103 protein-coding genes (2 of these 103 running past the window's edge) are annotated in these 114271 nt (G+C 60.3%); 40 read left to right on the forward strand and 63 right to left on the reverse strand.

Features of this window, described 5'->3' with window-relative positions:
* Positions 1–140, forward strand: partial view of a DUF4823 domain-containing protein gene (locus tag AC3WJW_RS17940; protein ID WP_493726854.1) — the 3' portion only. 469 nt of this gene lie to the left of the window's left edge; the window shows 140 of its 609 coding nt (coding positions 470–609); its start codon lies beyond the left edge, outside the window; the stop codon is at positions 138–140.
* A 16-nt stretch (positions 141–156) separates the two neighbouring features.
* Entirely contained in the window at positions 157–717 is a 561-nt protein-coding gene (locus tag AC3WJW_RS17945; RefSeq protein ID WP_218482733.1) for a DUF1285 domain-containing protein, read from the forward strand.
* Between the two features lie 70 nt (positions 718–787).
* On the opposite strand, the gene AC3WJW_RS17950 is transcribed toward AC3WJW_RS17945, so the two are convergent.
* Both AC3WJW_RS17950 and AC3WJW_RS17955 read right to left on the reverse strand, forming a co-directional pair.
* Positions 788–1111: a hypothetical protein gene (locus AC3WJW_RS17950; protein WP_493726855.1), complete on the reverse strand. Its 324-nt coding sequence runs from the start codon at positions 1109–1111 to the stop codon at positions 788–790.
* Positions 1112–1192: 81 nt separating this feature from the next.
* Positions 1193–2398, reverse strand: a complete 1206-nt coding sequence (locus AC3WJW_RS17955; protein ID WP_493726856.1) for an MFS transporter — start codon at positions 2396–2398, stop codon at positions 1193–1195.
* Positions 2399–2736: 338 nt separating this feature from the next.
* On the opposite strand from AC3WJW_RS17955, the gene AC3WJW_RS17960 reads away from it, so the two are divergent.
* From AC3WJW_RS17960 to AC3WJW_RS17985, 6 genes are all read left to right on the forward strand, one after another.
* On the forward strand, positions 2737–3219 hold the full coding sequence (locus AC3WJW_RS17960; RefSeq protein WP_085724875.1) for a GNAT family N-acetyltransferase: 483 nt from the start codon (positions 2737–2739) through the stop codon (positions 3217–3219).
* A 195-nt stretch (positions 3220–3414) separates the two neighbouring features.
* A complete protein-coding gene (locus AC3WJW_RS17965) occupies positions 3415–4407 on the forward strand; it encodes a 2-dehydro-3-deoxygalactonokinase (RefSeq protein ID WP_493726857.1) in 993 nt (330 codons plus the stop codon).
* Positions 4408–4426: 19 nt separating this feature from the next.
* The gene (locus AC3WJW_RS17970) at positions 4427–5047 is read left to right on the forward strand and encodes a 2-dehydro-3-deoxy-6-phosphogalactonate aldolase (RefSeq protein ID WP_218479621.1); all 621 of its coding nucleotides are present in this window, start codon (positions 4427–4429) and stop codon (positions 5045–5047) included.
* Positions 5048–5092: 45 nt separating this feature from the next.
* The gene (dgoD, locus tag AC3WJW_RS17975; RefSeq protein ID WP_493726858.1) at positions 5093–6241 is read left to right on the forward strand and encodes a galactonate dehydratase; all 1149 of its coding nucleotides are present in this window, start codon (positions 5093–5095) and stop codon (positions 6239–6241) included.
* 189 nt (positions 6242–6430) lie between these two features.
* Entirely contained in the window at positions 6431–7741 is a 1311-nt protein-coding gene (locus tag AC3WJW_RS17980) for an MFS transporter (protein ID WP_493726859.1), read from the forward strand.
* 60 nt (positions 7742–7801) lie between these two features.
* A complete protein-coding gene (locus AC3WJW_RS17985) occupies positions 7802–8605 on the forward strand; it encodes an IclR family transcriptional regulator (protein ID WP_015093944.1) in 804 nt (267 codons plus the stop codon).
* Positions 8606–8780: 175 nt separating this feature from the next.
* Here the strand turns inward: AC3WJW_RS17985 and AC3WJW_RS17990 are convergent, their stop codons facing one another.
* A complete protein-coding gene (locus AC3WJW_RS17990) occupies positions 8781–10445 on the reverse strand; it encodes an electron transfer flavoprotein-ubiquinone oxidoreductase (RefSeq protein WP_493726860.1) in 1665 nt (554 codons plus the stop codon).
* A 548-nt stretch (positions 10446–10993) separates the two neighbouring features.
* Between AC3WJW_RS17990 and AC3WJW_RS17995 the strand changes: the two genes are divergently transcribed.
* From AC3WJW_RS17995 to AC3WJW_RS18040, 10 genes are all read left to right on the forward strand, one after another.
* On the forward strand, positions 10994–11743 hold the full coding sequence (locus tag AC3WJW_RS17995) for an electron transfer flavoprotein subunit beta/FixA family protein (protein WP_015093946.1): 750 nt from the start codon (positions 10994–10996) through the stop codon (positions 11741–11743).
* Entirely contained in the window at positions 11744–12673 is a 930-nt protein-coding gene (locus AC3WJW_RS18000) for an electron transfer flavoprotein subunit alpha/FixB family protein (RefSeq protein WP_056727194.1), read from the forward strand.
* A 192-nt stretch (positions 12674–12865) separates the two neighbouring features.
* Positions 12866–13702: a substrate-binding periplasmic protein gene (locus AC3WJW_RS18005; protein WP_493726861.1), complete on the forward strand. Its 837-nt coding sequence runs from the start codon at positions 12866–12868 to the stop codon at positions 13700–13702.
* Positions 13703–13711: 9 nt separating this feature from the next.
* Positions 13712–14068 (forward strand): DUF4398 domain-containing protein, encoded by a 357-nt coding sequence (locus AC3WJW_RS18010; protein WP_493726862.1) that lies wholly within the window; start codon positions 13712–13714, stop codon positions 14066–14068.
* A complete protein-coding gene (locus AC3WJW_RS18015; protein ID WP_104448991.1) occupies positions 14065–14871 on the forward strand; it encodes an OmpA family protein in 807 nt (268 codons plus the stop codon). Before AC3WJW_RS18010 ends, AC3WJW_RS18015 begins: the two co-directional genes overlap by 4 nt.
* A 327-nt stretch (positions 14872–15198) precedes the next feature.
* Positions 15199–16638, forward strand: a complete 1440-nt coding sequence (locus AC3WJW_RS18020; RefSeq protein WP_007973699.1) for an aminotransferase-like domain-containing protein — start codon at positions 15199–15201, stop codon at positions 16636–16638.
* Between the two features lie 80 nt (positions 16639–16718).
* Positions 16719–17201, forward strand: coding sequence for a translation initiation factor 2 (locus AC3WJW_RS18025; RefSeq protein ID WP_493726863.1), 483 nt, complete (start codon positions 16719–16721; stop codon positions 17199–17201).
* A 166-nt stretch (positions 17202–17367) separates the two neighbouring features.
* Entirely contained in the window at positions 17368–17622 is a 255-nt protein-coding gene (locus tag AC3WJW_RS18030) for a YkgJ family cysteine cluster protein (RefSeq protein WP_007973695.1), read from the forward strand.
* A 41-nt stretch (positions 17623–17663) separates the two neighbouring features.
* On the forward strand, positions 17664–18269 hold the full coding sequence (locus AC3WJW_RS18035) for an START domain-containing protein (protein WP_493726864.1): 606 nt from the start codon (positions 17664–17666) through the stop codon (positions 18267–18269).
* 337 nt (positions 18270–18606) lie between these two features.
* On the forward strand, positions 18607–20700 hold the full coding sequence (locus tag AC3WJW_RS18040; RefSeq protein WP_493726865.1) for an LTA synthase family protein: 2094 nt from the start codon (positions 18607–18609) through the stop codon (positions 20698–20700).
* An 805-nt stretch (positions 20701–21505) separates the two neighbouring features.
* Here AC3WJW_RS18040 and rpoS read toward each other — a convergent pair.
* The 8 genes from rpoS to AC3WJW_RS18080 all read right to left on the reverse strand — a co-directional run bounded on the left by rpoS (position 21506) and on the right by AC3WJW_RS18080 (position 28723).
* Positions 21506–22513 carry an RNA polymerase sigma factor RpoS gene (rpoS, locus tag AC3WJW_RS18045; RefSeq protein WP_493726866.1) on the reverse strand — a complete coding sequence of 336 codons (1008 nt, stop codon included), beginning with the start codon at positions 22511–22513 and terminating at the stop codon, positions 21506–21508.
* Between the two features lie 105 nt (positions 22514–22618).
* Positions 22619–23476 carry a peptidoglycan DD-metalloendopeptidase family protein gene (locus AC3WJW_RS18050; protein ID WP_218476637.1) on the reverse strand — a complete coding sequence of 286 codons (858 nt, stop codon included), beginning with the start codon at positions 23474–23476 and terminating at the stop codon, positions 22619–22621.
* A gap of 211 nt (positions 23477–23687) precedes the next feature.
* Positions 23688–24323: a protein-L-isoaspartate(D-aspartate) O-methyltransferase gene (locus AC3WJW_RS18055; RefSeq protein ID WP_172435346.1), complete on the reverse strand. Its 636-nt coding sequence runs from the start codon at positions 24321–24323 to the stop codon at positions 23688–23690.
* A 41-nt stretch (positions 24324–24364) separates the two neighbouring features.
* The gene (gene surE / locus AC3WJW_RS18060) at positions 24365–25114 is read right to left on the reverse strand and encodes a 5'/3'-nucleotidase SurE (RefSeq protein ID WP_258684425.1); all 750 of its coding nucleotides are present in this window, start codon (positions 25112–25114) and stop codon (positions 24365–24367) included.
* Positions 25102–26160: a tRNA pseudouridine(13) synthase TruD gene (gene truD, locus AC3WJW_RS18065; protein ID WP_493726867.1), complete on the reverse strand. Its 1059-nt coding sequence runs from the start codon at positions 26158–26160 to the stop codon at positions 25102–25104. Before truD ends, surE begins: the two co-directional genes overlap by 13 nt.
* Entirely contained in the window at positions 26157–26630 is a 474-nt protein-coding gene (gene ispF, locus AC3WJW_RS18070) for a 2-C-methyl-D-erythritol 2,4-cyclodiphosphate synthase (RefSeq protein ID WP_007970721.1), read from the reverse strand. The genes truD and ispF overlap by 4 nt, the downstream gene beginning before the upstream one ends.
* Before the next feature lie 43 nt (positions 26631–26673).
* Complete coding sequence (gene fghA, locus AC3WJW_RS18075) at positions 26674–27525, reverse strand: S-formylglutathione hydrolase (protein WP_493726956.1); 852 nt, start codon at positions 27523–27525, stop codon at positions 26674–26676.
* A gap of 85 nt (positions 27526–27610) precedes the next feature.
* Complete coding sequence (locus AC3WJW_RS18080) at positions 27611–28723, reverse strand: S-(hydroxymethyl)glutathione dehydrogenase/class III alcohol dehydrogenase (RefSeq protein ID WP_007970717.1); 1113 nt, start codon at positions 28721–28723, stop codon at positions 27611–27613.
* A gap of 107 nt (positions 28724–28830) precedes the next feature.
* Here AC3WJW_RS18080 and AC3WJW_RS18085 point away from each other — a divergent pair, with 107 nt between their 5' ends.
* Entirely contained in the window at positions 28831–29727 is an 897-nt protein-coding gene (locus AC3WJW_RS18085; RefSeq protein ID WP_458373321.1) for a LysR family transcriptional regulator, read from the forward strand.
* A gap of 81 nt (positions 29728–29808) precedes the next feature.
* Here the strand turns inward: AC3WJW_RS18085 and ispD are convergent, their stop codons facing one another.
* The 23 genes from ispD to rpsB all read right to left on the reverse strand — a co-directional run bounded on the left by ispD (position 29809) and on the right by rpsB (position 55926).
* Positions 29809–30516, reverse strand: coding sequence for a 2-C-methyl-D-erythritol 4-phosphate cytidylyltransferase (ispD, locus tag AC3WJW_RS18090; RefSeq protein WP_493726868.1), 708 nt, complete (start codon positions 30514–30516; stop codon positions 29809–29811).
* Positions 30513–30791, reverse strand: a complete 279-nt coding sequence (ftsB, locus tag AC3WJW_RS18095; protein ID WP_116582999.1) for a cell division protein FtsB — start codon at positions 30789–30791, stop codon at positions 30513–30515. The genes ispD and ftsB overlap by 4 nt, the downstream gene beginning before the upstream one ends.
* A 169-nt stretch (positions 30792–30960) precedes the next feature.
* Positions 30961–32250, reverse strand: a complete 1290-nt coding sequence (gene eno / locus AC3WJW_RS18100; protein WP_007990244.1) for a phosphopyruvate hydratase — start codon at positions 32248–32250, stop codon at positions 30961–30963.
* Positions 32251–32406: 156 nt separating this feature from the next.
* On the reverse strand, positions 32407–33252 hold the full coding sequence (kdsA, locus tag AC3WJW_RS18105; RefSeq protein ID WP_007970708.1) for a 3-deoxy-8-phosphooctulonate synthase: 846 nt from the start codon (positions 33250–33252) through the stop codon (positions 32407–32409).
* 5 nt (positions 33253–33257) lie between these two features.
* Positions 33258–34889, reverse strand: coding sequence for a CTP synthase (pyrG, locus tag AC3WJW_RS18110; protein WP_007996939.1), 1632 nt, complete (start codon positions 34887–34889; stop codon positions 33258–33260).
* A 274-nt stretch (positions 34890–35163) separates the two neighbouring features.
* Entirely contained in the window at positions 35164–36492 is a 1329-nt protein-coding gene (gene tilS / locus AC3WJW_RS18115) for a tRNA lysidine(34) synthetase TilS (RefSeq protein WP_493726869.1), read from the reverse strand.
* A 133-nt stretch (positions 36493–36625) separates the two neighbouring features.
* Positions 36626–37573, reverse strand: coding sequence for an acetyl-CoA carboxylase carboxyltransferase subunit alpha (locus tag AC3WJW_RS18120; protein WP_493726870.1), 948 nt, complete (start codon positions 37571–37573; stop codon positions 36626–36628).
* A 139-nt stretch (positions 37574–37712) separates the two neighbouring features.
* The gene (gene dnaE / locus AC3WJW_RS18125; RefSeq protein WP_493726871.1) at positions 37713–41234 is read right to left on the reverse strand and encodes a DNA polymerase III subunit alpha; all 3522 of its coding nucleotides are present in this window, start codon (positions 41232–41234) and stop codon (positions 37713–37715) included.
* 77 nt (positions 41235–41311) lie between these two features.
* A complete protein-coding gene (rnhB, locus tag AC3WJW_RS18130; RefSeq protein WP_007978371.1) occupies positions 41312–41938 on the reverse strand; it encodes a ribonuclease HII in 627 nt (208 codons plus the stop codon).
* Between the two features lie 11 nt (positions 41939–41949).
* Entirely contained in the window at positions 41950–43080 is a 1131-nt protein-coding gene (gene lpxB, locus AC3WJW_RS18135) for a lipid-A-disaccharide synthase (protein WP_493726872.1), read from the reverse strand.
* A 2-nt stretch (positions 43081–43082) separates the two neighbouring features.
* Positions 43083–43859, reverse strand: coding sequence for an acyl-ACP--UDP-N-acetylglucosamine O-acyltransferase (gene lpxA, locus AC3WJW_RS18140; RefSeq protein WP_007978373.1), 777 nt, complete (start codon positions 43857–43859; stop codon positions 43083–43085).
* On the reverse strand, positions 43856–44296 hold the full coding sequence (fabZ, locus tag AC3WJW_RS18145; protein ID WP_007978374.1) for a 3-hydroxyacyl-ACP dehydratase FabZ: 441 nt from the start codon (positions 44294–44296) through the stop codon (positions 43856–43858). Before fabZ ends, lpxA begins: the two co-directional genes overlap by 4 nt.
* Before the next feature lie 108 nt (positions 44297–44404).
* On the reverse strand, positions 44405–45460 hold the full coding sequence (gene lpxD / locus AC3WJW_RS18150; RefSeq protein WP_104450675.1) for a UDP-3-O-(3-hydroxymyristoyl)glucosamine N-acyltransferase: 1056 nt from the start codon (positions 45458–45460) through the stop codon (positions 44405–44407).
* A gap of 3 nt (positions 45461–45463) precedes the next feature.
* Positions 45464–45967 (reverse strand): OmpH/Skp family outer membrane protein, encoded by a 504-nt coding sequence (locus tag AC3WJW_RS18155; protein WP_015093768.1) that lies wholly within the window; start codon positions 45965–45967, stop codon positions 45464–45466.
* Between the two features lie 45 nt (positions 45968–46012).
* Positions 46013–48388 (reverse strand): outer membrane protein assembly factor BamA, encoded by a 2376-nt coding sequence (gene bamA, locus AC3WJW_RS18160; protein ID WP_015093767.1) that lies wholly within the window; start codon positions 48386–48388, stop codon positions 46013–46015.
* A 72-nt stretch (positions 48389–48460) separates the two neighbouring features.
* On the reverse strand, positions 48461–49813 hold the full coding sequence (gene rseP, locus AC3WJW_RS18165; protein WP_493726873.1) for a sigma E protease regulator RseP: 1353 nt from the start codon (positions 49811–49813) through the stop codon (positions 48461–48463).
* A gap of 53 nt (positions 49814–49866) precedes the next feature.
* A complete protein-coding gene (gene ispC, locus AC3WJW_RS18170) occupies positions 49867–51057 on the reverse strand; it encodes a 1-deoxy-D-xylulose-5-phosphate reductoisomerase (RefSeq protein WP_493726874.1) in 1191 nt (396 codons plus the stop codon).
* Positions 51054–51860 (reverse strand): phosphatidate cytidylyltransferase, encoded by an 807-nt coding sequence (locus AC3WJW_RS18175; RefSeq protein WP_493726875.1) that lies wholly within the window; start codon positions 51858–51860, stop codon positions 51054–51056. The genes ispC and AC3WJW_RS18175 overlap by 4 nt, the downstream gene beginning before the upstream one ends.
* The gene (gene uppS / locus AC3WJW_RS18180; protein ID WP_102699380.1) at positions 51860–52615 is read right to left on the reverse strand and encodes a polyprenyl diphosphate synthase; all 756 of its coding nucleotides are present in this window, start codon (positions 52613–52615) and stop codon (positions 51860–51862) included. Before uppS ends, AC3WJW_RS18175 begins: the two co-directional genes overlap by 1 nt.
* A gap of 13 nt (positions 52616–52628) precedes the next feature.
* Complete coding sequence (gene frr / locus AC3WJW_RS18185) at positions 52629–53186, reverse strand: ribosome recycling factor (RefSeq protein WP_007978385.1); 558 nt, start codon at positions 53184–53186, stop codon at positions 52629–52631.
* Positions 53183–53926, reverse strand: coding sequence for a UMP kinase (pyrH, locus tag AC3WJW_RS18190; RefSeq protein WP_003222124.1), 744 nt, complete (start codon positions 53924–53926; stop codon positions 53183–53185). Before pyrH ends, frr begins: the two co-directional genes overlap by 4 nt.
* A 209-nt stretch (positions 53927–54135) precedes the next feature.
* Complete coding sequence (gene tsf, locus AC3WJW_RS18195; protein WP_095965037.1) at positions 54136–54999, reverse strand: translation elongation factor Ts; 864 nt, start codon at positions 54997–54999, stop codon at positions 54136–54138.
* A 189-nt stretch (positions 55000–55188) separates the two neighbouring features.
* Positions 55189–55926, reverse strand: coding sequence for a 30S ribosomal protein S2 (gene rpsB / locus AC3WJW_RS18200; RefSeq protein ID WP_007978390.1), 738 nt, complete (start codon positions 55924–55926; stop codon positions 55189–55191).
* 371 nt (positions 55927–56297) lie between these two features.
* On the opposite strand from rpsB, the gene map reads away from it, so the two are divergent.
* The 3 genes from map (at position 56298) to dapC (ending at position 61220) form a co-directional block, all read left to right on the forward strand.
* A complete protein-coding gene (map, locus tag AC3WJW_RS18205; RefSeq protein WP_007978392.1) occupies positions 56298–57080 on the forward strand; it encodes a type I methionyl aminopeptidase in 783 nt (260 codons plus the stop codon).
* A gap of 41 nt (positions 57081–57121) precedes the next feature.
* A complete protein-coding gene (locus tag AC3WJW_RS18210) occupies positions 57122–59824 on the forward strand; it encodes a [protein-PII] uridylyltransferase (RefSeq protein ID WP_493726876.1) in 2703 nt (900 codons plus the stop codon).
* Between the two features lie 196 nt (positions 59825–60020).
* Positions 60021–61220, forward strand: coding sequence for a succinyldiaminopimelate transaminase (dapC, locus tag AC3WJW_RS18215; protein WP_102699383.1), 1200 nt, complete (start codon positions 60021–60023; stop codon positions 61218–61220).
* A 95-nt stretch (positions 61221–61315) separates the two neighbouring features.
* On the opposite strand, the gene AC3WJW_RS18220 is transcribed toward dapC, so the two are convergent.
* Positions 61316–62947, reverse strand: coding sequence for a Na+/H+ antiporter (locus AC3WJW_RS18220; RefSeq protein ID WP_493726877.1), 1632 nt, complete (start codon positions 62945–62947; stop codon positions 61316–61318).
* 317 nt (positions 62948–63264) lie between these two features.
* Here AC3WJW_RS18220 and AC3WJW_RS18225 point away from each other — a divergent pair, with 317 nt between their 5' ends.
* The 4 genes from AC3WJW_RS18225 (at position 63265) to AC3WJW_RS18240 (ending at position 66446) form a co-directional block, all read left to right on the forward strand.
* Complete coding sequence (locus AC3WJW_RS18225; RefSeq protein WP_095965033.1) at positions 63265–63627, forward strand: ArsC family reductase; 363 nt, start codon at positions 63265–63267, stop codon at positions 63625–63627.
* A gap of 32 nt (positions 63628–63659) precedes the next feature.
* Entirely contained in the window at positions 63660–64694 is a 1035-nt protein-coding gene (dapD, locus tag AC3WJW_RS18230) for a 2,3,4,5-tetrahydropyridine-2,6-dicarboxylate N-succinyltransferase (protein ID WP_493726878.1), read from the forward strand.
* Positions 64695–64839: 145 nt separating this feature from the next.
* A complete protein-coding gene (locus AC3WJW_RS18235; protein ID WP_493726879.1) occupies positions 64840–66045 on the forward strand; it encodes an aminotransferase class V-fold PLP-dependent enzyme in 1206 nt (401 codons plus the stop codon).
* Positions 66042–66446 (forward strand): SufE family protein, encoded by a 405-nt coding sequence (locus AC3WJW_RS18240; protein ID WP_493726880.1) that lies wholly within the window; start codon positions 66042–66044, stop codon positions 66444–66446. The genes AC3WJW_RS18235 and AC3WJW_RS18240 overlap by 4 nt, the downstream gene beginning before the upstream one ends.
* 112 nt (positions 66447–66558) lie before the next feature.
* On the opposite strand, the gene tcdA is transcribed toward AC3WJW_RS18240, so the two are convergent.
* A complete protein-coding gene (tcdA, locus tag AC3WJW_RS18245; protein WP_218476567.1) occupies positions 66559–67377 on the reverse strand; it encodes a tRNA cyclic N6-threonylcarbamoyladenosine(37) synthase TcdA in 819 nt (272 codons plus the stop codon).
* Positions 67378–67586: 209 nt separating this feature from the next.
* Between tcdA and AC3WJW_RS18250 the strand changes: the two genes are divergently transcribed.
* The 4 genes from AC3WJW_RS18250 (at position 67587) to AC3WJW_RS18265 (ending at position 72836) form a co-directional block, all read left to right on the forward strand.
* On the forward strand, positions 67587–70178 hold the full coding sequence (locus tag AC3WJW_RS18250; protein WP_493726881.1) for a glycosyltransferase: 2592 nt from the start codon (positions 67587–67589) through the stop codon (positions 70176–70178).
* Between the two features lie 235 nt (positions 70179–70413).
* Complete coding sequence (gene dapE / locus AC3WJW_RS18255) at positions 70414–71565, forward strand: succinyl-diaminopimelate desuccinylase (RefSeq protein ID WP_493726882.1); 1152 nt, start codon at positions 70414–70416, stop codon at positions 71563–71565.
* Positions 71565–72374, forward strand: a complete 810-nt coding sequence (locus AC3WJW_RS18260) for a putative RNA methyltransferase (RefSeq protein WP_493726883.1) — start codon at positions 71565–71567, stop codon at positions 72372–72374. Before dapE ends, AC3WJW_RS18260 begins: the two co-directional genes overlap by 1 nt.
* A gap of 84 nt (positions 72375–72458) precedes the next feature.
* On the forward strand, positions 72459–72836 hold the full coding sequence (locus AC3WJW_RS18265; RefSeq protein WP_007978418.1) for a hypothetical protein: 378 nt from the start codon (positions 72459–72461) through the stop codon (positions 72834–72836).
* Positions 72837–72928: 92 nt separating this feature from the next.
* Here the strand turns inward: AC3WJW_RS18265 and AC3WJW_RS18270 are convergent, their stop codons facing one another.
* Positions 72929–73138: a cold-shock protein gene (locus AC3WJW_RS18270; RefSeq protein ID WP_493726884.1), complete on the reverse strand. Its 210-nt coding sequence runs from the start codon at positions 73136–73138 to the stop codon at positions 72929–72931.
* Between the two features lie 236 nt (positions 73139–73374).
* Between AC3WJW_RS18270 and plsB the strand changes: the two genes are divergently transcribed.
* From plsB to AC3WJW_RS18285, 3 genes are all read left to right on the forward strand, one after another.
* Entirely contained in the window at positions 73375–75876 is a 2502-nt protein-coding gene (gene plsB / locus AC3WJW_RS18275) for a glycerol-3-phosphate 1-O-acyltransferase PlsB (protein WP_493726885.1), read from the forward strand.
* 149 nt (positions 75877–76025) lie between these two features.
* On the forward strand, positions 76026–76424 hold the full coding sequence (locus AC3WJW_RS18280; protein ID WP_007990311.1) for a YbaY family lipoprotein: 399 nt from the start codon (positions 76026–76028) through the stop codon (positions 76422–76424).
* A 24-nt stretch (positions 76425–76448) separates the two neighbouring features.
* Positions 76449–77138, forward strand: a complete 690-nt coding sequence (locus AC3WJW_RS18285) for a DUF4197 domain-containing protein (RefSeq protein ID WP_204930197.1) — start codon at positions 76449–76451, stop codon at positions 77136–77138.
* A 49-nt stretch (positions 77139–77187) separates the two neighbouring features.
* Here the strand turns inward: AC3WJW_RS18285 and AC3WJW_RS18290 are convergent, their stop codons facing one another.
* The 4 genes from AC3WJW_RS18290 to AC3WJW_RS18305 form a co-directional block, all read right to left on the reverse strand.
* Positions 77188–78534, reverse strand: a complete 1347-nt coding sequence (locus tag AC3WJW_RS18290) for a Fic family protein (RefSeq protein WP_493726886.1) — start codon at positions 78532–78534, stop codon at positions 77188–77190.
* A gap of 144 nt (positions 78535–78678) precedes the next feature.
* Positions 78679–78960 (reverse strand): DUF6124 family protein, encoded by a 282-nt coding sequence (locus AC3WJW_RS18295; protein WP_493726887.1) that lies wholly within the window; start codon positions 78958–78960, stop codon positions 78679–78681.
* Between the two features lie 754 nt (positions 78961–79714).
* The gene (locus tag AC3WJW_RS18300) at positions 79715–82780 is read right to left on the reverse strand and encodes an efflux RND transporter permease subunit (RefSeq protein WP_493726888.1); all 3066 of its coding nucleotides are present in this window, start codon (positions 82778–82780) and stop codon (positions 79715–79717) included.
* A 6-nt stretch (positions 82781–82786) separates the two neighbouring features.
* Positions 82787–83887 (reverse strand): efflux RND transporter periplasmic adaptor subunit, encoded by a 1101-nt coding sequence (locus AC3WJW_RS18305; RefSeq protein ID WP_493726889.1) that lies wholly within the window; start codon positions 83885–83887, stop codon positions 82787–82789.
* A 93-nt stretch (positions 83888–83980) separates the two neighbouring features.
* On the opposite strand from AC3WJW_RS18305, the gene AC3WJW_RS18310 reads away from it, so the two are divergent.
* Complete coding sequence (locus tag AC3WJW_RS18310; RefSeq protein WP_493726890.1) at positions 83981–84616, forward strand: TetR/AcrR family transcriptional regulator; 636 nt, start codon at positions 83981–83983, stop codon at positions 84614–84616.
* A gap of 91 nt (positions 84617–84707) precedes the next feature.
* Here the strand turns inward: AC3WJW_RS18310 and AC3WJW_RS18315 are convergent, their stop codons facing one another.
* Positions 84708–85490 (reverse strand): class I SAM-dependent methyltransferase, encoded by a 783-nt coding sequence (locus tag AC3WJW_RS18315; protein ID WP_007995774.1) that lies wholly within the window; start codon positions 85488–85490, stop codon positions 84708–84710.
* Between the two features lie 93 nt (positions 85491–85583).
* On the opposite strand from AC3WJW_RS18315, the gene AC3WJW_RS18320 reads away from it, so the two are divergent.
* Positions 85584–86204 (forward strand): energy transducer TonB, encoded by a 621-nt coding sequence (locus AC3WJW_RS18320; RefSeq protein ID WP_493726891.1) that lies wholly within the window; start codon positions 85584–85586, stop codon positions 86202–86204.
* Positions 86205–86207: 3 nt separating this feature from the next.
* On the opposite strand, the gene AC3WJW_RS18325 is transcribed toward AC3WJW_RS18320, so the two are convergent.
* From AC3WJW_RS18325 to ppc, 6 genes are all read right to left on the reverse strand, one after another.
* Positions 86208–87029, reverse strand: coding sequence for an isocitrate lyase/PEP mutase family protein (locus AC3WJW_RS18325; protein WP_104450699.1), 822 nt, complete (start codon positions 87027–87029; stop codon positions 86208–86210).
* A gap of 35 nt (positions 87030–87064) precedes the next feature.
* Entirely contained in the window at positions 87065–87925 is an 861-nt protein-coding gene (locus AC3WJW_RS18330; RefSeq protein ID WP_493726892.1) for a DUF72 domain-containing protein, read from the reverse strand.
* Positions 87925–88230: a hypothetical protein gene (locus AC3WJW_RS18335; RefSeq protein ID WP_007975011.1), complete on the reverse strand. Its 306-nt coding sequence runs from the start codon at positions 88228–88230 to the stop codon at positions 87925–87927. Before AC3WJW_RS18335 ends, AC3WJW_RS18330 begins: the two co-directional genes overlap by 1 nt.
* 207 nt (positions 88231–88437) lie before the next feature.
* Positions 88438–89112 (reverse strand): tRNA (adenosine(37)-N6)-threonylcarbamoyltransferase complex dimerization subunit type 1 TsaB, encoded by a 675-nt coding sequence (gene tsaB / locus AC3WJW_RS18340; protein ID WP_493726893.1) that lies wholly within the window; start codon positions 89110–89112, stop codon positions 88438–88440.
* A gap of 94 nt (positions 89113–89206) precedes the next feature.
* Positions 89207–89854 carry an adenylate kinase gene (adk, locus tag AC3WJW_RS18345; protein WP_015093734.1) on the reverse strand — a complete coding sequence of 216 codons (648 nt, stop codon included), beginning with the start codon at positions 89852–89854 and terminating at the stop codon, positions 89207–89209.
* Positions 89855–90141: 287 nt separating this feature from the next.
* The gene (ppc, locus tag AC3WJW_RS18350; RefSeq protein WP_493726894.1) at positions 90142–92772 is read right to left on the reverse strand and encodes a phosphoenolpyruvate carboxylase; all 2631 of its coding nucleotides are present in this window, start codon (positions 92770–92772) and stop codon (positions 90142–90144) included.
* 201 nt (positions 92773–92973) lie between these two features.
* On the opposite strand from ppc, the gene AC3WJW_RS18355 reads away from it, so the two are divergent.
* The 3 genes from AC3WJW_RS18355 to lptF all read left to right on the forward strand — a co-directional run bounded on the left by AC3WJW_RS18355 (position 92974) and on the right by lptF (position 94947).
* Positions 92974–93318 (forward strand): hypothetical protein, encoded by a 345-nt coding sequence (locus AC3WJW_RS18355; protein WP_015093732.1) that lies wholly within the window; start codon positions 92974–92976, stop codon positions 93316–93318.
* Between the two features lie 372 nt (positions 93319–93690).
* Positions 93691–94104 (forward strand): DUF4398 domain-containing protein, encoded by a 414-nt coding sequence (locus AC3WJW_RS18360; RefSeq protein ID WP_493726895.1) that lies wholly within the window; start codon positions 93691–93693, stop codon positions 94102–94104.
* Positions 94105–94149: 45 nt separating this feature from the next.
* Positions 94150–94947 (forward strand): lipotoxin F family OmpA-related lipoprotein LptF, encoded by a 798-nt coding sequence (lptF, locus tag AC3WJW_RS18365; protein WP_493726896.1) that lies wholly within the window; start codon positions 94150–94152, stop codon positions 94945–94947.
* Between the two features lie 128 nt (positions 94948–95075).
* On the opposite strand, the gene AC3WJW_RS18370 is transcribed toward lptF, so the two are convergent.
* The 15 genes from AC3WJW_RS18370 to AC3WJW_RS18440 all read right to left on the reverse strand — a co-directional run bounded on the left by AC3WJW_RS18370 (position 95076) and on the right by AC3WJW_RS18440 (position 111657).
* Positions 95076–95405: a PA3694 family proteiin gene (locus tag AC3WJW_RS18370; RefSeq protein ID WP_008051386.1), complete on the reverse strand. Its 330-nt coding sequence runs from the start codon at positions 95403–95405 to the stop codon at positions 95076–95078.
* Complete coding sequence (locus tag AC3WJW_RS18375) at positions 95402–96316, reverse strand: alpha/beta hydrolase (protein ID WP_493726897.1); 915 nt, start codon at positions 96314–96316, stop codon at positions 95402–95404. The genes AC3WJW_RS18370 and AC3WJW_RS18375 overlap by 4 nt, the downstream gene beginning before the upstream one ends.
* A 144-nt stretch (positions 96317–96460) precedes the next feature.
* Complete coding sequence (locus tag AC3WJW_RS18380; protein ID WP_007975033.1) at positions 96461–97738, reverse strand: flavohemoglobin expression-modulating QEGLA motif protein; 1278 nt, start codon at positions 97736–97738, stop codon at positions 96461–96463.
* A gap of 32 nt (positions 97739–97770) precedes the next feature.
* On the reverse strand, positions 97771–98325 hold the full coding sequence (locus AC3WJW_RS18385; protein ID WP_493726898.1) for a hypothetical protein: 555 nt from the start codon (positions 98323–98325) through the stop codon (positions 97771–97773).
* A 158-nt stretch (positions 98326–98483) separates the two neighbouring features.
* The gene (locus tag AC3WJW_RS18390; protein ID WP_081500975.1) at positions 98484–99188 is read right to left on the reverse strand and encodes a TetR/AcrR family transcriptional regulator; all 705 of its coding nucleotides are present in this window, start codon (positions 99186–99188) and stop codon (positions 98484–98486) included.
* A 111-nt stretch (positions 99189–99299) separates the two neighbouring features.
* Positions 99300–100802, reverse strand: coding sequence for a lysine--tRNA ligase (lysS, locus tag AC3WJW_RS18395; protein ID WP_007992008.1), 1503 nt, complete (start codon positions 100800–100802; stop codon positions 99300–99302).
* A gap of 106 nt (positions 100803–100908) precedes the next feature.
* Positions 100909–102004, reverse strand: a protein-coding gene (gene prfB / locus AC3WJW_RS18400; protein WP_095965010.1) for a peptide chain release factor 2 whose coding sequence is annotated in 2 segments (ribosomal slippage) — positions 100909–101931 and positions 101933–102004 — 1095 coding nt in all. Because the reading frame shifts where the segments join, the coding sequence is not laid out codon by codon here.
* A gap of 214 nt (positions 102005–102218) precedes the next feature.
* Positions 102219–103220, reverse strand: a complete 1002-nt coding sequence (locus tag AC3WJW_RS18405) for a diguanylate cyclase domain-containing protein (protein ID WP_493726899.1) — start codon at positions 103218–103220, stop codon at positions 102219–102221.
* Between the two features lie 48 nt (positions 103221–103268).
* The gene (locus AC3WJW_RS18410) at positions 103269–104279 is read right to left on the reverse strand and encodes a chemotaxis response regulator protein-glutamate methylesterase (protein WP_493726900.1); all 1011 of its coding nucleotides are present in this window, start codon (positions 104277–104279) and stop codon (positions 103269–103271) included.
* Complete coding sequence (locus tag AC3WJW_RS18415) at positions 104276–106570, reverse strand: hybrid sensor histidine kinase/response regulator (RefSeq protein ID WP_493726901.1); 2295 nt, start codon at positions 106568–106570, stop codon at positions 104276–104278. The genes AC3WJW_RS18410 and AC3WJW_RS18415 overlap by 4 nt, the downstream gene beginning before the upstream one ends.
* Complete coding sequence (locus AC3WJW_RS18420; protein ID WP_493726902.1) at positions 106567–107247, reverse strand: chemotaxis protein CheW; 681 nt, start codon at positions 107245–107247, stop codon at positions 106567–106569. Before AC3WJW_RS18420 ends, AC3WJW_RS18415 begins: the two co-directional genes overlap by 4 nt.
* Positions 107244–108515 carry a CheR family methyltransferase gene (locus tag AC3WJW_RS18425; RefSeq protein WP_493726903.1) on the reverse strand — a complete coding sequence of 424 codons (1272 nt, stop codon included), beginning with the start codon at positions 108513–108515 and terminating at the stop codon, positions 107244–107246. Before AC3WJW_RS18425 ends, AC3WJW_RS18420 begins: the two co-directional genes overlap by 4 nt.
* Positions 108512–109048 (reverse strand): chemotaxis protein CheW, encoded by a 537-nt coding sequence (locus AC3WJW_RS18430; RefSeq protein WP_493726904.1) that lies wholly within the window; start codon positions 109046–109048, stop codon positions 108512–108514. The genes AC3WJW_RS18425 and AC3WJW_RS18430 overlap by 4 nt, the downstream gene beginning before the upstream one ends.
* On the reverse strand, positions 109048–110670 hold the full coding sequence (locus tag AC3WJW_RS18435) for a methyl-accepting chemotaxis protein (RefSeq protein WP_493726905.1): 1623 nt from the start codon (positions 110668–110670) through the stop codon (positions 109048–109050). The genes AC3WJW_RS18430 and AC3WJW_RS18435 overlap by 1 nt, the downstream gene beginning before the upstream one ends.
* A gap of 294 nt (positions 110671–110964) precedes the next feature.
* On the reverse strand, positions 110965–111657 hold the full coding sequence (locus tag AC3WJW_RS18440) for a tellurite resistance TerB family protein (RefSeq protein WP_493726906.1): 693 nt from the start codon (positions 111655–111657) through the stop codon (positions 110965–110967).
* Positions 111658–111840: 183 nt separating this feature from the next.
* Between AC3WJW_RS18440 and AC3WJW_RS18445 the strand changes: the two genes are divergently transcribed.
* The gene (locus AC3WJW_RS18445; protein WP_007975056.1) at positions 111841–112755 is read left to right on the forward strand and encodes a LysR family transcriptional regulator; all 915 of its coding nucleotides are present in this window, start codon (positions 111841–111843) and stop codon (positions 112753–112755) included.
* Positions 112756–112857: 102 nt separating this feature from the next.
* On the forward strand, positions 112858–114271 hold the 5' portion of the coding sequence (locus AC3WJW_RS18450) for a gamma-aminobutyraldehyde dehydrogenase (protein ID WP_493726907.1). Its footprint extends 74 nt past the window's final position; the window shows 1414 of its 1488 coding nt (coding positions 1–1414); its start codon is at positions 112858–112860; its stop codon lies beyond the right edge, outside the window.

Raw genomic sequence — 114271 nt, forward strand, 5'->3', positions numbered from 1 at the left:
GCACCCAGTATTTGATTGATACTGCGACCATCAAGAGTCGTGGCGGTTTACTGACGTTCCACGATAAAAAACCCGAAGACCTGATGGGCCCGCCGCTGGAGCAATATGCGCGCGGCCTGCTGGGGCTCAGCGACCAGTAACTTCAAGGAGAACGCCATGAGTGGCCCGCAAAAAGCCAACGACTTGCTGGGGCAGATCCCCAAGACCAAAGGCTTGCCGCCGGTGCACCTGTGGAACCCCGATTTCTGCGGCGACATCGACATGCGCATCGCCCGGGACGGCACCTGGTATTACCTGGGCACGCCGATCGGGCGCAAGCCGATGGTCAAACTGTTCTCCACCATCATTCGCCGCGACGGCGATGATTATTTCCTGATTACCCCGGTGGAAAAGGTCGGCATCAAAGTCGACGATGCGCCGTTCGTGGCGATTGCGGTGGACGTGGAGGGCGAGGGTGAGGCGCAGGTGTTGCGCTTTACCACCAACGTCGATGAAACCACCGAGGCCGGTGCGGAGCATCCGCTGCGTGTAGTGATCGATCCCGACACGCAGGAGCCAGCCCCTTACGTCCATGTGCGCAGCAATCTTGAGGCGTTGATTCACCGTAATGTGTTCTACCAATTGGTAGAGCTGGCGGTGAGCCGAGAGATCGACGGCCAGCGCTGGCTCGGTGTCTGGAGTGGCGGCGAGTTCTTCCCCATCGGTCTCGAACCCTGACGCATAACCCTGTGGGAGCGGGCTTGCCCGCGAAGGGGTCACTAGCTTCAGTACATTTCTCCTGGCTTCACTATTGGCTGATATTGCTGTCCTCGTCCTCGGTGGTGCTTGAGCCGAGACCACCGCTGCCGGGCGTTTTTTTGTCCGGCAAGTCCGCCCCGCCCTGACGTCCCATGTCATTGCCCTGGATGCGCGGGTCGGTGCCGGTGGACGGAGGCAGGTTGTGGTCGATGGTGGTGCCGTCGGTGTTCATGCCGGGGGCACTCTGGATGGCCGGCGCCCTGGGCTTTTCCACCGGATTGGTCGGGCCGGTACTCGAGCCGAGGGTCCCGGCGAACGAGGCACAAGACAGCAGGGCGGTGAGGGCGAGGGCGGTCAACCTGGAGAGGATCATGGTGTTGTCTCCAACGGGTAGAGTCCTTACCTGATTAGTCCGCCCCCTATCTGGATGGGTGCATTGTTAGCGACGAACGGCTCAGGCCTGTGCCATTGCCCTGGCCGCTGCAGCCCTTCGCCAGATCAATCGGCCTGCGGTGATCAACCAGTTGAGCGCAGCAACCGCCAGCACGGTGAGCAACAGTGTGGCCATCCCTTGCTCGACGATGATTTTCCCTGCCAGCAAGGGGAAGCCGAACACTCCGATGAAGTACGACAGGCTGAACAGCAGCAAGGATTGCGCAGTGGTGCCGGTCGGTGCTTCATTGGCGGCGAGGCCGTTGATCACCGAGTAGGTCAGGCCGTAACCGATCCCGAGCATCACCGCCGCGAGCACGTAGCTGAAGCTGCTGTCGACGACAAAACCGAACATGACGATCGATGCCAGCATCAGCCCCGAAAGCAGGCACGAGGCACGCAATGGATCGCGCTTGACCACGAACCCGGCAACCAGCATTCGGCCACTGATTGCCGCGCTCATGAAGCCGAGGAAGAACAGCGAGTAGTCGAGCGAGCGCGCTGCGGCATAACTGGTTTGAAAGCTCGACAGCCCGCCGAACACGCAGCCGCCAAGACCGACCATGATGATCGGGAAGACAGCCCTGGACGACAGCACCTGACCCGCGGCACGCCACGAAATCCGCGATACGCTGCCCGATGGCAGGGAGGCCTGATTCAATTTTCGCTGCAGCCGCCAGAACAGCAGCACACCGACCAGGCTGGCCAGCGCCGCCAGGTAAAACGCAGCGGTCACCGGATAACCGAGGGCGCTCGCCGCGCGGCCGAGCAGCGGGCCACTGCCGATCCCGGTCATCATGCTGCCCGACAACAGGGCGAAGTATCTGGCGCGCTGTGCGGGGGTTACCAGGCTTGCCACGATGATCGGCCCGAGGGTGTAGAACACGCCCCAACCCAGGCCCAGCAGCAGGCCGAAAAACAACAGCAGAGGGCCGAAGCCCGGGGTCAGGGCGAAACCCAGGCTGGCCGCTACCAGCAACACACCGAACAGCGCCGCCGACCGGGCAGCACCGAGCAGGTCGGACAGATGGCCGGAAACGATCACCGCTGCAAAGGTGCTGAGCATCGCCGCCGAAATCACACTGCCGGCATCGTGTTCGTTGCCGCCACGCGCGCTGATCAACAGCGACAGCAGGAAGGTCGAGCCGTAGGACAACGACAACAGGTAACTGGCGAGACAAAACAGGCCGAACAACTTGCTTGAGACAGGGGGTGTTGCGGTAGGCATGACGCGGTTCCTTGACCGGATAAGTGAGCAGCGCCGCTATCTAACCACGCAGGGCCCGAATGTCAGGTCCAAGGTTATCGATGCCAGGGTTAGTGGTGACCGGAGTAACGCATCAGCAGTGGTGATTCAGTTTTTGTGGCGAGGGAGCTTGCTCCCGCTGGCCTGCGAAGCAGGCCCTGTCGCGAACTGCTCTGTTTTTCCAGATAGATCGCATTGCCTGCTTTTGGGGTTGCTGCGCAACCCGGCGGGAGCAAGCTCCCTCGCCACAGGCAAGCCCCCTCGCCACAAATATCGTGTCGTCTTAGTATGGCGTTTTCAACTTTAGACAAGGCACGTCCATGACGATCGAAATCCGCCCGGCGACCCCCAGTGATGCACCGCAAATCCTCGCGTTCATCACTGAACTGGCCGACTACGAACGTGCCCGCCATGAAGTCATCGCCAGCGTTGCCGATATCGAGCGCAGCCTGTTCAGCGAAGGCGCCACCGCCCATGGTCTGATCTGCCTGCGCGACGGTGCAGCCATCGGTTTCGCGGTGTTCTTCTTCAGCTATTCCACCTGGCTGGGTAGCAATTGCTTGTACCTCGAAGATCTCTACATCACTCCGGAGCAGCGCGGCGGTGGCGCGGGCAAGACCCTGCTGCGGCATCTGGCGAAAATCGCCTGCGCCAACGACTGCGGTCGTTTCGAGTGGAGCGTGCTGGAGTGGAATACGCCGGCCATCGACTTCTACAAATCCTTGGGCGCGCAGCCGCAGGAGGAGTGGGTTCGGTATCGGATGGACGGGGCCGTTTTGAGGGATTTTGCTGCGGGTAATTGATAGCCCTTAAAAGATCGCAGCCTTCGGCAGCTCCTACACCGGGACGAACGTTCACCTTGTAGGAGCTGCCGAAGGCTGCGATCTTTTTTTGTCTTCGTCTCACAATATGGGATTGATATTTATATATTGAGATTTCCCGGCATCCGGGTTTATAGTCCCGCTCACTCACTGCCAAAAACCAAAACAGGTGAAGCGATGCAGGCGCAATTGATCGCGCTCGACTGGGGGACAACCTCATTACGTGCTTACAAACTGGCTGAAGGCGGGCAGGTGCTCGAACAGCGCTCGCTGGCGTCGGGGATCATGCAGTTGCCCAAGACACCTCGAGTCATTGGCGGCCGGGAATGCACCGACGGTTTTCAACTGGCTTTCGATGAGGCATGCGGTGACTGGCTTGATGCCCAGCCGCAATTGCCGGTGATTGCCTGTGGCATGGTCGGCAGCGCCCAGGGCTGGTGCGAAGCGGCGTATCGCGACACGCCGGCGAACGTCGCCACGCTCGGCACTTCCTTGCAAACCGTGCGCAGCCTGCGTGGCGTCGATGTGCACATCGTGCCCGGCGTCATCGAGCGTTCACGTCTGCCGAACGTGATGCGCGGTGAAGAAACCCAGGTGCTCGGTGTGCTGCAAAACCTGGCGGGCGAGGCGAGCGCGGACCTGCTGATCGGCCTGCCGGGCAGTCATTCGAAATGGGTGGAAGTGGCCGACGGCTGCATCGTGCATTTCGATACCTTCATGACCGGCGAAGTCTTCGCCGTGCTCAGCGAGCACAGCATTCTCGGGCGCACCCAGCAGCGTGGCGGGTCTTTCGACGGTGATGCGTTTGATCGTGGCGTGCAGGTCGCGTTGTCGGCGGACGGTGAAACCGGTCCGCTGTCCACCCTGTTCAGTGCCCGTAGCCTGGGCCTCACGGGTGAATTGAGCGCCACTGCTCAGGCCGATTATCTGTCCGGCCTGCTGATCGGCCACGAGTTATCGGCCCTGGCCGTTGTCCAGCGGCGTCGGCGCAACAGCGTCCACCTGCCGTCGATCATCCTTATCGGCAATACCCAACTCTGTGCCCGCTACCGCCGTGCGCTCGACGCCTGCGGTTTTGCCCGGGTGACCCTGGCCGAACAGGCCACCGAACGCGGCTTGTGGCAACTGGCGCTCGCCGCCGGTCTGGTCACGTCGACTGCATCCCGTTAAACCTGCCTGGAGGTCTGACATGCTCAAACAAGCGCTGGCGCAAAACGGCCTGATCGCGATCCTGCGCGGCCTGCGTCCACAGGAAGCTGCCGCTATCGGCGAAGTCCTGTACGCCGCCGGATTTCGCGTCATCGAAGTGCCGCTCAATTCCCCTGAACCGTACGACAGTATCCGCATCCTGCGCAGTACCTTGCCTGCCGATTGCCTGATCGGTGCCGGCACGGTGCTGACGCCGGAACAGGTCGAACGGGTAAAAGCGGCGGGGGGGCAGGTGATCGTCATGCCCCATAGCGATCCGAAGGTCCTGCGTGCGGCGAAAGCGGCGGGGCTGTCTCTGTCGCCCGGTGTCGCCACGCCGACCGAAGCCTTCGCGGCGCTGGCCGAAGGCGCGGACATCCTCAAGCTGTTCCCGGCCGAGCAAATGGGGCCGGCAGTCGTCAAGGCCTGGCTGGCGGTGTTGCCGGCCGGGACGATCCTGGCGCCGGTCGGTGGTATTACCCCGGACAACATGCAGGAGTTTATCGACGCCGGCGTCAAAGGTTTCGGCCTCGGCTCCGGACTGTTCAAGCCGGGCATGACCCCGGAGCAGGTGGCGGCCAATGCCAAGGCCTATGTCGCTGCCTGGAAAGCCCTTCGCTAAGACTTTTTGGCGCTGCGAGCGCTGCATCCAATAAGAGAGCCAAAGATGAAAATCACCAAACTGACCACCTTCATCGTTCCGCCACGCTGGTGCTTCCTCAAGGTCGAAACCGACGAGGGTGTCACCGGTTGGGGCGAGCCCGTGGTGGAAGGCCGCGCCCACACCGTTGCCGCTGCCGTTGAAGAATTGTCCGATTACCTGATCGGCAAGGACCCGCGCAACATCGAAGACATCTGGACCGTGCTCTATCGCGGTGGCTTCTACCGTGGCGGTGCCATTCACATGAGCGCCCTGGCCGGTATCGACCAGGCGTTGTGGGACATCAAGGGCAAGGCGCTGGGGGTGTCGGTCAGCGACCTGCTGGGTGGTCAGGTGCGGGACAAAATTCGTGTGTATTCGTGGATCGGCGGTGACCGCCCGGCGGACACGGCGCGTGCGGCCAAAGAAGCGGTCGAACGCGGTTTCACCGCGGTGAAAATGAACGGCACCGAAGAGCTGCAATTCCTCGACACCTTCGACAAAGTCGACCAGGCCCTGGCCAACGTCGCTGCCGTGCGCGATGCGGTTGGCCCGAACGTCGGCATCGGCGTGGACTTCCATGGCCGGGTGCACAAACCCATGGCCAAGGTGCTGATGAAGGAGCTTGATCCGTACAAGCTGATGTTCATCGAAGAGCCGGTGCTCAGCGAAAACTACGAAGCACTGAAAGAACTGGCACCACTGACCAGCACACCGATTGCCCTCGGTGAGCGCCTGTTCTCGCGCTGGGATTTCAAGCGCGTGCTCAGCGAAGGCTACGTCGACATCATCCAGCCGGATGCGTCCCACGCCGGTGGCATCACCGAAACCCGCAAGATCGCCAACATGGCCGAAGCCTACGACGTGGCGCTGGCGTTGCATTGCCCGTTGGGGCCGATTGCCCTGGCGGCCTGCCTGCAACTGGACGCGGCTTGCTACAACGCATTCATCCAGGAGCAGAGCCTGGGCATCCACTACAACGAGAGCAACGACCTGCTCGACTACGTGAAAGACCCACGGGTGTTCGACTACGACAAAGGCTTCGTGAGGATCCCGAACGGCCCGGGCCTGGGCATCGAGATCAACGAGGAATACGTGATCGAACGCGCCGCCATCGGCCACCGCTGGCGCAACCCGATCTGGCGCCATGCCGATGGCAGTTTTGCCGAGTGGTGAGTGCCTGACACACCACTGAACCCCTGTGGGAGCGAGCCTGCTCGCGAAGATGGTGGTGCATCAACATTGATGTTGCCTGACACACCGCATTCGCGAGCAGGCTCGCTCCCACAGTTTGATCTCCATGCACAGTGAGATCTGCGTTAACCCGGTTTTCGACCTCAATAACCATAAGAAGAGGCACTCCCCATGCAACCGCAAACCCTCACCGGCCAGGCGTCGTTGGTGACGCCCAGCCGCAAGCGTTTTTTCATCATGGTGCTGTTGTTCATCACCGTGGTGATCAACTACCTGGACCGCAGCAACCTGTCGATTGCCGCCCCGGCGTTGACCAGTGACCTGGGCATCGACCCGATTCATGTCGGCCTGATCTTCTCTGCCTTCGGCTGGACCTACGCCGCCATGCAGATCCCCGGTGGCTGGCTGGTAGACCGGGTCCCGCCACGCATCCTTTACACGGCAGCGCTGTTGCTGTGGTCGATTGCCACCGTGATGCTCGGCTTCGCCGGCAGCTTCATCGCGCTGTTCGTGCTGCGCATGGCGGTCGGTGCCCTGGAGGCGCCGGCCTATCCGATCAACAGCCGCGTGGTCACCACCTGGTTCCCCGAGCGCGAGCGTGCCACGGCCATCGGTTTCTACACCTCCGGGCAATTCGTCGGCCTGGCCTTCCTGACGCCGGTGCTGGCCTGGTTGCAGCACGAATTCGGCTGGCACATGGTGTTCGTCAGCACCGGCGCGGTAGGCATTCTGTGGGCAGTGATCTGGTACGCGGTGTATCGCGAGCCGCGGGACTTCAAAGGCGCCAATCAGGCGGAGATCGACTTGATCCGCGAGGGCGGTGGTCTGGTGGATATCCAGGCCGAACAGGCCAGGGTCAAAGCCAAATTCAGCTGGACTGACCTGGGGATTGTCCTGAGCAAACGTAAACTCTGGGGCATCTACCTTGGGCAGTTCTGCCTCAACTCGACCCTGTGGTTTTTCCTGACGTGGTTCCCGACCTACCTGGTGAAATACCGCGGCATGGACTTCATCAAGTCCGGCCTGCTGGCGTCGCTGCCGTTTCTCGCGGCCTTTGTCGGCGTACTGTGTTCCGGTTTCTTCTCGGACTTTTTGATCCGTCGCGGTTACACGGTAGGTTTCGCCCGCAAGTTGCCGATCATCAGCGGCTTGCTGATTTCCACCTCGATCATCGGCGCCAACTTCGTTGAATCGACGCCGCTGGTGATTGCCTTTCTCGCACTGGCATTCTTCGGCAACGGCCTGGCTTCGATCACCTGGTCACTGGTGTCGACGCTCGCCCCGGCGCGCTTGCTCGGGCTGACCGGCGGGGTGTTCAACTTCATCGGCAACCTGTCGGCGATTGCCACGCCGATCGTGATCGGCTTCCTCGCCACGGGTGATTCCTTTGCCCCGGCGATCACCTACATCTCGGTGCTGGCGTTGATCGGTGCACTGTCCTACATCTTGCTGGTGGGCAAGGTCGAGCGTATCAAGTTGTAGTCGTGGCATCCGGGCGACCATAATGCCGCCCGTTCACACGCTCAACGGTAAAGGCTGGATATGCAGGAAGACGCCCCGAAAATCGCCAAGGACGCCGCACCGACCGGCACCCAGACCCTGCTTCGCGGTTTGGGTGTGGTCCATGCCGTGGCCAGCGGCGCCCGCGACCTCAAGGAAATCGCCCGGCTGATTGGCACCACGCGCAGCACCACCCATCGCCTGGCCAGTTGCCTGGTGGACGAGCGTTACCTGCGGGTGGTGCCGCAAGTCGGTTATCTGCTGGGGCCAAAACTGATCGAATTGGGCTTTCAGGCCCGTGAAGAGTTGCCGTTGGTGACCTTGGCCGGGCCGTATCTGGATGAGTTGTCGGCGTTGACAGGCGACACCATTCATCTGGCGATCCGTGAAGGCGACGAAGTGCTGTACCTGCACAAGAACCCGGGACGCAATGGCCCGGAAATGCGCTCGCGGGTCGGCCATCGGATGCCGCTGGCGCGCACCGGGATCGGCAAGGCGCTGATGCTCGATGATTCGCCGCAGGAGTGGCAGCGCCTGTACGAAGTCAGCCTGCCGGTGGGTGGGAAAAATCAATTCTGGCCGCAGCACCCGGAGCAATCCTGGGAGCAATTCGAGCAGCGCATGGTCGAGTACGTGGCCGGTGGCTACGCCTTCGACCTGGAAGATAACGAGCCGTCGATCCGTTGCGTGGCGGCGCCGGTGCGCGATGCCAGCAAGCGCATCGTTGCCGGTATCAGCATTGCGAGCACCGTGCCGTATATGCCGCTGGAGAAAATGGCCGAGCTGATTCCGTTGATCAAGGGTGTTACGGCGCGGCTCTCGGCAGAACTGGGCGCCAAAATCTGACTTCACGCAGCAACCCTTGTGGGAGCGAGCCTGCTCGCGAAAGCAATCTGTTAATGCCAGTGTCGACTGACCGGACGCTTTCGCGAGCAGGCTCGCTCCCACAGGGGGGGTGTTGCATAAATGCCAGGCAACAAAAAGGCCCCCATTTCGGGAGCCTTGATGTTCAGCGGTCGGCTTACATGTTCGGGTAAGTCGGGCCGCCAGCGCCTTCCGGCGTTACCCAGGTGATGTTCTGTGCAGGGTCCTTGATGTCGCAGGTCTTGCAGTGAACGCAGTTCTGGGCGTTGATTTGGAAGCGCTTCTCGCCGTCTTCTTTGGTGATCACTTCATACACGCCGGCCGGGCAGTAACGCTGTGCCGGCTCATCGTAAAGCGGCAGGTTCTTGCTGATCGGGATGCTCGGATCGGCCAGCTTCAGGTGGCACGGCTGCTCTTCTTCGTGGTTGGTACCGGAGATGAACACCGAGCTCAGTTTGTCGAAGCTGATCTTGCCGTCCGGTTTCGGGTAGTCGATCTTCTTGCAGTCGGCCGCCAGTTTCAGGCACGCGTAATCCGGCTTGGTGTCGTGCAGGGTGAACGGCAGTTTGCCGCCGAAGATGTTCTGGTCGAGCCAGTTGAAACCGCCACCGACAATGGCGCCGAACTTGTGGATCGCCGGGCCGAAGTTGCGGCTGGCGAACAGTTCGTCGTAGAGCCAGCTCTTCTTGAACGCGTCGACGTAGGTGGTCAGTTCTTCGCTGCCGTCCTTCTCGGCGAACAGTGCGTCAGCCACCGATTCTGCGGCGAGCATGCCGGACTTCATCGCGGTGTGGCTGCCCTTGATCTTGGCGAAGTTCAGGGTGCCGAGGTCGCAACCGATCAGCGCGCCGCCCTTGAAGACCATCTTCGGCAGCGAGTTCAGGCCGCCTTTGCAGATGGCGCGAGCGCCGTAGCTGATGCGCTTGCCGCCTTCCAGGTACTGAGCAAGCACTGGGTGATGCTTGAGACGCTGGAACTCGTCGAACGGCGACAGGTAGGTGTTGCTGTAGGACAGGTCGACGATCAGGCCGACGACGACCTGGTTGTTTTCCAGGTGATAGAGGAACGAGCCACCGGTGTTCTCGGTGCCCATGATGTCCAGCGGCCAACCGGCGGTGTGCACCACCAGGCCTGGTTGATGCTTGGCCGGGTCGACTTCCCAGATTTCCTTCAGGCCGATGCCGTAGTGCTGGGCATCGGCATCGCTGTCGAGGTTGAAGCGCTTGATCAGTTGCTTGCCGATGTGGCCACGGCAACCTTCGGCGAACAGCGTGTACTTGCCACGCAGTTCCATGCCCGGGGTGTACAGGCCTTCTTTCGGGTTGCCTTCGCGGTCAACGCCCAGGTCGCCGGTGATGATCCCGCGAACTACGCCGTTCTCGTCGATCAGCGCTTCCTGAGCGGCGAAGCCCGGGTAGATTTCCACGCCCAGGTTCTCGGCCTGCTGGGCCAGCCAGCGGCACAGGTTGCCCAGGGAGATGATGTAGTTGCCTTCGTTGTGCATGGTCTTGGGCACAAAGAAGTCTGGAACTTTCTGCGCGCTTTCAGCGTTCTTCAGCACGAAGATGTCGTCACGGGTGACGGGGGTGTTCAGCGGCGCGCCGAGTTCTTTCCAGTCCGGGAACAGTTCGTTCAGGGCGCGTGGTTCGAACACGGCACCAGACAGGATGTGAGCACCGACTTCGGAGCCTTTTTCGACCACGCAGACGCTGATTTCCTTACCGGCTTCGGCGGCCTTCTGCTTCAAGCGGCAGGCGGCGGAAAGACCAGCGGGGCCGGCACCGACGATGACGACGTCGAATTCCATGTATTCGCGTTCCACAGGTTATCTCCTACTCAAGGCTCAACAGTTTTTTTTCTAATTTGGAGGTTGGGTGTCGCATCCATGAATTCCGGCGCAACGCCGAAAGCGGACAATCGATTGACCACCTTTCTCTTTGGGTGGCGCATTATATCTACACCACTCTCAGCGTCCAATACAAACGTTTGTTTGAATTGGCTCAAAGCCAGAGAAATCAAAGTCACGCGCCTTATGAACGGCCATTTTGGCGTATTGACCGGAATAGGCGTTCCGGTCAAGATACGGGCGGTTTTGCGCTCGCCGTAGGCTGGCAGTTGGTTTCAAGAGCACCTCTAAAGACAGGGCGATGGCAGTAGAGAGTGATGCGCTGCGCGGGTTTGATGCGCAGTTTACACGCCGCGATGTTGAATGACTCGTCAGTCACCACTGACGAACGGTCATCCAGGTCATGAGCGATGGTCACTTGACACCTTTGCCGGCGTTTTTGGAGGTGCCCTTGCGCCCGATGAGCATCAACCGCCAGGTTCGCCTAGGCGACTTTCTTTTCACCGGAGAGTAACGAGGAATCCATGAAGGTTCTTGTAGCTGTCAAACGCGTTGTGGATTACAACGTCAAGGTTCGCGTCAAGGCGGACAATTCCGGCGTCGATCTTGCCAACGTCAAGATGTCGATGAACCCGTTCTGCGAGATCGCCGTGGAAGAAGCCGTACGCCTGAAAGAAAAAGGTGTTGCGACTGAAATCGTCGTCGTCTCCGTCGGCCCGTCCACCGCTCAAGAGCAACTGCGCACCGCGCTGGCTCTGGGTGCCGACCGCGCCATCCTCGTCGAGTCCGCCGAAGACCTGACTTCCCTGGCCGTTGCCAAGCTGCTGAAGGCTGTTGTCGACAAGGAACAGCCTCAGCTGGTGATCCTTGGCAAACAAGCCATCGACAGCGACAACAACCAGACTGGCCAGATGCTCGCTGCATTGAGCGGCTACGGTCAGGGCACGTTCGCTTCGAAAGTCGAAATCAGCGGCGACAGCGTTGCCGTGACTCGCGAAATCGACGGCGGCGCGCAGACAGTTTCCCTGAAACTGCCGGCCATCGTCACCACCGACCTGCGTTTGAACGAGCCGCGCTACGCGTCTCTGCCAAACATCATGAAAGCCAAGAAGAAGCCTCTCGAAGTGCTGACTCCGGACGCTTTGGGCGTTTCCACCGCCTCCACCAACAAGACCCTGAAAGTCGAAGCGCCAGCTGCACGCAGCGCGGGTATCAAGGTCAAGTCGGTGGCTGAACTGGTCGAGAAACTGAAAAACGAAGCGAAGGTAATCTAAATGACTATCTTGGTTATTGCTGAACACGACAACAAAGTGCTGGCCCCGGCCACGCTGAACACCGTTGCTGCCGCCGCCAAGATTGGTGGTGACATCCACGTTCTGGTTGCAGGCCAGGGCGCTGGCGCCGTGGCTGAAGCCGCTGCGAAAGTCGCTGGCGTGGCTAAAGTGCTGGTAGCCGATAACGCTGCCTACGCTCACCAACTGCCGGAAAACGTCGCTCCTCTGGTTGCTGAATTGGGCAAGGGCTACAGCCACATCCTGGCTGCCGCCACTTCCAACGGCAAAAACATCCTGCCGCGTGTTGCCGCTGCCCTGGACGTTGACCAGATCTCCGAGATCATCTCGGTAGAAAGCGCCGACACCTTCAAGCGCCCGATCTACGCCGGTAACGCCATTGCCACCGTGCAATCGAACGCTGCAGTGAAAGTGATCACCGTGCGTGCCACCGGTTTCGACCCGGTTGCAGCTGAAGGTGGTTCGGCTGCTGTTGAAGCGGTTGCTGCTGCCCACGACGCTGGCATCTCCAGCTTCGTCGGCGAAGAGCTGGCCAAGTCCGATCGTCCGGAACTGACCGCTGCCAAGATCGTCGTTTCCGGCGGTCGTGGCATGCAGAACGGCGACAACTTCAAACACCTGTACGCCCTGGCCGACAAGCTGGGCGCTGCCGTGGGTGCTTCGCGCGCCGCGGTCGACGCAGGTTTTGTTCCGAACGACATGCAGGTCGGTCAGACCGGCAAGATCGTTGCTCCACAGCTGTACATCGCCGTCGGTATCTCCGGCGCGATCCAGCACCTGGCCGGCATGAAAGACTCCAAAGTGATCGTTGCGATCAACAAGGACGAAGAAGCGCCGATCTTCCAGGTGGCCGATTACGGCCTGGTGGCGGACCTGTTCGAAGCCATCCCTGAGCTGGAGAAGCTGGTCTAAACCGGCTGCTTCACTTATAAAGAGCCCGGCCTTTTGGTCGGGCTTTTTTTTGCTCTCTGTAGGAGCGAGCCTGCTCGCGATGGGCGTTAACGATGACGCGTTCATTCTGGAAAAACGCGGCGCATTGACGTCCATCGCGAGCGAGCTCGCTCCTACAGGAGGCATAACCGGGTATGAGTGGAGTGTGAAGCCATGGAACTGCGCCTTGTGTGGAGCTTGCTAGGATTGACGCTGTTGCCGGCGCTGTCTTTCGCCGCAGGTAAATGCGAACGCCTGGTGGTGAGCGGCAGCCCCGACGCGCCGCCGTACCTATGGCAAGACCCGCAGAATCCCAAGCACCTGATCGGTGCCAGTGCCGATTTGCTGCAGCAAGTGGCGGGGGAGTTGGGGCTCAAGGTCGAATTGCTGTATGCCGGCAAACGCGCCCAGGCCCTGGACGAAGTGCGCAGCGGACGCATGGACATGCTGGCGGACGCGACGTTGACCGTCAGCGAGCTGGAAACCCTGGATTACATCCATCCACCCTTGCTGGAAAACGACTACCTGGTCTGGACGCGCAAGGATTCGACACTGGTCTACAACCAAGCACTCGATCTGCACGGCCATCCGGGTGCCGTGTCGGAAAAGGCTCGACTGACCCCGCAATTCAGCACTTTTGCCGCACAGCAATTAACCCTCGCGCGCACGTCCAATCTGACCCTGGCCTTTCAGAAACTGTTGTTGGGTGAAGTCGAATTTGTCCTGGCCGGACGTTACTCGGGCATGGCGACTGCACAGACGCTGGGCATGGCCGGTGATCTGATCGCACGTTCGCAACCGGTCGACAAGCCTGGCCTGTTCCTGGCGATTTCCCACAACTCGGCCTGCAACGATCCGTGGTTGCGCGGACAGTTGGCCAAAAAGATGACAGAATTGCCCGCGTCCGGACTGACGGAGGCCGTTCTGCTGCGCAATATCGAGCGTTGGAAGGCACAACGCTCACAACCGCAGCAACCCTCGCAACAACCCGTCAGTACCCCAAAACAGTAGGGATATTTAGTGAGTATTCGACCTCTTTTCGCTGCCGTGGCCATTCTCGCCCTGGCCGGTTGTGCAACCGATCCGGCGCCGAATGAACAAATGCGCTTGACCGAACAGGCACTCGAACAGGCCAAGGCCGTAGGTGCGACCGCCGACGATGTGCCGGAAATGAAACTGGCCGAGGACAAGTACAACCGCGCCAAGGGCAACATGACTGATCAATCGTTCAAGAATGCGCGCATGCGCGCCGAACAGGCCGAACTGGATGCGCGCCTGGCTGAGGCCAAGGTGCTGACGGCCAAGAGCGAGGAACAATTGAGCGTGCTCAACACCCGCATCGCCCGTCTGCAAAAGCAACTGGGAGATGCTCAATGAGCCTCAAGCGCAAAACCCTTGGCGGTTTGATCCTGGCCGCCAGCCTGTCTGGTTGCGTCAGCCAGCACAGCGAGACCGCGTTGCAGCAGGCCGGAACCGACTTTCAGAAGGTCAAGGAAGACTCCAATGTGCTGCGAATCGCCCCCAAGGACGTGATCCGCGCCGGTGAGTCCCTGGCCCGTGCCGACCGCCTGTCCAGCTATTGGGGCAGTGGTTCGGATGTGGTGCACTACGCCTACCTGAGCCAGCGCTATAGCGCCATTGCCCGGGAACACACCAATCAGGCGCTCAACGAAGAGCAAGCGGCAAAACTCGAACTGGAACGGCAGCGCCTGCAACTGGCATTGCGTGAATCCAAACTGTTCAGTGTGCAGCAGCAAGGTAAATGGCTCGAAGAGCAGATCCTGGCATTGACCACCTCCCAGACCGATCGCGGTCTGGTGATGACGTTGGGCGACATGCTGTTCGACACCGGCGAAGCGGAATTGAAACCTTCGGCCAACCGCGTGGTGTTGAAGATCGTGCAGTTCCTGCAACTCAACCCCAAGCGTGTGGTGCGGATCGAAGGCTACACGGACAGTACCGGGGGCAAGCAGGAAAACCTCAAGCTGTCTCGCGACCGCGCACAATCGGTGGCTGACGTGCTGATGGACCTGGGCATCGACGACAAGCGCATTCAGGTCGAAGGTTATGGCGACGAGTATCCCGTGGACGCGAATGCGTCGGAACGGGGGCGTGCGCAGAACCGTCGGGTGGAAATCGTGTTTTCCGACGAAAACGGCCAGCTCGGCGCCGCCCGCTAAAGCTGCTCCAGGGTAACGCTATGCACCTTGTAGGAGCTGTCGAGTGAAACGAGGCTGCGATCTTTTGATCTTGCTCTTGATACTCAAGTGAACTCGAAAAGATCGCAGCCTCGTTTCACTCGACAGCTCCTACAAGCTCCTACAACCCGGCCTGCCAAGCAGCGCCGGGTTTTTTTATGCCTGCCGATTACCGCACAAAACAGTACAGATTTTGCTGACACTGCACTGTACGGTCGACTATTGTGGTAACTGTCCCCGTACACTTCTAAACTGTTCCGGTATTGTTTCACACAAGAATAAAATGCCCGTGAAATCGAGTGCTGCGTCATGACCAATCTTTTGCTCTATCAACGTATTGCTCAACAACTGGCCGAAGACATCCGCCGCGGGGTCTATCAGCCGGGAGAGCGCGTGCCTTCGGTGCGCAAGATGAGCTCGCAGCTCAATGTCAGTCATGCGACGGTGTTGCAGGCGTATGCCAATCTCGAAGATCAGGGGCTGATCCGTGCCCGGCCGCAGTCGGGTTACTACGTGCACCAGACGCCGGCACTCACGGCGCCGACGCCGGACATTGCCCGGGTCGAGCGCCCCGGCCTGGTCACCCGTAGCAGTATCATCCAACAAGTGCTGGTCGAATCCCGTCGTGAAGGTGTCTTCCCGCTGGGCGCTGCGGTGCCGAGTGTCGACTATTTACCAGTGCGGGCGCTGCATCAGCAATTGGCCAAAGTCACTCGTTTCCATAGCCCGCGGGCCTTCAGTTACATGTTCAGCCCCGGTTTCGAGCCGTTGCGCCGGCAGGTGGCGATCCGCATGCGCGATGCCGGCGTGGTGGTCGATCCGTCGGAAGTGGTGATCACCCACGGCTGCGTCGATGCGCTGCAGATGTCCTTGCGCGTGCTGACCCGCCCGGGCGATCTGATTGCAGCCGAGTCGCCGACCTATTACGGGTTGCTGCAACTGGCCGATCTGTTGGGCCTCAAGGTCATCGAGATCCCTAGCGATCCGGCCACGGGCATGAGCCTGGAAGCCCTGCAACTGGCAGCCAACCAATGGTCGATCAAGGCGTTGGTGCTGACCACCCGGCTGAGTAACCCGCTGGGCGGCACCATGCCTGAAGAACGGCAGAAACAATTGCTGCGCCTGGCGTCGGACTTCGATATCCAGATTGTCGAAGACGATATCTACGGTGAGCTGATGTTCGAGCAGGGGCGCACCAAATCCCTCAAGGCCTATGACCGGCTGGACCGGGTGATCTATTGCTCGAGCTTCTCGAAAACCCTGTCGCCCGGGGTGCGGATCGGCTGGATGATTGCCGGCAAGTATCAGCAGGAAATCCAGCGCTTGCAGACCTTCAGCACGCATTCAGCGTGCAGCGTGACCCAGATGGGCATTGCCGCTTACCTGGAAAATGGCGGGTACGACCGGCATTTGCGCTTCATCCGTCAGGAGTACCGCAAGAACCTCAGTGCCTTCCAGCTGGCCGTGCAGCAGTATTTCCCGGAAGGCACGCAGATGACCCGGCCTACCGGTGGCTTCATTCTGTGGGTCAGTCTGCCGGGGCGGGTCAACACCCAAGAGTTGCACGTGCGGGCATTGCAGCAGGGTATCAGTATTGCGCCCGGACTGATCTTCAGTAATACCGAGCAATTCAATCACTGCATCCGCCTCAATTGCGGCACGCCCTGGAATCGTGAAGCCGAGCGTGCGTTGATGACCCTGGGCATGCTGGCCACCCAACTCTGCCAGGAGATGGCTGGCGGTTTGTAACAGTCTGCTACTGCGCTTGTCTTGTGGGCTGCAACAGGCGAGCATATGCACCTCTGCCGTTTGCACCCACCGTTGGATACATGAAACCGATTTTTCCTGCCGCCTGGCTTTTGCTCTGCCTGATTGCGAGTATTCAGCCGGTATCCGTCGTTGCGGCCACCGAGCAGGATCAGCAGGCCACCGGCAGTTTCCACGTCGCACCGATAGATACCGCACCCGCAAAAAAAGCCTCGCCGGCCAGGAAACCGGCGACGCCCGCGAAAAAACGCCCACCCATTGCTTCCAAATCGAAACCGGCCAGCGAAGTGGTAAAGACCGAGCTTCCATCCGCGAAGCTCGACCTGAGCTTGCCCAAGGATATGGTTCAGGAGCTCAAGCCGGTCGGAACAGTGCCGTTGTCCAAGCGCGAACCGCTGTTACCCCAGATGTTCGGTGACAAAAGCGGCAGCAGCCCGTTCCAGCTCAACGGCCGTCTGCTCAGCAATGAAATGCAGCTGCAACTGCGCAATGAAGAGCGCCGCGAGGTCGAAGGCGCGGCACTGGATTTCGAGTTCAAGCAGTAACGCCAACAAGATCCGCGAGCCGCAGAACAGACGCTTTGTCGGAGACTGGTCGGTCATGCCCGTTTGCGTGGAAAAACCCGCTCGCAGGTAATTTAAAACAACTGTTTTAGCGGGTACTCTGTGTCCCGTCCTTTTACACATTGCTCGTCGCGAGGAGCTTGTCGTCATGAAATGCCGTGAGGGCTGTGGCGCTTGTTGCATTGCCCCGTCCATCAGTTCACCGATCCCCGGTATGCCTAACGGCAAGGCCGCGGGGCAGCGTTGCCTGCAACTTTCCGCCGATAACCTGTGCAATATTTTCGGCCAACCGGAACGGCCGGCGGTGTGTTCTGCCTTCGAGGCCGACCCCGAGGTGTGCGGAAGCAGCAGCGAAGAAGCCATCCGGCTGATTGGCTGGTGGGAGCAAATGACGGCGGCGTGATGTGTCGAACGAACGGAACTTCAACAATAAGGAATAAGACTATGGGTTCGCTGCATCGTATGGCTGTGCTGTGTGGTTTGACGGTTGTGTTGGCTACCTCGACGGCCCAGGCCGAAGACTGGAAAATCGCGAAAAACGAAGACGGTATCAAGGTCTCCCTGAGTGAAGTGGCCGGGTCCGATTACAAGGCCTACCAGGGCGTCACGCTGATGAAAACCACCATCGCCAAGCTGCGTGCGTTGCAGGATGACGTGTCTGGAGCCTGCGCCTGGATTCACGAATGCAAAACCCAGAAGCTGCTCAAGCACGAAGGTGACCAGAGCTGGACCTACACTCAGTTCAACACCCCATGGCCGGTTACTCCGCGTGATTCGGTGCTGCACATCACCACCACCGAAGGTGCCGATGGCAGCCTGACCCGCAAGCTCGAAGGCGTACCGAAATACCTTCCTGAAGAAAAAGGCTTCGTCCGGGTCGCCAAAGTCGACGGTTTCTGGAAGTTCGTACCCAAGGGCGACCAGATCGAAGTGACCTATCAGGTGCACACCGAACCGGGCGGCAGCGTGCCGTCGATGGTGGCCAACAAGTTCGTGGTGGATGCCCCGTTCAATACCTTGAAAGCCCTCAAGGAGCGCGCCGAGAAGTAACGGCGTGGTGCTTTCAAGTTGACTTCGCAGCGCCCCGACCGGTTCGGGGCGTTTGCGTTTTTGACCGGGCAGGGCGCTTTAATTTGTTTCTGGATATGCGTTGCACGAAATTTTCACCACGTCTCCAAGACAATTCGCCGGCTCTCCCGCAACCCGCAGCGTATTCCTGCATGCAGGATGAAACAGTCGGGATGAGGGTAGTTATCAATGGCAATACAGCCGTTGATCGTGCAACATTTGCGCACCGCGCAATCCCCGGGGCCTGGTACTGGCCAAAAAGAGGGCAAGGCGCAGCTGTATTTTTGAAACTTCAACTTCCAATGGGTCCTAAAACGACATGGCAATCCCGGACGCCCTGAATCAGCAGCGAGCCTCTAGTCGCCTGCTGCAACCGACCGTCAAATCGCATCTGGCCTACACGCTGTTGTGTGCCCTGGTCATGATGGTCATGTTCAGCCTGCTGCGCGTCGCGCTGCTGGTCTACAACCGCTCGATGATCCTCGATACACCGGCTTCGACCTTCCTCGAGGCCTTCGCCAACGGTCTGCGTTTCGACCTGCGCCTGGTGGTCTATCTCAGTATTCCGTTGCTGCTGGCATTGTTCAGTGCCCGGGCCATGGCCGCACGCGGGCTGTTCCGTCTCTGGCTGACAGTCGTCTCCAGCATTGCGCTGTTCCTGGGCCTGATGGAGATGGACTTCTATCGTGAGTTCCACCAGCGCCTCAACGGCCTGGTCTTCCAGTACGTCAAGGAAGATCCGAAAACCGTGATGAGCATGCTCTGGTACGGTTTCCCCGTGGTCCGCTACCTGCTGGCATGGGCCGTGGGCACCTGGATCCTGAGCCTGGCGTTCAAGGGCGCCGACCGTGCGACCCGCCCTCGTGGCCCGTTCAGTGGCGGCAGCATCGGCACTCGCCAGGTTGCGCCGTGGTATGCACGCATTGGCGTGTTCGTGGTTTGCCTGCTGATCTGCGTCGTCGCGGCCCGTGGCACCTTGCGTCAAGGCCCGCCGATGCGCTGGGGTGATGTCTACACCACAGATTCCAACTTCGCCAACCAGTTGGGTCTCAACGGTACTCTTTCTCTGGTCGCCGCCGCCAAGAGCCGGATGTCCGAGGATCGCGACAATATCTGGAAGGCGACCCTGCCTCAGCCACAAGCCCAGCAAGTGGTGCGTGACATGCTGGTGGTACCAGCCGACAAACTGGTGGATGCCGATACTGCAGCGGTACGTCGCGATTACACCCCGCCGGCCGACAAGACCCTGCCGATCAAGAACGTTGTTGTGATCCTGATGGAAAGCATGGCCGGTCACTCGGTGGGAGCGCTGGGCGGGCCGGGCAACATCACGCCGTACCTCGACAAACTGTCAAAGGAAGGCTTGCTGTTCGACCGTTTCTTCTCCAACGGCACCCATACCCACCAGGGTATGTTCGCCACCATGGCCTGCTTCCCGAACCTGCCGGGCTTCGAATACCTGATGCAGACCCCGGAAGGCAGCCACAAGCTGTCTGGTCTGCCGCAGTTGCTCAGTGCCCGTGACTTCGACGACGTGTATGTCTACAACGGCGATTTCGCCTGGGACAACCAGTCGGGTTTCTTCAGCAACCAGGGCATGACCAACTTCATCGGTCGTAACGATTTTGTGAACCCGGTGTTCTCTGATCCGACCTGGGGCGTGTCCGACCAGGACATGTTCGACCGTGGCCTGGTCGAGCTCAAGGCACGGGAAAACGGCAAACCGTTCTATGCCTTGCTGCAAACCCTGTCCAACCACACGCCTTACGCCTTGCCGACGCCATTGCCGGTCGAGCGCGTAACCGATCGTGGCAACCTGAACGAACACCTGACCGCCATGCGTTACTCGGACTGGGCACTGGGCCAGTTCTTTGAAAAGGCCCGCAAGGAGCCGTACTTCAAGGAAACCCTGTTTGTCATCGTCGGTGACCACGGTTTTGGTAACGAACAGCAGATCACCGAGATGGACCTGGGTCGCTTCAACGTGCCGATGCTGATGATCGCGCCGGGCATCCAGGAAAAGTTCGGTCAGCGTGACCACACCGTGGGCACCCAGATCGACATCGTGCCGACCATCATGGGCCGCATCGGTGGTGAAGTGCGCCATCAGTGCTGGGGACGCGACCTGCTCGACCTGCCGGAGGGCGATGCGGGAATTGGTGTGATCAAGCCGTCGGGCAGCGAGCAGACCACGGCCATCCTCACCGCCGACCAGATTCTGGTCCTGCCGAAGGACAAGGACATGGCGCCTAAGTTGTATCAGTATGAATTGGGTGCCAAGCCTCGCGCCGAAATCATTGCTGATGCGCCGCGTACCGCCGAGTTGAAACTCAAGCTCGAAGCGTTCCTGCAAACAGCGACCAAGAGCTTGCTGGACAACACTGCAGGTGTCGTTGACGGCAAGCCGGACTAAGTTGTGACGCAATAGAAAAGAGGCCCTTCGAGGGCCTCTTTTTTTTGGTTCATCACGTAATTCCGGGAAACTGTAGGTGCCAGCTTGCTGGCGATGACGGCCACTTTTGGTTCCGCCTTTACGACGGGTCACTTGAAAAAGCGGAACGCCGCCCGACCCCAATCAACCAAGGGCTCTTGCCCCTGACGTTCGGCCTCTCGACCTAACGCTCGACCTCGTTGTTTGGTGGTGCACGCGTTTCCCTGTAGGAGCTGCCGAAGGCTGCGATCTTTTGATCTTGATCTTCAGCAATCTCCAGATCGCAAAAGCAAGATCAAAAGATCGCAGCCTCCGGCAGCTCCTACAGATAATTCGCTATCTGCGTTCCCCCGGGATTCCGTGAAGAACCAAAAAAAAAGGGGCGGTTTGACCCGCCCACATTTTTTCCCTATTCCCTGTGTTCCTTTTCATCATCCTGATGAATCGCGTCCTGCGATTTCCATATCCCTCATCCTTGAAGGACGTGTCTGTCCGTCGACACAACCTCAATACTAGAGTGTTCCCCTGCGGGATCAATCGCTCCTTGGCGCGAAACCCAGCTGTCACACGTCATTAATAATAAAAAATAGCTATATAAATCAAAAAGATAAAAAAGAAAGTCGTTCAACATGGACGATTGCCAGGGTGTAAAAATAACGAACACTTACGCAAGTGTAAGCCTGGGCTTACAGCACGAAACCAAAATCCCGAGGGGATTCGATCTCTTAGTCAGGCAATAAAAAACCCCGAGCCAGTCGGGGTTTTTCATGCCATCGCAGTGAGCGCCTTATTGGAACAGCGACTCACTCGACAGACCATTTTTTTCCAGGATCTCGCGCAGTCGCTTCAAGCCTTCCACCTGAATCTGCCGGACCCGCTCACGGGTCAGGCCGATTTCCAGGCCGACGTCTTCAAGGGTGCTGCTTTCATGACCGCGCAGGCCGAAGCGGCGTACAACCACTTCGCGTTGCTTGTCGGTCAGTTCCGAGAGCCATTGATCGATGCTCTGGGACAGGTCGTCGTCCTGCAACAGTTCGCATGGATCGGTCGGGCGGTCGTCAGTCAGGGTGTCGAGCAGGGTTTTATCCGAATCCGGACCCAGCGAGACGTCGACGGAGGAAACCCGCTCGTTAAGGCCGAGCATACGCTTGACCTCTCCCACCGGTTTTTCCAGCAGGTTGGCGATTTCTTCGGGTGAGGGTTCATGGTCGAGTTTTTGCGTCAGTTCCCGCGCAGCCCGCAGGTACACATTCAGCTCTTTGACCACATGGATCGGCAGCCGGATGGTCCGGGTCTGATTCATGATTGCGCGTTCGATGGTCTGGCGAATCCACCAGGTCGCGTAGGTCGAGAAGCGGAAGCCGCGTTCCGGATCGAACTTCTCCACCGCCCGGATCAAGCCGAGGTTGCCCTCTTCGATCAGGTCCAGCAGCGACAGCCCACGATTGACATAGCGTCGGGCGATTTTCACCACCAGTCGCAGGTTGCTTTCAATCATGCGCTTGCGCCCGGCCGGATCGCCACTTTGCGACAGGCGCGCAAAATGAACTTCTTCTTCGGGTGATAGCAGGGGAGAGAAACCAATTTCATTGAGATACAGCTGCGTAGCATCGAGTGCCCGCGTGTAGTCAATGTACTTGTGTTGTTTCAACGATGCGGAGTGTTTGGATTTGGCACGAACGGAAGGTGGAGCCGCCCCTTCATCATTCGACATCGAATCCGTATCGATGCTGCCCTCCATCAGGAGAACCTCATCGTCGATGTCAAACTCCGGCACTTCTTTACTGAGAGCCATTGTTATAGTCCTTTGGTGAGTTCGACCTCAAGCTCAAGCGGCGCCTTTCTCCCTGGCAACGCTGGAGCCTGTCCCCTCTACGCGACGGAACAGGCTGGTAAGCGATCAACGACGTGGCAGGAATTGCAGCGGATCTACAGGTTTACCCTGGCGGCGAATCTCAAAATGCAGTTTCACCCGGTCTGTACCCGTTGACCCCATTTCGGCAATTGTCTGTCCGACCTTGACCTGCTGCCCCTCCCGAACCAACAGCCTGCGGTTATGTCCGTAGGCACTGACGTAGGTTTCACTGTGCTTGATGATCACTAATTCGCCGTAGCCCCTTAAGCCACTCCCGGCGTATACCACCGTCCCATCAGACGCAGCTAAAACAGGCTGTCCCAAATCTCCGGCGATATCAATTCCTTTATTCAAACTACCGTTTGAAGAGAATTTTCCAATCAGAATGCCATTAGATGGCCATCCCCAGCCGGTCGGGGCTGGCCCCGGAGGAGGCAACGGAGCGGGGGCAGGCTTGCTCGCGACGGACGGTACAACCGTCGTTGTGCTGGTGGTCGTACCGTTTGCCGAACGACGGATGACCGTGGTTTTACTCGACGACGAAGGCGTTGAACTGGACGAACTGACCACCGCCGTCGACGTTGAACCGGTACGACCATCAAAGCGAATCGTCTGACCCGGATGGATGGTGTAGGGCGCTGGAATATTGTTTCGGGCCGCAAGGGCCTTGTAGTCCCAGCCGTAACGGAAGGCAATGGAAAACAGGGTGTCCTTGGGACGCACCACGTATTGCCCGGTGGTCACGGCCGGACGCTGAGCCGCGGCATTGTTGCGATCCACGACACGAACATCGCTGGATTTGTTGCTGGAACAACCGACCAGCAATGTACTCAAGACAAGGCCAGTCACCAGGCGCTGAAAGCTCGTTTTACTCATACGCTGCGCAATGACTGTGAGACTCACCCGCCGCTCCCTCTGTGGTGGCTGAAAATGTGAAATACCGGAGTCCGGCATGAACTGTCGCAAGTATAACGGGCCGTGCACGCTTTACCTTTAATGTGGCGAATCGCTGTCGCGCACACGTTTGCTGCCTGAAGATGAATCCCGTTGAAGCAATCGATGCCGCTGTAAGACAAAGGCAATCGAAGAGAATTCAGCGCGCCGAAACAAATGCTCAGGCCAATGGCCCATTGAGCAATGGCACGAAGCGCACAGCCCCCAGAACATGCCTGGAAAAACCTTGTTCCTCGCGGATGATCAGCATCAATTGCTGGACTTCGCCGGCCCCGACCGGGATCACCATTCGGCCTCCCGGTGCCAACTGGTCAAGCAATGCCTGGGGCACGTCGGTCGCCACGGCGGTGACGATAATCCCGTTGTACGGCGCCAGTGCCGGCCAGCCTTCCCAACCATCGCCCCAGCGGAACACCACGTTGCGCAGGTTCAGTTCGACCAGACGTTCCTTTGCCCGATCCTGCAGAACCTTGATGCGCTCGACCGAGAACACTCGCTCGACCAGTTGCGACAGCACCGCCGTCTGATAACCCGACCCGGTGCCGATTTCCAGCACCTTGTCGAGGGGACCGGCCTCCAGCAGCAGCTCGCTCATGCGCGCCACCATATAAGGCTGGGAGATGGTCTGGTTGTTGCCAATCGGCAGCGCGGTGTCTTCATAGGCACGGTGCGCCAGCGCTTCGTCGACGAACAGGTGACGCGGAGTCCGGCGAATGACCTCCAGTACCCTCGCGTTGGAGATGCCTTCTTCATACAGGCGCTGGATCAGCCGCTCCCGGGTTCGCTGGGAAGTCATGCCGATGCCGCGACGCAGCATATCGTCTTGTTCGCGACCCATCAGCGCAGCCCCTCCAGCCAGCCGTCCAGACTTCTGAAGGCATCATTGAAGGTGCGATCCAGCTGCAGCGGCGTGATCGACACATACCCCTGCATCACCGCATGGAAATCGGTCCCCGGACCACCGTCCTCGGCATCCCCGGCCGCGGCGATCCAGTAACCGGACTTGCCCCGCGGATCTACCACCTTCATCGGTGCTGCGGCTCGGGCGCGATGCCCCAGGCGAGTCAACTGGATACCGCGGATACGGTCCAGCGGCAAATTGGGAATGTTCACATTCAGTACCGTTCGCGGTGGCAGATCCAGCTCGGCATGGGCTTCAACCAGTTTGCGCGCGAAATGGGCAGCGGTGGGAAGGTTCTCTACCTGGCGTGAGACCAGCGAAAAGGCAAACGAAGGGTGTTTCAGGAATCGCCCCTCAAGGGCCGCCGCCACCGTGCCGGAATACAGGACATCGTCCCCCAGGTTCGCGCCCAGGTTGATACCGGAAACCACCATGTCCGCTTCGCGCTCCAGCAGGCCGTTGAGGCCCAGGTGCACACAATCGGTTGGCGTGCCGTTGAGGCTGATAAAGCCGTTGGCCAGGGTTTGCGGGTGCAACGGACGGTCGAGCGTCAGCGAACTGCTGGCGCCGCTCTTGTCCTGGTCCGGGGCGATAACCACGCACTCGGTATAATCCGCCAGCGCAGCATAAAGCGCGGCGAGACCGGGTGCTGTTACCCCATCGTCGTTAGAAATCAGAATACGCATGGGCTGTCCGTCTGCCCCACCGGCACCAGATCAACAAGCTCACGCACCAATACGGTGGCGAAGCATCCGGCCGGCAGGACGAATTCCAGTTGCAGAATGTCAGGCTCGGGATAATGCCACGTCAACCCGCCAATGGGCAGTCGCAGGATGCGACGTTCGTGGCTCATGCCGGCGTTGATCAGCCAATCACGCAAATCCGCTTCGCGTGCGGCGATGGCCTGCTCCAGTTCATGGACAACCCCCGTGGCCGGCGAGTCACCTTCGCCCCACTGCGGACCGGTCGGGTGCAGATCGAGAATCGCCAGGCGCGGGTCGCTGCACTCGGCTTCGCCTGCCGGAAAAAAGCTGCGGCTGTCGGTGAACGCCAGCAGATCGCCCACCTGGGCACGCTGCCAGGTGCCGTCGGCGACACGTGCGGCCAATACCTGGTTGAACAGAAAACTGCGCGCCGTGGAGAGCAGTCGAGAGCGCACGTTACGCTGCTCCGGCAAGGCCTTGCGCGCGGCCCAGGCGCGAGCATCGACGACGTTGCCGCCGTCATGGCCGAAACGCTGGGCGCCGAAATAATTGGGGATGCCTTGTTTGGCGATCAGTTGCAGGCGCTCTTCAAGCGCAGGCTTGTCACCGGCGAACTGCGTCAGGCGCAAGGTGAAGCCGTTGGCAGAGTGCGCTCCACGTTGCAGTTTGCGCTTGTGGCGGGCGGTCTTGAGGATCTTCAGCGTATCGTTTTCCGCGGCTGTCAGATCAGGGTCGGCCTTGCCCGGCAACTGCACGCTGAACCACTGGCGAGTCAACGCCTGACGGTCCTTGAGTCCGGCATAACTGACGGTACGCAAAGGCACGCCGGCCGCCTTGGCAATCCGTCGTGCCGCCTCTTCAGTATTCAAGCCGCGCTTTTCCACCCAGATCCACAGGTGCTCGCCTTCGCCACTCAGTGGAATGTCGAGGACTTCGTCGACCTGGAAATCTTCCGCGATCGCCTTCAGGACCGCCGTGCCGAGGGCCTCACCGTAAGCCCGCGGGCCGAGCAATTGCAGTTCGTTCATGCGCGCAGCAACAAGGCAACGGAGTGCACGGCAATGCCTTCTTCGCGACCGACAAAGCCGAGCTTTTCGGTGGTGGTAGCTTTCACGTTCACTTGATCCAACTCTACTTGAAGATCCGCGGCAATCAGCGCGCGCATCGATTCGATATGCGGGGCCATTTTCGGCGCCTGGGCGACGATGGTGTTGTCGACGTTGCCGACTTTCCAGCCCTTGGCATGGACCAGCGCGACGACGTGACGCAACAGCGCACGGCTGTCGGCGCCCTTGAATTGCGGGTCGGTATCCGGGAAATGCTTGCCGATGTCGCCCAGCGCTGCGGCGCCGAGCAAGGCATCGCTCAAGGCGTGCAACAGCACGTCACCGTCAGAGTGGGCGAGCAGCCCGAAGCTGTGTGCAATGCGCACGCCGCCCAGAGTGATGAAATCGCCTTCAGCGAAACGGTGCACATCATAGCCGTGGCCAATACGCATAAAAAAACGCCCCGATTTTTGTCAGGGCGTGATTCTACCTGCATTAGCCAACCAGAGCATGCGCGTGATGCCGCAAGTGCTCATCGATGAAACTGGCGATAAAGAAATAGCTGTGGTCATAGCCCGGTTGCAGGCGCAGCGTCAGCGGATGACCGGCCAGTTTGGTCGCCTGTTGCAAGGCTTCAGGCTTGAGCTGGGTGGCGAGAAAATCGTCGCGATCCCCCTGATCGACCAGCAGCGGCAGCTTTTCATCGGCCTCGGCAATCAACGCACAGGCATCCCATTCACGCCATTTCGAACGGTCCTCTCCCAGGTAGCGGGAGAAGGCTTTTTGCCCCCACGGGCAATCCATCGGATTGTTGATGGGCGAGAACGCCGATACCGAACGATAACGCCCCGGGTTGCGCAAAGCACAGACCAGCGCGCCGTGACCGCCCATGGAATGTCCGCTGATGCCGCGCTTGTCCGACGCCGGGAAATGGGATTCAACCAATGTCGGCAATTCCTGCACAACGTAGTCATGCATCCGATAGTGTCGCGACCAGGGTTCCTGGGTGGCATTCAGGTAAAACCCGGCACCGAGGCCGAAGTCCCAGGCGCCATCCGGATCGCCCGGCACATCAGGACCGCGAGGGCTGGTGTCCGGTGCGACGATGATCAGCCCCAACTCGGCGGCCATGCGCATGGCGCCGGCCTTCTGCATGAAGTTCTCGTCGGTGCAGGTCAGGCCGGACAACCAGTACAACACCGGCAGCTTGCCGCCCTGCTCCGCCTGCGGCGGCAGATAGACGGCGAACACCATGTCGCAGCCGAGCACGTCGGAGCGATGGCGATAGCGCTTGTGCCAGCCGCCAAAACTTTTCTGGCAGGAGATGTTTTCCAAACTCATGGGAATCCTCCCAGCTGCAAGCCACAAGCTTGAAGCTGCAAGTCGAGGCGCGCTCTCTTTCAGCTTATGGCTTGCGGCTTACCGCTGCTTCTTAGAAATGAATGACGGAGCGGATGCTTTTTCCTTCATGCATCAGGTCAAACGCTTTGTTGATATCTTCCAGGCCCATGGTGTGGGTGATGAAGGTATCGAGCGGAATCTCACCGCTCTCGGCCATTTCCACATAGCTTGGCAACTCGGTACGGCCACGCACACCGCCGAACGCCGAACCGCGCCAGACGCGGCCGGTGACCAGCTGGAACGGACGAGTGGAGATTTCCTGGCCGGCACCGGCAACACCGATGATGACCGACTCGCCCCAACCCTTGTGGCAGCACTCCAGTGCCGCGCGCATCAGCTGCACGTTGCCGATGCACTCGAAGGAAAAGTCGACGCCGCCGTCGGTCATGTCGACGATGACTTCCTGGATCGGACGATCGAAGTCTTTCGGGTTCACGCAATCGGTTGCACCCAGCTGTTTGGCGATCTCGAACTTCGCCGGGTTGATGTCGATGGCGATGATGCGGGCAGCCTTGGCTTTGACCGCGCCAATCACAGCCGACAGACCGATGCCGCCGAGGCCGAAAATGGCCACGGTATCACCCGGCTTCACCTTGGCGGTGTTGAGCACGGCGCCGATACCGGTAGTGACACCGCAGCCCAGCAGGCAGACTTTTTCCAGTGGCGCTTCCTTGGCGATTTTCGCAACGGAAATCTCCGGAAGTACGGTGTACTCGGAGAAGGTCGAAGTACCCATGTAGTGGAAAATCGTTTCGCCCTTGTAGGAAAAACGCGAAGTCCCGTCCGGCATCAAGCCTTTGCCCTGGGTCGCGCGAATCGCCTGGCAGAGGTTGGTCTTGCCCGACAGGCAGAATTTGCACTGGCGACATTCCGGGGTGTACAGCGGGATCACATGGTCGCCAACCGCCACGGAGGTCACACCCTCGCCGATGGCTTCAACGATCGCCCCGCCTTCGTGACCGAGGATCGACGGGAAGATGCCTTCCGGATCAGCGCCGGACAAGGTGTAGGCATCGGTATGGCAGACACCGGAGGCCACCACGCGCAGCAAGACTTCGCCGGCCTTGGGCATGGCGACATCGACTTCAACGATTTCGAGGGGTTTCTTGGCCTCGAAGGCAACGGCGGCGCGCGACTTGATCATGATGGCTCTCCAGTGAATAAAAACGAGACAGGGAGTGTAATCCATGGCTCAGCGATGAATAATCGACGTAAATGCAAAATATTATTGCCACACAGGGATAATCATCGATGTCCGAAAACCGCTGGGAAGGGATCGACGAGTTTGTCGCCGTTGCCGAGTGCAACCAGTTCACCGCTGCGGCGGAACGCCTGGGGGTTTCGTCCTCCCATATCAGTCGACAAATCGTACGCCTCGAAGAGCGCCTGCAAACCCGTTTGCTCTACCGCAGCACCCGCCGGGTCGCGCTGACCGAGGCCGGGCAAACGTTCCTGCAACATTGCCAACGCTTGCAGGACGGCCGCGAAGAGGCGCTGCGCGCGGTGGGCGACTTGACCAGCGAGCCCAAAGGCATGCTGCGCATGACGTGCGCCGTGGCTTACGGTGAACGCTTCATCGTGCCGCTGGTGACCCGTTTCATGGGACTGTATCCGCAGCTGCGCATCGATATCGAATTGACCAACCGGCAGCTCGACCTGGTACATGATGGTCTCGATCTGGCGATCCGTCTCGGGCGCTTGCAGGATTCACGGCTGGTTGCCACCCGCCTCGCGCCACGGCGCATGTTTCTCTGCGCATCCCCCTCCTACATTGAGCGCTACGGCCGGCCGCACAGCCTGTCGGAACTGAGCCGCCACAACTGCCTTATCGGCAGTTCGGATCTCTGGCAACTGGAGCAGAACGGGCGGGAATTTTCCCAGCGAGTCCAGGGAAATTGGCGCTGCAACAGTGGGCAAGCCGTACTGGACGCGGCGCTACAGGGCGTGGGGTTGTGTCAGTTGCCGGACTATTACGTGCTGGAGCATTTGAAGAGCGGCGCATTGATTTCGTTGCTGGAAGCGCATCAACCACCAAATACGGCGGTGTGGGCGTTGTATCCACAGCAGCGGCATTTGTCGCCGAAGGTGCGCAAGTTGGTGGATTTTTTGAAGGAAGGGTTGGCCGAGCGGCCGGAGTATCGGGTTTGAGATCAAAAGATCGCAGCCTGCGGCAGCTCCTACAGGGATCCGTACCAGATCTCTGTAGGAGCTGCCGCAGGCTGCGATCTTTTAGCGACGATTAGCCCAACGCTGCCTCAACCATTCAAGATCTTCGGGACGCGTCACCTTGAGGTTATCGGACCGCCCTTCGATCAGGCGTGGTGCCGAACCGGCCCACTCCATGGCCGAAGCTTCGTCGGTAATAACGGCATCCGCCACCAGGCTGTCCGCCAACGCCCGATGCAATGCCCCAAGGCGAAACATCTGCGGCGTGTAGGCCTGCCAGATCACACTGCGATCCACGGTTTCGACGACGCGACCGTGCTTGTCGACCCGTTTGAGCGTATCCCGTGCCGGAACCGCCAGCAGTCCGCCGACAGGGTCGTCAGCCAGTTCAGCCAGCAGCTTGTCCAGATCGTCGCGACTGAGGTTCGGCCGTGCGGCATCGTGAACCAATACCCAATCCTCATTGTCAGCGCCCTGCGCATGCAGGTGCAGCAAGGCATTGAGCACCGATCCGGAACGTTCGGAACCGCCCTCGACCCGGGCAATACGCGGATCACTGGCACACGCCAGGTTCGGCCAATAAGGATCGTCGACAGCAAGACTGACCACCAGCCCTTTCAGGCAAGGATGATCAAGGAAACAGCCGAGGCTGTGTTCGAGAATAGTGCGCCCGCCCAGTTGCAAGTATTGCTTGGGACGGTCCGCGGCCATACGGGCACCAACGCCCGCGGCAGGAATCACGGCCCAGAAGGCCGGTAACGTCTGGTTCATTGCGCCAGCTGGTAAAGGGTTTCACCATCCTTGACCATGCCCAGCTCATGGCGAGCCCGTTCTTCAACGGTCTCCATGCCCTTTTTCAACTCACTGACTTCGGCGTCCATTACCCGATTGCGCTCCAGCAATGTCTGGTTTTCAGCTTGCTGATCCGCGATCTGCTGCGTCAACTCGGCCACTTGCGCCAGACTGCCGTTTCCCACCCACAGGCGGTACTGCAGGCCAGCCAGCAACAAAAGCAGAATGAGGAACAACCAATTGGGACTGCGCATCGAATATCAGGTATCCAGTGAAAAAAGACAGCCATGCCAAACGTGAAGCTTCTGATAGCACGAAGCCTGGAAGAACCAGGCTTGTGCTTATAAGCCATCAGATTAGTGGCAAAAACGTCGCTGTAGCGATTTTTCCGACACAATCCGGTGTCTTTTTACCAATTTCCGCTTAACCGCGGAACTCGCTACGACCGTTGTACTTGGCTTTGCCGTTCAACTGTTCTTCGATACGCAGCAGTTGGTTGTACTTGGAAACGCGGTCGGAACGGCACAGGGAGCCGGTCTTGATCTGGCCAGCCGAGGTGCCCACGGCCAGGTCGGCAATGGTCGAATCTTCGGTTTCGCCGGAGCGGTGCGAGATCACTGCGGTGTAGCCGGCAGCCTTGGCCATCTGGATGGCTTCCAGGGTTTCGGTCAGGGTGCCGATCTGGTTGAACTTGATCAGGATCGAGTTGGCGATCTTCTTGTCGATGCCTTCTTTCAGGATCTTGGTGTTGGTGACGAACAGGTCGTCGCCTACCAGCTGGGTCTTCTCGCCGATCTTGTCGGTGAGGATCTTCCAGCCAGCCCAGTCGGACTCGTCCAGGCCATCTTCGATGGAGATGATCGGGTAACGCTCGGTCAGGCCTTTGAGGTAGTCGGCGAAACCTTCGGCGGTGAACACCTGGCCTTCGCCGGACAGGTTGTACTTGCCGTCTTCGTAGAACTCGCTGGCCGCGCAGTCCAGGGCCAGGGTCACGTCGGTGCCCAGCTTGTAACCGGCGTTGGCCACGGCTTCGGAGATCACTTTCAAAGCGTCTTCGTTGGAAGCCAGGTTCGGCGCGAAACCACCTTCGTCACCGACCGCAGTGCTCAGGCCACGGGCCTTCAGTACGGCTTTGAGGTGGTGGAAAATCTCGGTGCCCATGCGCAGACCTTCCGAGAAAGACTTGGCGCCAACCGGCTGAACCATGAATTCCTGGATGTCGACGTTGTTATCGGCGTGCTCGCCGCCGTTGATGATGTTCATCATCGGAACCGGCATCGAGTAGACACCCGGGGTGCCGTTCAGGTTGGCGATGTGAGCGTACAGCGGCAGGTCCTGGTCCTGTGCTGCGGCCTTGGCGGCAGCCAGGGAAACGGCGAGGATCGCGTTGGCGCCCAGGGAACCTTTGTTTTCAGTACCGTCGAGCTTGATCATTGCCAGATCGAGCGCTTTCTGGTCGCTTGGGTCCATGCCTTTCAACAGGTCCTTGATCGGACCGTTGATGTTGGCTACTGCCTTCAGAACACCCTTGCCCAGGTAACGGCTCTTGTCGCCATCACGCAGCTCGAGCGCTTCACGCGAGCCAGTGGAAGCACCGGACGGCGCGCAGGCGCTGCCGATGATGCCGTTATCGAGAAGCACATCCGCTTCCACGGTGGGATTGCCACGGGAGTCGAGAACTTCACGACCTTTGATGTCGACGATTTTAGCCATTGTTGTAAACACTCCAAAGTTGACGAAAACGACGCAGCTGTAGGAAATCTTTGATCGTCGGCAAGTGAGGTGCAGCGGGCAGTCTTGCAGACGACAAGGCTCAGGCCCGAGGACCTGAGCATTAAATCGTGCGGTACTTTACCGGAGAATTGAGGATTACGCGGTTTCTACCGTCGGAAAACTCTTCACCAGTTCGTCCAGGGCTTTGAGCTGGGCCAGGAATGGCTCCAGTTTGTCCAGGCGCAAGGCGCAAGGACCGTCACATTTGGCGTTGTCCGGATCCGGGTGGGCTTCCAGGAACAGGCCGGCCAGCGATTGGCTCATGCCGGCCTTCGCCAGGTCGGTGACCTGGGCGCGACGACCGCCGGCGGAATCGGAGCGACCGCCAGGCATTTGCAGGGCGTGGGTCACGTCGAAGAACACCGGGTATTCGAACTGCTTCATGATGCCGAAGCCGAGCATGTCGACGACCAGGTTGTTGTAGCCGAAGCTCGAACCACGCTCGCAGAGAATCAACTGATCATTACCCGCTTCCACGCACTTGTTCAGGATGTGCTTCATTTCCTGAGGGGCGAGGAACTGGGCTTTCTTGATGTTGATCACGGCGCCCGTTTTGGCCATCGCGACCACGAGGTCGGTCTGGCGCGACAGGAAGGCCGGCAACTGGATGATGTCGCAGACTTCAGCGACGACCGCGGCCTGGTCAGGCTCGTGGACGTCGGTGATGACCGGCACGCCGAAGGCTTGCTTGATGTCCTGGAAGATGCGCATGCCTTCTTCCAGGCCAGGACCACGATAGGAGGTCACAGAAGACCGGTTGGCCTTGTCGAAACTGGCCTTGAACACGTAAGGGATACCGAGCTTTTCGGTGACCTTCACATACTCTTCGCAAACCTGCATGGCCATGTCACGGCTTTCCAGCACGTTCATGCCGCCGAACAGCACCATGGGTTTGTCGTTGGCAATCTCGATGTCGCCGACGCGGATGATCTTCTGTGCCATCGGGGTTACGCCTTCTTCTGGTGTTGAGCCAACGCGGCCTTGACGAAACCGCTGAACAGCGGATGACCGTCGCGTGGCGTCGAGGTGAACTCAGGGTGGAACTGGCAAGCGACGAACCATGGATGATCCGGTGCTTCAACCACTTCAACCAGTGCGCCATCCCCGGAACGACCGGAGATTTTCAAACCGGCTTCCATGATTTGCGGCAGCAGGTTGTTGTTCACTTCGTAGCGATGACGGTGACGCTCGACGATCACGTCCTTGCCGTAGCAACCATGAACCAGGGAACCCGGCTCCAGCAGGCAATCCTGCGCGCCCAGGCGCATGGTGCCGCCCAGATCGGAAGCTTCGGTACGGATTTCGACCGCGCCGGTGGCATCTTCCCACTCGGTGATCAAGCCCACGACCGGGTGACCGCTTGCACGATCGAACTCGGTGGAGTTGGCGTCTTTCCAGCCCATCACGTTACGGGCGAACTCGATAACGGCCACTTGCATGCCCAGGCAGATGCCCAGGTATGGAACCTTGTTTTCGCGAGCGTATTGAACGGCAGTGATCTTGCCTTCAACGCCACGCAGACCGAAGCCGCCCGGCACCAGGATCGCATCGACGCCTTCCAGCAGCGCGGTGCCCTGGTTCTCGATGTCTTCGGAATCGATGTAGCGCAGGTTGACCTTGGTACGGTTGCTGATGCCGGCGTGACTCATCGCTTCGATCAGCGACTTGTAGGCGTCCAGCAGCTCCATGTACTTGCCGACCATGGCGATGGTGACTTCGTGCTCAGGGTTGAGCTTGGCGTCGACCACGGCTTCCCACTCGGACAGATCGGCACCGCCACATTGCAGGCCGAAGCGCTCGACGACGAAATCGTCCAGGCCCTGGGAGTGCAGGATGCCCGGGATCTTGTAGATGGTATCGGCGTCTTCCAGCGCGATCACCGCACGTTCTTCAACGTTGGTGAACTGCGCGATCTTGCGACGCGACGACACATCGATCGGGTGGTCGGAGCGGCAGACCAGCACGTCTGGTTGCAGGCCGATGGAACGCAGTTCCTTCACCGAGTGCTGGGTTGGCTTGGTCTTGGTTTCACCGGCAGTGGCGATGTAAGGCACCAGTGTCAGGTGCATCAGCATCGCGCGCTTGGCGCCGACTTCGAAACGCAGTTGGCGGATCGCCTCGAGGAACGGTTGCGACTCGATGTCACCTACGGTGCCACCGATCTCGACCATGGCCACGTCAGCGTCGCCGGCACCCTTGATGATGCGGCGCTTGATTTCGTCGGTGATGTGCGGGATCACCTGGATGGTTGCACCCAGGTAGTCACCACGGCGCTCTTTGCGCAGCACGTGTTCGTAGACACGGCCGGTGGTGAAGTTGTTGTTCTGGGTCATGGTCGTGCGGATGAACCGCTCGTAGTGGCCCAGGTCCAGGTCGGTCTCGGCGCCGTCGTGGGTGACGAACACTTCACCGTGCTGGAACGGGCTCATGGTGCCCGGGTCGACGTTGATGTACGGGTCCAGCTTCAGCATGGTGACCTTAAGTCCCCGCGCCTCCAGGATGGCCGCCAATGATGCCGATGCAATGCCTTTCCCCAATGAAGAAACAACACCGCCCGTGACGAATATGTAGCGCGTCATGAAAAACCCTAGAAGTCTGCGTTAAAGCGGTCCGAGCCGCCGGGGAAAGCGAAGGAAGGCCGAAGCCCCCGATCACCTGCATTAATCACAGTGCACCTTTCAAAAAAACCGCCGCGTTGGGACAGACCGGGAAATGAATCACCGGTTCGTTGCTCGCTACACATTTTTTGGAATCGCCCAGCAAAGACTGCTTGGTAATCGGCAACTCCTGCAATTCAGGCGAATCCACAGAAGTTGTATCAAGAAGGGAGCGTAGTCTACCGGAAAGCCCCTTTCAGCTCAAACCTTGATCTTCGTTCAGTGGCTGCCAATGCAAATGCCAGTTACCGATCGCACCGCCATCGAGCCCGTTGATGTTCGCTACCGCCAGCAATTGCCCCTCTTTGTAGAGCAGCGGCAATCTGCCGCGTACGAAGGACGGTACAGCGCTTTCATTGAGCAAACGTTTCAGATCCCGATGGCCACGACCTGGCAAGGCCATGACCTCTCCCCCTTCACGATAGCGGATCTGCAACGGGCCATCGGGGATTTGCCCGGTGAGCGACAGCATGCCGTTGTCCGGGATTACCAGCGGTGAACGCGGGTCCTGCCACGTTCCGGCGACAGGCAGAGGGCGCAACCAGCAGCCCGACAACCACCAGATCCGCCCGCCCGCCCGATGCAACTCGCCATCGGCCAGCCGCCACACCGGGCAGGCATCGCCGCTGGCGTCGCGCAAATTCTTCCAACCCGACCAATGGTCAGTGTCCGGCAGGCGGGTCAGCGGTTCGAGCCAATGACTCAGGGCATTGCGCTGCCGGGCATCGGAGAGTTGCGCAAGCGACGTCAGTTCAAGGGATCGCAGGCCCAGCCAGGCGAACTCACTGACAGAGTTGGCCTCACGCAAATCCATGTCCGCCAGTTCTTCGAGCAACCCCTGCGCTTCAGTCTGATGCGCCGCGCTGCGGGCCATGGTTGCCACCGCTTGTGGCCAGCGCCGGGTCAAGGCGGGGAAGACTTGATGCCGCAGGTAGTTGCGCGAGAACTGCCGATCTTCGTTTGAAGGATCTTCGATCCAGCTCAAGCCATGCTCGTTGGCATAGGCCTCCAGTTCAGCCCGCGTGACATCGAGCAATGGCCGCAGCAGATGGCCCTTGCCCAACGGGCGCTGACGCGGCATACCCGACAGCCCGCGCACACCGGCCCCACGCAACAAACGGAACAGCAAGGTTTCCGCCTGATCGTCGCGGTGCTGGGCGGTCAGCAGCACGTCATCGGTTTGCGTCACTTCGGTGAACGCGTAATACCGCGCGTTCCGGGCCGACCGCTCCAGACTGGCGCCAGGCTGCACCTGTACACGAACGATCTGCAACGGGACGCCCAGCGAAGCGCACACAGAACGACAATGTTCCGGCCAAACATCGGCCACGGCTTGAAGACCGTGATGAACATGGATGGCGCTCAGCGCCGGCAGGGATTCGGTTGTTGCAAGATGTGCCAGCAGATGCAGCAGGACAGTGGAGTCCAGGCCGCCGGAGAAGGCGATACGCCAGGTCGCAGCATTGCGCCACGGTTTCAGATTCAGCAAAAGCCTGGAAGGCAAATCAATCGCGGACTGACTCATATCTGCCTCTATGCACAAATCAAATGTGGGAGCGAGCTTGCTCGCGATAGCGGCCTAACATTCAACACATTCGTCGACTGTTACACCCTCATCGCGAGCAAGCTCGCTCCCACATGGGCACTGCGTGTTCGGCTTAGAGACCGTAGCTCATCAGACGATCGTAACGGCGCTTGAGCAGCGCGTCGTTGTCGAACTTCTTCAGCATTGCCAGTTGCGAACTCAGCTCGGCGCGGATCGACGCAGCGGCAGTAGCCGGGTCACGGTGCGCGCCACCCAATGGCTCGCCAATCACCTTGTCCACGATGCCCAGGCCTTTGAGGCGCTCGGCGGTGATGCCCATCGCTTCTGCGGCATCCGGTGCCTTCTCGGCGGTTTTCCACAAAATCGAAGCGCAACCTTCCGGCGAAATCACCGCGTAGGTCGAGTATTGCAGCATGTTCAACTGGTCGCAGACACCGATTGCCAGTGCACCACCGGAACCACCCTCACCGATCACGGTGGCGATGATTGGGGTTTTCAGGCGCGCCATCACCCGCAGGTTCCAGGCAATCGCTTCGCTCTGGTTGCGCTCTTCAGCGTCGATGCCAGGGTAGGCGCCCGGGGTGTCGATGAAGGTCAGGATCGGCATCTTGAAGCGTTCGGCCATTTCCATCAGGCGGCAAGCCTTGCGGTAGCCTTCCGGACGCGGCATGCCGAAGTTGCGGCGAACCTTTTCGCGCACTTCACGGCCCTTCTGGTGGCCGATGACCATGACCGGCTTGTCGTCCAGACGGGCGATGCCGCCAACGATGGCCGCGTCGTCGGAGAAGTGACGGTCACCGTGCAGTTCGTCGAACTCGGTGAAGATGTGTTCGATGTAGTCCAGGGTATACGGACGTTTCGGGTGACGTGCCAGGCGTGCGATCTGCCAGCTGGTCAGCTTGCCGAAAATGTCTTCGGTCAGCGTTTTGCTCTTGTCCTGCAGGCGGGAGATCTCATCGCCGATATTCAGCGAATTGTCATTACCGACCAAGCGCAACTCTTCGATCTTGGCTTGCAGGTCGGCGATCGGCTGTTCGAAATCTAGAAAATTCGGGTTCATAGGCGTCCGTCTTGGGTCGAGTCCCAAGGAGTCTTGGGCCGGCCGGTTGTCTATTCGCGCCCTACCTTAAGGGACAGGCGCGTTGAGGTCGAGATTAAAAATTCAGGTCTGGGTCAGGGCAATCTGATAGCACTGACCGTCAACGGTATTGGAGGAAGACGTTGTCTCGCCCGAACTGGTCACGCAGGGCTTGAATCAACGCATCCGCCGGATCGATCCGCCAGCCCTCGCCGAACTGCAACAAGGCCTTCGCATCAGGGCTGGTGTAGTCCATGGTGATCGGGCACGCACCGCGGTGACGCTTCAACAACTCGCCCAACCAGCGTAGCTGATCACCCTTGAGATCCTTGGCATGCAGCTTCAGGCGCAGGCTTTCGGCCAGGTTGGTGCGCGCATCTTCCATGCTCATCACCCGCTTGACCCGCAATTTCAGGCCACCGGAGAAGTCGTCGTTGCTGACCTCGCCTTCGACCACCACCATCGCGTCGGTCTGCAACAGTGACTGCGCCGAATGGAACGCTTCGGAAAACAGCGAGGCCTCGATCCGCCCGGAGCGGTCATCGAGGGTGATGAACCCCATCTTGTCGCCCTTTTTGTTCTTCATCACCCGCAAGGCGATGATCATCCCGGCGACAGTCTGGGTATCACGCGCCGGTTTCAGATCGATGATGCGCTGCCGGGCGAAGCGACGGATTTCACCCTCGTACTCGTCAATCGGGTGACCGGTCAGGTACAGGCCCAGGGTATCTTTCTCGCCTTTGAGACGCTCCTTGAGGGTCAGCTCCTTGGCCTTGCGGTGATTGGCGTAGACATCGGCGTCTTCCTCGACAAACAGACCGCCAAACAGGTCCGAGTGACCGCTGTCCTGGGTGCGTGCGGTCTGTTCGGCCGCCTTGATCGCTTCTTCCATGGCCGTCAGCAGCACCGCGCGATTGCGGTCGATGTTGGCCTGGTAGGCTTTCTGCTCATCGTGGAAGTACGGCCCGAGGCGATCCAGGGCACCGCTGCGGATCAAACCGTCGAGGGTGCGCTTGTTGATGCGCTTGAGGTCGACCCGGGCGCAGAAATCGAACAGATCCTTGAACGGACCGGCCAGACGCGCTTCGGTGATGGCCTCGACCGGTCCCTCACCCACGCCCTTGATGGCACCCAGGCCGTAGATGATCCGGCCTTCGTCGTTCACCGTGAACTTGAATTCGGAGGTGTTGACGTCCGGTGCGTCGAGACGCAGCTTCATGGTCCGCACTTCTTCGATCAAGGTCACGACCTTGTCGGTGTTGTGCATATCCGCCGAGAGTACCGCGGCCATGAACGGCGCCGGGTAGTGCGCCTTCAGCCACGCGGTCTGGTACGACACCAGGCCATAGGCCGCGGAGTGGGATTTGTTGAACCCGTAACCGGCGAATTTTTCCACCAGGTCGAAAATGTTACCGGCCAGGTCCGCGTCGATATTGTTGGTGGCGCAACCCTCAATGAAACCGCCGCGCTGCTTGGCCATTTCCTCGGGTTTTTTCTTACCCATGGCGCGACGCAGCATGTCCGCACCACCGAGGGTGTAGCCAGCCATGACCTGGGCAATCTGCATCACCTGTTCCTGATACAGGATGATGCCGTAGGTCGGTGCCAGTACGGGCTTGAGGCCTTCGTACTGGTAGTCCGAGTGCGGATACGCCAGCTCGGCGCGACCGTGCTTGCGGTTGATGAAGTCGTCCACCATGCCCGATTGCAGCGGGCCCGGACGGAACAGGGCCACCAGTGCGATCAAGTCTTCCAGGCAGTCGGGCTTGAGCTTTTTGATCAGCTCCTTCATGCCCCGGGACTCAAGCTGGAACACCGCCGTGGTTTCGGCTTTTTGCAGCAAGGTGTAGGTCGGCTTGTCGTCCAGCGGGATGAACGCGATATCCAGCGGCGGCTCGTTGACCTTGGCGCGGTCGCGGTTGATCGTTTTCAGCGCCCAATCGATGATCGTCAGGGTCCGCAGGCCGAGGAAGTCGAACTTCACCAGACCGGCTGCTTCAACGTCGTCCTTGTCGAACTGGGTTACCAGGCCATCGCCCGCCTCGTCGCAGTAGATCGGCGAGAAGTCGGTCAGTTTGGTCGGGGCGATCACCACGCCACCGGCGTGCTTGCCGACGTTACGCACAACGCCTTCGAGCTTGCGGGCCATCTCCCAGATTTCCGCGGCTTCTTCATCGACCTTGATGAAGTCGCGCAGGATCTCTTCCTGCTCGTAGGCCTTTTCCAGGGTCATGCCGACTTCGAACGGGATCATCTTCGACAGACGGTCCGCCAGGCCGTAGGACTTGCCCTGCACCCGCGCCACGTCGCGAACCACGGCCTTGGCCGCCATGGAACCGAAGGTGATGATCTGGCTTACCGCGTTGCGACCGTACTTCTCGGCCACGTAGTCGATCACCCGATCGCGACCGTCCATGCAGAAGTCGACGTCGAAGTCGGGCATCGATACCCGTTCCGGATTAAGGAAACGTTCGAACAGCAGGTCATATTCCAGCGGGTCGAGGTCGGTGATCTTCTGCACATAGGCCACCAGCGATCCGGCACCCGACCCACGGCCAGGACCTACCGGCACGCCGTTGTTCTTGGCCCACTGGATAAAGTCCATCACGATCAGGAAGTAACCGGGGAAGCCCATCTGGATGATGATATCCAGCTCGAAATTCAGCCGGTCGACATAGACCTGACGCTTGGCTTCATAGTCTTCGGTGGTGTCCTTGGGCAGCAGGACGGCAAGGCGCTCTTCCAGGCCATCGAAGGACACCTTGCGGAAGTATTCGTCGATGGTCATGCCATCGGGGATCGGGAAGTTGGGCAGGAAGTGCGTACCCAGCTTCACTTCGATGTTGCAACGCTTGGCGATCTCGACGGTGTTTTCCAGCGCTTCGGGAATGTCGCTGAACAGCTCGGCCATTTCCTCGGCGCTTTTGAGGTACTGCTGATCACTGTAATTCTTCGAACGCCGCGGATCGTCGAGGGCACGGCCCTCACCGATGCAGACGCGGGTTTCGTGGGCGGCGAAGTCTTCCTGCTTGATGAAACGCACGTCGTTGGTCGCCACCAGCGGCGCACCGAGCTTCTCGGCCAGGGCCACGGCGCCGTGCAGCTGTTCTTCATCGTTGGGGCGGTTGGTGCGCTGGATCTCCAGGTAGAAACGATCCGGAAACACGTCCATCCATTCGCGGGTCAGGGTTTCGGCCTCGGCGGGGTTGCCGCTGAGCATGGCCTGGCCGATCTCGCCCTCTTTGGCCGCCGACAACATGATCAAGCCGGCGCTGGCTTCAGCGACCCATTCACGCTCGATGATGATTGCGCCATTGCGCTGACCTTCGATAAAGCCGCGGGAAATCAGTTCGGTGAGGTTGCGATAGCCTTCGGCGTTCATCACCAGCAGGCTGATCCGGCTCAGCGGGTTGTCCGGATCCTTGTTCGACAGCCACAGGTCGGCGCCACAGATCGGCTTGATCCCGGCACCCATGGCGTTTTTATAGAATTTGACCAGGGAACACATGTTGTTCTGGTCGGTGACCGCCACGGCAGGCATGTTCATGCCGACCAGGGTCTTGACCAGCGGCTTGATCCGCACCAGACCGTCGACCAGGGAGTATTCAGTGTGCAGGCGTAGGTGAACGAATGAAGCCGGCATAGTGATCCTGCGTTAAGTCATGAAAACAACAAGGCCCGGATTGTACCGGGCCTTGGTAAAAAAAATCAGCCTTGCGACTAACTCTCGATGAGACTTTCCCGCGCCTCGTAAGCCAGACGCACCGGAGCAAAGGAGCGCCGGTGAATCGGGGTCGGGCCGAGACGGGCGAGCGCTTCCAGATGAACGGGTGTCGGGTAGCCCTTGTGGCCACCGATGCCGTAGCCGGGGTAGATCAACTCGAACGCGGCCATTTCCCGGTCGCGACTGACCTTGGCCAGAATAGAGGCAGCAGCGATGGCAGGAACCTTGCTATCGCCCTTCACCACAGCCTCGGAGCGCATTGGCAGTTTCGGGCAGCGGTTGCCGTCGATCATCGCCAGCTTCGGCTGGATGTGCAGCCCCGCGACAGCACGCTGCATGGCCAGCATGGTGGCGTGCAGGATGTTCAGTTCGTCGATTTCCTCGACTTCGGCGCGAGCGATGCACCAGCTCAGGGCTTTTTCGCAGATTTCGTCGTAGAGCTTTTCGCGACGGGCTTCGGTGAGTTTCTTCGAGTCGTTCAGGCCGAGGATCGGGCGGTTCGGATCAAGAATCACCGCCGCCGTCACTACCGCACCACAGAGCGGGCCGCGACCGACTTCATCGACACCGGCAACCAACTCTTCGACTTCAGCGACCAAGGTAAAGTCCAGCCCCATCTGCATGTTCGTTTTACTCATTCTACCTGGCCGATCAGCTTCAGCACTGCGTCCGCAGCCTGGTTGGAGGCATCCAGACGCAGGGTCCGGTGAATTTCATCAAAACCACGGGTCTGCTCTTCCCCCCCCTCGATCAAGGGCGACAAGGTCTGGGCCAGCGCTTCGACCGTGGCATCGTCCTGCAACAACTCGGGCACCAACAGACGCTGTGCCAACAGGTTCGGCAACGAAATGTAGGGGCTTTTCACCATGCGCTTGAGAATCCAGAACGTCAGCGGCGCCAGGCGATAGGCGACCACCATCGGCCGCTTGTACAACAAAGCTTCAAGCGTTGCGGTACCGGAAGCAATCAACACCGCATCGCACGCTGCCAAGGCCAGATGCGACTGTCCATTGAGCAGGGTCAGTGGCAGATCGCGACCGGCCAACAGTTCTTCAAGCTGTGCGCGACGTTGCGCACTGGCGCAAGGCATAACAAACCGCACACCCGGGCGCAACGCCCGCAGGCGCTGCGCGGTATCGAGAAACAACGCACCTAGCCGGCCAACTTCACCGCCACGGCTGCCTGGCATCAACGCCACCAACGGCCCGTCAGGCAAACCGAGCTCGGCCCGTGCAGCCGCGCGATCGGCTTCGAGTGGAATGGCATCGGCCAAGGTATGGCCGACAAACCGCACCGGCACGCCTTTCTCTTCATAAAATTTGGCTTCGAACGGGAACAGCGTGAGCATCAGATCGCAGCCTTCGCGAATCTTCAGCACGCGTTTCTGCCGCCAGGCCCAAACCGATGGACTGACGTAATGCACGGTCTTGATACCGGCCTGACGCAGTTTGAGTTCGATATTGAGGTTGAAGTCCGGCGCATCGATACCGATGAACACATCGGGTTTCGCGGCGATCAGGTCGGCGACCAGCTTCTTGCGCCGCGCCAGCAACTCGCGCAGCCGGCCCAGCACTTCCACCAGGCCCATGACGGACAGACGTTCCATCGGGAAATACGAGGTCAGGCCTTCAGCCTGCATCAACGGACCACCGACACCGATGAATTCGACGGCCGGGTGACGAGCCTTGAGCGCGCGCATGAGGCCCGCACCCAGAATGTCACCGGAAGCCTCACCCGCTACCAGCGCAATACGCAGATTAGCCATGGTTAGCGGGTGATGCCGCGGGTCGAAGACTGGATGGAGTCACGGAACACCGCCACTTCCGGATACTGGGCGGACGGCTCTGCCAGTTCGGCGAGCGCCTGCTCCACGGTCAGGCCCTGGCGGTACACCACTTTGTAGGCACGACGCAGCGCGTGGATCGCATCTTCGCTGAACCCCCGACGGCGCATGCCCTCGAAGTTCATGCTGCGGGCTTCAGCAGGGTTGCCGAACACCGTGACGTAGGCTGGAACATCCTTGCCGATCGCCGTACCCATGCCGGAGAAGCTGTGGGCGCCAATGTGGCAGTACTGGTGAACCAGGGTAAAACCGGAGAGGATGGCCCAGTCTTCCACATGCACATGGCCCGCCAGTGCGGTGTTGTTCACCAGGATGCAGTGGTTGCCAATCACGCTGTCATGGCCGATGTGGGCATAGGCCATGATCAGGTTGTGATCGCCCAGGGTCGTTTCCGAACGATCCTGGATGGTGCCGCGGTGGATCGTCACGCCCTCACGGATGACGTTGTGATCACCAATCACCAGGCGGGTTTCCTCGCCCTTGTACTTCAGGTCAGGCGTGTCTTCACCCACCGAGGAAAACTGGTAGATGCGATTGTGCTTGCCGATTCGGGTCGGGCCCTTGAGGATCACGTGCGGCCCGATGACTGTCCCCTCGCCGATTTCCACACCTGCGCCGACGATCGACCACGGGCCGACCTCGACGCCGTCAGCCAGAATGGCTGTCGGATCGATGATTGCACGAGGGTCAATCAAACTCATAGTTTGCGTTCCGCGCAGATGATTTCAGCGGAGCAGACCGGCTTGCCATCGACCGAAGCCTGGCATTCGAATTTCCAGATCTGACGCTTGCAGCTGATGAACTTGGCTTCAAGGATCAACTGATCGCCTGGCAGAACCGGCTGGCGAAAGCGCAGCTTGTCGGAACCGACGAAGTAATAGAGGGTGCCGTCGGCTGGTTTCACGTCGAGCATCTTGAAACCAAGGATCCCGGCAGCCTGAGCCATGGCTTCGATGATCAATACGCCCGGCATGATTGGATGCGCGGGGAAGTGGCCATTGAAGAACGGTTCGTTGATGCTGACATTCTTGTAGGCGCGAATGCGCTTGCCTTCAACATCCAGCTCCACTACCCGGTCCACCAGCAGGAACGGGTAACGGTGAGGCAGGTATTCGCGAATCTCGTTGATGTCCATCATTTCGGGGGGAAGCCTATGTAAAGATTGGGAGCGCGCGACTGACGCACGTTCCGCTAGCAAATCAAGGAGGCAGTCTAGCGGCTGTGCACACTTGATATGGAAATGGTATCAGCCATCTGATGAAGCATTACCGTCAGGGGTCACTTCCCCTACTTGCTTTTCCAGCTGTCGCAGGCGCCGCGCGATGTCATCGAGCTGACGGATGCGAGCCGCGCTTTTGCGCCATTCGGCTGCTGGCTGCATGGCCGTACCGGAAGAATAGGAACCCTTTTCGGTAATCGAGTGGGTCACCATGGTCATTCCGGTGATGAAAACGTTATCGCAAATTTCGATATGCCCCACCAGCCCTACACCGCCAGCGAGCATGCAATGCTTGCCGATTTTGGTGCTGCCAGAGATCCCGACACAGGCCGCCATGGCGGTGTGATCACCGACCTGAACGTTGTGGGCGATCTGGATCTGGTTGTCGAGCTTCACACCATTACCGAGAATGGTATCGGCCAATGCGCCGCGATCGATAGCGGTATTCACGCCAATCTCGACATCGTCACCGACCAGCACACCACCGATCTGGGCAATTTTCTGCCAGACACCTTTCTCATTGGCAAAACCGAAACCTTCGCCGCCGAGCACGGCACCTGACTGAATGACCACACGCTTGCCGATACGCACGTCGTGGTACAGCGTGACCCGTGGGGCCAGCCAACCGCCTTCACCGATTTCGCAACGGGCGCCGATGAAGCAATGCGCACCGATGGTCACGCCGGCAGCAATACGTGCCGCGCTTTCGATCACCGCAAAGGCACCAATACTCGCAGCCGGGTCAACCACCGCGTCTTCAGCCACAACGGCTGTCGGGTGAATACCGGCAGCCGCTTTCGGTTTTGGATCGAACAGGTGGGAAACACGCGCGTAGGCCAGATACGGATCAGGCACCACCAACGCATTACCGGCAAAACCTTCGGCATCAGCAGCCTTCAGCAACAGTGCTGCGGCCCGGCTGTCCGCCAGGTACTTACGGTATTGAGGGTTTGCGAGAAAGCTCAACTGAGCTGGGCCAGCCTCCTGCAAGGTGGCCAGCCCAGTAATTTCTCTCTCCGGGTCGCCACGTAGCGTGGCGCCGAGGAACTCGGCCAACTGGCCGAGCTTAATGGTCACGGTCATGGATTACTTCAGCTGATTCATGCGCTCGATAACCTGGCGAGTGATGTCGTACTGAGGCTTGACATCAATCACTGCGCCACGCTCGAAGACCAGGTCAAAAGCACCTTTCTTGATGACTTCTTCCACAGCGCTGTCCAGTTTCGGCTTGAGCTGCTTCAGCATTTCACGGTCGGCAACGGCTTTGGCTTCGTTCAGCTCCTTGGACTGGAACTGGAAGTCACGGGCCTTTTGCTTGAATTCAAGCTCCAGACGCTCGCGCTCGCCCTGCTGCATTTTGTCGCCACCGGCCATCAGGCGGTCCTGAATACCCTTGGCGCTGGTTTCCAGCGTCTTGAGCTTGGTCAGCTGAGGACCGAACTTCTTCTCGGCATCCACGGCGTATTTCTTGGCCGCGTCGGACTCCAGCAGAGCCATCTGATAGTTCAGAACTGCAATTTTCATGTCGGCAAATGCCGGACCAGCGACCAGGACGCTGGCCAGGAGAACCAATTGAGTCAACTTACGCACGATGCACTCCTACAAAATTCATTGTCGTTATCTTGGGTCAGACGCTTAGAACGTCTGGCCGAGGGAAAATTGGAACACTTGAGTCTCGGCGTCATCCGGCTTCTTGACCGGCATGGCCAATGCGAAACTCAAAGGACCCAGTGCAGTGACCCACGTCACACCTACACCAACAGAACTGGCCATATTGCTCAGGCTAATGTCGTTGCACTTGGTGTCGGACTTCGTGCCATCAGCGTTTGTGGTATCCGAGCACGACGAATCGAACACGTTACCCACATCCCAGAATACCGAGGTACGCAGGGAGCGTTGATCTTTGACGAACGGCAGCGGGAACAGAACCTCCACACCGCCCTGGATCAGGACGTTACCACCGAACGGCAGTGGATCCTGGTCCGGGTCGAACGCTGTGCCAGGGTTCTTGCCGGTACTTGGCGTACTGCGAGGACCCAGGGTGCTGTCCTTGAAGCCGCGTACCGAGTTGAAACCACCAGCATAGTAGTTTTCATAGAATGGCAAGCCGTCGGTAGAACCGTAACCATCGCCATAACCCAGCTCGGTGTGCAGGCGCATGGTGTAGTTCTCGCTCAATGGCTGGAACAACTGGCCACGGTAGTCGAGTTTGAAGAACGACAGGTCGCTGCCTGGAATCGTGGATTCCAGCACCAGGCTCTGGGAGTGACCACGGGTAGCGAGCACGCCCTTGTTCAGGGTGGACTCGGACCAACCGGCCGAAGCCTTGAAGTTCAGGTACTTGTCGCCTTCCTTGTTAACGAAGTCGAAGATCTCGTCAACGGTGTAGACACCGGTCTTGATTTCGTCTTGTTGCGCATTCAGGCCGAAGGTCAGACGCGAAGTCTCGCTGATTGGATAACCGACACTCACACCGGCACCCAGGCTGTCTACGGCGTAGCTGGCGACGTCGGTATCGAGGTCATCGTAGTCAGTCGTACGGTAGAAGGCGTTGTAACCCAGGCTCACGCCGTCGGCGGTCCAGTAGGGGTCGACGAAACCGAAGTTGTAGCGGGTCTGGTATTCGCTTTTGGTCAAGCCGACGCTGACCTTGTTACCGGTACCCAGGAAGTTGTTCTGGGTGATCGAACCACCGAGGATCAGGCCGGCGCTCTGGGCGAAACCGACGCTGGCGGTAATCGAACCGGAAGCTTGCTCTTCAACGCTGTAGTTGACGTCCACCTGGTCATCGACACCCGGTACGGCCGGGGTTTCGACGTTGACTTCCTTGAAGAAGCCCAGACGCTCCAGACGGGTCTTGGATTGATCGATCAGGTAGGTCGAAGCCCAGCCGCCTTCCATCTGACGCATTTCACGACGCAGCACTTCGTCTTCGGACTTGGTGTTGCCACGGAAGTTGATGCGGTTCACATAGGCACGCTTGCCCGGATCGACCGCGAACAGGATGTCCACGGTGTGATCTTCATCGTGCGGTTGAGGCACGCCGTTGACGTTGGCGAAGGTGTAGCCTTCGTTACCCAGGCGACGGGTGATCAGTTCGGAGGTGGTGGTCATCAGCTTGCGCGAGAACACCTGGCCTTTTTGCACCAGCAACAGAGACTTGATCTGGTCTTCAGGGACTTTCAGGTCGCCGCTGAGCTTGACGTCACGAACGGTGTATTTCTCGCCTTCGTTGACGTTGACGGTGATATAGACGTGTTTCTTGTCCGGCGTAATGGAAACCTGGGTCGAAGCGATATCCATATTGATATAGCCACGGTCCAGGTAGTAGGAACGCAGACGTTCCAGGTCACCGGACAGTTTTTCACGGGCGTACTTGTCATCGTTCTTGAAGAACGACAACCAGTTGGTGGTCTTGAGTTCGAAAAGGTCGATCAGGTCTTCATCGGGGAAGACTGTGTTGCCCACCACGTTGATGTGCTGGATAGCCGCAACGGTACCTTCGTTGATGTTGACCTTCAGGCCAACGCGGTTACGCGGCTGCGGCACCACTTCGGTGTCGACGGTAGCCGAGTAGCGACCCTGGGCGACGTACTGACGCTGCAGTTCGTTACGCACACCTTCCAGGGTGGCACGCTGGAAGATCTCGCCTTCGGCCAGACCGGATTGCTTGAGGCCTTTCATCAGGTCTTCGGTAGAGATCGCCTTGTTGCCTTCGATCTCGATACTGGCGACCGACGGGCGCTCGACTACCGTGATGACCAGGACGTTGCCATCGCGGCCCAGCTGGATATCTTGAAAGAAACCGGTTTTGAACAACGCACGAGTGGATTCCACCAGGCGACGATCGTCCGCCTGTTCACCGACGTTCAACGGCAAAGCACCAAAGACGCTACCCGCGGAGACCCGCTGGAGGCCATTGACGCGAATATCAGAGATAGTGAAGGACTCGGCGTGAACTTCGGCGATCATCAATACGGTGAGAACCGCAGTTAGCAGCAGACGTTTCATGAAGTCCTTTCTTATTCCAACTGGCAATAAACAAACTGCCGCAAAATGCGGCAGATTCGCAATTCAGCGACGTTACAGACGACCCAGATCATTAACCAGAGCAAGCAACATCACTCCGATCACCAAACTGATGCCGATCTGTATCCCCCAACCTTGCACCCGATCCGACAAGGGACGACCACGCGCCCACTCGATCAGATAAAACAACAAATGCCCCCCATCCAGCACAGGAATGGGCAGCAAATTCAGAACCCCCAGGCTAATACTCAGATAAGCAAGGAAATTCAGGAAATCAGCAACACCCGACTGGGCCGAAGCGCCCGCCACTTTAGCAATGGTTATCGGTCCACTCAAGTTTTTTACCGAGAGCTCGCCGAACAACATTTTCTTCAGTGAATCGAGGGTCAGCACGCTCATGGTCCAGGTGCGTCGAGCCCCCTCGCCAATCGCTGCCAATGGTCCATAACTGACCTCGCGGATCATCTCCGGCGGCCAATCGACAGCCTTCACCCCTGCCCCCAGGTAGCCGCTGGGTGACTTGCTCTCGCCGCGAGCGGCAAGTGTCACCGGGACGTCGATTTGAGCACCGTCCCGCTCAACCCGCAGCATGATTTTGGTATCAGGATGCATACGGACGATATCGACGACCTGCTGCCAGTCATCCAGCGTACGACCATCGAGCGCCAGCAATCGGTCACCCGTCTTCAGGCCGGCGGCCTGGGCCGGCCCCTTTGGATCGAGTTCGGCCAGAACAGGCGGCAATGCCGGGCGCCACGGACGAATCCCCAAGGAATGAATGGGGTCCGGCTCGTCAGCGCCTTTGAGCCATTTATCCAGCGCAAGTTCACGTGGAGAGTCGGTCGTCGAGCCTTGTTCGCGAACCAATATCTGCAACGAGCCGCTTTCACCCAGGCGACGAACCAGTTGCAGATTCACCTCCGCCCAGCCGGAAGTCGCCTCACCATCGATGGCCACGATTTCCTGGCCGGGACTCAAGCCCGCCTTGGCCGCGATGCTACCGGACTCGACCGCCCCGATGACCGGACGCACCTGCTCGCTGCCGAGCATTGCCAATCCCCAGAAGAACACAAACGCCAGCAGGAAGTTGGCGATCGGCCCCGCCGCTACGATGGCAATGCGCTGACGAACGGATTTGCGATTGAAGGATTGATCAAGCTGGTCGGGCGGTACTTCGCCTTCGCGCTCGTCGAGCATTTTCACGTAGCCGCCCAACGGGATGGCGGCAACGACAAATTCTGTGCCCTGCTTGTCGTGCCAGCGCAGCAAAGGCATGCCGAAGCCTACGGAGAAGCGCAGCACCTTGACCCCACAGCGACGCGCGACCCAGAAATGGCCGAACTCGTGGAAGGTAACCAGCACACCCAGAGCGACCAGGGTGCCGACAATCATATAGAGCGCGCTCATCTACTTTCTCCGCAATCCTATCCGCTGCAGCCTGGGTCAACTATCTGCAGCATTTACCGCCCGTGACGGCTCAACCATTGTCCGGCCAACAATCGCGCTTTCGCGTCTGCCGTGAACACCGCCTCGAGATCATCCACTGCCACGACGGGCTCCAGACTCAGTACTTCCTCGATGATACTCGCGATTTCCGGGTAACGAACCCGTTCGTCGAGAAATGCCGCCACCGCCACTTCGTTCGCGGCATTGAGCATGGCCGGCGCGCTGTTTCCCGCTTCAGCCGCCTGACGAGCCAGACGCAGGCAAGGAAAACGCTCTTCATCGGGCGCCTGGAAGTCCAGCCGCGCAATGGCAAACAGATCCAGCGGCGCCACACCCGAGTCAATCCGCTCCGGCCAGGCCAGGGCATTGGCGATGGGCGTGCGCATGTCCGGATTACCCAGTTGCGCCAGGACAGAACCATCGACGTAGTCGACCAGCGAATGAATCACGCTTTGCGGATGAATCACCACCTCGACCTGGGATGGCCTGGCATCGAACAGCCAGCAGGCCTCGATCAGCTCAAGCCCTTTGTTCATCATACTGGCCGAGTCAACGGAGATTTTTCGCCCCATGGACCAGTTCGGATGCGCACACGCCTGGTCAGGTGAAACATGCGCCAGTTCAGCCAGTGGCGTCTGCCGGAACGGACCGCCGGAAGCCGTCAGCAAAATCCGGCGAACGCCGACCGCCTCGAGGCCACGGGCATAATCGCGCGGCATGCACTGGAAAATGGCGTTGTGCTCGCTATCGATCGGCAGCAATACCGAACCGCTCTTGCGCACCGCCTGCATGAACAGCGCGCCGGACATCACCAGCGCTTCTTTATTGGCCAGGAGGATCTTCTTGCCCGCCTCGACCGCCGCCAGCGTCGGGCGCAATCCCGCCGCACCGACGATGGCCGCCATGACCGTATCGACTTCCGGATCGGAAGCGACCTGACACAAACCTTCCTCACCCACCAGAACACGGGTTGGAAGACCCGCCGCGCGCAAATCATCCTGCAAGGTGCGGGCAGCCGCGACCTCGGGCACTACGGCAAATCGCGGGATATGGCGCACGCAGAGCGCCAGCAATTCACTCAAGCGAGTGAAGCCACTCAAGGCAAAGACCTGGTAACGATCAGGATGACGAGCGATGACATCGAGCGTACTCAGGCCAATCGAACCGGTTGCCCCCAGAACGGTAATCTGTTGCGGGCGGCTCATGGGGCCGCCATCCACAACAGCACGGCGAACACCGGAATGGCCGCCGTCAGGCTATCGATACGATCCAGCACACCACCGTGACCCGGAAGCAGATTGCTGCTGTCCTTGATCCCGGACTGACGCTTGAACATGCTTTCAGTGAGGTCACCCACCACCGAAATGAACACGATCAGCGCAGCACAGATCAGCCCCTTGAACAGCTGCGCCACCGTCCAGTCGCGCACCAGAGCAACGAGCGTGGTAATGACCAGGCTCAGCGCCAGGCCACCGTACACGCCTTCCCAGCTTTTGCCCGGACTGACCTGCGGCGCAAGCTTACGCTTGCCGAAAGCACGACCGGAGAAATAGGCACCGATATCGGCACCCCAGACCAGCACCATCACGGCCATGATCAGCCAGTTACCCAGCGGGTACTGCTTGATCTGCACCAGACCCTGCCAGGCCGGCAGGAGAATCAACAGGCCGATCACCAGCCTGGTCGCCGCATTGGACCAATGCTCGCTCGAACGCGGATAGGTCAGCACCAGATACGTCGCCACCGTCCACCACAGCACCGAAGCGCCCAATACCCAAGGCGCCAGCCCGGGCAGGATGTACATGACGAACAGCATCCAGGCGACCACAGCGGCAAAACCGACGCGGAACGCTTGACCGGCGAAACCCGCCAGACGCGCCCACTCCCATGCACCAAGGGTAACTACCAGCCCGATGAACAGTGCAAAACCGGAACCTTCAAGCAGGAAAAACCCGCACAGGGCAATCGGCAGCAGGATCAGCGCGGTGATGATTCGTTGTTTAAGCATTAAACCCGGGCTCCAGCCTCGACCTGCTCGCTCGTTTTACCGAAGCGGCGCTGGCGGGAAGCGTAATCGGCCAGCGCATTGCGCATGGCATCGTGTTTGAAGTCCGGCCAGAACAGGTCGGAAAAATACAGCTCGGCATAGGCCAGCTGCCAGAGCAGGAAATTGCTGATGCGATGCTCGCCACCGGTACGGATACACAAGTCAGGCAACGGCAGATCACCTGTGGCCAGGCAGGTCTGCAGCAGATCAGGCGTGATGTCTTCCGGACGCAAGTGTCCGGCCTGAACCTCTCGCGCCAGTCGTTGCGCCGCTTGCGCGATATCCCACTGACCGCCGTAATTGGCGGCGATCTGCAGGACAAAACGATTGGCGCCAGCCGTCATGGCCTCGGCCTCACGCATGGCAGCCTGCAGCTCGGGATGAAAACGCGAGCGATCACCAATGATGCGCAGGCTGATGTTGTTGTCGTTGAGGCGCTTGGCCTCACGACGCAGCGCCTTGAAGAACAGATCCATCAAGGCACTGACCTCATCGGCCGGACGCTGCCAGTTCTCGCTGGAAAAGGCGAACAGGGTCAGCACCTCGACCTTGGCCTCGGCACAGACTTCAATGACCGCACGTACCGCATCCACGCCCGCTTTATGCCCGGCGACACCTGGCATAAAGCGTTTCTTCGCCCAGCGATTGTTACCATCCATGATGATCGCGACATGGCGCGGCACCGCGGACGGTGCAGTCTGCTTGGTCTTTTCCATGAAAACGCGACCCTTATACGGCCATCAGGTCTTTTTCTTTCTCCGCCAACTTAGCGTCGATTTCAGCTACGAACTTCTTGGTCAGATCGTCGATCTCGCCAGTGGCGCGACGCTCTTCGTCTTCGCTGATTTCCTTTTCCTTAACCAGATCCTTCAGCGAGCTGTTTGCATCGCGACGGATGTTGCGCACGGCAACACGGGCATCTTCAGCCACATCACGAGCCTGCTTGGTGAAACCGCGACGGGTTTCTTCGGTCAGGGCCGGCATGCTGATCAGCAGCAGCTCACCAAGGTTGGTCGGGTTCAGGTTCAGGCCTGCACTGCCGATCGCCTTGTCGACGGCGCCCAGCATGTTGCGCTCGAAGGCAACAACTTGCAGGGTACGGGCGTCTTTGACGGTGATGTTGGCCACTTGCTTGATCGGGGTGTCGGAACCGTAGTACGGCACCATCACGCCTTCCAGGATGCTCGGGTGCGCTTGACCGGTACGAATGCGGCCGAAGTTGTGCGCCAGCGATTCCACGGACTTCTGCATGCGCTCTTTAGCGTCTTTCTTGATTTCGTTGATCATTGTTGGCCTTCCTCGATCAGTGTTCCTTCAGCGCCGCCATGCACGATGTTCAGCAGGGCGCCGGGTTTGTTCATGTTAAATACGCGTAGCGGCATCTTGTGGTCGCGGCACAGGCAAATGGCCGTCAGATCCATCACACCCAGCTTGCGATCCAGCACTTCATCGTAAGTCAGATGATCGAACTTCTCGGCATGCGGGTCTTTGAACGGGTCAGCGGTGTAGACGCCGTCGACCTTGGTTGCCTTGAGCACGACATCGGCATCGATTTCGATTGCACGCAGGCAGGCCGCCGAGTCCGTCGTAAAGAACGGGTTGCCGGTACCGGCCGCGAAAATCACCACATCCTTGGAGTTCAAGTGGCGCATGGCCTTGCGGCGATCATAGTGATCGGTCACGCCAACCATGGAAATAGCGGACATCACGATGGCCGAGATGTTGGCGCGCTCAAGGGCGTCGCGCATGGCCAGGGCGTTCATCACAGTGGCCAGCATGCCCATGTGGTCGCCAGTGACCCGATCCATGCCAGCCTTGCTCAGCGCTTCACCGCGAAACAGGTTGCCACCACCGATAACCAGACCGACCTGTACACCGATGCCGACCAGCTGGCCAACTTCCAATGCCATGCGATCCAGAACTTTCGGATCGATCCCGAACTCTTCCGAGCCCATCAGGGCCTCGCCGCTGAGCTTGAGTAGAATGCGTTTATAGCGAGCCTGATAACCACTGCCCTGCTGAGCCATTGCGAATCTCTCCTGCGGCGTATTTTAAAAATTCTTTGCGAGCTGTTTACAGCTGGCGTTCACTCTAGCTTGGCGCTGCTTCAGCGCCATCGGAACATGGCTTTGTAAGCCAGTTCCAAAAGGAAACCAATAAAAATTGGTGCCCCATCTGAAAAGAGGCTGCGCGCGTGAGCGGGCAGCCTCTTCTGGGCGACAGTTAAAAAACCGTCTTATTGCTTGGCGGCAGCCAGCTGAGCAGCAACTTCTTCTGCGAAGTTGTCCACTGGCTTCTCGATGCCTTCGCCTACCTTGAAGTAAGTGAAGGAAACGATTTCAGCGCCGGCTTTCTTGGCCAGGGCGCCTACAGTCACTTCCGGGTTCATCACGAAAGCCTGCTCGACCAGGCTGGCTTCAGCCAGGAACTTGGTGATACGACCAGCAATCATCTTCTCGACGATTTCAGCTGGCTTGCCTTTCATCTTGTCTTCGTTCAGGGTCAGGAAAACGCCCTTCTCGCGCTCGATGGCTTCTGGCGAAACCTGCGATGGCAGCAGGAACTCAGGGTTGCTTGCCGCCACGTGCATGGCGATCTCTTTAGCCAGCTGAACATCGCCGCCCTTGAGAACAACAGCAACACCGATCTTGTTACCGTGCAGGTAGGTGCCGACAACGTCGCCCTCTACGCGCACCAGGCGACGGATGTTGACGTTTTCGCCAACTTTGGCAACCAGTGCTTCACGAGCCGATTCCTGAGCGGCGATCAGCGGAGCTGCGTCGGTCAGTTTTTCGTCGAAGGCTTTCTCTACGCTGGCAGCAACGAAGTTCTTGAAGTCGTCTTGCAGGGCCAGGAAGTCGGTCTGCGAGTTGACTTCCAGCAGCACGGCTGCCTTGTCGTCGGCCTTGATGGCGATAGCGCCTTCAGCGGCAACGTTGCCGGCTTTCTTGGCGGCCTTGATGGCGCCCGAAGCACGCATGTCATCAATGGCTTTCTCGATGTCGCCGCCAGCCTTGGTCAAGGCCTTTTTGCAGTCCATCATGCCTTCGCCAGTACGCTCGCGCAGTTCTTTGACCAACGCTGCAGTAATCTCTGCCATTTCAAAATCCTCTTGGATAGGTTTTCAACCATTCCACCCGATCGAACGGGCGATCAATTCTTCCCGAACCACCCTTGTTAGCTGCCGCACGTTACAGATAGAGCAGTGGGCGCCGACAAATGGTTTTCGAGGTGGCAAAAAGGGGGCCAAGCCCCCTTTTTGCTTACTGAGTCAACGCCAAGGCGTCAATTACTCAGCTGCTGCTACCGGAGCTTCTTCAACGAAAACTTCGGTGCCGCCGGCAACGTTGTTGCGGCCACGGATCACGGCGTCAGCCATCGAACCCATGTACAACTGGATAGCGCGGATTGCGTCATCGTTGCCTGGGATGATGTAGTCAACGCCTTCCGGGCTGCTGTTGGTATCGACTACGCCGATAACCGGGATGCCCAGCTTGTTGGCTTCGGTGATCGCGATGCGCTCGTGATCAACGTCGATAACGAACAGAGCGTCTGGCAGACCGCCCATGTCCTTGATACCACCCAGGGAACGATCCAGCTTTTCCAGGTCACGAGTGCGCATCAGCGCTTCTTTCTTGGTCAGCTTGGCGAAAGTACCGTCTTCGGCTTGAACTTCAAGGTCACGCAGACGCTTGATGGAAGCACGGATGGTTTTGAAGTTGGTCAGCATGCCGCCCAACCAGCGGTGATCGACGTACGGCGAACCGCAACGTGCTGCTTCTTCAGCAACGATCTTGCCAGCGGAACGCTTGGTGCCGACGAACAGAATCTTGTTTTTGCCCTGGGCCAGACGCTCTACGAAAGTCAGAGCTTCGTTGAACATTGGCAGGGTTTTTTCAAGGTTGATGATGTGGATCTTGTTACGCGCGCCGAAAATGTACTTGCCCATTTTCGGGTTCCAGTAACGGGTCTGGTGACCGAAGTGCACACCGGCCTTCAGCATATCGCGCATGTTGACTTGGGACATGATAGTTCCTTAATAAGTCGGGTTTGGCCTCCACGTATCCCAATGACCAACCAGCAGCATCAGCTGAAGGCACCCAGGTCATCGTGTCGACACGTGTGTGGATTTAGGCTTTTCGGGACATCCCCGGAAAGCGGCGCATTTTATATCACAAGGCAGGGCAAAACGGAACCCGGATTCTGAAATCCTGGCGAGCGCTTTGCGCCATCCCTTGGAATCCTCCAAGAATGCACCATTCTATAGAGAGAAGCGATGCACACAGGCGCAGATTTGCGCTGATCGTCTGGTAGAATCGTATTTTTCAGGGCTGCGAAGACCCATCGCGCAATGCCCTTTCCGTTCAGAAAGCGCCGCCTGGCGCAGAGAGAGCCTGTATGACCGTCACCCTCAAAACGCCCGAGGATATCGCCAAAATGCGTATCGCCGGCAAACTGGCCGCCGATGTGCTGGAAATGATTGCCGAACATGTCAAGCCGGGCGTTACCACCGATCAATTGAACCAGATCTGCCACGACTACATCGTCAATGAGCAGAAAGCCATCCCTGCCCCGCTCAACTACAAGGGCTATCCAAAGTCGATCTGCACGTCGATCAACCATGTGGTCTGCCACGGCATCCCGAACGACAAGCCGCTGAAAGACGGCGATACCCTGAACATCGACGTCACCGTCATCAAGGACGGCTACCACGGCGACACCAGCCGCATGTTCCACGTCGGCAGCGTGCCGGTCTGGGCCGAGCGCCTGTCCCAGGTGACCCAGGAATGCATGTACAAGGCGATTGAAATCGTCAAACCCGGCTGCCGCCTGGGCGACATCGGCGAAATCATCCAGAAGCATGCTGAAAAGAACGGATTCTCGGTGGTTCGCGAATTCTGCGGTCACGGTATCGGCAAGGTGTTCCACGAAGAGCCGCAGATCCTGCACTACGGCCGCGCCGGCACCGGCATGGAACTCAAGGCCGGCATGACCTTCACCATCGAGCCGATGATCAACCAGGGCAAAGCCGACACCAAGGTTCTGGGCGACGGCTGGACCGCGATCACCAAGGACCGCAAGCTCTCGGCACAGTGGGAACACACCCTGCTGGTGACCGAAACCGGTTACGAGATCTTCACCCTGCGCAGCGATGACACCATCCCTCGCGTTTCGGCCTGATCTCGCCAGCGTATTTCGCCTATAGAAAGGAAAGCCAATCGATGCCGCAGGTGGATCCCGAACTCTTCGACCGTGGCCAGTTCCAGGCTGAACTGGCCCTGAAGGCAAGCCCGATCGCGGCCTTCAAGAAGGCGATCCGCCAGGCCCGCGAAGTGCTCGACGCACGCTTTCGCAATGGCCGGGACATTCGCCGGCTGATCGAGGATCGCGCCTGGTTCGTCGACAACATCCTGCAAAAGGCCTGGGAGCAGTTCAGCTGGAGCGAGGACGCCGACATCGCGCTGGTCGCGGTCGGTGGCTACGGCCGCGGTGAATTGCACCCTTATTCCGACATCGATTTGCTGATCCTGCTGGACAGCGCGGACCACGAAGTTTTCCGCGATTCCATCGAGCGCTTCCTGACACTGTTGTGGGACATCGGCCTGGAGGTCGGTCAGAGCGTGCGCTCGGTCGAAGAGTGCGCCGTCGAGGCCCGCGCCGACCTGACGGTCGTCACCAACCTGATGGAAAGCCGCACCATCGCCGGCCCCGAGCGTTTGCGCCAGCGCATGCTGGACGTCACCAGCACCGGGCACATGTGGCCGAGCAAGGACTTCTTCCTGGCCAAGCGTGCCGAACAAAAGGCTCGCCACCACAAGTACAACGACACCGAATACAACCTGGAACCCAACGTCAAGGGCTCGCCCGGCGGCCTGCGGGATATCCAGACGATTCTGTGGGTGGCCCGTCGCGAGTACGGCACCCTGAACCTGCGGGCACTGGCCGGCGAAGGTTTCCTGGTCGAAAGTGAAAACGCCCTGCTGGCCTCTTCCCAGGAATTCCTGTGGAAAGTTCGTTATGCCCTGCACATGCTCGCCGGTCGCGCCGAAGACCGCCTGCTGCTCGATCACCAGCGCACCATCGCCGGGCTGCTGGGCTTCAAAGGCGACGACGCCAAGCAAGCCATCGAAAATTTCATGCAGCAGTATTATCGGGTGGTGATGAGCATCGCCCAGCTCAGCGACCTGATCATCCAGCACTTCGAGGAAGTCATCCTCGCACCGGAAGACGAAGCCCCCCCGCAGCCGATCAACTCGCGCTTCCAGCTGCATGATGGCTATATCGAAGCACGCAACCACAACGTTTTCCGCCGCACGCCGTTCGCCATGCTGGAAATTTTCGTATTGATGGCCCAGCAGCCGGAAATCAAGGGTGTGCGCGCGGACACCATTCGTATGCTGCGGGAAAGCCGTCACCTGATCGACGACGACTTCCGCAACGATATTCGCAACACCAGCCTGTTTATCGAGCTGTTCAAGTGCAAGATCGGCATCCACCGCAACCTGCGACGGATGAACCGCTACGGCATCCTGGGTCGTTATCTGCCCGAATTCGGCTTTATCGTCGGGCAGATGCAGCATGACCTGTTCCACATCTATACGGTCGATGCCCATACCCTGAACCTGATCAAGCACCTGCGTAAGTTGCAGTACACCCAGGTGTCGGAAAAATTCCCGCTGGCCAGCAAGCTCATGGGCAAGCTGCCCAAACCCGAGCTGATCTACATGGCCGGCCTGTACCACGACATCGGCAAAGGCCGGCATGGCGACCACTCGGACATCGGCGCGGTCGACGCCGAGGCGTTTTGCCAGCGCCATCAGCTGCCAGTGTGGGACAGCCGCCTGATCGTGTGGCTGGTGCAAAACCATCTGGTGATGTCGACCACCGCCCAGCGCAAGGACCTGTCCGACCCGCAGGTGATCCACGACTTCGCACAGATCGTCGGCGACGAAACCCGCCTTGACTACCTGTATGTGCTGACCGTCGCCGACATCAACGCCACCAACCCGACACTGTGGAATTCCTGGCGCGCCAGCCTGCTGCGCCAGCTCTACACCGAAACCAAGCGCGCCCTGCGTCGTGGCCTGGAGAATCCGGTGGATCGCGAAGAGCAGATCCGCCAGACCCAGAGCGCCGCCCTGGACATTCTGGTACGCGGCGGCACCGACCCGGACGATGTCGAGCAGCTGTGGGCGCAGTTGGGTGATGACTATTTCCTGCGCCATACCGCCGGCGATGTGGCCTGGCACAGCGACGCGATCCTCCAGCAACCGGCCGATGGCGGGCCACTGGTACTGATCAAGGAGACCACCCAGCGCGAGTTCGAAGGCGGGACCCAGATTTTCATCTACGCCCCCGACCAGCACGACTTCTTCGCCGTGACCGTGGCCGCGATGGACCAGCTCAACCTGAACATCCATGACGCCCGGGTCATCACCTCCAGCAGCCAGTTCACCCTCGACACCTACATCGTGCTCGACACCGACGGCGACTCGATCGGCGACAACCCGGCACGGGTCAAACAGATCCGCGACGGCCTGACCGAGGCCCTGCGCAACCCGGACGACTACCCGACCATCATCCAGCGCCGGGTACCGCGCCAGCTCAAGCATTTCGCCTTTGCACCACAGGTGACGATCCACAACGACGCCCAGCGGCCGGTGACGGTGCTGGAGCTCACGGCACCCGACCGCCCGGGCCTGCTGGCACGGATCGGCACGATTTTCCTGGAGTTCGACCTGTCGCTGCAAAACGCCAAGATCGCCACCCTCGGCGAGCGCGTGGAAGACGTGTTCTTCATCACCGACGCCCACAATCAGCCGCTGTCCGACCCGATGCTGTGCAGCCGCCTGCAGGATGCGATCGTCGAACAACTGAGCGTCAACCAGGAACCCGATATCAAACTGTCGCGCATCAGCATTTGAATTAACAGATCCCCCCTGTGGGAATGCGCTTGTGTGGCGAGGGGGCTTGCCCCCGTTGGGCCGCGAAGCGGACCTAAAACCTGCAACCGCGGTGTATCAGGTACACCGCACACGATGGTTTTACGACTGCTTTGCAGCCGAACGGGGGCAAGCCCCCTCGCCACACTGATCGGCTCCCACATTGAATGAGGCCCTCATGAACAACGCTCTGTCCCAGCTCCAGCCTTACCCGTTCGAAAAGCTCCGCGCCTTGCTCGGCAGCGTCACGCCCAACCCGGACAAGCGCCCTATTGCGCTGTCCATTGGCGAGCCTAAACACCGCTCGCCGAGCTTCGTCGCCGAAGCGCTGGCCAGCAATCTCGATCAGATGGCCGTATACCCGACCACCCTCGGCATCCCGGCCCTGCGCGAAGCCATCGCCGCCTGGTGCGAACGTCGCTTCGATGTCCCCAAAGGCTGGATCGACCCGGCGCGCAATGTGCTGCCGGTCAACGGCACCCGCGAAGCGCTGTTCGCCTTCACCCAGACCGTGGTCAATCGTGGCGACGATGCGCTGGTGGTCAGCCCGAACCCGTTCTATCAGATCTACGAAGGCGCTGCGTTCCTCGCCGGGGCCAAGCCGCATTACCTGCCGTGCCTGGACGAAAACGGTTTCAACCCGGATTTCGATGCCGTTTCGCCGGACATCTGGAAACGCTGCCAGATCCTGTTCCTGTGCTCGCCAGGCAACCCGACCGGCGCACTGATTCCGGTTGAAACCCTGAAAAAGCTGATCGCCCTGGCCGATGAGCACGACTTCGTGATTGCCGCGGACGAGTGCTACAGCGAACTCTACTTCGACGAACAAACGCCGCCGCCAGGCCTGCTCAGCGCCTGCGCAGAACTGGGCCGCAAGGACTTCAAGCGCTGCGTGGTGTTCCACAGCCTGTCCAAGCGTTCGAACCTGCCAGGCCTGCGTTCGGGTTTTGTCGCCGGTGACGCCGACATTCTCAAAGGCTTCCTGCTTTACCGCACCTACCACGGCTGCGCGATGCCGGTTCAAACCCAACTGGCCAGCGTTGCTGCATGGAATGACGAAGTGCATGTGCGCGCCAACCGTGCGTTGTATCGCGAGAAGTTCGATGCGGTACTGGAAATCCTCAGCCCGGTGCTGGACGTACAGCGCCCGGATGGCAGTTTCTACCTGTGGCCGAATGTGGCCGGTGACGACGCAGCGTTCTGCCGCGACCTGTTCGAGCAGGAGCACGTGACCGTGGTGCCGGGTTCTTACCTGTCGCGGGATGTCGATGGCGTCAATCCAGGCGCCGGGCGCGTGCGCATGGCGCTGGTTGCGCCGTTGGCAGAGTGTGTCGAGGCTGCCGAACGCATTCGCGACTTCATCCAGCGCCGCAAGTAACACCCCCGCTTTGTAGGAGCTGCCGCAGGCTGCGATCTTTTGATTTTCAAGATCAAAAGATCGCAGCCTGCGGCAGCTCCTACAAGGGTCAGCGGTTATTTCACCTGGCCCAGTTTCGCCTCACTCAGATCCAGCTCCCCCAACACCTCACGCAACACGTCATCGCCAATCTGGTGCTGACGACTGAGCCTGTACAGCTCCAGGCGCTGCGTCCGCAGCGCCTTCAAGCGCAAGCGCCGTTCCAGCAAGTCCATCTGAAAGGCCAGGGCCTGGGCTTCGGCTGAATCGTTGAACACCTCCAACTGGTGTCGGTACTCGGACATGATCCGCGCCTTGAGTTCGGCCGCCAGCGCGGACTGGGCGGCGTCCTGCGGGTTCACCTCTTCTGTCTCAAGCGCATGAATGGCCGCTTCGGCGGTCTTGCGCCAGGCGTCGCGCACTTCGTTGCGGCGCTTGTCGTCCGGGCTGGCTTCGATGCCGCGCAACAACAGTGGCAGCGCGATGCAGGCCGCAATCAACGACAGCAGAATCACCCCGGCGGCGATGAATATCAGCAGATCGCGCTCGGGAAACGCACTGTCCCCCATGAGCATCGGCACCGACATCACACCCGCCAGCGTCACGGCCCCGCGTACGCCGCCGACGGTCAGCAACCAGCAGGAACGCGCGCTCGGCACCCGGGTTATCTCAGCCTTGCCACGCCAGCGCCGCACAAAAATGGACAGCCGCCAGATGCTTTGCACCCAGACGAACCGCAAAACCAGCAGCACCAGGAAAATCGCCACTACGTCCAGCCCGCGATACAACAACGTCGGCCATAGCGAGGTTTCGTGATTGGCCACTGCCTTGATGATGTCCGGCAACTGCAGGCCCAACAGCAGGAAAATCAAGCCGTTAAAGGCGAACTCCAGCAATGACCAGACACTGCGATTGAGCAGGCGCGTGTTGGTCTGGCGCGGCAGCAGATCGAGCCAGCTCTGCATCATCCCCGCCGCCACCGCCGAGAGGATGCCCGACACCTCCATGCGCTCGGCCAGCACGTAGGCCGCAAACGGCAGCAACAACATGAACACCACATGCGTCGCGGGGTCATCCCAGCCGCGCGCGATCATCCACGCCCGCAGACGGCCAACCAGCCAGCTCAAGGCCACCCCGACAGCCAGCCCGCCGACGGCGACCAGCACGAACGTCAGGCTGGCGTTGGCCAGCGAGAACACGCCGGTCACCGCCGCCACCAAGGCAAATTTGAACGTCACCAGGCCCGAGGCGTCGTTCATCAGCGCCTCACCCTGCAAGATATGCATCAATGGCGTGGGCAGCCGATTGCGGGAGATGGCCGACACCGCCACCGCATCCGTCGGCGACAGCACGGCCGCCAGGGCAAACGCCACCGGCAACGGCACACTTGGCAGCAGCCAATGAATGAAATAGCCGGCACCCACCACGGTAAACAACACCAGGCCCACCGCCAGGGTCAGGATCGGTCCGCGCAGGTGCCAGAATTCGCGCTTGGGCATGCGCCAGCCGTCGGAGAACAACAGCGGTGGCAGGAACAGAAACAGGAACAACTCGGGATCCAGGGCCACATGCAGCCCCAGGGTCGGCCATGCAAGCAATGCCCCCGCGGCGATTTGCACCAGCGGCAACGGCAGCGGGATCACCCGTCCGATCAGGCGCGAAACGCCGACCAGCATCAACAGGATCAGGACGGTGTAGGCGGTTTGCATAAAACGTGGTTCCCGGACAATCGACAGCATGGAAGTGCCATATTAGCTGCTTAGACTGCCTGGGGGCCCTTGCACCAATGTCGCACGCCGGAATACCGCCCTACTGTAGAAGCGAGCCTGCTCGCGATGGTCGTTAACGATTACGCCGGCTGCCTGATACCCCGCGGCGCTCTCGGGTTCATCGCGAGCAGGCTCGCTCCTACGAGGGATTTACGGCATGACACCAATACAAACCCGACCACAGCCGCCGCGAAACCGTCCGGCCATGGCATAATCCTCCACCTTTTATTTCCAGCACCTGCAAAGGGGGCAATTCCTTGACCGCTTCAAGCAAAACGTTGCACCTTTTCGGCATCAAAGCCTGCGACACCATGAAAAAGGCGCGCACCTGGCTCGATGAACACGCTGTCAGCTATGACTTTCATGATTACAAAGCGGTCGGTATCGACCGTGAACACCTGACCCAATGGTGCAGCGAGCACGGCTGGGAAGTGGTGTTGAACCGTGCCGGCACGACCTTTCGCAAGCTCGACGACGAACGCAAAGCCGATCTCGACCAGACGAAAGCCATCGAACTGATGCTCGCACAACCCTCGATGATCAAGCGCCCGGTGCTCGATCTCGGTGACCGAACCCTGATTGGCTTCAAGCCAGATATCTACGCGGCCGCGCTCAAGTAAGCAGCCCGTTCAATTTTGTTAGAGGTATTCACATGTCCACTACCCTGTTCAGCCTGGCCTTCGGCGTCGGCACTCAAAACCGTCAAGGCGCATGGCTGGAAGTGTTCTACGCCGCCCCGGTTCTCAAGCCAGCGGCTGAAGTCGTCGCCGCTATTGCACCGATCCTGGGCTACACCGAAGGCAATCAGGCCATCGCATTCAGCACCGCCCAGGCCTCGCAACTGGCCGAAGCCCTCAAAGGCGTCGACGCTGCCCAGGCAGCCCTGCTGACCCGTCTGGCCGAGAGCCACAAGCCGCTGGTCGCGACCCTGCTGGCTGAAGACGCCCAGCTGTCGTCCACCCCGGAGGCGTACCTCAAGCTGCACCTGCTGAGCCATCGCCTGGTCAAGCCTCACGGCCTGAACCTGGCCGGGATCTTCCCGCTGCTGCCGAACGTGGCCTGGACCAGCCAGGGCGCTGTCGACCTGAGCGAACTGGCCGAGCTGCAACTTGAAGCCCGCCTCCGTGGCGAGCTGCTGGAAGTGTTCTCGGTGGACAAGTTCCCGAAAATGACCGACTACGTGGTTCCGGCTGGCGTGCGTATCGCTGACGCTGCGCGTCTGCGCCTGGGCGCCTACGTGGGCGAAGGCACCACCGTGATGCACGAAGGTTTCATCAACTTCAACGCCGGCACCGAAGGCCCGGGCATGATCGAAGGCCGCGTATCCGCCGGCGTATTCGTCGGCAAGGGTTCGGACCTGGGCGGCGGCTGCTCGACCATGGGCACCCTGTCGGGCGGCGGCAACATCGTGATCAAGGTCGGCGAAGGCTGCCTGATCGGCGCCAACGCCGGTATCGGTATCCCGTTGGGCGACCGCAACACCGTCGAGTCGGGCCTGTACGTGACCGCCGGTACCAAGGTCGCGCTGTTGGACGAGAACAATCAACTGGTCAAAGTGGTCAAGGCCCGTGAACTGGCCGGCCAGCCGGACCTGCTGTTCCGTCGCAATTCGGAAACCGGTGCCGTGGAATGCAAAACCCACAAATCGGCCATCGAGTTGAACGAAGCGCTGCACGCTCACAACTAAGCATCACACGATGACCCTGTAGGAGCTGCCGAAGGCTGCGATCTTTTGATCTTGTTTTTTAAATCAAAGTCAAAAGATCGCAGCCTTCGGCAGCTCCTACAACGTCAGGCGTTCCCCCCGCCCATGTAAACCAGGGCTGAACAACATGATGATTCTCTCTCCCTGGCGCGCCGATTTTCCGGCCATCGCCGCCCTGCAGCGGCAAGGCCAGACCTATCTGGACAACGCCGCCACCACGCAAAAACCTCAAGCCCTGCTGGACGCCCTGGCGCACTACTACGCCAACGGCGCGGCCAACGTGCATCGGGCGCAACACTTGCCCGGCGCCCACGCCACCCAGGCGTTCGAGGACAGCCGTCGCAAAGCCGCGCAATGGCTCAATGCCGGCGATTGCGGGCAGATCATCTTTACCCACGGCGCGACGTCCGCGCTGAATCTCCTGGCTTATGGCCTGGAACATCTTTTCAATCCGGGCGACGAAATTGTCATCAGCGCCCTGGAGCATCACGCCAACCTTTTGCCGTGGCAGCAACTGGCGCACCGTCGCGAGCTGAAGCTGGTGATCCTGCCGCTGGACGCCGACGGCGTGATCGACCTTGAAGCCGCCGCCGGTTTGATCGGCCCGCGCACGCGTCTGTTGGCCGTCAGTCAACTGTCCAACGTGATTGGCGCATGGCAACCGCTGGCTCAATTGCTGGCACTGGCCAAGGCGCACAACGCCCTGACCGTGATCGATGGCGCCCAGGGCGTGGTCCATGGCCGCCACGACGTGCAAGCATTGGGCTGCGATTTTTATGTGTTCTCCAGCCACAAGCTCTACGGTCCCGATGGCCTGGGCGTGCTGTTCGGACGCACTACCGCGCTGCAACAGCTGCGTCCCTGGCAGTTCGGCGGTGAAATGGTGCTCGATGCCAATTATCACGACGCCCGCTTTCGCCCGGCCCCCCTGGGCTTCGAGGCCGGGACGCCGCCGATTGCCAGTGTGATCGGCCTGGGAGCGACCCTGGATTACCTCGCCGGGCTCGATCAGGACGCTGTGTCCGCCCATGAAACGGCGCTGCATGCCTGTCTGCTCAAGGGTCTGGAGGCACGTCACGGCATCCGCTTGCTGGGCAAGCCGCAAGTGGCACTGGCCAGTTTTACCGTCGAGGGTGTACATAACGCCGACCTGGCGCATTTGCTGACTGAGCAAGGGATTGCGGTGCGCGCTGGCCATCACTGCGCCATGCCGCTGTTCAAACGCTTTGAACTGGCGGGGGCGATTCGGGTGTCGTTGGCGCTGTACAACGACTCCGAAGACCTGGAACGGTTTTTTCAAGCCCTGGATCAGGCGCTGGAGCTGCTGCGATGAACCTGCCTGCCGATGCCGTGACCGCACTCGATACCTTTGGCAAAGCCGCCGGCTGGGAACAACGCGCACGCCTGCTGATGCAATGGGGCGAGCGCCTGCCTGCCTTGAGCGACGCGCAAATGTGCGACGCCAACCGGGTGCACGGTTGTGAAAGCCAGGTGTGGCTGGTGGGCGAATTGCGCGACGGCCATTGGCAGTTCAGCGCCAACAGCGATGCGCGGTTGATTCGCGGGTTGGTGGCGTTGCTGCTGGCGCGGGTCAACGGCTTGTCGGCGGCTGAATTGCAGCAGGTGGATTTGCCGGACTGGTTCAATCAGTTGGGATTGGGGCGGCAATTGTCCGAATCCCGCAGCAATGGCTTGAATGCGGTGCTGCAGCGGATGCGCGAGCTGGCCGCCTGATCACCCACAAACACCCTGTAGGAGCTGCCGCAGGCTGCAATCTTTTGACTTTGCCGTTTTAAAAACAAGGTCAAAAGATCGCAGCCTGCGGCAGCTCCTACAGATGTCGAGCTCAGGCTTGGGGCTTGATGCGTTCCGCCGGGCGCCGCACACCGGCCACGATCTTGTCCACAGCCTTGGTCGCCGCGACCATGCCGAAGGTCGCTGTCACCATCATCACCGCGCCAAACCCGCCGGCACAGTCGAGCTTCACGCCATCACCGACAAAACTCTTCTGCAGGCAAATGCTGCCGTCCGGTTTCGGATAACGCAGCTGCTCGGTGGAAAACACGCACGGCACGCTGTAATGGCGGGTCACGGTGCGTGAGAAACCGTAGTCGCGGCGCAGCGTAGAGCGCACTTTCGAAGCTAATGGGTCATTGAATGTGCGGTTCAGGTCGCAGACCTGAATCAAGGTCGGGTCGATCTGCCCTCCCGCACCGCCGGTCGTGATGATCTGGATCTTGCGACGCTTGCACCAGGCGATCAGCGCAGCCTTGGCGTTGACGCTGTCGATGCAGTCGATCACGCAGTCGATGTTCGGCGTGATGTACTCGGCCATGGTGTCGCGGGTGACGAAGTCCGGCACCGCGTGCACCGTGCAGTCCGGGTTGATCCCGCGCAGACGCTCGGCCATCACCTCGACCTTGGGTTTGCCGACGGTACTGTCCAGCGCGTGCAACTGACGGTTGGCGTTGCTGACGCAGACGTCGTCCAGATCGAACAGCGAAATCTCGCCCACGCCACAACGGGCCATGGCTTCCGCCGCCCAGGAACCGACACCACCAACGCCGACAATCGCCACATGGGCTGCGCGCAGGCGCTCAAGGCCTTCGATGCCATACAAACGGGCAATGCCGGCAAAACGCGGATCTTCAGTACTCATGACCATTACCCCAAAAACCGGCGGGCATTATATGGCGATATGAAGACAAAATCAGTTACAGGAAAAATAGAAAGAACTTTAACGAAATCAAATTGCCCAACGTCCGGCAATTCCCTGTCCGCTGTAGGACTAGAGAATGCCCGGTATAGGATGCGCGCCCCTTGGCGACGGCCAACCGTTCCTCCGTTCCACAGTCTTTGGAACCCGAAATAGCTATGTCATCGCGTAAATTTGGACTCAACCTGGTCGTGGTGCTCGCCATCGCAGCCTTGTTTACCGGCTTCTGGGCGCTGATCAACCGTCCGGTCACCGCCCCCAACTGGCCTGAACAGATCTCCGGCTTCTCCTACTCGCCATTCCAGCAGGGCCAGTTCCCGCAGAAAGACCAGTACCCGACCGACGATCAAATGCGTCGCGACCTGGAGATCATGAGCAAGCTGACGGACAACATCCGCATTTACTCGGTCGACGGCACCCTGCAAGACATCCCGAAACTGGCGGAAGAGTTCGGCTTGCGGGTGACACTGGGGATCTGGATCAGCCCGGACCAGGAACGCAACGAACGGGAAATCACCCGCGCCATCGAAATCGCCAATTCCTCGCGCAGCGTGGTTCGTGTGGTGGTGGGCAACGAAGCGATCTTCCGCAAGGAAATCACCGCCGCCGAACTGAGCGTGATGCTCGATCGCGTGCGCGCCGCGGTGAAGGTACCAGTGACCACGTCCGAACAATGGCACGTCTGGGAAGAACACCCGGAACTGGCCAAGCACGTCGACCTGATCGCCGCGCACGTCCTGCCTTACTGGGAATTCATTCCAGTGGACAAGGCCCAGCAGTTCGTCCTCGACCGCGCCCGCGACCTGAAAAAGATGTTCCCGAAAAAGCCGCTGCTGCTGTCCGAAGTGGGCTGGCCGAGCAACGGCCGCATGCGCGGTGGCGCCGATGCCTCACCGGCAGACCAGGCGATCTACCTGCGAACCCTGGTAAACAAGCTCAATCGCCAGGGCTTCAACTACTTCGTGATCGAAGCCTTTGACCAGCCGTGGAAAGCCAGTGACGAAGGTTCCGTAGGCGCCTACTGGGGCGTGTTCAACGCCGCGCGCCAGCAGAAGTTCAACTTCGAAGGCCCGGTGGTGGCGATTCCGCAGTGGCGCGTACTGGCCGTTGGTTCGGTGGTATTGGCACTGTTGTCGCTGACCCTGCTGATGATCGACGGCTCGGCCCTGCGCCAGCGTGGTCGCACCTTCCTGACCTTCATTGCGTTCCTCTGTGGTTCGGTGCTGGTGTGGATCGGTTACGACTACAGCCTGCAATACAGCACCTGGTTCAGCCTGACGGTGGGTTTCCTGCTCGCCCTCGGTGCGCTCGGGGTGTTCATCGTGCTGCTGACCGAAGCCCATGAACTGGCCGAAGCGGTGTGGGTGCACAAGCGCCGCCGCGAGTTCCTGCCGGTGGAAGGCGATTCCGGCTACCGCCCGAAAGTGTCGATTCACGTGCCCTGCTACAACGAGCCGCCGGAGATGGTCAAACAGACCCTCAACGCCTTGGCCAACCTCGACTATCCGGATTTCGAAGTCCTGATCATCGACAACAACACCAAGGAACCGGCGGTCTGGGAACCGGTGCGCGATTATTGCGAAACCCTCGGCCCGCGCTTCAAGTTCTTCCACGTGGCACCGCTGGCCGGCTTCAAGGGCGGCGCGCTGAACTACCTGATTCCGCACACCGCCAAGGACGCCGAAGTGATTGCCGTGATCGACTCGGACTACTGCGTCGACCGCAACTGGCTCAAGCACATGGTGCCGCACTTCGCCGACCCGAAAATCGCCGTGGTGCAGTCGCCGCAGGATTACCGCGACCAGAACGAAAGCACGTTCAAGAAGCTCTGCTACGCGGAATACAAAGGCTTCTTCCATATCGGCATGGTCACCCGCAACGACCGCGACGCGATCATCCAGCACGGCACCATGACCATGACCCGCCGCTCGGTGCTCGAAGAACTGGGCTGGGCCGACTGGTGTATCTGTGAAGACGCCGAGCTGGGCCTGCGCGTATTCGAGAAAGGCCTGTCGGCGGCGTACTACCACACCAGCTACGGCAAAGGCCTGATGCCCGATACCTTCATCGACTTCAAGAAACAGCGTTTCCGCTGGGCCTACGGAGCGATTCAGATCATCAAGCGCCACACCGCCAGCCTGCTGCGCGGCAAGGACACCGAGCTGACCCGCGGCCAGCGCTACCACTTCCTCGCAGGCTGGTTGCCGTGGGTGGCGGACGGCATGAACATCTTCTTCACCGTCGGTGCGCTGTTGTGGTCGGCGGCAATGATCATCGTGCCGCAACGGGTCGATCCACCGCTGCTGATCTTCGCAATCCCGCCGTTGGCGCTGTTCGTGTTCAAGGTGGCCAAGATCATCTTCCTCTACCGTCGTGCGGTCGGGGTCAATTTGAAGGATGCCTTCTGCGCGGCGCTGGCCGGTCTGGCGTTGTCTCACACCATCGCCAAAGCGGTGCTGTACGGCTTCTTCACCAGCAGCATTCCGTTCTTCCGCACGCCGAAAAACGCCGACAACCATGGTTTCTGGGTAGCGATTTCCGAAGCGCGCGAAGAGTTGTTCATCATGCTGCTGTTGTGGAGCGCGGCGCTGGGGATTTATCTGGTCAACGGCATGCCGAGCAATGACATGCGCTTCTGGGTCACCATGCTGTTGGTGCAGTCGCTGCCGTATCTGGCGGCGCTGATCATGGCGTTCCTGTCGTCGCTGCCGAAACCGGCCGCCGAGCCTGAAACGGCACCTGTCGTCTAAATATCCGTGGATACACTAAACGGCGGCCAATGGTCGCCGTTTTGCTTTAAGATAACCGCCATTTTGCGGGGCTTGGCGGAGTACGGTTTGCCAGCCGACCCAATACCTGTGGGAGCGAGCTTGCTCGCGATTACGGTGTAACAATCAATGTTTATGTTGACTGACACACCGCTATCGCGAGCAAGCTCGCTCCCACAGTAGCCCATGCCCAATTTCAAGTTTTCCGGAGTTTTCCATGACGGCCCACGCCGACCTTTCGCCGACCCTTCAACTCGCCATCGACCTGATCCGCCGTCCGTCCGTGACACCGATCGACGCCGATTGCCAGAAGCAGATGATGCAGCGCCTGGGCGATGCCGGTTTCACCCTGGAACCGATGCGCATCGAAGATGTGGATAACTTCTGGGCCACCCACGGCCAGGACGACGGTCCGGTGCTGTGCTTCGCCGGCCACACCGACGTGGTCCCGACCGGCCCGGTGACCGCCTGGCAGATCGAACCGTTCAACGCGCTGATCGACGAACACGGCATGCTCTGCGGCCGTGGCGCCGCCGACATGAAAGGCAGCCTCGCCGCCATGACCGTCGCGTCCGAGCGTTTTGTCGCCGACTACCCGAACCACAAGGGCAAAGTCGCGTTCCTGATCACCAGCGATGAAGAAGGCCCGGCGCACCACGGCACCAAGGCAGTGATCGAACGCCTCGCCGCGCGCAAGGAGCGCCTGGACTGGTGCATCGTCGGCGAACCGTCGAGCACCACCCTGGTGGGTGACGTGGTCAAGAACGGCCGTCGCGGCTCCCTCGGCGCCAAGCTGACCGTACGCGGCGTGCAAGGTCACGTGGCTTACCCGCACCTGGCGAAGAACCCGATCCACCTCGCCGCTCCGGCCCTCGCAGAACTGGCCGCCGAGCATTGGGACCACGGCAACGATTTCTTCCCGCCGACCAGTTTCCAGATCTCCAACGTCAACTCCGGTACCGGTGCGACCAACGTGATCCCGGGTGACCTGGTGGCGGTGTTCAACTTCCGTTTCTCCACCGAGTCCACGGTCGAGGGCCTGCAAAAGCGCGTCGCCGACATCCTCGACAAGCATGGCCTGGACTGGCACGTCGACTGGGCCTTGTCCGGTCTGCCGTTCCTCACCGAGCCAGGCGCGCTGTTGGACGCGGTGTCGTCGAGCATCAAGGACATCACCGGGCGCGACACCAAGGCGTCCACCAGCGGCGGCACTTCCGACGGGCGCTTCATCGCGACCATGGGCACGCAGGTGGTTGAGCTGGGCCCGGTCAACGCGACCATCCACCAGGTCAACGAGCGCGTGCTGGCAGCCGACCTCGATGTGCTGACCGAAATCTACTACCAGACCCTGATCAAGTTGCTCGCCTGATGCTTGCCTGCCCTATCTGCAGCTCACCGCTCAACGCGGTGGACAACGGTGTGGTCTGCCCCGCCGGGCACCGGTTCGACCGTGCGCGCCAGGGTTACCTGAACCTGCTGCCGGTGCAGCACAAGAACAGCCGCGACCCCGGGGATAACCAGGCGATGGTCGAAGCCCGCCGTGACTTCCTGAATGCCGGGCACTATGCGCCGGTGGCCAGGCGTCTGGCGGAGCTGGCAGCCAGCTATGCGCCGCAGCGCTGGCTGGACATCGGTTGTGGCGAGGGCTACTACACCGCGCAGATCGCCGAGGCGCTGCCGGATGCCGAAGGTTATGCTCTGGACATCTCCCGCGAAGCGGTCAAACGCGCCTGCAAACGCAACCCGCAGCTCACCTGGTTGATCGCCAGCATGGCGCGGGTGCCGTTGGCTTCCGGCAGTTGCCAGTTCCTCGCCAGCGTCTTCAGCCCGCTGGACTGGGAAGAAGCCAAACGTCTGCTCAGCGTCGGCGGCGGCCTGATGAAAGTCGGGCCGACCAGCGGCCACCTGATGGAATTGCGCGAGCGGCTGTACGATGAAGTCCGCGAGTACATCGACGACAAGCACCTGGACCTGGTGCCGGAAGGCATGGCGCTGGCGCACAGCGAAACCCTGGAATTCAAGCTGGCGCTCCACAGTGGTCAGGACCGGGCGAACCTGCTGGCCATGACGCCCCACGGCTGGCGCGCCAGTGCCGAACGCCGTGCTGCCGTTATCGAGCAGGCCGAGCCGTTCGAGGTCACCGTGTCGATGCGCTACGATTATTTCGTTCTTCAATAACTTCAAACATTTTTGGTCTTGGGCAACGGCTCAAGGCCGGCTAAATCCGCGAATGGATTTTTCAGACCCGCAGTGAGGACATCCATGCGCCAGCCCGATATCGAGATTTACCTGAAAGACGCCGACGTCGATCACAAAGCCATTGCCGCCTGGCTCGGCGCGGCACTTGGCCCGTGTTCGGATTGGGTGCAGAAGGGCCAGACCTACAAGTGCAAGGCCGGCAACGTGCCGGTGACCTGGCTGCCAAAAGCGGTCGGCAAGTGGAACAGCCTGTACCTGGAAAGCGACCAGACCCCATGGGACGACGACATCGCCTGCGCTCGCGCCGCGTTTGCCGCGCTGAACGTCGAAGTGCGTTGCGCGCCGGGAACCTGGGTCGAGGAAGAAGGTGAAGAGACCGCGGACCGCTGGATTCGCATCAGCGCCGATGGTGAAGAAGAGATCACCTGGAAAACCGCTTAAAAGCAAAAAGATCGCAGCCTGCGGCAGCTCCTACAGGGTCATGTGTACACCTGTAGGAGCTGCCGCAGGCTGCGATCTTTTGATCTTGAAGGTTACAGCCCCACAACATCCTCAGCCTGCAGCCCCTTCTGCCCTTCGACCACCGCATACTCAACCTGCTGACCTTCGGTCAGTGAACGGTGCCCCTCACCGCGAATCGTGCGGTAGTGCACGAACACGTCCACCCCATCATCGCGCTGAATGAAGCCGTAGCCCTTGGCGTCGTTGAACCACTTCACTTTGCCGGTTTCGCGTGTTGCCATTTGTTCATACTCCCTTTTTATTATTGATCGGGCTTTTCGCAGGAAAGCCTCGGGAACGTCAGCCTGCGCATACCGGTCCCATAAGGGCAACGGCGACAGAGCGCCGAGTATATGACAGACGCTAAAACTCTCAACAAGAGTTTACTTACGCGCTTTTTTGCCGATTTTCGACGAATCCGGCACACTATCGCCCTCCCAAGCAAACGCTTGGTTTCATTCACTCACGCAGAAGCCGTATGACCCGTTCCCCGTTCCGCCGTCTTGTGTTTGGCACCCTGCGCCGACTGCTGTACCTCTGGGTTCGCTCGGAGACGATCAACCAGTCGTCGTTCACCCTCAACCTCGACCGCAGTCGTCCGGTGTTCTACGTCCTGCAAAACCCTTCGCTGACAGACCTTGCCGTGGTCGACACCGAATGCAGCAAGGCCGGCCTGCCGCGCCCGGTGCTGCCAGTATCGGTGGGCAACCTGCTGGAACCGGCCGCGTTCTTCTACCTGACTCCCGATCCTGACTGGCTCGGCCGCCAGGACAAGCGCGGCGCCCCGCCGACACTGACCCGCCTGGTCAGCGCCCTGAGCCAGAACGCCGCCGAAGACGCGCAAATCATTCCGGTCAGCGTGTTCTGGGGCCAGTCGCCGGATAGCGAAAACAGCCCATGGAAACTCCTGTTCGCCGATAGCTGGGCAGTGACCGGGCGCCTGCGTCGCTTGCTGAGCGTCATCGTGCTGGGACGCAAGACCCGCGTGCAGTTCTCCGCTCCGATCCACCTGCGCGAACTGATCGAGCACAACAAGGGCCACGAGCGCACCGTGCGCATGGCCCAGCGCATCCTGCGGGTGCACTTTCGCAACCTGAAGGCGGCGGTGATCGGCCCGGACATTTCCCACCGTCGCAACCTGGTCAAGGGTCTGCTGAACCAGCCGCAGGTCAGACAAGCGATCCTCGACGAAGCCGAACGCGAGAACATTTCACCGGAAAAAGCCAAGGCCCAGGCCCTGCGCTATGGCAACGAAATCGCCTCGGACTACACCTACACGGCCATCCGTTTTATGGAAGTGGTGCTGAGCTGGTTCTGGAACAAGATCTACGACGGGATCAAGGTCAACCACATCGAAGGCGTGCAGAAGGTCGCCCAGGGTCACGAAGTGATCTACGTACCCTGTCACCGCAGCCATATCGATTATCTGCTGTTGTCCTACCTGCTGTTCCGCAACGGCCTGACCCCGCCGCACATCGCCGCCGGGATCAACCTGAACATGCCGGTGATCGGCGGCCTGCTGCGTCGTGGCGGCGCGTTCTTCATGCGCCGGACGTTCAAGGGCAACCCGCTGTACACCTCGGTGTTCAACGAATACCTGCACACCCTGTTCACCAAGGGCTTCCCGGTGGAGTATTTCGTCGAGGGTGGCCGTTCGCGCACCGGGCGCATGCTGCAACCGAAAACCGGGATGCTGGCGATCACCCTGCGCAGCTTCCTGCGCTCATCGCGCATGCCCATCGTCTTCGTGCCGGTGTACATCGGCTACGAGCGCGTACTCGAAGGCCGGACCTACCTCGGCGAGTTGCGCGGTGCGGCCAAGAAGAAAGAATCGATCTTCGACATCTTCAAAGTCATCGGCGCACTCAAGCAGCGCTTCGGCCAGGTAGCGGTGAACTTCGGCGAGCCGATCAAACTCGCGGAATTCCTCGACAGCGAACAGCCGGACTGGCGCCAACAGGAACTCGGTCCGCAGTTCAGACCGGCCTGGCTCAGTGAAACCACCAACCGCCTCGGCGAGAAGGTCGCCCGGCATCTGAACGAAGCGGCAGCGATCAACCCGGTCAACCTCGTCGCCCTGGCGCTGCTGTCCACCAGCCGCCTGGCCCTGGACGACCGCGCCATGGCACGGGTGCTCGACCTGTATCTGGCGCTGCTGCGCAAGGTGCCGTACTCGCCGCACACCACCCTGCCGGACGGTGACGGCCGGGCGTTGATCGAGCACGTGAAGGACATGGACCTGCTGTCCGAGCAGAGCGATGCCCTGGGCAAGATTCTGTATCTGGACGAACAGAACGCCGTCCTGATGACCTACTACCGCAACAACGTATTGCACATCTTCGCCCTGCCGGCGCTGCTCGCGAGCTTCTTCCAGAGCGCGTCACGCATGAACCGCGAACAGATCCTGCGCTACACCCGCGCGCTGTACCCGTACCTGCAAGCGGAGTTGTTCATTCGCTGGTCGCTGGACGAACTGGATGCGGTGATCGACCAATGGCTGGAGGCCTTCGTCGAGCAAGGCCTGCTGCGTTTCGAGAACGATGTGTACCTGCGCCCGGCGCCAAGCTCGCGACATTTCGTGCTGCTGACGCTGCTGTCGAAAAGCATCGCCCAGACCCTGCAGCGCTTCTACATGACCGTGTCCCTGCTGCTCAACAGCGGCCAGAACAGCATCAGCGCCGAAGAGCTGGAAGACCTGTGCACGGTCATGGCCCAGCGCCTGTCGATCCTGCATGGCCTGAACGCCCCGGAATTCTTCGACAAGAGCCTGTTCCGCCACTTCATCCAGACCCTGCTCGACCTTGACGTGCTCAAGCGCGATGAAGCGGGCAAGCTGAGCTATCACGAACTGCTCGGTGAACTGGCCGAAGGCGCGGCCAAGCGCGTATTGCCGGCGGAGATTCGTTTGTCGATCCGCCAGGTGGCGCTGCATCGCAGTGAAGATGCGGCGGATCAAGCGGTCCCAGCGCCACAGGCCTGATGCAGAACCTGTGGGAGCGGGCTTGCTCGCGAAAGCGGTGTGAAATGCAACATCTCTGTTGTCTGATACACCGACTTCGCGAGCAAGCCCGCTCCCACATTTCTACAGGCGCCAGGCTGCTTCTGGCGCCTTCGATACGGAGATCTCCGATGAAAAAACTCTCTATCCTGGCAATGAGCACCCTGCTCGGTGCATGCCAGTCGATTCAACCTGCGGCGAAAACCAGCCTCGACGGTGAAGTCTTCTACCTGCAACGCAGCGCCCTGCCGCCCACCGCCACCCTGAGCGTCAGCTTGCAGGATGTGTCGCTCGCCGACGCACCGGCCGTGGTCCTCGACGAACAGAAAGGCCAGGTCAAAGGCCAAGTGCCGCTACCGTTCCATCTGAGTTACGATCCGGCACAGGTCAAACCGGGTCATCGTTACTCAGTCAGCGCGCGTATCGAAGTCGACGGTAAGCTGATGTTCATTACCACCGAAAATCACGCTGTACGCCTGGACGGCACCGATCCACAACCGCTGAAGGTCCGCGTTGACGCGGCCCGCTAAATACCTTTGAAAAAGGAAGTTGCCATGCTCCGCCCTACCCTCCGCTTTGCCGGCCTGTGCGCAGGTTTGATGATCTCTGCCAGCGCCCTGGCGCTGTCCCTTAGCGACCTGTCGCAGAAAGACGCCACTGGCGGGCTCAAGGACGCGCTGACCCAAGGCGCGCAACTGGCCGTAAAACAGCTAGGTACCCCGGGTGGGTTCAGCAACAACCCGGAGGTGAAAATCGAACTGCCGGGCAAACTGGGCAAGGTCGCCAGCAAAATGAAACAGTTCGGCATGGGTGACCAGGTCGATGAACTGGAAGCCAGCATGAACAAGGCGGCCGAAACCGCCGTGACCCAGGCCCAGCCAATCCTCGTCGATGCCGTGAAGAAAATGACCGTGGAAGACGCCAAGGGCATCCTCAGCGGCGGCAACGACTCGGCCACCCAATACCTGAACAAGACCAGCCGCGAGCAGATCCGCGCCAAGTTCCTGCCGATCGTCAAGCAAGCCACCGACAAGGTGGGCCTGGCCCAGCAGTACAACTCGTTCGCCGGGCAAGCGGCGACCATGGGCGTAGTGGATGCGAAAAACGCCAACGTCGAAAACTACGTCACCGAGCAGGCGTTGAACGGCTTGTTCGAAATGATCGGCAAACAGGAAGAAACCATCCGCCAGAATCCGGCGGCGGCGGCGACCAGTTTGGCGAAGAAGGTGTTCGGTACGCTCTAAGCCACAACAAAAACCCTGTGGGAGTGGGCCTGCCCGCTCCCACATTGGTTCAGGTCACGGAGGCAGGTCGTAGAAAAAACACCCATTCCTGCCCCATCTTCCGTTTCTCAAATAACTTCAACTCGACCAGCCCATTCAATGTGGCTGATGCCGTGTTGTAAGAGCACCCCAGGTTTTCCTTCACATTGACCGCAGTAAATTCCTTGGCCATTCCGCTCTTGGCCACTTGAAACACGGCCCGCTGATTCTCCGTGAGTTGCTCGAGAAAACCACTTTCCCGCAACCATCGATCAAAGCACTCGGCATCAACCAGACTTTTCCGATACGCCTCGGTAAAACTGCCCACGGCACGCAGCACCACCGAACACTGGAAATCGATGAAATACGTCAGATCCAGATCATCCGCCTCGGTATCCAGGTATGAGCGCCCGTACTTCACCGGTGCATTGCGTAACAAGACGCTGATCGCGATGTAGCGGAACGCCGAGAAGTCATTCTTGAACATGAACCAGTAAAACAGCGCCCGCGCGACCCGACCGTTGCCGTCACGAAAAGGATGCTCATAACCCAAGGCAAAATGCAGAGCGATGCCTTTGATCAAAGGATGAAGGTAATCCGCTTGATGGAGGTTGTTATGGGAATGGTTGATCCATTGCGCCAGCGCCTGCAAACGCAACCCAATGCCTGCTGCGGGCGGTGGTGTATGAACGGTGTTGCCCTCGCCATCCTGCACCACGACATCATCACGGCTTCTGAACACCCCCGGCGAATACTGCGAATCATCGATGCCCTCGACGCCAACGCGGTGCATCGCCGCGATCAACTCCACGCTCAGAGGCTCGTAGCGCTGCTCCCAGGCGAAGTTCATCATCTTGAAATTACCGATGACCATTCGCTCGTCCGGCGTACGCGGCAGGCGATGACGCTTGAGCATGTCCTTGGCCACTCGTGTCGTGGTTGCCGCGCCTTCGAGCTGGCTGCTACTGATGGCTTCATCTTCAATCAGGTCATTGAGCAAATAGCTGAAGTGCGCACGCTCGCCGATCTGGCTGGTCATGTACTCCAGCACGGCCGTAGTGGTTTGCCGGTCTACCGCGGAAATAGCCTTTTGCGCCAGCGGCGTCAGCACGAATTGCAGCCACCGCACCGGATCACCCAATGGCAAAAGACTCGAATACTGCGCCGTCCGGGCTTTCTTGACCAAGGCCCAGCACAAACTGGGATCCAGACCCGGCGCCCAGCGATAGCGCAACGCATCGAATGGCAGATAACGCCCCTGATCGTCCAGGGGCTTGAGCAGAGCCAAGTAATCCGAGAGGCGTTCCTTGTGAGGCGACTGCCCTAGCCGATCAAACACCGGGTCGGTCCGTCCCCGCAACTTGGGTGGATTCTTCATACGCACTGTCTCAAACATTCAAAAAACCGGGGTTTGAGTACAACACCTGGGCTCATGAGCCTCAATATCAGACGGGTCCGAGATAAATGTAGGAATAATGAAGGCCCGCTGATGGGTACAGGTTCAGCGGGCTTCTTCCTATTGCTATTGCTGCTGATCCAACTGATCGAGGACGCGATTCACTGATAGTTGCGCCAGGACAATCATCTGCTGAATGCCGAGTGCCAGATTGCAGGTTGGGCCGGTCAGGATGGACGACAGTTCGGTTGCCATTACATTGGCTGAAGCGAGGGTTTCGTAGGCATGGACCAGCAAGGTTTCGGAGTCGACGCCTGGGTGGATAGTGAAAATTGGGCAGGGGCGGTTTGAAGTTCTCGTTTGTTTCTCGGATTCAGAGGCAGAGTAATCAGGACTGTCTTTGATCATTGCGAAGCTCCCAAAGTAGGCGCCTAACGACTATTCGCGGGCTTGCAGTCCCGGTCGCTGAATTGGCAGCGACGGAGAAAGGCTAGAGATCGTGCTTCTGACGGGCAAGCTGAAAGTCTTGTGGGAATGGTCTGAATGGTTGGCTTTGGCGGTAAACGTTGTTGACTGTTGGGCAGCCATCGCGAGCAAGCTCGCTCCCACAGTTGGGCCGGGGACACCTGAAAGAAATTGGTTGGCTGGCAGGACGCCTTCGCGGGCAAGCCCGCTCCCACAATTTGACCGAGTACATCTGAAAGAAATTGGTCGGCTGTCAGGCCGCCTTCGCGAGCAGGCTCGCTCCCACAGAAGAGCAAAGGCAGATCGGCGTACACAGACGCTTCTCACCACTCATCAGGCCGAGCGTTAGCTCGCCTGCAGCTTTTGATCTACCCGCCCCCTCGGCAGGCTGAGTGGAGGCGTTCATCCGGGGGTGGGCGCGCAGCGCCGTTCGGCGAAGCCGAACACATCGAGAGGAGGTCGAAGCGAAGCCGACCGGAGGCGATGCCCCCGGATGAATGCCGGAGCGAAGGAACCCCGAGCCTCAGCGAGGGGCCGTACGTAAGGGGCGAGACCTTTGGTTACTTTGGGCTGGGCCGGCACTCCGGCGTTTGCCAAAGTGACCCGCTGTAAGAGCGGAACCATAAGCGGCCGTTACCGCAGAAATGGATATGTACTCAATCAACCAGGAACCTGGTCGGCCCGAAGGCCGCCAAGGTCAAACGGGTTCTTTGCGAACGCGAAACCAGGCCGCATACAACGCCGGCAAAAACAAAAGCGTCAACGCCGTAGCAACGATCAACCCCCCCATGATCGCCACCGCCATCGGCCCAAAGAACACACTGCGCGACAACGGAATCATCGCCAAAACAGCAGCAAGCGCCGTCAGCACAATCGGCCGAAACCGCCGCACCGTCGCCTCGATGATCGCCTGCCACGGCTTCAACCCCGCAGCAATGTCCTGCTCGATCTGATCCACCAGAATCACCGAGTTACGCATGATCATCCCCGACAAGGCGATGGTCCCCAGCATCGCCACGAAACCGAACGGCTGGCGGAACACCAACAGAAACAGCGTCACCCCGATCAACCCCAAGGGCGCCGTCAGAAACACCATCGCCGTGCGCGAGAAACTTCGCAATTGCAGCATCAGCAAGGTCAACACCACCACGATGAACAACGGCACGCCGGCCTTCACCGAGTTCTGTCCACGCGCCGAGTCTTCAACGGTGCCGCCGACATCCAGCAAGTAGCCGTCAGGCAGTTCGGCGCGGATCGGATCGAGGGTCGGCATGATCTGCTGCACCAGTGTCGCCGGTTGCTGCTTGTCATAGATGTCGGCGCGAACCGTCACGTTAGGCAGGCGGTTGCGGTGCCAGATGATGCCCTCTTCAAAGCCGTACTCCAGGGTCGCGATCTGCGACAGCGCGACGCTGCGACCGTTATCGGTCGGCACCGCCAGACTCGGCAGCAATGACAGCTCGGTGCGTTCATGCAAAGTGCCGCGCAACAGGATCTCGATCAACTCGTTGTCTTCACGGTACTGGCTGACGCTGGAACCGGTGAGGGAGCTTTGCAGGAACTTCGACAGGTTCGCCGTGCTCACGCCCAGCGCCCGCGCGCGGTCCTGATCGATGTTCAGGTACACCACCTTGCTCGGTTCTTCCCAATCCAGGTGGACATTGACCACATGCGGGTTCTCGCGAACCTTGGCCGCCACTTTGCGCGCCAGCGCCCGCACCTCCTCGATGTGCTCCCCGGTCACGCGGAACTGTACCGGGTAGCCAACCGGCGGACCGTTTTCCAGACGCGTGACCCGCGAGCGCAGAGCGGGGAATTGCTCGTTGAGGGTTGAGATCAACCAGGTGCGCAGGGCTTCCCGTTCTTCGATGGTTTTCGCCAGGACGACAAACTGGGCAAAGCTCGCCGCCGGCAGTTGCTGATCCAGCGGCAAGTAGAAACGCGGCGAACCGGTACCGACGTAGGCCACGTAGTTATCGATCCCTGCCTTGTCCTTGAGCAGCGCTTCGAGGCGCTTGACCTCGTCGGCGGTGTTGCTCAGCGAAGCGCCTTCGGCCAGTTTCAGGTCGACCATCAACTCCAGGCGACCCGATGCCGGGAAGAACTGCTGCGGCACAAACTTGAACAGCACGATAGAGGCAATGAACAACAGCACAGTCGCGGCGATCACGGTTTTGCGCCAGCGCACGCACCACTCCACCAAACGGCGGACGCGCTGATAGAACGGCGTGCCATAGGGATCGGGTTGGCCGGCACCGTGCTTGGCGGCGTGAATCTTCGCCAGGTCCGGCAGGAGTTTTTCCCCGAGATAGGGTACGAAAACCACAGCGGCCACCCAGGACGCCAACAGCGCGATGGTGACCACCTCGAAGATCGAACGGGTGTATTCGCCAGTGCCCGATTGCGCCGTGGCAATCGGCAGGAAGCCGGCCGCGGTGATCAGCGTACCGGTGAGCATCGGGAACGCAGTGCTGGTCCAGGCGTAACTCGCGGCTTTGACCCGGTCGAACCCCTGCTCCATTTTGATCGCCATCATTTCCACGGCGATGATCGCGTCGTCCACCAGCAAGCCCAGCGCCAGTACCAATGCACCGAGAGAAATCTTGTGCAGGCCGATGCCGAGGTAATACATGCTGGCAAACGTCATCGCCAGCACCAGCGGAATCGCCAGGGCCACCACCATGCCGGTGCGCACGCCGAGGGAGAAGAAGCTCACCAGCAACACGATGGCCAGGGCCTCGACCAGCACTTGCACGAACTCGCCAACACCGGTTTTCACCGCCGCCGGCTGGTCGGAGACTTTGCGCAGCTCCATACCGGCCGGGAGGTTTTTCTGGATACGGGCGAATTCGACTTCCAGTGCCTTGCCCAATATCAGGATGTCACCGCCGTCCTTCATCGCCACCGCCAGGCCGATGGCGTCCTGCGCCATGAAGCGCATGCGCGGCGCCGGTGGATCATTGAAACCACGCCGCACATCAGCCACATCGGAGATACGGAAGGTGCGATCGCCGACGCGGATCGGGAAGTTCTTGATCTCCTCGACCGTCTGAAAATTCCCCGTCACCCGTAGCTGCAAGCGCTCGCTGCTGGTTTCGAAGAAGCCTGCCGTGGACACCGCGTTCTGCTCTTCAAGGGCTTGCTGGACGGCCGCCAGCGGCAAGCCGAGGGTGGCGAGCTTGACGTTGGAGAGTTCGATCCAGATTTTCTCGTCCTGCAACCCCAGCAGTTCGACCTTGCCCACATCCTTGACCCGTTGCAGCTGAATCTGGATACGGTCGGCGTAATCCTTGAGCACGGCGTAGTCGAACCCCGCGCCGGTCAGGGCGTAGATGTTGCCGAACGTGGTACCGAATTCATCGTTGAAGAACGGCCCCTGAATCCCCGGCGGCAGGGTATGACGGATGTCGCTGATTTTCTTGCGCACCTGATACCAGAGCTCCGGGATCTCTGCCGAGTGCATGGAATCTCGCGCAATGAAGGTGACCTGGGATTCCCCGGGCCGCGAGAACGAAACGATGCGCTCGTACTCGCCGGTTTCCATCAGCTTTTTTTCGATGCGCTCGGTGACCTGGCGCGAGACTTCCTCGGCAGTCGCACCCGGCCAGTTGGTGCGAATCACCATGGCCTTGAAGGTGAACGGCGGGTCTTCACTCTGGCCAAGCTTGGTGTAGGAAAGTGCGCCGACGATGGCCAGCAACAGCATCAGGAACAGGACGATCTGGCGATTACGCAGCGCCCATTCGGAAACGTTGAAGCGCATCGGGGCTTACTCCTTGTCCGCCAGATTGACCACGCGATTGGAGCGATCCACCGGGCGCACCTGCTGCCCTTCGAGAAGCACATGGACACCGGCGGCCACAACCCAGTCGCTGGCGTTGAGCCCCTCGAGCACCGGTACGGTTTTCTCACCGAAGGCCCCCACTCGCACCGGGGTTCTCTTCAAGGTGTTGTTGGCGCTGACGACCCAGACATAGGTCACGCCGTTTTCTGCCGTCAACGCCGACAGCGGAACGGAAAGAGGCACCACGTCGGCGGCCTGCACGAACACCCGGGCGCTCTGGCCCAGCTCCACCGGCACCTTGCCGGAGGTGAAGGCGATGCGCGCCGCGAAGGTGCGGGACTTTGGATCAGCCGCCGGCGACAGCTCACGAATGCGCCCTTCGAAACGCTGGCCGGGCTGGGTCCAGAGCTCCACCGCCACCGGTTCACCGACCTTGAAGCGGCCGAAGTTCTGCTCCGGCAGGCTGATCAACACTTCACGCTCGCCATCGGTCGCCAGTGTGAATACCGTTTGCCCCGCGGCCACGACTTGCCCGACTTCCACCAGACGCTTGGCCACGACGCCGTCCTGCGGCGCACGCAACACGGCGTAGCTGGCCTGGTTATTGGAAACGTTGAATTCGGCCTTGATTTGCTTGAGGCGCGCCTCGCCGGAGCGGTAGAGGTTTTCGTGATTGTCGTACTGCGAACGGCTGACCAGCTGACGCTCCATCAGGGTTTTATAGCGATCACGCTCGGCACGCACCATGCTCAAATTGGCTTCAGCTGCAGCGACCTGGGCCCGGGTGGCCTCCAGTTGCAGGCGCACGTCCTGAGGATCGAGCTCCGCCAAGGGTTGATCGGCTTTGACCCGCTGCCCTTCCTCGACCAGTCGTCGGCTGACTTTACCGCCGATGCGGAACGCCAGGTCCGGCTCATAACGTGCGCGGACCTCACCTGGATAACTTTCCATGGCCTGTGCCGAAGGCTCTGGCTGAACCACCATGGCCGGGCGCACGCTGACTGGCGGCACTTCGTCGGAGCCACACGCTGACAATAAAACAGCCAGGGTGACTGGCAACGCGAGGGGCAAGGCATAGCGGAACATGGTGAAGGACCTTTCGCTAATGGTGCTTTGAATAATTATACTGAGCAGTATGTTATTAATAGCAAACTCACCAGTCCAGTAATAAAAGCGAATATGCCAAACAATCTTTCAGCACCCAATGGCCCAGGCAGACCCAAGGACCTGGTCAAGCGCCAGGCGATTCTCGATGCGGCGAAAGTGCTGTTTCTGAGTAAGGGTTATGCCAATACCAGCATGGATGCCGTCGCAGCCGAGGCCGGTGTGTCGAAGCTGACGGTCTACAGCCACTTCAACGACAAGGAGACGCTGTTCTCCGCCGCCGTGGTGGCCAAGTGCGAGGAGCAGTTGCCCCCGCTGTTCTTCGAGTTGCCCGAAGGCGTGGCGGTGGAAACCGTGTTGCTGAACATCGCGCGCGGTTTTCATTCGCTGATCAACAGTGACGAATCAGTGAACCTGCACCGACTGATGATGACCTTGGGCAGCCAGGACCCGAAACTCGCGCAAATTTTCTTTGAGGCGGGCCCGGAGCGCATGCTGCATGGCATGGAACGCTTGCTGAGCCGGATCGACGAGAGTGGCGTGCTGAGCATCGACAAGCCGCACAACGCCGCCGAGCACTTCTTCTGCCTGCTCAAGGGCGCCGGGAATTTCCGCTTGCTGTATGGCTGCGGCGAGCCGCCGGTCGGTGAGGCCGCGGAGAGCCATGTGCGGGAAGTGGTGGGGTTGTTTATGCGGGCTTATCGGCCCTGATTCGGCGTTGCCTGGGAAAAGATCGCAGCCTTCGGCAGCTCCTACATTGGAATGCGTTCCCCTGTAGGAGCTGCCGCAGGCTGCGATCTTTTCAGGGCTTCAAAGCCTTCTTCGGATAAATATCGTACCGACTGGACTTGCCATCCAGCGCATGGCTCGGCTTCGGCCCGTCAATGCACGGCGCCTTGCGCGGGCGCTTGACCACCACCCGATGGCTGGCCAGGGCCAACGCCGCTTCGAGCAAGGCCGGCGCATCCGGGTCATCGCCCACCAGCGGCCGGAACAGGCGCATTTCCTTCTTCACCAGCGCGGTTTTCTCTCGGTGCGGGAACATCGGGTCCAGGTAGATCACCTGCGGCGGTTCGCCCTCCCAGTTGCGCATCACCTCGATCGAGTTGCCCTTGAGCAGCCGCATGCGCGCCACGATCGGCGCCACGTCGAAATCTTCCGCACCACGGGCCAGCCCATCTTCCAGCAAAGCGCCGATCAGCGGCTGACGCTCGATCAGGCTCATCTCGCAACCAAGGCTGGCCAGCACGAACGCGTCCTTGCCCAGCCCTGCCGTGGCATCCAGTACCCGCGGGCGCACGCCCTGGGCGACACCAACAGCCTTGGCGATCATCTGCCCGCTGCCGCCGCCGTACAACCGGCGATGGGCCGCACCGCCCTCGACGAAATCCACCCGCACCGGCCCCGGCGCGTCCGGCCCCAGCTGTTGCAACTGCAAACCCTGGTCGCCCACCTGCAAGGCAAACTCGCCATCCGCCACTTGCATCGGCAAGCCCAGGCGCTCGGCCCATTGCTCGGCTTGTGGCTCGAAAGCCGCGTCCAGGGCCTGGACATGGATGCGGCAGGCCGCGGGTTGATCAATCATCGGAAAACACGCTCAAAAAATTAATGATCGGCAAAAACTGCCGATAACAAAACTATCGAGCATTTTGCCAGAGCTGAGCGTCGACCGAGAGAAATGTCAGACATTCAACCCACAATCACAGGTTTTATATCGCCCTACGGCAATTACAACCTGCGAAACACCCAGGCACTGAGCGGTGTCAGTCACATCTGGCAGGATTTCTTTGCCCGTGCGCTGGCCGATCAGTCGGGTGATGTGCTGCCTGAATCACTGAATTTCCCACCGGTCGATCTCGAAAGCCCGATCGAGCCAACCGTTGGCAGCGAGCTGCTGGAACACATCGTTTCCCAGCGTGAGTGCGACGTCAAAGAGACCGAGGTCCGCCCGCCAGAGCCTCTATTCCTGCCCATTGCCGAATTCGAAATGGACCTGGCCGACAAGCCATTCCCACCGTTCCCGGCGGATGAAATCGTCGCCCAGCAAAAACAACAGGACTTCGAAAGCGGCTGGGTTCGCCCGATCGTGCTCAACGCCTGTCAGCCACTGCCGGAAGCCGGCCCTGCCCCGCAACCGCGCCCGCTGCACCTGCCGATTGCCGAATTCGAACTCGATCTGCTCGACAAGCCGTTCCCGCCGTTCTCGCCAGATGAGCTGGTGGAACAGCAGAAACAACTGGATTTCGACAATGGTTGGGCGCGCCCGATCGTCCTGCAAAACCTGCGCATCGCCGCCTAACCCTCAGCCTTTGAAGAACTGATTGGCCTTCTGGTACGGCATCGACCGTGAAGTGAAGCCGAACGTGCCTGATGTCTGGATTTCTTCGGCGGCACGGAAGAATTCACCATAGGCCGCCAACGCCAGTGCCGAGCCGACGCTGATGCGTTTGACGCCCATTTCAGCCAACTGCGCGACCGTCAGCTTCAAGCCGCCCGACATCAACACATTCACCGGCTTGGGCGCCACCGCGCGCACCACCGCCAGCACATCCTCGGCGCTGCGCAGACCGGGTGCGTAAAGCACATCGGCACCGGCCTCGGCGAATGCCTGCAAGCGGCGGATGGTGTCGGCCAGATCAGGATTGCCGTGCAGGAAGTTTTCGGCCCGGGCGGTCAATGTGAAGGGGAACGGCAAACTGCGAGCGGCAGCCACAGAGGCCTCGATACGCGCCACAGCATGGTCGAAACAGTAGATGGGACCTTCTTCGCGGCCGGTGGCGTCTTCAATCGAACCCCCGACGGCTCCGGCCTCTGCCGCACGCAAAATGCTTTTCGCGCAGTCGGCCGGGTTGTCGGCAAAGCCGTTTTCCAGGTCCACGGCAACTGGCAGATCAGTGGCGGCGACAATCGCCTGAACGTTCATCAGGGTATCGTCGAGGCTCAAGCCGCCATCGGCACGCCCCTGGGAAAAGGCATAACCGGCACTGGTGGTCGCCAGCGCCTCGAAGCCGAGGCTGGCGAGCATCTTCGCGGAACCGGCATCCCACGGATTGGGAATCACAAAAGCGCCGGAGCGTTCGTGAAGGGCTTTGAACGCCTGGGCTCGAAGGGTTTGCGCATCCATGGGGCAGGCTCCTGAAGAGGGGGAAAGAATCCGCCTCAGAGCAGGCCAAGTTGCTCGGCGGCGGGTTCTCTGTATAGCTCAGGCAGCGCCGGCAAGCCAGGTAGACGCAGCATCAGCCTGGCGTGAAAACGCTGCGCCAGTTTCGCGGCCAGCAGGTTGTCGGCGGTGTGCAGGAAGATATACGGCGTGCGCCCTTCTTCGATCCACAGCGCGATTTTCTCGACCCAGGGTTCCAGGAACGGATCGTTGGCCTCAAGCACCGGATGGCCGATAAAACGCACCTGCGGACACTGCGTGAACGCCGCCGGACGCGGAGGCACCCGAGGCTTCTTCGATTGGGCGTGAAGCACTGACGGCTCGGTCGATGTGCAACTGAACAACGCACGGGGATCAAGACAGATGCGTTCAACACCGCGATCCAGCAGCAGACGATTGAGCATCCGTTCGCTGTCACCCTTGGCGAAGAAATCGCCATGGCGCACTTCAACGGCCAGCGGGCGCTGCAGGGCATCGATAAATCCGGCCAGCTCGGGCATGCGTTGCGGCGTGAAGTTTTTCGACAGCTGCAACCACAGTGGCGACACCCGATCACCCAGCGGACTGAGCAATTGCAGGAAGGTTTCGGCAGCTGTCAGCTGTTCGCGCAGATCGCCACCGTGGCTGATCTCGCCGGGGAACTTGGCGGTAAAGCGAAAGTGCTGGGGCATGGTTTCAGCCCAACGCTGCACGGTGCTGGCAGCCGGGCTCGCGTAGAAGGTCGTATTGCCTTCTACGGCATTGAATACCTGGCAATAGAGATCAAGAAACTCGGCGGGTCTGGCGTGCGGCGGATACAGGTAATCGCGCCAGGCGTTCTCGCTCCAGGACGGACAACCGAGGTAATACGGCAGCACCATCAGATGTACAGGTCGAGACCCAGCACATCCGTATCCCAATCGACGAAACCGGCGGTACTCAGGTAGCTGGCCAGCGCCGTCGCCACGCTCTTGCTCATGGCACGGTGGTAAATCATGTCTTGCTGACGGGCGGGAAGATTGCTCAGTTTTTGCGCAGAGGCTTTGGCGGCGCGGGCAGCCAGCTGCTCTTCAGTCGGGAATTCCAGCTCGCCTTCGATATCAATGGCGTCGTCTTCCACCACACGGCCTTTGCGTGGCTTGCGCTTGATGGGGTAGGACTGAGAGGAAACGCCGTCGATACGCATACGTGCATACTCGGAATCAGTGATGGCAGTTTAGTGGCGCAAACCCCACTTCGCAAACCGCCGAGTGATAACTAGAACACATAAAAGGCAAAAGGTTTAAAAGCTGGGGTTAGAAAATGACGACTGGAAAAGATCGCAGCCTGCGGCAGCTCCTACAGAAGATCGCATTCCCCTGTAGGAGCTGCCGCAGGCTGCGATCTTTTACGGTTAACGCGCCTTTGGTGTGGCCACTTTGTCGCGTAGATAAACCGGCTGCGCCTCGTCGGCCACGATCGCCTCGCCACGCGCCCAGGCAAATCGCGCCAGGGTCAGCAGGTCTTCGGCATGGGGCAACATGGCCGCGTCCTGGCCGCTCAGGTTGACCGCGATGCGTTCGCCATACCCCCAACCAGTGCCAGCGCCGAACCACTCGCCGCCGGCATCGGCCGGCAATGCCACGGACTCCGGCGGCAGTACCGCTTCAGCGCCAACCAGACGCATCTCCCCGGCTGTTTCGCGGTAGCACCCCCAATACACTTCATCCATGCGCGCATCGATGGCAGCGGCGACCTGAGTGGCGCCGTGTTCGCGCAATGCACGTTGCGCCAGCACGGCCAGGTTCGACACCGGCAGCACCGGGCGATCCAGGGCAAACGCCAGGCCTTGCACCACGCCGATGGCGATGCGCACACCGGTGAAGGCTCCCGGGCCACGGCCGAACGCAATGGCATCGACCGCTTGCAGGGTGGTGCCGGCATCGGCCAGCAATTGCTTGATCATCGGCAACAGCTTCTGCGCGTGCAGGCGCGGGATCACCTCGTAATGGCTCGTGACCTTGCCGTCATGCAGCAAGGCAACGGAGCAAGCTTCAGTCGCGGTGTCCAGGGCCAGCAAGGTGCTCATCGATGTATCCACAAGAGAGATCAGAAAAAAGTGCGTCAGTATAAACAACTACGGCCCGCAAGCGGGCCGTGGAAGATGCAGCGATTCAGACTTTTCAGCTCAGGGCTTCAAGCACCTTGGCGGTGATCGCTTCAACCGAACCGACGCCTTCGATATGGCTGTACTGCGGCTTGCCATTGGCAGCCGACAGCTTCTGGTAGAAATCCACCAGCGGCTTGGTCTGGGAGTGGTAGACCGACAGGCGATGACGCACGGTTTCTTCAGTGTCGTCCTTGCGCTGTACCAGCTCTTCACCGGTAATGTCGTCCTTGCCGGCGATTTTCGGCGGGTTGTAGACGATGTGGTACACGCGGCCGCTGGCCTCGTGAACACGACGACCGGCGATACGCTGGACGATTTCTTCGTCTTCGACGGCGATTTCAACCACTGCGTCCAGCTCGACGCCGGCAGTCACCAGGGCTTCAGCCTGGGGAATGGTGCGCGGGAAGCCGTCGAACAGGAAACCGTTGGCGCAGTCGGACTGGGCGATACGGTCCTTGACCAGTGCGATGATCAGGTCATCGGACACCAGGCCACCGGCATCCATGATGCTCTTGGCCTTGATGCCCAGCTCGGTGCCGGCCTTGACCGCTGCACGCAGCATGTCGCCGGTGGAGATTTGCGGAATGCCGAATTTTTCGGTGATGAACTTAGCCTGAGTACCTTTACCGGCCCCGGGAGCTCCCAGCAGAATGACGCGCATCGATGTGCTCCTCAATTTTTTATATGGATAACGTCAGATTCGCCTCGTGAGGCCAATCTCAAAAAAGGGTCGTGGCCGCCCAAACGGCCAAAGGCTGATCAAGATACACAGCAGGCTGCGCCCACACAAGACGCCAAAAGTCGGAGAAACCGCCGCCTCCTGCGACCATTGCGCACGGTTCCCCAAGTCGCAACCCCAACATTAAGTGTCGCCTGACAGCACTTTTCAACCCGTCCTGCGGCGGCATCCGCCTCACCTGCTGGATGCCTGACCCCATGGCAAAAACCTTAGCCGGTGTTACGCAAACCGGCGGCAATCCCCGCGACAGACACCAGCAGGGCCTGTTCTACCGGGCTGCCCTGCGCCACGTCCTGCACGCGTGAACGGGCCAGCAACTCGGCCTGCAATAGATGAAGCGGGTCGAGGTAGGTGTTGCGCAAGCGGATGAATTCAAGGGTCGCTGGGCTATGTGCCAGCAGCTGCGACTGCCCGGTCAGGCCGAGGACGATGGAGCACGCCTGCGACAATAGGTCGCGTAAGTGCGCACCCAATGGCAACAGATTCGGCTCCACCAGACGCTCGTCATAGGACTGGGCAATGTCGGCATCCGCCTTGGCTAGGACCATCTCGAGCATATCGATGCGGGTGCGGAAGAACGGCCATTGCTCACGCATCTGCCCCAGCAGTTCACCTTCACCCCGCTCCAGTGCCTTGCTCAGGGCGGCTTCCCAACCCAGCCAGGCCGGCAGCATCAGGCGCGTCTGGGTCCAGCCGAAGATCCACGGAATCGCCCGCAGGCTTTCGATCCCCCCGGCCCGGCGCTTGGCCGGGCGACTGCCCAGGGGCAAACGACCGAGTTCCTGTTCCGGCGTGGACTGGCGGAAATACTCCACGAACTGCGGATTCTCCCGCACCACGGCGCGGTAGGCGTTGACACCGTCTGCGGCCAGTTCGTCCATCAAATGGCGCCACTCAGGCGTCGGTGGCGGCGGCGGCAGCAAGGTCGCCTCAAGCACGGCGGCCAGGTACAGGTTGAGGTTTTGCTCGGCGATGTCCGGCAGGCCGAATTTGAATCGAATCATTTCACCCTGTTCGGTGGTGCGGAAGCGCCCTGCCACCGAACCCGGCGGCTGCGACAGGATCGCCGCGTGGGCCGGACCGCCGCCACGCCCCACGGTGCCGCCGCGGCCGTGGAACAGCAGCAGTTCCACTTGCTGTTCGCGGCAGATATCCACCAGTCGCTCCTGCGCCCGGTACTGCGCCCAGGCCGCCGCAGTGGTGCCGGCATCCTTGGCCGAATCGGAATAGCCGATCATCACTTCCTGCGGCCCTTGCAGGCGCGAGCGATAGCCCGGTAAAAGCAGCAGCTTCTCGATCACCGGACCGGCGTTGTCGAGGTCGGCCAGGGTTTCAAACAGCGGCACCACGCGCATCGGCCGCAGCACGCCGGATTCCTTGAGCAACAATTGCACCGCCAGCACATCGGAAGCGGCACCGGCCATCGAGATCACATAAGAACCGAGGGACGCCCCCGGTGCAGCGGCGATTTCCCGGCAGGTCGCCAGCACCTCGGCCGTGTCGGCGGAGGGCTTGAAGTACGCCGGCAGCAACGGCCGGCGGTTGTTCAGTTCGCGCATCAGGAAGGCGATGCGTTCTTCCTCGCTCCAGTCCTCGTAGCGCCCCAGGCCGAGGTAGTCGGTGATTTCGGTCATGGCTGCGGTGTGTCGCGACGAGTCCTGGCGCACATCCAGACGAACCAGGAACAGGCCGAAAGTCACCGCCCGGCGCAGGCAGTCGAGCAACGGTCCGTCGGCGATCACGCCCATGCCGCACTCGTGCAACGAGTGGTAGCAGAGCTCCAGCGGGTCGAGCAGTTCGCGGTTGTCTTGCAGCACGTCGGCCGGTGCCGGCGTGGGCGTCGCCAACGAGGTGTGCGCCCAGTTGCGCGTCGCCCGCAGGCGTTCGCGCAGCTGTTTGAGCACGGCCCGGTAAGGTTCGGCACTGTCACCCGCCTTGGCCTTCAATTCATCGCTGGCCTGCTGCATCGACAGTTCAGCCGCCAGGTGATCGACATCGCGCAGGTACAGATCAGCCGCCATCCAGCGCGCCAACAGTAAAACCTCTCGGGTAACCGCCGCCGTCACATTGGGGTTGCCGTCGCGGTCGCCGCCCATCCACGAGGCAAAGCGAATCGGCGCCGCCTCCAGTGGCAAGCGCAGGCCGGTGGCGGCGTGCAGGGCCTGGTCGGCCTTGCGCAGGTAATTGGGAATGGCCTGCCACAGCGAATGCTCGATCACCGCGAAACCCCACTTGGCCTCATCCACCGGCGTCGGACGGGTGCGGCGGATTTCTTCGGTGTGCCAGGCTTCGGCGATCAGGCGCTGCAAGGTGGTCTTGATCTGCTCGCGCTCGGCACTGGTGAGGTCACGGTGATCCTGAGCCGCCAGTTGCGCGGCGATAGCGTCGTACTTCTGGATCAGCGTGCGACGCGCGACTTCGGTCGGGTGCGCGGTCAGCACCAGTTCAATCTCCAGTCGCCCCAATTGCCGGGCCAGAGCTTCGGCACCATGACCCTCGGCGCGCAGGCGAGCGAGCAATTCGGGCAATACCCGGGCTTCGAATGGCGCCTGTTGAGACTCCTCCCGACGGTGAATCAACTGGTATTGCTCGGCGATATTGGCCAAGTTGAGAAACTGGTTGAACGCCCGCGCTACCGGCAACAGCTCGTCTTCGGTCAACTGGTTGAGGCTGGCGCTGAGCTCGGCGTCCATGGAACCGCGCCGGTCAGCCTTGGCGCCCTTGCGGATCTGCTCGATCTTGTCGAGAAAACCATCGCCATACTGCTCACGAATGGTGTTGCCCAACAGCTCACCCAACAGGTGAACGTCCTCGCGCAAGCGTGCATCAATATCGGTCATCAGCAGGTCTCCAGCAAAAAATCCGGGCGGCTTGGAACCTAGAGAGTGCCGCCCCAGACAGGTTCTTACAAGCAAGTCGACGAAGGGCCTTCAAACCTTGCCTGTTGAAGCTAGTCTGAAGATAAGCCGTACAACGGCTGTCGCCGGCCAATGCCGGACACTCACCCTGCCTGCCACGAGCGGTCGCGCCATGAGGTCAATATGAAAATTCGCGAGCTTGCCCACCACTGGGAAGAAAACGCCAAGGGTCGCCTGACCGACACCGGCTACTCGATTCATCTGGATGTGGAGTCTGCCGCACGGCTGGCCGCGCTCGTCGAGATGTACCCCAAGCGGCATCCCGAAGAACTGCTCGGCGATCTGATTGGCGCCGCGCTTGAAGAGCTGGAAAGAAGCTTCCCGTACGTGAAAGGCTCGACCGTGGTCGCCACTGACGAAGAAGGCGACCCGCTGTACGAAGACATCGGGCCGACCCCGCGTTTTCTGGCGCTGTCCCGTCGGCATCTGCACGATATGTCGGTGCCGGACGACAAACAGAAACACTGAGTTTTCGTAGAACCCTGTGGGAGCGGGCTTGCTCGCGAAAGCGGTTTAACATTCAACATCTACGTTGATTGATACACCGCTTTCGCGAGCAAGCCCGCTCCCACATTGGCCCGTTTTTCACTTCAAAAATTGCGTTACTCCCGGCCTGAAAAGCTCCGGTATACCGCTGTGCGTGACGTAAATCCCCGTCTTAGAGCCCTGTCGATTCGGTCAAAGTTTTTTCGATAGCTGGCTAAATTCTCTGAACTTTCAAAAAAAGCCTCGGGTCAACCCAAGTAACCACGCCTGGGACGAGCGTTTCAAAACACCCCGCAAATGATGGCTTCAGCGCCCTGCCCAGGATGGATTCAGCGCTTTTCAGGAGTTAGCCCAATGGAGTTGAAGACCATGAAAACCCGAACCGGTACATCCTCGTTCACTCATTCGCGCAGCCTCCAGCTGGCGGCGCTGGCCCTCGGCGGCAGCCTGGTCCTGGCCGGTTGCGCCGGTAACCCGCCGACCGAGCAGTACGCGGTGACCCAATCGGCCGTCAACGACGCCGTGAGCGCCGGCGGAACCGAGTTCGCCGCGGTGGAAATGAAGTCGGCCCAGGACAAGCTCAAGCAGGCGGAAATCGCCATGCACGACAAAAAATATGACCAGGCCCGGACACTCGCCGAACAGGCCGAGTGGGACGCTCGTGTCGCAGAGCGCAAGGCCCAGGCGATGAAGGCCGAACAATCCGTGAAGGACGCACAGAAAGGCGTTCAGGAATTGCGTCAGGAAAGCCAGCGCACCGTTCAGTAAGCGGCGCGGCACCACGCATTCCCACTCGAATAAAAGGACGAAATCATGAAACGCAATCAACTGATGATCCCTGCCCTGCTGGCTGCCGCCGTCGCCCTGGCGGCCTGCTCCACGCCGCCCAACGCCAACCTCGAACAGGCCCGCACCAACTACACCGGCCTGCAAGCCGACCCGCAGGCCAGCAAAGTCGCAGCCCTGGAAACCAAGGAGGCCAGCGATTATCTGGACAAGGCCGACCAGGCCTACAGGGACAAGGAAGACGCAGCCAAGGTTGACCAGCTCGCCTATCTGACCAACCAGCGGGTTGAAGTGGCCAAGCAGACCATTGCCCTGCGCACCGCCGAAGCCAATCTGAAAAACACCTCGGCACAACGGGCCGAGGCCCGCCTGGAAGGCCGCGATCAGCAGATCAAACAACTGAAGGACAGCCTCAACGCCAGACAGACCGAGCGCGGGACACTGGTGACCTTCGGGGATGTGCTGTTCGCCACCGACAAGGCCGAGCTGAAATCCAACGGCCTGATGAACATCAACAAACTGGCGCAATACCTCCAGGAAAACCCCGACCGCAAAGTGATTGTCGAGGGTTATACCGACAGCACCGGTACCGCATCGCACAACCAGTCGCTGTCGGAGCGTCGCGCGGATTCCGTGCGTGCGGCCCTGGTGAAGATGGGCGTCGATCCGGCGCGCATCGTTGCCCAGGGGTACGGCAAGGAGTATCCGGTGGCAGATAACACCAGCACCTCGGGCCGGGCGATGAACCGTCGGGTGGAAGTGACCATTTCCAATGACAATCAGCCGGTGATGCCGCGTTCGGCGGTTAGTTCATACACCCAATAATCAGCCACAACACAAATACCTGTGGGAGCGAGCCTGCTCGCGAAGAGGCCATAACATTCAACACCCATGTTGACTGTTACACCGCTATCGCGAGCAGGCTCGCTCCCACATTTGGATCTGTACTGTCCTTACTGCTCCAGCTTCTGCGGCGTCTCCTGCCCCATGCAACGCACGGCTTTTTTCTTGCTGTCGACCAGCACGCCGGTCAGGCCTTTCTGTTCCATGTCAAACAGCACCAGCACGCCATCGATACACTGCGCCACTTGCGCCGCCGGCTCCAGGGAGACTTTGTAGTCTTCGCCCGGAATCGTCTTGAGCATGGTGAATTCGTTGAGCAGCAACGCATCCTCGGGCTTGGCGAAGTGCAGGTAGCCGTACCACCACAGGGCACCGACGGTGCCGAGGATGCTGCAGATACCGGTGATGATCAGCGGGATGGCGTTACGTTCTTCACTCATTGCGGACTCTCTGGTGGTTCATCTTCAGAATTCGGGGGTGCCGGGTAATTGGGGATCTCGCCCAGGCGGCGCAGGCCGTTGAAATGCTGCGGGTCATCGAGATAGCGCAGCATGACGTTACGCCAGACCGGGTCGGCGAACGTCTGCACGTGACCGCCACGGGTCAGTTGCAGCACCCGCGGCGGCGGCGCAGCTTGATACAGTCGGATGCCGTTGGAAAGAGGCACGATCGGATCGTCGATGCTGTGGTAGATCAGTTTCGGTACATCTTTAAGCTGCGCCATGGAGTTGATCGCGCTGTCGCCGTCCGGCACCAGCCACGACAACGGCACCTGGAACGTCCAGAACACCCATGAATTACTCAGCGCATAGCGGCCGACACTGCGATAACTGGCGGGTACACCGTCGAGGACAAACGCCTTGAGTTGTTTCTGCCGTTGCGGGTGCTGGACCAGGTAATGCACGGCCATCGAGCCACCGAGACTCTGGCCGAGCAGGATCAGCGGCTTGCCTTGAACCTCCGGCGCCTTGTCCAGCCAGGCGAACGCCGCATCGATGTCCTGGTAGATCGCCGGCAGGCTCGGTTCGCCTTCGGACAGGCCGTAACCGCGATAATCCACAAGCAACACCTGGTAACCATTTTTCGGCAACCAGAAACTGCCGCCAAGGTGCATGGGCAGGTTTCCGCCATTGCCGTGCAAGTGCAGCACCGTGCCCTTGACCTCAACCCCCTGCTTCACCGGCAGCCACCAGGCGTTCAGCTTGAGGCCATCGGCGGTGTTCAAGGTGATGGTGCGATACTCGAGTCCGGCCTTTTCCGGGGTGAACAACTGGCCGGGTTCCGGGTAGAACAGCAGCGAGCTGCAGCCATTCAAGGCCAGGAAAAGGCAGAGGATGCCGAGGATTCTCATCCGTTGAAACCTCGCAAGTATTGAGTTGGAACACATCACCTGTGGGAGCGAGCTTGCTCGCGATGGCGGTGTATCAGACAACAGAAGTGTTGAATGTGAGACCGCTATCGCGAGCAAGCTCGCTCCCACAGGGGAATTCATTGTTCACAGGATGTTGGAGTAATCCGCCTCGATCCTGTCCAGGCTCAGGTGGTTCAAGAAGTTCGAGAAGCACATCCACGCCGACAACGCATTCATGTCGCGGAACTGTTCCGGCAGGTACTTGGGCGGCACCACCAGGCCTTCGTCCACCAGCTGACGTAAGGTACGCATGTCTTCCAGGGTGGTCTTGCCGCAGAACAACAGCGGAATCTGCTCCAGCTTGCCTTTACGCACGGCCAGTTGAATGTAGTTGTAAATCATGATGAAGCCCTTGAGGTAGGACAAGTCTTTGGTAAATGGCAGACCTGTCGGCACCGAGCCGCGGAACACGCGGCTGGCGTTGCTGTAGCTCTCGGGCATCTCGAAGCCTTGCTCACGGAAGAACTCGAACACCTGCAGGAAATCCGCGCCCTCCTCCACCATGTGAATCGCGCGGGTGCGGTTGGTGAGTTTGCGCAGACGGCTGGGGTACGAGGCGAAGGTGATGATTTCCATCAGGATCGCCAGGCCTTCCTGGGTCACCGTCGACGAGGGCGGGCCTTTGGCCAGGAAGGTGCAGATCGGCTGGTTCAGGCCGTTGAGCGTGGTGCCGACGTGCACCAGCCCTTCGTGGACCTCCAGGGCGCGCACATCGCGCTGGTTGAACATCGCGTCGGAGCGGATCTTTATGTAGTCGGCGCCGGCCGCCGCATCGGCGACGATGCCGTCGGACTCGAACACCCGAATGGTTTCCTCGGCTTCGCCAAACACCTTGTTCAACCGGTGCTGCAACAGGTCGACCGCATCCTTGGCCGTCAGCGTCTTCGGTTCGTCCTTGAGGTCGCCACGGCCGTCGATGTTGTTCAGGTATTCGGACAGCATCATGCCCAGGTCGGACAGGGTCGGGTCGCCGGCATGGAACGCGTCGGACGCGGCGCCGTACAATTCCTGGGAAATCAGGCCGAAATCCTCGGTGCCGCGCGCTTCGAGCATGCGCACCACCATGCGGTACTCCTTGCACATGCGCCGCATGATCTGGCCGACGGGGTTGAACTGGCCGAGCTGGCGGGTGATGTCGCGCTCGATGTTCTGGAACTCCAGCTTCACTTTGCTGGAGTCGAACGCCAGCGGCCGGTTGAGGTAGTAGTCGCGGTCCACCGCGGGCATTTCCTTGCCCTTGGCCTTGAGGAAACCCTTGCGAATGTTGTCGTCCCATTTGACCGCATCGAGTACGCGGATCGGCGTCTGCGCCAGCACGATGCGATCGGACAAAATGCGTATCGACTGTTGGTAATCGTCCACGCGAAACTCCTGTAGAAACCTGTGGGTGCCGGTTATTTGGCTTTGGCCTGGCGCTGATAGCGCACCGCTTCGACGAACACATCGGAATTGGCCGGGTCGTCGAGGTAGGCGGTGACTTGATCCATTTGGCTGTCGATCAATACGCCATCGCCATCGCTGGTCTGGAAGCTTTCACCGCTCAGGACTTTTTGCTTGATCGCCAGGTTGATCTGGTCGAGGTCGAGGTTGTAGACCACCAACTCATGTTTGTCGGTCAGCTCAAAACCGCCGAGGGTGAAATGCCCGCCGAACTGCGCCGGCACTTTTGCCGACAGGTACCAGCGGCTGCCATGACGCGACACCGTGAAAGGATAGGCCTCCCGCTCCCCGGGCCTGGCCCGGTAATAGCTGACGGCCTGATAGCGGTTGTCGCCGATGCGGGTCAGTTCGAGATTGAGCGCCTCGCCCCAGGCATTGGTGCTGGTCCATTTGCCGAGTAACCCTTTGGGCGCGGGGTCGCTTGCAGGCAGCGGCTCCTTGAAGGACACCAGACAGCCACTGACCAGCAAGAACGACAAGGCGATCACAACGACACGCCAGGCTTTCATTCAATACTCCCTATGAATACACACCGCCCTAAGGTGGACACATTCCCCTGTGGGAGCGAGCTTGCTCGCGATGACGGTGTGTCAGACAACATTAATGTTGAATGGTAAACCGCTATCGCGAGCAAGCTCGCTCCCACAGGGGAAAGCACCAGCCGGGACTACTCCGATGCCAGCACCAGGTGCATGTAGCGCGTCAGGATGCCGAGCATTTCCTCTTCGGCGGCAGGCTCGTCTACGTTGAGCAGGCCCTGATATTCCATCCGGCCGATAATTGCCGTCAACACCTTGGCATCCTGATGCGGCTCGCGCGAGCCCAGCACCTGGAACAACTGGCAAGAGCCCTGCAACAGGATTTGCTGATGCGAACGCACCAGTTCGGCCAGGCGCGGGTTAAGCAACGCCTCCTGGCGGAACGCCTGCTCGGCCATCAGGTGTTCGCGGCGATTGATCAGTTGCCGGTGAACGTAATCGGTCATCAGCCGTGCAATATCGTCCGCCAGTTTCGAACGCGCCTGCGGGCTGCCATCGCCACTGGCGATCATGTCACGCAGCAGGCCCTCGTTGTTCACCCACAGCTTGCCCATGTACGCGGCACTGCGTTCCACGTATTGGGCGAAGGTATCGGTGAGCAGATCATCGATATCCTTGAAATAGTAAGTGGTCGCCGACAACGGCACCTGCGCCTCGGCGGCCACCGCACGGTGCCGGACCGCACGCACGCCATCGCGCACGACAATGCGCATCGCGGCGTCGAGAATGTCCTGTCGACGCTGCTCACTGCCCTGTCGGCTGGCCTTGCGGCCCTGGTACTGAACACTTTCAGCGACCGCAGTGGCGATACCCGCTGCACCTTCTTGAGCCATTGCACGAATCACGACAGGTATTTCCTCTCAGATGAAACTAACAAGTTGATACGTTTGTACCAGACAGGCAATAAAAAACCGCCTGAAAAGGCGGTTTTTTAATTGAAGCACTTACGCTTGCGGCCGCATGTGCGGGAACAGGATCACGTCGCGGATCGACGGGGAGTTGGTCAGCAGCATCACCAGACGGTCGATACCGATGCCTTCACCCGCCGTTGGCGGCATGCCGTACTCCAGCGCACGCACGAAGTCGGCGTCGTAGTGCATGGCTTCGTCGTCGCCGGCGTCCTTGTCGGCCACCTGGGCCATGAAACGCTCGGCCTGGTCTTCCGCGTCGTTCAGCTCGGAGTAGGCGTTGGCGATTTCACGACCACCGATGAACAGCTCGAAACGGTCGGTGACATTCGGGTTCTCGTCGTTACGACGGGCCAGCGGCGACACTTCGAACGGATACTGGGTAATGAAGTGCGGCTGTTCCAGCTTGTGCTCGACCAGCTCTTCGAAAATCATCACCTGCAGTTTGCCCAGGCCTTCGAAGCCCAGCACCTTGGCGCCGGCTTTCTTGGCAATGGCGCGAGCCTTGTCGATGTCGTTCAGGTCGTCAGCGGTCAGCTCGGGGTTGTACTTGAGGATCGAGTCGAACACCGACAGGCGCACGAACGGCTCGCCGAAGTGGAACACCTTGTCGCCGTACGGCACGTCGGTGCTGCCCAGAACCAGCTGCGCCAGTTCACGGAACAGCTCTTCGGTCAGGTCCATGTTGTCTTCGTAGTCGGCGTAGGCCTGGTAGAACTCCAACATGGTGAATTCAGGGTTGTGACGAGTCGAAACGCCTTCGTTACGGAAGTTGCGGTTGATCTCGAACACCTTCTCGAACCCGCCGACAACAAGCCGCTTGAGGTACAGCTCCGGCGCAATGCGCAAGAACATTTCCATGTCCAGCGCGTTGTGGTGGGTTTCGAACGGCTTGGCTGCCGCGCCGCCCGGAATGGTCTGCAGCATCGGCGTTTCCACTTCCAGGAAGTCACGCTTCATCAGGAAGCTGCGGATGTGGGCGATGACTTGCGAACGCACGCGGAAGGTCTGGCGCACGTCTTCGTTGACGATCAGGTCAACGTAACGCTGGCGGTAGCGCTGTTCGGTGTCGGTCAGGCCGTGGTGCTTGTCCGGCAGCGGGCGCAGGGATTTGGTCAGCAGGCGCACGTTGGTCATTTCAACGTACAGGTCGCCCTTGCCGGAACGGGCCAGGGTGCCTTCGGCAGCAATGATGTCGCCCATGTCCCAGGTTTTCACCGCGGCCAGGGTTTCTTCGGACAGGGTCTTGCGGTTGACATAGACCTGGATACGACCGGTCATGTCCTGGATCACCATGAACGAGCCACGGTTGAGCATGATACGACCGGCAACCTTGACCGGGATCGCAGCCTCTGCCAGCTCTTCCTTGGTCTTGTCCGCGTACTGTTTCTGCAGTGCATCGCAGTAGTTTTCGCGGCGGAAGTCGTTGGGGAAGGCATTGCCCTTGGCGCGCTCGGCAGCAAGCTTTTCCTTGCGCAGGGCGATCAGGGAGTTTTCTTCCTGTTGCAGGGCTTGCGGGTCGAGTTCTAGGTCGCTCATGTCTTTAAATATTCCATCACGGGTTCGTTGCCCCCAGGCCTGCGGCCTGGGGATCGCCGGCAAGCCGGCTCCTACAAGGGATCGCGGGGATCCTGTACAGCATTGCTTACAGCCCGGACTTCAGGCTCGCTTCCAGGTATTCGTCGATGTCGCCATCGAGCACCTTGTCACAGTCGCTGCGTTCGATGTTGGTGCGCAGATCCTTGATCCGCGAGGCATCGAGCACGTACGAACGGATCTGATGACCCCAGCCGATATCGGACTTGGTGTCTTCCAGCGCCTGGGACGCCGCGTTGCGTTTCTGCATTTCCTGCTCGTACAACTTGGCCCGCAGCATTTTCATGGCGGTGTCCTTGTTGGCGTGCTGGGAACGTTCGTTCTGGCAGCTGACCACGGTGTTGGTCGGTACGTGGGTGATACGTACGGCCGAGTCGGTGGTGTTTACGTGCTGACCACCGGCACCCGAGGAACGATAGGTGTCGATCCGCAAGTCTGCCGGGTTGATTTCGATTTCGACCTTGTCGTCGATCTCTGGCGAGACGAACACCGCGGAGAACGAGGTGTGGCGACGGTTGCCGGAGTCGAACGGGCTCTTGCGCACCAGACGGTGCACGCCGATCTCGGTGCGCAACCAGCCAAAGGCGTATTCGCCCTTGATATGCACGGTCGCGCCCTTGATCCCGGCGACTTCACCGGCGGACAGTTCCATGATGGTCGCGTCGAAACCGCGTTTGTCGGCCCAGCGCAGGTACATGCGCAGCAGAATATTGGCCCAGTCCTGGGCTTCGGTGCCGCCGGAACCGGCCTGGATGTCCAGGTAGGCGTTGTTCGGGTCCATTTCATGGCTGAACATGCGACGGAATTCCAGCTTGGCCAGACTTTCCTCGAGTCGGGCCAGCTCGGCGACGACATCGTCCACTGCGCCTTCGTCGTTTTCTTCGACAGCCATGTCCAGCAGGTCGCGGCAATCGGCCAGACCGGTGTTCAGTTCGTCCAGGGTATCGACGATTTGCGCTAGCGCAGCGCGCTCGCGGCCCAACTCCTGGGCGTATTCAGGTTTGTTCCAGACACTCGGATCTTCAAGCTCGCGATTGACTTCGGTCAGACGCTCATGCTTTTGATCGTAGTCAAAGATACCCCCGAATAGTTTCGGAGCGCTCGGACAGGTCCTTGATGGTGTTCAGGATCGGGTTGATTTCCATGACGGGCAGCACTCGTTGGCGAACTTTTGAAAGCCGGCGAGTATAACGCAATCAAGCTGTCACGGCAGCCCGCCTGGCGGCTTTAGGGGCGAATGGTTGGGGCTTGCGACGAAAACTTGTAGGAGCTGCCGCAGGCTGCGATCTTTTGATCTTGCCTGTAAAAAACAAAATCAAAAGATCACAGCCTTCGGCAGCTCCTACAGGGGCGTGGTGCTTACCCGATCCCCACCTGGTTGCGCCCGTTGTTCTTCGCTGAATACAGCCCCTTGTCCGCCGCCAGGATCAGGTCGCGGCAGTTGCTGCCCGCTTTCGGGGTGATGGTCGACAGGCCGATGCTGATGGTCAGGCTCGCCCCTTCAGCTGGCGAGTTATGCGGGATCTTCAGGGCTGCCACGGTCTGGCGCAGCTTCTCGGCAACCAGCCGCGCGCCGCCCTGGGAGGTGTTGGGCAGCACCAGGGCAAACTCTTCGCCTCCGTAGCGGGCCGGCAGGTCCGAAGGACGGGCACTGGCGTCGCGGATCGCCGTGGCGACCTTACGCAGGGCTTCATCGCCTTCCAGGTGGCCGAAGCTGTCGTTGTAGGCCTTGAAGTAGTCGACATCGATCATCAGCAACGACAACTGGCTCTGCTCACGCAGCGAACGGCGCCACTCCAGTTCCATGTACTCGTCGAAGTGCCGACGGTTCGACAACCCGGTCAGGCCATCGGAGTTCATCAGGCGTTGCAGTACCAGGTTGGTGTCGAGCAGTTGCTGCTGGCTGACCCGCAACGCGCGGTACGCCGCGTCCCGTTGCAGCAGGGTCATGTAGGACCGCGAGTGATAGCGGATGCGCGCGACCAGTTCGATGGTGTCCGGCAGCTTGACCAGGTAATCGTTGGCCCCGGCCGCGAAGGCCGCGCTCTTGATCAGCGGATCTTCCTTGGTCGACAGGACGATGATCGGAATGTCCTTGGTCGCCGGGTGATTGCGGTATTCGCGCACCAGGCTCAGGCCGTCAAGGCCGGGCATGACCAGATCCTGCAGGATGACCGTCGGCTTGATGCGCACCGCGTGGGCGATGGCCTGGTGTGGATCGGCGCAAAAGTGGAAATCGATGTTCTCTTCGTTCGCCAGGCCCCGGCGCACGGCTTCGCCGATCATGGCCTGATCGTCCACCAGCAACACCATGGCGGCGTTTTCGTCGGTCTTGAAGTCGTCGAGCTGTAATTCATTCATGTGCGGTCACCTGAGTACTACCTGAGCCAGGAATGAGGAAAAAGGAGCTCATTTGGCGAAAATCTCCAGCAATCGTGGCGCTATCTTGTCCAGCGGGCGAATCTCCACGGCAGCGTCGATGGCTGCGGCCGCCTTCGGCATGCCGTACACCGCACTGCTGCCCTGGTCTTGTGCGATGGTCAGGTAGCCCTGTTGGCGCATGAGTTTAAGCCCCTGGGCGCCATCACGCCCCATGCCGGTGAGTAAAACCCCCACGGCGTCACCGCTCCAGTAACTGGCCACGCTCTCGAAAAACACATCGATGGAGGGCCGGTAGATTTCGTTGACCGGTTCGGCGGTGTAGGCCAGCGTGCCGTTTTTCAGCAAGCGAATATGGTGATTGGTGCCGGCCAGCAATACCGTGCCGCTTTGCGGCGGCTCGCCTTCCTCGGCCAGGCGCACGTTGAGGCCGCTGGCACTGCCGAGCCATTCAGCCATGCCGGCGGCAAACACCTGGTCAACGTGCTGCACCAGCACGATGGCCGGAGAGAAATCACGCGGCAGGCCCTTGAGCAAGACTTCCAGCGCCGCCGGCCCACCGGCGGATGAGCCGATGGCGATCAGGCTCTGGCGTGAACCCGAACTGCGCAACGGTGACGGCGCCGGGCGCGGGCGATTGCCCTTGTCGCCGATCAGCCAGCCGATGTTCATGATCTTGCGCAACAACGGCGCAGCCGCTTCCTGGGCATTGCCGGCGCCGACGGTCGGGGTGTCGACCACGTCCAGCGCACCGTGGCCCATGGCCTCGAACACCCGGTGCACGTTCTGCTGGCGATCCACGGTGACGATGACAATGGCGCACGGGGTCTCGGCCATGATCCGCCGCGTGGCCTCGACGCCATCCATCACCGGCATGATCAGGTCCATCAGGATCAGGTCCGGCGTGTCCTGCGCGCACAGGCGCACCGCTTCGGCGCCATTGCCGGCGACCCAGACCACCTCGTGTGTCGGCTCGAATGCCAGGGCGCGGCGCAGGGCCTCCACCGCCATGGGCATGTCGTTGACGATTGCAATCCTCATGCACGCGCTCCTCCAATGAGCTCAACCACTGCATCAAGCAAGGCGTCGTCATGAAAACTGGCCTTGGCTAGATAATAGTCGGCCCCGGCATCCAGTCCACGGCGCCGGTCCTCCTCACGATCCTTGTAGGACACCACCATCACCGGCAGCGATTGCAGGCGATTGTCCCGACGCAGCAACGTAACCAGTTCGATGCCGTCCATGCGCGGCATATCAATGTCGGTGATCAGCAGATCGAAATCCTCCGAACGCAACGCGTTCCAGCCGTCCATGCCGTCTACCGCAACCGCCACATCGTATCCGCGATTGAGCAACAGCTTGCGCTGCAACTCTCGCACGGTCAGGGAATCGTCCACCACCAGAATTCGCTTGCGGGCCGCCTCGACCACCTGATTGCTGTGGCGGGCGATGCGTTCCAGGCGCCCGGTGTTGAGCAGCTTTTCCACAGACCGCAGCATGTCTTCGACATCGACGATCAGCACCACCGAGCCGTCGTCGAGCAGGGCCCCGGCGGAAATGTCCTGCACCTTGCCCAGACGCTCATCCAGTGGCAGCACCACCAATGTCCGCTCCCCGATAAACCGCTCCACGGCCACGCCGTAGATCGCATCGCGCTCGCGAATCACCACGACCTTCAGGGTTTGCCCGCTGTTCTGGCTGGCCGGGCGATGCAGCAACTGGCTGGCCGCCACCAGCCCGACATGCCGGCCTTCGTACCAGAAATGCTGGCGACCTTCGACCTGCACGATATCCGCCGGCTCCAGATCACACATGCGCTCAATGTGCGCCAGCGGAAAGGCATAGGCTTCATCGCCGACTTCCACCACCAGGCTACGCACCACCGACAGGGTCAACGGCACTTCAAGATGGAAACGACTGCCCTCGCCCGCCGTCTGCTCCAGCACCACCGCACCGCGCAACTGCCGGACCATGTGCTGCACCGCATCCAGGCCGACGCCACGACCGGACACCTCGGTGACCCTGTCGCGCAGGCTGAAACCGGGCAGGAACAGGAACGTCAGCAGTTCTTCTTCGCTCAACTGCGCAGCGGTTTCCGCGGGGGACAGATTTCGTTCAACGATGCTGCGACGGACTTTTTCCAGGTCCACGCCGTTACCGTCATCGCTCAATTCAAGCACCAGCAAACCGGCCTGATGAGACGCGCGCAGGCGAATCAAACCTTCCGCCGGCTTGCCGGCCAGCAGGCGTTGTTCCGGAAGCTCGATGCCGTGATCGACCGCGTTGCGCAACAGGTGAGTCAGTGGCGCCTCGAGCTTTTCCAGCACATCGCGATCGACCTGGGTCTTCTCGCCTTCAATTTCCAGTCGCACCTGTTTGCCCAGGTCGCGCCCCAGATCACGGACCATGCGCACCTGCCCGGTCAGCACATCGGCAAACGGCCGCATGCGACAGGCCAGCGCCGTGTCGTACAACACCTGTGCCCGCTGGCTGGCATGCCAGGCGAACTCATCGAGTTCGGCGTTCTTTTCCATGAGCAATTGCTGGGATTGCGCCAGCAAGCGCCGCGCATCCTCAAGGGCTTCCTGGGCTTCCAGGCTCAAGGCGTGATCCTTGAGGTGAACGTTGAGATTCTCCAGCGCTCGCAGGCTGCTGCTCTGCATGCGCTTGAGTCGCTGCATGGTTGCCAGGTGCGGTTTGAGGCGCTGGGTTTCCACCAGGGATTTGCTCGACAGATCGAGCAGGCTATTCAGGCGCTCGGCGGTGACGCGCAACACTCGTTCGCCGTTTTCGGTGGTGCGTTTGGTCTTGCGCAGGGCTGGCGCCGGAGGCGGCTCGACGACAGGCGCCGGCGGCTCGACCTCGGGCGCGGGTGCTTCGAGCATAAGCTCGGACATAATCGGTTCGGCCATAACCGGTTCGGCAGGCGCAACCAGCGGCGCTGTCGGATCCAGCAAGCGTGCCATCAAGGTTACGTAGGCCTCGATGTCCGCGGCCTCCGGGTTGTTGTCCGGCGTGGCGATGCGCATCAGCAAATCGGTGCCTTGCAGCAACGCATCGATGTGTTCGGGACGCAGCAACAGGCGCCCTTCCTGGGCACTGACCAGGCAATCTTCCATGACGTGGGCGACGCTGACCCCGGCATCGACGCCCACGATCCGCGCCGCCCCCTTGAGCGAGTGCGCTGCACGCATGCACGATTCAAGCTGATCGGCCAGGGTCGGATCGCGCTCAAGCGCCAGCAGGCCGGCACTCAAGACCTGGGTCTGGGCTTCGGCCTCCAGGCTGAACAGCTCCAGCAAAGAGGCGTCGCGCATTTGCTCGGGGGTCATGTGAGGCTCCGGGTCACGGCGGACAACAGCTGTTCTTCATCCAGCCAACGCAGGCTGCGACCTTTGAATTGCAACACGCCACGGGTGTATCTGGCGCTGGCCTGGGCCCCCGAGCGCGATGCGCTATCGAGGATATGCTCATCGATGGCGTGAATCCCGTCGACTTCGTCCACCGGCACCACCACCGGCCCGCCGTGGGCCGCGATGATCAGCATGCGCGGCATGACCCGCGCACCCGGTGCCACATTGTTGGTGCCGTCGAGCCCGAGCAGCTCCACCAGCGACAGGCAGGCGACCAGCGCGCCGCGCACATTCGCCACGCCGAGCAAGGCCCGGGAGCGCTGGTGCGGCAAAGAGTGAATCGCCTGCAACGGTGACACTTCCACCAGGCTGCGCGTGGCCAGGCCCAACCACTCTTCCCCCAGACGGAACATCAACAACGAGCGGGTTTTCACCTCGCTCTCGAGCGCGACGGACACTGGCCCGCGCTCTTCCTGCTGCAAGGCATAACGATCAAGCAGACGCGTCGCGGCTGCCGAATACACCGCACAATTGCGGCAATGAATATGCTCGGCCAGCAACGGGCAGGACTTGTCGCCGTGGATACCGATGCGGTTCCAGCAATCGTCGATGGCCTGGGCATCCCGGGTGACGCTGAAGGTGTCGGAGGCGATCATCGTTTACGCTCACTGTCGGCGGCGCGTGCGCTGCGGGCGGCACGTTCCTGCAATCGTCTGGCCCCCGCCGCATCACCCTGGGCCTGCAGCAAGGCGGCCAGGTGCATCAACGCTTCGGGATGTTGCGGCTCAAGGTACAACGCCTTGCGATAAAAGCCCTGGGCTTCCAGGACGTTTCCCGCGACATCACTGAGCAGGCCCAGCCAATAGAACACCTGGGCTACCGGTTCATGACTGCGCAAATAGCTTTCACACGCAGCCTTTGCCTCGGCGCTTTTACCTTCGTTGGCCAGCCCGGCGATGTTCGCCAGCAGCACGGCCGTATCGGTGCCAGAGGTTTTCGGCACAGGCGCCAGAGGCACGACTGCGGCGAACGGACGACTGCGCACTGGCGCAGCGGGTCGATTGCGCAGCGGTTGCGGCACAGGCAAGGGGGTTGGAACGAATGCCGGCAGAGGTTCAGGCTCCGCAGTCCCTTGTCGACTGAAGGCGAAGGACTGCGCGATACCGATCGAGCGCATCCCCAAACGCCCCAGCAGACTGCCTTCGGCCGGGCCGATAAACAGCACGCCATCATCGTGGGTCAGGCGCTTGAGCACTTCAAAGACTTGCTTCTGGGTCGGCTGGTCGAAATAGATCAGCAGGTTGCGACAAAACACGAAATCGAATGGTGGTTCACCGGCCAGCAAGGCCGGGTCCAGCAGATTGCCGACCTGCAAGCGCACCTGTTCCTGCACACGCGGGTCCAGGCGATAGCCGTCGCCTTCGGCCATGAAATGGCGATCGCGATATGCAATGTCGTCGCCGCGAAAGGAATTCTTGCCGTACAAGGCTCGCCTGGCTTTATCCACCGACAACGGGCTGACGTCCATGCCGTCGACCTTGAACTGGTGCGGCTTGAGCCCGGCATCGAGCAACGCCATGGCGATTGAGTACGGTTCTTCACCGGTGGAACACGGCAGGCTGAGAATCCGCAGCGCGCGCAGGTTGTTGATTGCTGCCAGACGCTTGCTCGCCAGTTTCGCCAGGGTGGCGAAGGATTCCGGATACCGGAAGAACCAGGTTTCCGGAACGATCACCGCTTCGATCAATGCCTGTTGCTCGTCCCGTGAGCCCTGCAAGGTGCGCCAATACTCATCGGCCGAGGCTGCTTGCGCAGCCACGCTGCGCTGGCGCACCGCCCGCTCGATGATGGCCGGCCCCACCGAGGTCACGTCGAGTCCGATACGCTCCTTGAGGAAGTCGAAAAAACGCTGGTCGCTGCTCATGGCCGCACCTCCAGCAGCGCCGGATCCATTGGCGGCGAAGGAAACAACAAGGCCCGCACCTGATCGCTCAGCAGATCACTGACCCGTACCCACTGCAGCAAGCCTTGCTCGTCCTTGCGCACCGGCCCCAGGTAAGGCGCCTGGCGATTGTCCAGGCCGTAGGGCTGAAAATCCGCCGGATCGCAGCGCAAGGTGTCGGTCGCCTGTTCCAGAATCAGCCCGAGCAGTTGTGTCTCGCCGGTTTCATCCGGGCAGTAGTTGACCAGCACCAGCCGGGTGCTGGTACGGGCCTGTGCCGGCGCGCCAAACGTCAGTGCACTCAAGTCGATCACTGGCACCACGGCGCCCCGATAGGCGAACACCCCGGCGACCCAGGCGGGGGCATGGGCAATAGGCTTCAAGGGCAGGCGCGGCAGCACTTCAGCCACTTCGACAGCCTTCAAGGCATAGCGCTCGCTGCCGATGCGAAACACCAGAAACAATGCATGCAGCGCCTGCTTCACGGCAGAGCGCTTGGCCGTGATTTCGCTCATCAGACTTTGAATCGCGAAACGCCGCTGCGCAGCCCGACGGCTACCTGGCTCAGTTCATCGATGGCGAAACTGGCCTGGCGCAGAGACTCGACCGTCTGGCTGCTGGCATCACCCAACTGCACCAGCGCATGGTTGATCTGCTCGGCACCGGTAGCCTGGGCCTGCATCCCTTCGTTGACCATCAGCACCCGCGGTGCCAGCGCCTGGACCTGATGGATGATCTGCGACAATTGCTCGCCGACCTGCTGCACCTCGGACATGCCGCGACGCACTTCTTCGGAGAACTTGTCCATGCCCATGACCCCGGCCGATACCGCTGACTGGATCTCGCGCACCATTTGCTCGATGTCGTAGGTGGCCACCGCCGTCTGGTCCGCCAGGCGCCGTACCTCGGTGGCGACCACGGCAAAACCGCGCCCGTACTCACCGGCCTTTTCGGCCTCGATGGCGGCGTTGAGCGACAGCAGGTTGGTCTGGTCAGCCACCTTGACGATGGTCACCACCACCTGATTGATGTTGCCGGCTTTCTCGTTGAGGATCGCCAGCTTGGCATTGACCAGATCGGCCGCGCCCATCACCGAGTGCATGGTTTCCTCCATGCGCGCCAGGCCCTGTTGCCCGGAGCCGGCGGCCACGGAAGCCTGATCGGCGGCGGTGGAAACCTCGGTCATGGTGCGCACCAGATCCCGGGAGGTGGCGGCGATTTCACGGGAGGTCGCGCCGATTTCCGTGGTGGTGGCGGCGGTTTCCGTGGCAGTCGCCTGTTGCTGTTTGGAGGTGGCGGCGATCTCGGTGACCGACGTGGTCACCTGCACCGATGAGCGCTGTGCCTGTGACACCAGCGAGGTGAGCTCGGTCATCATGTCGTTGAAACCGGTCTCTACCGCACCGAATTCGTCCTTGCGCTCCAGATTCAGGCGGCTGCTGAGATCACCGGTGCGCATGATTTCGAGGATGTTCACGATGCGGTTCATCGGCGCCATGATGGCGCGCATCAATAGCAAGCCGCACAGGCCGGCAGCCAGGACGGCCACCAGAAGGGAAATGCCCATGATGATTTTTGCCGTCAGCACCGCGTCGTCGATGGCTGCGATGTCATTGTCGGCCACCGCTTTGTTTTCGCGGATGATGTCGTTGAGCTTCATGCGCCCCGCGGTCCACGCCGGGGTCAATTGCTCGTTGAACAGGCGAATGGCTTCGGCGCTCTGATTGCGCTTGTGCAAGTCGAGCACGGTCGCCAGGACCTGATTGTAGTCGTCATGAAGTTTTTCGAAGGCGGCGTACTCGACCTTGTCCTCATCGGTGGCGATGGTGCCGCGATAGCTCTTCATATGCTCTTGCAGGCGCGTCTCGAAGGTCTTGAAGTTCTCCGCCTGCTCGGCGCTGAACCCCGCCCCCTCCTTGAAGCCAAGAATTTCCTGGGTCCGCAGGTAGCTGTCGACCCAGGCGCTGCGCACCATCGAACTGAAATACAGGCCCGGTAGCGCATCCTCACGAACGCTGGCTTCGCTGCTTTCGATCTTCAGAAGCCGCGAATACGAGACGACCACCATCAGCAGCATGATGGCGATAATTACCGCAAAGCTCGCCAAAATGCGTTGGCGCAACGTCCAGTTCTTCACAGTCAATCCTCGGGCCTGATTCGAAATGCGGGGAGTATAGCCGAGGGCGGTGTTTCATTTATAAGACGGATGCACGCCACTTCTCATCCCGTTGAAAAAAGGCGGGATGGGCTCTGGATGGGACTGTCCGCTAATTGTGGGAATGGGTGTTAGGGGTGATTGGGTAGAATCGGGCGATGGATCGGCCATTGGGGATGTGGCGTGGCTGAAAACGCCTTCGCGAGCAGGCTCGCTCCCACAAGTTATTCACGGTCAATGTGGGAGCGAGCCTGCTCGCGATGACGGACTGAAGGTTTACAGGGAAGCCTGGCGCACCTGCTTCTCCAGTTCAGCCTTCAACCCCGGTTCCAGCTTGAGTTGCCGCGCCAGTTCATCCAGGTAGGACTTCTCCATGAAGTTCTCCTCGTCGACCATCATCACACTCGCGATGTACATCTCGGCGGCGGTCTCCGGCGTGCGCGCGGCACGGGCGACGTCGGCGGGGTCCAGCGGCTTGTTGAGTTCGGCGTGCAGCCAGTGTTGCAGCTCCTGGTCATTGTCGAGCTTGATGAACTCGCCCTCGATCAGTGCGCGCTCACGTTCGTCGACATGCCCGTCAGCCTTGGCCGCGGCCACCAGCGCCTTGAGAATCGCCTGGCTGTGCTGCTCGACTTGCGCGGCAGGCAAGCGGTCGAGGGTTTGCGGTTCGGTTTCTGGCGCAGTGCCCTGCTGGGCCTGCCAGTTGCCGTAGGCCTTGTAGGCCAGCACGCCCAACGCGGCGAGGCCGCCATAGACCGCAACCTTGCCGCCCACCTTGCGGGCCTTCTTGCTGCCGAGCAGCAAGCCCATCGCACCTGCCGCCAATGCCCCGCCGCTCGCGCCGGATAGCAAACTGCCGAGGGCACCGGTGCCACCGCTCGCGCCCTTTTGCTGTGAGCCACCGGCCTTGTTCTGAAGCAGGTCCTGGCCGGACTTGAGTAGTTGATCGAGCAATCCACGGGTGTTCATTTGCTGCCTCCACAGGACGTTTAACCTGAAATCAAGGGCACCAGCCTAGATCGAAAGTGCCGACGCCCCGTGCGCGAGAGTGCTTCCAGATGTTGCATCGCCAGGGCACCTGGCACTGACCATCGAAAAAAAAGATATACACTCCAACAAATCGATAAAAACAGCCCACCGGGTGCTTCCCCCATGATGACCTTGCGTCAGATCCGCCATTTCATCGCTGTGGCCGAGACCGGTTCGATCTCCGCCGCCGCGCAAACCGCGTTCATTTCCCAGTCGACCCTGACCCTGGCCATCCAGCAACTGGAGGAGGAAATCGGCGTCAGCCTGTTCAGCCGCCACGCCAAGGGCATGACCCTGACCCACCAGGGCCATCAATTCCTGCGCCAGGCGCACTTGATCCTGGCCACCGTGGATAACGCCAAGCGCAGCCTGCAACAGAGCACCGACCAGGTCGCCGGGCAATTGATAGTCGGCGTGACCAGCCTGGTGGCCGGTTATTACCTGGCGGATTTGCTCACCCGCTTCCAGCGCGCCTACCCCAACGTGGAAATCCGCGTGATGGAAGACGAGCGCCCGTACATCGAGCATTTGCTGGTCAGCGGCGAAATCGATGTCGGCGTGCTGATCCTCTCCAACCTCGAAGACCGTCACGCCTTGCAGACCGAAGTGCTGACCCACTCGCCGCACCGGCTATGGCTGCCGGCCCAGCACCCGCTGCTGGAACACGACAGCATCAACCTCGCCGATGTGGCCCGCGAGCCATTGATTCAACTGAACGTCGACGAAATGGACCGCAACGCCCAACGCATGTGGTCCGCCGCCTCGCTGCAACCGCGTATCACCCTGCGCACGGCCTCGACCGAAGCAGTGCGAAGCCTGGTGGCCGCCGGATTGGGCGTGTCGATCCAGCCCGACATGACCTATCGCCCGTGGTCGCTGGAGGGCGACATCATCGAAGCGCGGCCGATTGCCGACCTCAGCCAGACCCTCGATGTCGGCCTCGCCTGGCGTCGCGGCACGGCCCGGCCGGCGCTGGTGGACCCGTTCCTGACGGTCGCCCGCGAACAACCCCATGGCGGGCGCAAGCCATCTATTTAATCGAACGCCACCTTCAGTATTTAGTATTTGTTGTCCTCGGGCCCGCGAACTAGTCTTGTTACATCTATATAAGACGGCCGGGTCCCAACCACTGGGAACACCATGGCCACACAAGAAAAGAGAACCCGAAAAATGGCCGGCGCGCAGACCCCGTTGTTCACCGCATTGTTGATCGATGGTGAATTAGTCGCCGGTCAAGGCTGTGTCGAGCCGATTCTCAACCCGGCCACCGGCGAAATCATCACGCAAATCGCCGAAGCCAGCACCGAGCAAGTCGAAGCCGCGATCCTCGCTGCCCACCGCGCCTTTGCCGGCTGGTCACGGACCACGCCACAGCAACGTTCGAACCTGTTGCTGGACATCGCCAACGCCATCGAGAAAAGCGCCGACCTGCTGGCCCGCCTCGAGTCCATGAACTGCGGCAAGCCGTTGCACCTGGCCCGTCAGGATGACCTGAGTGCCACGGTCGACGTGTTCCGCTTCTTCGCCGGTGCCGTACGTTGCCAGACCGGCCAGCTCAGCGGCGAATACCTGCCGGGCTACACCAGCATGGTGCGCCGCGATCCTATCGGGGTGGTGGCGTCGATTGCGCCGTGGAACTACCCGATCATGATGGCCGCGTGGAAAATCGCCCCGGCCCTCGCCGCCGGCAACACCCTGGTGTTCAAGCCATCGGAACACACGCCGTTGTCGATCCTGGCCCTGGCACCCGCACTGGCCGAGATCCTGCCACGGGGTGTGATCAACATCGTTTGCGGGGGTGGCGAAGGCGTCGGCAGCCACCTGGTGAGCCACCCTAAAGTGCGCATGGTGTCGCTGACCGGCGATATCGTCACCGGGCAAAAAATCCTCCAGGCCGCATCGAAAACCCTCAAGCGTACCCACCTCGAACTCGGCGGCAAGGCTCCGGTGATCGTCTGCAACGATGCCGACATTCAGGCCGTGGTCGAAGGCGTGCGCACTTATGGCTACTACAACGCCGGCCAGGATTGCACCGCCGCTTGCCGCATTTATGCCCAGGCCGGGATTCACGACCGCCTGGTGGCCGAGCTCGGCGCGGCCGTGAGCAGCCTGCGCTTCGCCGGCAAACGCGACGCCGACAACGAAATCGGCCCGCTGATCAGCACCCGCCAGCGCGACCGCGTGGCCAGCTTTGTCGAACGCGCCCTCGGCCAGCCGCACATCGAGCGGGTGACCGGCGCGGCCGTGCATTCCGGCGCCGGCTTCTATTACCAGCCGACCCTGCTGGCCGGCTGCAAGCAAAGCGATGAGATCGTCCAGCGCGAAGTGTTCGGACCGGTGGTCACCGTGACCCGTTTCGATGAACTGGAACAAGCGGTGGACTGGGCCAACGATTCGGAATACGGCCTGGCGTCGTCGGTCTGGACCCAGAACCTCGACAAGGCCATGCAGGTCGCGGCGCGCCTGCAGTACGGCTGCACCTGGATCAACAGCCATTTCATGCTGGTCAGCGAAATGCCCCATGGCGGCCTGAAGCGCTCGGGCTACGGCAAGG

Source organism: Pseudomonas sp. GW821-FHT07G06 (genome assembly GCF_058986625.1).

What these genes read in the sequence shown, in the direction of transcription:
- dgoD (WP_493726858.1), top strand. Translation starts at nt 5,093, where the DNA reads ATGAAAATCACCAAACTGACCACCTTCATCGTTCCGCCACGCTGGTGC.
- dapD (WP_493726878.1), top strand. Translation starts at nt 63,660, where the DNA reads ATGTCCACTACCCTGTTCAGCCTGGCCTTCGGCGTCGGCACTCAAAAC.
- kdsA (WP_007970708.1), bottom strand. Translation starts at nt 33,252, where the DNA reads ATGGCACAGAAGATCATCCGCGTCGGCGACATCGAGATTGCCAACGAC.
- dapC (WP_102699383.1), top strand. Translation starts at nt 60,021, where the DNA reads ATGAACAACGCTCTGTCCCAGCTCCAGCCTTACCCGTTCGAAAAGCTC.
- AC3WJW_RS18295 (WP_493726887.1), bottom strand. Translation starts at nt 78,960, where the DNA reads ATGATCAAAGACAGTCCTGATTACTCTGCCTCTGAATCCGAGAAACAA.
- rnhB (WP_007978371.1), bottom strand. Translation starts at nt 41,938, where the DNA reads ATGCAGATGGGGCTGGACTTTACCTTGGTCGCTGAAGTCGAAGAGTTG.
- AC3WJW_RS18020 (WP_007973699.1), top strand. Translation starts at nt 15,199, where the DNA reads ATGACCAATCTTTTGCTCTATCAACGTATTGCTCAACAACTGGCCGAA.
- AC3WJW_RS18175 (WP_493726875.1), bottom strand. Translation starts at nt 51,860, where the DNA reads ATGCTTAAACAACGAATCATCACCGCGCTGATCCTGCTGCCGATTGCC.
- AC3WJW_RS18055 (WP_172435346.1), bottom strand. Translation starts at nt 24,323, where the DNA reads ATGACTTCCCAGCGAACCCGGGAGCGGCTGATCCAGCGCCTGTATGAA.
- AC3WJW_RS18030 (WP_007973695.1), top strand. Translation starts at nt 17,368, where the DNA reads ATGAAATGCCGTGAGGGCTGTGGCGCTTGTTGCATTGCCCCGTCCATC.
- rpsB (WP_007978390.1), bottom strand. Translation starts at nt 55,926, where the DNA reads ATGTCCCAAGTCAACATGCGCGATATGCTGAAGGCCGGTGTGCACTTC.
- lysS (WP_007992008.1), bottom strand. Translation starts at nt 100,802, where the DNA reads ATGAGCGACCTAGAACTCGACCCGCAAGCCCTGCAACAGGAAGAAAAC.
- AC3WJW_RS18285 (WP_204930197.1), top strand. Translation starts at nt 76,449, where the DNA reads ATGCTCCGCCCTACCCTCCGCTTTGCCGGCCTGTGCGCAGGTTTGATG.
- AC3WJW_RS18425 (WP_493726903.1), bottom strand. Translation starts at nt 108,515, where the DNA reads ATGAGCAGCGACCAGCGTTTTTTCGACTTCCTCAAGGAGCGTATCGGA.
- AC3WJW_RS18085 (WP_458373321.1), top strand. Translation starts at nt 28,831, where the DNA reads ATGTCCGAAAACCGCTGGGAAGGGATCGACGAGTTTGTCGCCGTTGCC.
- ispF (WP_007970721.1), bottom strand. Translation starts at nt 26,630, where the DNA reads ATGCGTATTGGCCACGGCTATGATGTGCACCGTTTCGCTGAAGGCGAT.
- lpxA (WP_007978373.1), bottom strand. Translation starts at nt 43,859, where the DNA reads ATGAGTTTGATTGACCCTCGTGCAATCATCGATCCGACAGCCATTCTG.
- rpoS (WP_493726866.1), bottom strand. Translation starts at nt 22,513, where the DNA reads ATGGCTCTCAGTAAAGAAGTGCCGGAGTTTGACATCGACGATGAGGTT.
- AC3WJW_RS18405 (WP_493726899.1), bottom strand. Translation starts at nt 103,220, where the DNA reads ATGAATGAATTACAGCTCGACGACTTCAAGACCGACGAAAACGCCGCC.
- map (WP_007978392.1), top strand. Translation starts at nt 56,298, where the DNA reads ATGACCGTCACCCTCAAAACGCCCGAGGATATCGCCAAAATGCGTATC.
- lptF (WP_493726896.1), top strand. Translation starts at nt 94,150, where the DNA reads ATGAAACGCAATCAACTGATGATCCCTGCCCTGCTGGCTGCCGCCGTC.
- AC3WJW_RS17945 (WP_218482733.1), top strand. Translation starts at nt 157, where the DNA reads ATGAGTGGCCCGCAAAAAGCCAACGACTTGCTGGGGCAGATCCCCAAG.
- tsaB (WP_493726893.1), bottom strand. Translation starts at nt 89,112, where the DNA reads ATGAGCACCTTGCTGGCCCTGGACACCGCGACTGAAGCTTGCTCCGTT.
- AC3WJW_RS18260 (WP_493726883.1), top strand. Translation starts at nt 71,565, where the DNA reads ATGCTTGCCTGCCCTATCTGCAGCTCACCGCTCAACGCGGTGGACAAC.
- AC3WJW_RS18280 (WP_007990311.1), top strand. Translation starts at nt 76,026, where the DNA reads ATGAAAAAACTCTCTATCCTGGCAATGAGCACCCTGCTCGGTGCATGC.
- lpxD (WP_104450675.1), bottom strand. Translation starts at nt 45,460, where the DNA reads ATGACCGTGACCATTAAGCTCGGCCAGTTGGCCGAGTTCCTCGGCGCC.
- rseP (WP_493726873.1), bottom strand. Translation starts at nt 49,813, where the DNA reads ATGAGCGCGCTCTATATGATTGTCGGCACCCTGGTCGCTCTGGGTGTG.
- AC3WJW_RS18210 (WP_493726876.1), top strand. Translation starts at nt 57,122, where the DNA reads ATGCCGCAGGTGGATCCCGAACTCTTCGACCGTGGCCAGTTCCAGGCT.
- AC3WJW_RS18025 (WP_493726863.1), top strand. Translation starts at nt 16,719, where the DNA reads ATGAAACCGATTTTTCCTGCCGCCTGGCTTTTGCTCTGCCTGATTGCG.
- ispD (WP_493726868.1), bottom strand. Translation starts at nt 30,516, where the DNA reads ATGAACCAGACGTTACCGGCCTTCTGGGCCGTGATTCCTGCCGCGGGC.
- AC3WJW_RS18270 (WP_493726884.1), bottom strand. Translation starts at nt 73,138, where the DNA reads ATGGCAACACGCGAAACCGGCAAAGTGAAGTGGTTCAACGACGCCAAG.
- AC3WJW_RS18430 (WP_493726904.1), bottom strand. Translation starts at nt 109,048, where the DNA reads ATGAGCGAAATCACGGCCAAGCGCTCTGCCGTGAAGCAGGCGCTGCAT.
- plsB (WP_493726885.1), top strand. Translation starts at nt 73,375, where the DNA reads ATGACCCGTTCCCCGTTCCGCCGTCTTGTGTTTGGCACCCTGCGCCGA.
- truD (WP_493726867.1), bottom strand. Translation starts at nt 26,160, where the DNA reads ATGAACGAACTGCAATTGCTCGGCCCGCGGGCTTACGGTGAGGCCCTC.
- AC3WJW_RS17955 (WP_493726856.1), bottom strand. Translation starts at nt 2,398, where the DNA reads ATGCCTACCGCAACACCCCCTGTCTCAAGCAAGTTGTTCGGCCTGTTT.
- AC3WJW_RS18005 (WP_493726861.1), top strand. Translation starts at nt 12,866, where the DNA reads ATGGAACTGCGCCTTGTGTGGAGCTTGCTAGGATTGACGCTGTTGCCG.
- AC3WJW_RS18015 (WP_104448991.1), top strand. Translation starts at nt 14,065, where the DNA reads ATGAGCCTCAAGCGCAAAACCCTTGGCGGTTTGATCCTGGCCGCCAGC.
- AC3WJW_RS18220 (WP_493726877.1), bottom strand. Translation starts at nt 62,947, where the DNA reads ATGCAAACCGCCTACACCGTCCTGATCCTGTTGATGCTGGTCGGCGTT.
- AC3WJW_RS18385 (WP_493726898.1), bottom strand. Translation starts at nt 98,325, where the DNA reads ATGAAAGCCTGGCGTGTCGTTGTGATCGCCTTGTCGTTCTTGCTGGTC.
- dnaE (WP_493726871.1), bottom strand. Translation starts at nt 41,234, where the DNA reads ATGCCGGCTTCATTCGTTCACCTACGCCTGCACACTGAATACTCCCTG.
- AC3WJW_RS18445 (WP_007975056.1), top strand. Translation starts at nt 111,841, where the DNA reads ATGATGACCTTGCGTCAGATCCGCCATTTCATCGCTGTGGCCGAGACC.
- AC3WJW_RS18290 (WP_493726886.1), bottom strand. Translation starts at nt 78,534, where the DNA reads ATGAAGAATCCACCCAAGTTGCGGGGACGGACCGACCCGGTGTTTGAT.
- AC3WJW_RS18440 (WP_493726906.1), bottom strand. Translation starts at nt 111,657, where the DNA reads ATGAACACCCGTGGATTGCTCGATCAACTACTCAAGTCCGGCCAGGAC.
- bamA (WP_015093767.1), bottom strand. Translation starts at nt 48,388, where the DNA reads ATGAAACGTCTGCTGCTAACTGCGGTTCTCACCGTATTGATGATCGCC.
- AC3WJW_RS17965 (WP_493726857.1), top strand. Translation starts at nt 3,415, where the DNA reads ATGCAGGCGCAATTGATCGCGCTCGACTGGGGGACAACCTCATTACGT.
- AC3WJW_RS17960 (WP_085724875.1), top strand. Translation starts at nt 2,737, where the DNA reads ATGACGATCGAAATCCGCCCGGCGACCCCCAGTGATGCACCGCAAATC.
- AC3WJW_RS17950 (WP_493726855.1), bottom strand. Translation starts at nt 1,111, where the DNA reads ATGATCCTCTCCAGGTTGACCGCCCTCGCCCTCACCGCCCTGCTGTCT.
- AC3WJW_RS17970 (WP_218479621.1), top strand. Translation starts at nt 4,427, where the DNA reads ATGCTCAAACAAGCGCTGGCGCAAAACGGCCTGATCGCGATCCTGCGC.
- AC3WJW_RS18410 (WP_493726900.1), bottom strand. Translation starts at nt 104,279, where the DNA reads ATGAGGATTGCAATCGTCAACGACATGCCCATGGCGGTGGAGGCCCTG.
- AC3WJW_RS18040 (WP_493726865.1), top strand. Translation starts at nt 18,607, where the DNA reads ATGGCAATCCCGGACGCCCTGAATCAGCAGCGAGCCTCTAGTCGCCTG.
- AC3WJW_RS18310 (WP_493726890.1), top strand. Translation starts at nt 83,981, where the DNA reads ATGCCAAACAATCTTTCAGCACCCAATGGCCCAGGCAGACCCAAGGAC.
- AC3WJW_RS17980 (WP_493726859.1), top strand. Translation starts at nt 6,431, where the DNA reads ATGCAACCGCAAACCCTCACCGGCCAGGCGTCGTTGGTGACGCCCAGC.
- AC3WJW_RS17985 (WP_015093944.1), top strand. Translation starts at nt 7,802, where the DNA reads ATGCAGGAAGACGCCCCGAAAATCGCCAAGGACGCCGCACCGACCGGC.
- AC3WJW_RS18300 (WP_493726888.1), bottom strand. Translation starts at nt 82,780, where the DNA reads ATGCGCTTCAACGTTTCCGAATGGGCGCTGCGTAATCGCCAGATCGTC.
- ispC (WP_493726874.1), bottom strand. Translation starts at nt 51,057, where the DNA reads ATGAGCCGCCCGCAACAGATTACCGTTCTGGGGGCAACCGGTTCGATT.
- AC3WJW_RS18370 (WP_008051386.1), bottom strand. Translation starts at nt 95,405, where the DNA reads ATGAGTGAAGAACGTAACGCCATCCCGCTGATCATCACCGGTATCTGC.
- AC3WJW_RS18315 (WP_007995774.1), bottom strand. Translation starts at nt 85,490, where the DNA reads ATGATTGATCAACCCGCGGCCTGCCGCATCCATGTCCAGGCCCTGGAC.
- AC3WJW_RS18355 (WP_015093732.1), top strand. Translation starts at nt 92,974, where the DNA reads ATGAAAATTCGCGAGCTTGCCCACCACTGGGAAGAAAACGCCAAGGGT.
- uppS (WP_102699380.1), bottom strand. Translation starts at nt 52,615, where the DNA reads ATGGAAAAGACCAAGCAGACTGCACCGTCCGCGGTGCCGCGCCATGTC.
- frr (WP_007978385.1), bottom strand. Translation starts at nt 53,186, where the DNA reads ATGATCAACGAAATCAAGAAAGACGCTAAAGAGCGCATGCAGAAGTCC.
- tsf (WP_095965037.1), bottom strand. Translation starts at nt 54,999, where the DNA reads ATGGCAGAGATTACTGCAGCGTTGGTCAAAGAACTGCGCGAGCGTACT.
- AC3WJW_RS18360 (WP_493726895.1), top strand. Translation starts at nt 93,691, where the DNA reads ATGGAGTTGAAGACCATGAAAACCCGAACCGGTACATCCTCGTTCACT.
- AC3WJW_RS18305 (WP_493726889.1), bottom strand. Translation starts at nt 83,887, where the DNA reads ATGTTCCGCTATGCCTTGCCCCTCGCGTTGCCAGTCACCCTGGCTGTT.
- tilS (WP_493726869.1), bottom strand. Translation starts at nt 36,492, where the DNA reads ATGAGTCAGTCCGCGATTGATTTGCCTTCCAGGCTTTTGCTGAATCTG.
- surE (WP_258684425.1), bottom strand. Translation starts at nt 25,114, where the DNA reads ATGCGTATTCTGATTTCTAACGACGATGGGGTAACAGCACCCGGTCTC.
- AC3WJW_RS18265 (WP_007978418.1), top strand. Translation starts at nt 72,459, where the DNA reads ATGCGCCAGCCCGATATCGAGATTTACCTGAAAGACGCCGACGTCGAT.
- pyrH (WP_003222124.1), bottom strand. Translation starts at nt 53,926, where the DNA reads ATGGCTCAGCAGGGCAGTGGTTATCAGGCTCGCTATAAACGCATTCTA.
- fabZ (WP_007978374.1), bottom strand. Translation starts at nt 44,296, where the DNA reads ATGATGGACATCAACGAGATTCGCGAATACCTGCCTCACCGTTACCCG.
- AC3WJW_RS18420 (WP_493726902.1), bottom strand. Translation starts at nt 107,247, where the DNA reads ATGATCGCCTCCGACACCTTCAGCGTCACCCGGGATGCCCAGGCCATC.
- AC3WJW_RS18320 (WP_493726891.1), top strand. Translation starts at nt 85,584, where the DNA reads ATGTCAGACATTCAACCCACAATCACAGGTTTTATATCGCCCTACGGC.
- dapE (WP_493726882.1), top strand. Translation starts at nt 70,414, where the DNA reads ATGACGGCCCACGCCGACCTTTCGCCGACCCTTCAACTCGCCATCGAC.
- AC3WJW_RS18330 (WP_493726892.1), bottom strand. Translation starts at nt 87,925, where the DNA reads ATGGTGCTGCCGTATTACCTCGGTTGTCCGTCCTGGAGCGAGAACGCC.
- eno (WP_007990244.1), bottom strand. Translation starts at nt 32,250, where the DNA reads ATGGCTAAAATCGTCGACATCAAAGGTCGTGAAGTTCTCGACTCCCGT.
- AC3WJW_RS18035 (WP_493726864.1), top strand. Translation starts at nt 17,664, where the DNA reads ATGGGTTCGCTGCATCGTATGGCTGTGCTGTGTGGTTTGACGGTTGTG.
- AC3WJW_RS17995 (WP_015093946.1), top strand. Translation starts at nt 10,994, where the DNA reads ATGAAGGTTCTTGTAGCTGTCAAACGCGTTGTGGATTACAACGTCAAG.
- AC3WJW_RS18335 (WP_007975011.1), bottom strand. Translation starts at nt 88,230, where the DNA reads ATGCGTATCGACGGCGTTTCCTCTCAGTCCTACCCCATCAAGCGCAAG.
- AC3WJW_RS18120 (WP_493726870.1), bottom strand. Translation starts at nt 37,573, where the DNA reads ATGAACCCGAATTTTCTAGATTTCGAACAGCCGATCGCCGACCTGCAA.
- AC3WJW_RS18235 (WP_493726879.1), top strand. Translation starts at nt 64,840, where the DNA reads ATGATGATTCTCTCTCCCTGGCGCGCCGATTTTCCGGCCATCGCCGCC.
- pyrG (WP_007996939.1), bottom strand. Translation starts at nt 34,889, where the DNA reads ATGACGCGCTACATATTCGTCACGGGCGGTGTTGTTTCTTCATTGGGG.
- AC3WJW_RS18325 (WP_104450699.1), bottom strand. Translation starts at nt 87,029, where the DNA reads ATGGATGCGCAAACCCTTCGAGCCCAGGCGTTCAAAGCCCTTCACGAA.
- ftsB (WP_116582999.1), bottom strand. Translation starts at nt 30,791, where the DNA reads ATGCGCAGTCCCAATTGGTTGTTCCTCATTCTGCTTTTGTTGCTGGCT.
- AC3WJW_RS18250 (WP_493726881.1), top strand. Translation starts at nt 67,587, where the DNA reads ATGTCATCGCGTAAATTTGGACTCAACCTGGTCGTGGTGCTCGCCATC.
- AC3WJW_RS18375 (WP_493726897.1), bottom strand. Translation starts at nt 96,316, where the DNA reads ATGAGAATCCTCGGCATCCTCTGCCTTTTCCTGGCCTTGAATGGCTGC.
- AC3WJW_RS18240 (WP_493726880.1), top strand. Translation starts at nt 66,042, where the DNA reads ATGAACCTGCCTGCCGATGCCGTGACCGCACTCGATACCTTTGGCAAA.
- adk (WP_015093734.1), bottom strand. Translation starts at nt 89,854, where the DNA reads ATGCGCGTCATTCTGCTGGGAGCTCCCGGGGCCGGTAAAGGTACTCAG.
- AC3WJW_RS18000 (WP_056727194.1), top strand. Translation starts at nt 11,744, where the DNA reads ATGACTATCTTGGTTATTGCTGAACACGACAACAAAGTGCTGGCCCCG.
- tcdA (WP_218476567.1), bottom strand. Translation starts at nt 67,377, where the DNA reads ATGGTCATGAGTACTGAAGATCCGCGTTTTGCCGGCATTGCCCGTTTG.
- lpxB (WP_493726872.1), bottom strand. Translation starts at nt 43,080, where the DNA reads ATGGCTAATCTGCGTATTGCGCTGGTAGCGGGTGAGGCTTCCGGTGAC.
- AC3WJW_RS18080 (WP_007970717.1), bottom strand. Translation starts at nt 28,723, where the DNA reads ATGATCAAGTCGCGCGCCGCCGTTGCCTTCGAGGCCAAGAAACCCCTC.
- ppc (WP_493726894.1), bottom strand. Translation starts at nt 92,772, where the DNA reads ATGACCGATATTGATGCACGCTTGCGCGAGGACGTTCACCTGTTGGGT.
- AC3WJW_RS18415 (WP_493726901.1), bottom strand. Translation starts at nt 106,570, where the DNA reads ATGACCCCCGAGCAAATGCGCGACGCCTCTTTGCTGGAGCTGTTCAGC.
- AC3WJW_RS18390 (WP_081500975.1), bottom strand. Translation starts at nt 99,188, where the DNA reads ATGGCTCAAGAAGGTGCAGCGGGTATCGCCACTGCGGTCGCTGAAAGT.